Source organism: Rhodococcus sp. PAE-6 (assembly GCF_025290685.1).
GTDB classification, from domain to species: Bacteria; Actinomycetota; Actinomycetes; order Mycobacteriales; family Mycobacteriaceae; genus Rhodococcus; species Rhodococcus pyridinivorans.
The window spans coordinates 115,344-229,238 of sequence record NZ_JAOCLZ010000009.1 but is presented as its reverse complement, the minus strand read 5'-3'; the positions used below and the strand labels follow the sequence as shown (position 1 = coordinate 229,238).

The 113,895-nt window shown below is 68.6% G+C and carries 109 protein-coding genes, 5 tRNA genes and 2 pseudogenes (2 of these 116 running past the window's edge); 46 read left to right on the top strand and 70 right to left on the bottom strand.

Features of this window, described 5'->3' with window-relative positions; all coding sequences use genetic code 11:
* Nucleotides 1-216 carry the 5' portion of a DUF3052 domain-containing protein gene (locus NVV99_RS18570; protein WP_006554437.1) on the bottom strand. Its footprint begins 207 nt before the window's first position, so the window shows 216 of its 423 coding nt (coding positions 1-216); its start codon is at nt 214-216; its stop codon lies beyond the left edge, outside the window.
* 325 nt (nt 217-541) lie between these two features.
* Here NVV99_RS18570 and aceE point away from each other — a divergent pair, with 325 nt between their 5' ends.
* From aceE to NVV99_RS18540, 6 genes are all read left to right on the top strand, one after another.
* Complete coding sequence (gene aceE / locus NVV99_RS18565) at nt 542-3,391, top strand: pyruvate dehydrogenase (acetyl-transferring), homodimeric type (RefSeq protein WP_033097778.1); 2,850 nt, start codon at nt 542-544, stop codon at nt 3,389-3,391.
* A 66-nt stretch (nt 3,392-3,457) separates the two neighbouring features.
* Nucleotides 3,458-4,771, top strand: coding sequence for a CdaR family transcriptional regulator (locus NVV99_RS18560; protein ID WP_006554439.1), 1,314 nt, complete (start codon nt 3,458-3,460; stop codon nt 4,769-4,771).
* Between the two features lie 128 nt (nt 4,772-4,899).
* On the top strand, nt 4,900-5,817 hold the full coding sequence (locus NVV99_RS18555; protein ID WP_024101330.1) for an ACP S-malonyltransferase: 918 nt from the start codon (nt 4,900-4,902) through the stop codon (nt 5,815-5,817).
* Between the two features lie 120 nt (nt 5,818-5,937).
* Nucleotides 5,938-6,216: a meromycolate extension acyl carrier protein AcpM gene (gene acpM, locus NVV99_RS18550; RefSeq protein ID WP_006554441.1), complete on the top strand. Its 279-nt coding sequence runs from the start codon at nt 5,938-5,940 to the stop codon at nt 6,214-6,216.
* A complete protein-coding gene (locus NVV99_RS18545) occupies nt 6,213-7,469 on the top strand; it encodes a KasA/KasB family beta-ketoacyl-ACP synthase (protein WP_197539125.1) in 1,257 nt (418 codons plus the stop codon). Before acpM ends, NVV99_RS18545 begins: the two co-directional genes overlap by 4 nt.
* A gap of 91 nt (nt 7,470-7,560) precedes the next feature.
* A complete protein-coding gene (locus NVV99_RS18540) occupies nt 7,561-8,994 on the top strand; it encodes an acyl-CoA carboxylase subunit beta (protein WP_024101332.1) in 1,434 nt (477 codons plus the stop codon).
* A gap of 112 nt (nt 8,995-9,106) precedes the next feature.
* Here the strand turns inward: NVV99_RS18540 and NVV99_RS18535 are convergent, their stop codons facing one another.
* The 3 genes from NVV99_RS18535 to NVV99_RS18525 form a co-directional block, all read right to left on the bottom strand.
* The gene (locus NVV99_RS18535; RefSeq protein WP_006554444.1) at nt 9,107-9,613 is read right to left on the bottom strand and encodes a DUF3145 domain-containing protein; all 507 of its coding nucleotides are present in this window, start codon (nt 9,611-9,613) and stop codon (nt 9,107-9,109) included.
* A gap of 123 nt (nt 9,614-9,736) precedes the next feature.
* Nucleotides 9,737-10,549, bottom strand: a complete 813-nt coding sequence (locus tag NVV99_RS18530) for a serine hydrolase (RefSeq protein ID WP_024101333.1) — start codon at nt 10,547-10,549, stop codon at nt 9,737-9,739.
* A 52-nt stretch (nt 10,550-10,601) separates the two neighbouring features.
* Entirely contained in the window at nt 10,602-11,729 is a 1,128-nt protein-coding gene (locus tag NVV99_RS18525; protein ID WP_024101334.1) for an NDMA-dependent alcohol dehydrogenase, read from the bottom strand.
* Nucleotides 11,730-11,896: 167 nt separating this feature from the next.
* Between NVV99_RS18525 and NVV99_RS18520 the strand changes: the two genes are divergently transcribed.
* The 5 genes and pseudogenes from NVV99_RS18520 to NVV99_RS27120 all read left to right on the top strand — a co-directional run bounded on the left by NVV99_RS18520 (nt 11,897) and on the right by NVV99_RS27120 (nt 16,025).
* The gene (locus NVV99_RS18520; protein WP_024101335.1) at nt 11,897-13,549 is read left to right on the top strand and encodes an MBL fold metallo-hydrolase; all 1,653 of its coding nucleotides are present in this window, start codon (nt 11,897-11,899) and stop codon (nt 13,547-13,549) included.
* A gap of 66 nt (nt 13,550-13,615) precedes the next feature.
* Nucleotides 13,616-13,819, top strand: a pseudogene (locus NVV99_RS18515) (Zn-ribbon domain-containing OB-fold protein); the annotation flags it as partial.
* A gap of 40 nt (nt 13,820-13,859) precedes the next feature.
* A pseudogene (locus NVV99_RS18510) lies at nt 13,860-14,777 on the top strand (thiolase family protein).
* 212 nt (nt 14,778-14,989) lie between these two features.
* The gene (locus NVV99_RS18505; RefSeq protein WP_313906251.1) at nt 14,990-15,805 is read left to right on the top strand and encodes an alpha/beta hydrolase family protein; all 816 of its coding nucleotides are present in this window, start codon (nt 14,990-14,992) and stop codon (nt 15,803-15,805) included.
* The gene (locus tag NVV99_RS27120; protein WP_313906250.1) at nt 15,735-16,025 is read left to right on the top strand and encodes a hypothetical protein; all 291 of its coding nucleotides are present in this window, start codon (nt 15,735-15,737) and stop codon (nt 16,023-16,025) included. Before NVV99_RS18505 ends, NVV99_RS27120 begins: the two co-directional genes overlap by 71 nt.
* Nucleotides 16,026-16,064: 39 nt before the next feature.
* Here NVV99_RS27120 and NVV99_RS18500 read toward each other — a convergent pair whose 3' ends face one another.
* Nucleotides 16,065-17,030, bottom strand: a complete 966-nt coding sequence (locus NVV99_RS18500) for an endonuclease/exonuclease/phosphatase family protein (protein WP_024101336.1) — start codon at nt 17,028-17,030, stop codon at nt 16,065-16,067.
* Nucleotides 17,031-17,070: 40 nt separating this feature from the next.
* Complete coding sequence (locus NVV99_RS18495) at nt 17,071-18,036, bottom strand: YafY family protein (protein WP_024101337.1); 966 nt, start codon at nt 18,034-18,036, stop codon at nt 17,071-17,073.
* Between the two features lie 61 nt (nt 18,037-18,097).
* Here NVV99_RS18495 and NVV99_RS18490 point away from each other — a divergent pair, with 61 nt between their 5' ends.
* A complete protein-coding gene (locus NVV99_RS18490; protein WP_024101338.1) occupies nt 18,098-18,670 on the top strand; it encodes a DinB family protein in 573 nt (190 codons plus the stop codon).
* Between the two features lies 1 nt (nt 18,671).
* A complete protein-coding gene (locus NVV99_RS18485; protein ID WP_006554454.1) occupies nt 18,672-19,109 on the top strand; it encodes a VOC family protein in 438 nt (145 codons plus the stop codon).
* 12 nt (nt 19,110-19,121) lie between these two features.
* Here the strand turns inward: NVV99_RS18485 and NVV99_RS18480 are convergent, their stop codons facing one another.
* On the bottom strand, nt 19,122-19,511 hold the full coding sequence (locus NVV99_RS18480) for a VOC family protein (RefSeq protein ID WP_024101339.1): 390 nt from the start codon (nt 19,509-19,511) through the stop codon (nt 19,122-19,124).
* Nucleotides 19,512-19,584: 73 nt separating this feature from the next.
* Here NVV99_RS18480 and NVV99_RS18475 point away from each other — a divergent pair, with 73 nt between their 5' ends.
* Together NVV99_RS18475 and NVV99_RS18470 are read left to right on the top strand one after the other, a co-directional pair.
* Entirely contained in the window at nt 19,585-20,331 is a 747-nt protein-coding gene (locus NVV99_RS18475) for a TetR/AcrR family transcriptional regulator (RefSeq protein WP_006554456.1), read from the top strand.
* A 37-nt stretch (nt 20,332-20,368) separates the two neighbouring features.
* Nucleotides 20,369-20,590, top strand: coding sequence for a hypothetical protein (locus NVV99_RS18470; protein WP_039958679.1), 222 nt, complete (start codon nt 20,369-20,371; stop codon nt 20,588-20,590).
* A 62-nt stretch (nt 20,591-20,652) separates the two neighbouring features.
* Here NVV99_RS18470 and nhaA read toward each other — a convergent pair whose 3' ends face one another.
* Nucleotides 20,653-22,506: a Na+/H+ antiporter NhaA gene (gene nhaA, locus NVV99_RS18465; RefSeq protein WP_024101341.1), complete on the bottom strand. Its 1,854-nt coding sequence runs from the start codon at nt 22,504-22,506 to the stop codon at nt 20,653-20,655.
* 437 nt (nt 22,507-22,943) lie between these two features.
* Between nhaA and NVV99_RS18460 the strand changes: the two genes are divergently transcribed.
* Nucleotides 22,944-23,390, top strand: coding sequence for a hypothetical protein (locus NVV99_RS18460; RefSeq protein ID WP_024101342.1), 447 nt, complete (start codon nt 22,944-22,946; stop codon nt 23,388-23,390).
* Here NVV99_RS18460 and NVV99_RS18455 read toward each other — a convergent pair.
* The 3 genes from NVV99_RS18455 to NVV99_RS18445 all read right to left on the bottom strand — a co-directional run bounded on the left by NVV99_RS18455 (nt 23,387) and on the right by NVV99_RS18445 (nt 24,226).
* A complete protein-coding gene (locus NVV99_RS18455; protein ID WP_006554460.1) occupies nt 23,387-23,767 on the bottom strand; it encodes a hypothetical protein in 381 nt (126 codons plus the stop codon). The genes NVV99_RS18460 and NVV99_RS18455 overlap by 4 nt on opposite strands.
* A 122-nt stretch (nt 23,768-23,889) precedes the next feature.
* Nucleotides 23,890-23,963: transfer RNA gene (locus NVV99_RS18450), tRNA-Ile, on the bottom strand.
* 190 nt (nt 23,964-24,153) lie between these two features.
* A tRNA-Asn gene (locus NVV99_RS18445) sits at nt 24,154-24,226 on the bottom strand.
* 148 nt (nt 24,227-24,374) lie between these two features.
* On the opposite strand from NVV99_RS18445, the gene NVV99_RS18440 reads away from it, so the two are divergent.
* Complete coding sequence (locus tag NVV99_RS18440) at nt 24,375-24,620, top strand: hypothetical protein (RefSeq protein WP_024101344.1); 246 nt, start codon at nt 24,375-24,377, stop codon at nt 24,618-24,620.
* Between the two features lie 4 nt (nt 24,621-24,624).
* On the opposite strand, the gene dnaG is transcribed toward NVV99_RS18440, so the two are convergent.
* From dnaG to NVV99_RS18425, 3 genes are all read right to left on the bottom strand, one after another.
* Complete coding sequence (gene dnaG / locus NVV99_RS18435) at nt 24,625-26,520, bottom strand: DNA primase (RefSeq protein ID WP_024101345.1); 1,896 nt, start codon at nt 26,518-26,520, stop codon at nt 24,625-24,627.
* Between the two features lie 143 nt (nt 26,521-26,663).
* Entirely contained in the window at nt 26,664-27,935 is a 1,272-nt protein-coding gene (locus NVV99_RS18430) for a deoxyguanosinetriphosphate triphosphohydrolase (protein WP_041803396.1), read from the bottom strand.
* Nucleotides 27,936-27,973: 38 nt separating this feature from the next.
* Complete coding sequence (locus tag NVV99_RS18425; protein ID WP_006554464.1) at nt 27,974-28,666, bottom strand: YdcF family protein; 693 nt, start codon at nt 28,664-28,666, stop codon at nt 27,974-27,976.
* An 86-nt stretch (nt 28,667-28,752) separates the two neighbouring features.
* Here NVV99_RS18425 and NVV99_RS18420 point away from each other — a divergent pair, with 86 nt between their 5' ends.
* Both NVV99_RS18420 and NVV99_RS18415 read left to right on the top strand, forming a co-directional pair.
* On the top strand, nt 28,753-30,768 hold the full coding sequence (locus NVV99_RS18420; protein ID WP_024101347.1) for a TPM domain-containing protein: 2,016 nt from the start codon (nt 28,753-28,755) through the stop codon (nt 30,766-30,768).
* Between the two features lie 3 nt (nt 30,769-30,771).
* The gene (locus NVV99_RS18415) at nt 30,772-30,900 is read left to right on the top strand and encodes a hypothetical protein (RefSeq protein ID WP_024101348.1); all 129 of its coding nucleotides are present in this window, start codon (nt 30,772-30,774) and stop codon (nt 30,898-30,900) included.
* A gap of 81 nt (nt 30,901-30,981) precedes the next feature.
* On the opposite strand, the gene NVV99_RS18410 is transcribed toward NVV99_RS18415, so the two are convergent.
* Nucleotides 30,982-32,373 (bottom strand): glycine--tRNA ligase, encoded by a 1,392-nt coding sequence (locus NVV99_RS18410; RefSeq protein WP_006554466.1) that lies wholly within the window; start codon nt 32,371-32,373, stop codon nt 30,982-30,984.
* A 176-nt stretch (nt 32,374-32,549) separates the two neighbouring features.
* Here NVV99_RS18410 and NVV99_RS18405 point away from each other — a divergent pair, with 176 nt between their 5' ends.
* Nucleotides 32,550-32,933 carry a helix-turn-helix transcriptional regulator gene (locus NVV99_RS18405; RefSeq protein WP_006554467.1) on the top strand — a complete coding sequence of 128 codons (384 nt, stop codon included), beginning with the start codon at nt 32,550-32,552 and terminating at the stop codon, nt 32,931-32,933.
* The gene (locus tag NVV99_RS18400) at nt 32,930-33,346 is read left to right on the top strand and encodes a Fur family transcriptional regulator (protein ID WP_006554468.1); all 417 of its coding nucleotides are present in this window, start codon (nt 32,930-32,932) and stop codon (nt 33,344-33,346) included. Before NVV99_RS18405 ends, NVV99_RS18400 begins: the two co-directional genes overlap by 4 nt.
* 18 nt (nt 33,347-33,364) lie before the next feature.
* Here NVV99_RS18400 and NVV99_RS18395 read toward each other — a convergent pair whose 3' ends face one another.
* Genes NVV99_RS18395 through recO form a run of 4 tightly spaced genes read right to left on the bottom strand, consistent with a single transcriptional unit; the run spans nt 33,365 to nt 35,934 of the window.
* Complete coding sequence (locus NVV99_RS18395) at nt 33,365-33,922, bottom strand: hypothetical protein (RefSeq protein WP_024101349.1); 558 nt, start codon at nt 33,920-33,922, stop codon at nt 33,365-33,367.
* Nucleotides 33,919-34,344 (bottom strand): hypothetical protein, encoded by a 426-nt coding sequence (locus tag NVV99_RS18390; protein WP_006554470.1) that lies wholly within the window; start codon nt 34,342-34,344, stop codon nt 33,919-33,921. The genes NVV99_RS18395 and NVV99_RS18390 overlap by 4 nt, the downstream gene beginning before the upstream one ends.
* On the bottom strand, nt 34,341-35,147 hold the full coding sequence (locus NVV99_RS18385; RefSeq protein WP_050993415.1) for an isoprenyl transferase: 807 nt from the start codon (nt 35,145-35,147) through the stop codon (nt 34,341-34,343). The genes NVV99_RS18390 and NVV99_RS18385 overlap by 4 nt, the downstream gene beginning before the upstream one ends.
* Nucleotides 35,104-35,934, bottom strand: a complete 831-nt coding sequence (recO, locus tag NVV99_RS18380) for a DNA repair protein RecO (RefSeq protein WP_024101350.1) — start codon at nt 35,932-35,934, stop codon at nt 35,104-35,106. The genes NVV99_RS18385 and recO overlap by 44 nt, the downstream gene beginning before the upstream one ends.
* Nucleotides 35,935-36,036: 102 nt before the next feature.
* On the opposite strand from recO, the gene NVV99_RS18375 reads away from it, so the two are divergent.
* From NVV99_RS18375 to NVV99_RS18365, 3 genes are all read left to right on the top strand, one after another.
* Complete coding sequence (locus NVV99_RS18375) at nt 36,037-37,446, top strand: amidase (RefSeq protein ID WP_024101351.1); 1,410 nt, start codon at nt 36,037-36,039, stop codon at nt 37,444-37,446.
* Nucleotides 37,437-38,012: a TetR/AcrR family transcriptional regulator gene (locus NVV99_RS18370; RefSeq protein ID WP_033097766.1), complete on the top strand. Its 576-nt coding sequence runs from the start codon at nt 37,437-37,439 to the stop codon at nt 38,010-38,012. Before NVV99_RS18375 ends, NVV99_RS18370 begins: the two co-directional genes overlap by 10 nt.
* Nucleotides 38,013-38,243: 231 nt before the next feature.
* Nucleotides 38,244-38,975 carry a hypothetical protein gene (locus tag NVV99_RS18365; RefSeq protein WP_024101352.1) on the top strand — a complete coding sequence of 244 codons (732 nt, stop codon included), beginning with the start codon at nt 38,244-38,246 and terminating at the stop codon, nt 38,973-38,975.
* Nucleotides 38,976-39,089: 114 nt separating this feature from the next.
* On the opposite strand, the gene era is transcribed toward NVV99_RS18365, so the two are convergent.
* The 5 genes from era to NVV99_RS18340 form a co-directional block, all read right to left on the bottom strand.
* On the bottom strand, nt 39,090-40,007 hold the full coding sequence (era, locus tag NVV99_RS18360; protein ID WP_024101353.1) for a GTPase Era: 918 nt from the start codon (nt 40,005-40,007) through the stop codon (nt 39,090-39,092).
* The gene (locus tag NVV99_RS18355; RefSeq protein ID WP_006554477.1) at nt 40,004-41,320 is read right to left on the bottom strand and encodes a hemolysin family protein; all 1,317 of its coding nucleotides are present in this window, start codon (nt 41,318-41,320) and stop codon (nt 40,004-40,006) included. The genes era and NVV99_RS18355 overlap by 4 nt, the downstream gene beginning before the upstream one ends.
* Before the next feature lie 58 nt (nt 41,321-41,378).
* Nucleotides 41,379-41,921 carry an rRNA maturation RNase YbeY gene (gene ybeY / locus NVV99_RS18350; protein ID WP_006554478.1) on the bottom strand — a complete coding sequence of 181 codons (543 nt, stop codon included), beginning with the start codon at nt 41,919-41,921 and terminating at the stop codon, nt 41,379-41,381.
* A 49-nt stretch (nt 41,922-41,970) separates the two neighbouring features.
* Entirely contained in the window at nt 41,971-43,029 is a 1,059-nt protein-coding gene (locus NVV99_RS18345) for a PhoH family protein (protein ID WP_006554479.1), read from the bottom strand.
* Nucleotides 43,030-43,131: 102 nt separating this feature from the next.
* Nucleotides 43,132-43,734 (bottom strand): TetR/AcrR family transcriptional regulator, encoded by a 603-nt coding sequence (locus NVV99_RS18340; protein WP_170318574.1) that lies wholly within the window; start codon nt 43,732-43,734, stop codon nt 43,132-43,134.
* Nucleotides 43,735-43,915: 181 nt separating this feature from the next.
* On the opposite strand from NVV99_RS18340, the gene NVV99_RS18335 reads away from it, so the two are divergent.
* Nucleotides 43,916-45,529, top strand: a complete 1,614-nt coding sequence (locus NVV99_RS18335; RefSeq protein WP_051424834.1) for an MFS transporter — start codon at nt 43,916-43,918, stop codon at nt 45,527-45,529.
* On the opposite strand, the gene NVV99_RS18330 is transcribed toward NVV99_RS18335, so the two are convergent.
* Genes NVV99_RS18330 through hrcA form a run of 4 tightly spaced genes read right to left on the bottom strand, consistent with a single transcriptional unit; the run spans nt 45,473 to nt 49,345 of the window.
* Nucleotides 45,473-46,285, bottom strand: a complete 813-nt coding sequence (locus NVV99_RS18330) for a S9 family peptidase (protein WP_024101355.1) — start codon at nt 46,283-46,285, stop codon at nt 45,473-45,475. The genes NVV99_RS18335 and NVV99_RS18330 overlap by 57 nt on opposite strands.
* A 47-nt stretch (nt 46,286-46,332) precedes the next feature.
* Nucleotides 46,333-47,091: a 16S rRNA (uracil(1498)-N(3))-methyltransferase gene (locus tag NVV99_RS18325; RefSeq protein ID WP_006554482.1), complete on the bottom strand. Its 759-nt coding sequence runs from the start codon at nt 47,089-47,091 to the stop codon at nt 46,333-46,335.
* Between the two features lie 9 nt (nt 47,092-47,100).
* Nucleotides 47,101-48,252 carry a molecular chaperone DnaJ gene (gene dnaJ, locus NVV99_RS18320; protein ID WP_006554483.1) on the bottom strand — a complete coding sequence of 384 codons (1,152 nt, stop codon included), beginning with the start codon at nt 48,250-48,252 and terminating at the stop codon, nt 47,101-47,103.
* 49 nt (nt 48,253-48,301) lie between these two features.
* A complete protein-coding gene (hrcA, locus tag NVV99_RS18315) occupies nt 48,302-49,345 on the bottom strand; it encodes a heat-inducible transcriptional repressor HrcA (protein ID WP_006554484.1) in 1,044 nt (347 codons plus the stop codon).
* Between the two features lie 157 nt (nt 49,346-49,502).
* Between hrcA and NVV99_RS18310 the strand changes: the two genes are divergently transcribed.
* Entirely contained in the window at nt 49,503-49,856 is a 354-nt protein-coding gene (locus NVV99_RS18310; protein WP_006554485.1) for a type II toxin-antitoxin system VapB family antitoxin, read from the top strand.
* Nucleotides 49,857-49,876: 20 nt separating this feature from the next.
* Complete coding sequence (locus tag NVV99_RS18305; protein WP_158455904.1) at nt 49,877-50,026, top strand: hypothetical protein; 150 nt, start codon at nt 49,877-49,879, stop codon at nt 50,024-50,026.
* 12 nt (nt 50,027-50,038) lie between these two features.
* Here the strand turns inward: NVV99_RS18305 and hemW are convergent, their stop codons facing one another.
* Nucleotides 50,039-51,286 (bottom strand): radical SAM family heme chaperone HemW, encoded by a 1,248-nt coding sequence (gene hemW / locus NVV99_RS18300; protein ID WP_051424925.1) that lies wholly within the window; start codon nt 51,284-51,286, stop codon nt 50,039-50,041.
* A 368-nt stretch (nt 51,287-51,654) separates the two neighbouring features.
* On the opposite strand from hemW, the gene NVV99_RS18295 reads away from it, so the two are divergent.
* The 7 genes from NVV99_RS18295 to NVV99_RS18265 all read left to right on the top strand — a co-directional run bounded on the left by NVV99_RS18295 (nt 51,655) and on the right by NVV99_RS18265 (nt 59,131).
* Nucleotides 51,655-53,370, top strand: a complete 1,716-nt coding sequence (locus NVV99_RS18295; RefSeq protein ID WP_024101358.1) for a nitrite/sulfite reductase — start codon at nt 51,655-51,657, stop codon at nt 53,368-53,370.
* 49 nt (nt 53,371-53,419) lie between these two features.
* Nucleotides 53,420-54,148, top strand: coding sequence for a phosphoadenylyl-sulfate reductase (locus NVV99_RS18290; RefSeq protein ID WP_024101359.1), 729 nt, complete (start codon nt 53,420-53,422; stop codon nt 54,146-54,148).
* Nucleotides 54,145-55,089, top strand: a complete 945-nt coding sequence (cysD, locus tag NVV99_RS18285) for a sulfate adenylyltransferase subunit CysD (protein ID WP_024101360.1) — start codon at nt 54,145-54,147, stop codon at nt 55,087-55,089. The genes NVV99_RS18290 and cysD overlap by 4 nt, the downstream gene beginning before the upstream one ends.
* A 2-nt stretch (nt 55,090-55,091) precedes the next feature.
* The gene (locus NVV99_RS18280; protein WP_006554490.1) at nt 55,092-56,426 is read left to right on the top strand and encodes a sulfate adenylyltransferase subunit 1; all 1,335 of its coding nucleotides are present in this window, start codon (nt 55,092-55,094) and stop codon (nt 56,424-56,426) included.
* Nucleotides 56,423-57,166 carry a sirohydrochlorin chelatase gene (locus tag NVV99_RS18275; protein ID WP_006554491.1) on the top strand — a complete coding sequence of 248 codons (744 nt, stop codon included), beginning with the start codon at nt 56,423-56,425 and terminating at the stop codon, nt 57,164-57,166. The genes NVV99_RS18280 and NVV99_RS18275 overlap by 4 nt, the downstream gene beginning before the upstream one ends.
* Before the next feature lie 105 nt (nt 57,167-57,271).
* Nucleotides 57,272-58,162, top strand: a complete 891-nt coding sequence (ppk2, locus tag NVV99_RS18270) for a polyphosphate kinase 2 (RefSeq protein WP_006554492.1) — start codon at nt 57,272-57,274, stop codon at nt 58,160-58,162.
* A gap of 96 nt (nt 58,163-58,258) precedes the next feature.
* The gene (locus NVV99_RS18265) at nt 58,259-59,131 is read left to right on the top strand and encodes a universal stress protein (protein WP_024101361.1); all 873 of its coding nucleotides are present in this window, start codon (nt 58,259-58,261) and stop codon (nt 59,129-59,131) included.
* Nucleotides 59,132-59,165: 34 nt separating this feature from the next.
* On the opposite strand, the gene NVV99_RS18260 is transcribed toward NVV99_RS18265, so the two are convergent.
* The 6 genes from NVV99_RS18260 to NVV99_RS18240 all read right to left on the bottom strand — a co-directional run bounded on the left by NVV99_RS18260 (nt 59,166) and on the right by NVV99_RS18240 (nt 63,525).
* The gene (locus NVV99_RS18260) at nt 59,166-60,164 is read right to left on the bottom strand and encodes a sulfate/molybdate ABC transporter ATP-binding protein (protein WP_024101362.1); all 999 of its coding nucleotides are present in this window, start codon (nt 60,162-60,164) and stop codon (nt 59,166-59,168) included.
* The gene (gene cysW, locus NVV99_RS18255; RefSeq protein WP_019288355.1) at nt 60,161-60,967 is read right to left on the bottom strand and encodes a sulfate ABC transporter permease subunit CysW; all 807 of its coding nucleotides are present in this window, start codon (nt 60,965-60,967) and stop codon (nt 60,161-60,163) included. Before cysW ends, NVV99_RS18260 begins: the two co-directional genes overlap by 4 nt.
* Nucleotides 60,964-61,761: a sulfate ABC transporter permease subunit CysT gene (gene cysT, locus NVV99_RS18250; RefSeq protein ID WP_016694104.1), complete on the bottom strand. Its 798-nt coding sequence runs from the start codon at nt 61,759-61,761 to the stop codon at nt 60,964-60,966. The genes cysW and cysT overlap by 4 nt, the downstream gene beginning before the upstream one ends.
* Before the next feature lie 114 nt (nt 61,762-61,875).
* Nucleotides 61,876-62,901: a sulfate ABC transporter substrate-binding protein gene (locus tag NVV99_RS18245; RefSeq protein WP_024101363.1), complete on the bottom strand. Its 1,026-nt coding sequence runs from the start codon at nt 62,899-62,901 to the stop codon at nt 61,876-61,878.
* A gap of 153 nt (nt 62,902-63,054) precedes the next feature.
* The gene (locus NVV99_RS27115) at nt 63,055-63,147 is read right to left on the bottom strand and encodes an Ms4533A family Cys-rich leader peptide (RefSeq protein WP_309568822.1); all 93 of its coding nucleotides are present in this window, start codon (nt 63,145-63,147) and stop codon (nt 63,055-63,057) included.
* A 171-nt stretch (nt 63,148-63,318) separates the two neighbouring features.
* The gene (locus NVV99_RS18240) at nt 63,319-63,525 is read right to left on the bottom strand and encodes a hypothetical protein (protein ID WP_019288357.1); all 207 of its coding nucleotides are present in this window, start codon (nt 63,523-63,525) and stop codon (nt 63,319-63,321) included.
* A gap of 66 nt (nt 63,526-63,591) precedes the next feature.
* Here NVV99_RS18240 and NVV99_RS18235 point away from each other — a divergent pair, with 66 nt between their 5' ends.
* The gene (locus NVV99_RS18235) at nt 63,592-65,538 is read left to right on the top strand and encodes a glycoside hydrolase family 15 protein (RefSeq protein WP_024101364.1); all 1,947 of its coding nucleotides are present in this window, start codon (nt 63,592-63,594) and stop codon (nt 65,536-65,538) included.
* A 391-nt stretch (nt 65,539-65,929) separates the two neighbouring features.
* Here the strand turns inward: NVV99_RS18235 and NVV99_RS18230 are convergent, their stop codons facing one another.
* Nucleotides 65,930-66,862: a nitronate monooxygenase family protein gene (locus NVV99_RS18230; RefSeq protein WP_019288359.1), complete on the bottom strand. Its 933-nt coding sequence runs from the start codon at nt 66,860-66,862 to the stop codon at nt 65,930-65,932.
* A 35-nt stretch (nt 66,863-66,897) separates the two neighbouring features.
* The gene (lepA, locus tag NVV99_RS18225) at nt 66,898-68,793 is read right to left on the bottom strand and encodes a translation elongation factor 4 (RefSeq protein WP_259443777.1); all 1,896 of its coding nucleotides are present in this window, start codon (nt 68,791-68,793) and stop codon (nt 66,898-66,900) included.
* A 63-nt stretch (nt 68,794-68,856) separates the two neighbouring features.
* Here lepA and NVV99_RS18220 point away from each other — a divergent pair, with 63 nt between their 5' ends.
* The gene (locus NVV99_RS18220; protein ID WP_024101365.1) at nt 68,857-69,525 is read left to right on the top strand and encodes a type II toxin-antitoxin system PemK/MazF family toxin; all 669 of its coding nucleotides are present in this window, start codon (nt 68,857-68,859) and stop codon (nt 69,523-69,525) included.
* Nucleotides 69,526-69,552: 27 nt separating this feature from the next.
* Here the strand turns inward: NVV99_RS18220 and NVV99_RS18215 are convergent, their stop codons facing one another.
* A complete protein-coding gene (locus tag NVV99_RS18215) occupies nt 69,553-70,374 on the bottom strand; it encodes an aquaporin (protein WP_006554504.1) in 822 nt (273 codons plus the stop codon).
* A 363-nt stretch (nt 70,375-70,737) separates the two neighbouring features.
* On the opposite strand from NVV99_RS18215, the gene rpsT reads away from it, so the two are divergent.
* Nucleotides 70,738-70,998, top strand: coding sequence for a 30S ribosomal protein S20 (rpsT, locus tag NVV99_RS18210; protein WP_006554505.1), 261 nt, complete (start codon nt 70,738-70,740; stop codon nt 70,996-70,998).
* A 164-nt stretch (nt 70,999-71,162) separates the two neighbouring features.
* On the opposite strand, the gene holA is transcribed toward rpsT, so the two are convergent.
* The 15 genes from holA to NVV99_RS18135 all read right to left on the bottom strand — a co-directional run bounded on the left by holA (nt 71,163) and on the right by NVV99_RS18135 (nt 85,939).
* Nucleotides 71,163-72,134 (bottom strand): DNA polymerase III subunit delta, encoded by a 972-nt coding sequence (gene holA, locus NVV99_RS18205; protein WP_006554506.1) that lies wholly within the window; start codon nt 72,132-72,134, stop codon nt 71,163-71,165.
* Nucleotides 72,131-73,969 (bottom strand): DNA internalization-related competence protein ComEC/Rec2, encoded by a 1,839-nt coding sequence (locus tag NVV99_RS18200; protein ID WP_260782974.1) that lies wholly within the window; start codon nt 73,967-73,969, stop codon nt 72,131-72,133. Before NVV99_RS18200 ends, holA begins: the two co-directional genes overlap by 4 nt.
* A 36-nt stretch (nt 73,970-74,005) precedes the next feature.
* A complete protein-coding gene (locus NVV99_RS18195; protein WP_260782973.1) occupies nt 74,006-74,491 on the bottom strand; it encodes a hypothetical protein in 486 nt (161 codons plus the stop codon).
* On the bottom strand, nt 74,488-75,327 hold the full coding sequence (locus tag NVV99_RS18190; RefSeq protein ID WP_024101368.1) for a ComEA family DNA-binding protein: 840 nt from the start codon (nt 75,325-75,327) through the stop codon (nt 74,488-74,490). The genes NVV99_RS18195 and NVV99_RS18190 overlap by 4 nt, the downstream gene beginning before the upstream one ends.
* Nucleotides 75,328-75,472: 145 nt before the next feature.
* Nucleotides 75,473-76,312: a DegV family protein gene (locus NVV99_RS18185; RefSeq protein ID WP_006554508.1), complete on the bottom strand. Its 840-nt coding sequence runs from the start codon at nt 76,310-76,312 to the stop codon at nt 75,473-75,475.
* Between the two features lie 5 nt (nt 76,313-76,317).
* Nucleotides 76,318-77,100, bottom strand: coding sequence for a diglucosylglycerate octanoyltransferase (octT, locus tag NVV99_RS18180; protein WP_006554509.1), 783 nt, complete (start codon nt 77,098-77,100; stop codon nt 76,318-76,320).
* Complete coding sequence (locus NVV99_RS18175; RefSeq protein WP_230810365.1) at nt 77,087-77,665, bottom strand: histidine phosphatase family protein; 579 nt, start codon at nt 77,663-77,665, stop codon at nt 77,087-77,089. The genes octT and NVV99_RS18175 overlap by 14 nt, the downstream gene beginning before the upstream one ends.
* Before the next feature lie 89 nt (nt 77,666-77,754).
* Entirely contained in the window at nt 77,755-78,162 is a 408-nt protein-coding gene (gene rsfS, locus NVV99_RS18170) for a ribosome silencing factor (protein ID WP_024101369.1), read from the bottom strand.
* Nucleotides 78,159-78,821 (bottom strand): nicotinate-nucleotide adenylyltransferase, encoded by a 663-nt coding sequence (gene nadD, locus NVV99_RS18165; RefSeq protein ID WP_019288365.1) that lies wholly within the window; start codon nt 78,819-78,821, stop codon nt 78,159-78,161. The genes rsfS and nadD overlap by 4 nt, the downstream gene beginning before the upstream one ends.
* 70 nt (nt 78,822-78,891) lie before the next feature.
* The gene (locus NVV99_RS18160; RefSeq protein ID WP_024101370.1) at nt 78,892-80,337 is read right to left on the bottom strand and encodes a VWA domain-containing protein; all 1,446 of its coding nucleotides are present in this window, start codon (nt 80,335-80,337) and stop codon (nt 78,892-78,894) included.
* Nucleotide 80,338: 1 nt separating this feature from the next.
* Nucleotides 80,339-81,235, bottom strand: a complete 897-nt coding sequence (locus tag NVV99_RS18155; protein WP_006554514.1) for a MoxR family ATPase — start codon at nt 81,233-81,235, stop codon at nt 80,339-80,341.
* Nucleotides 81,236-81,264: 29 nt separating this feature from the next.
* A complete protein-coding gene (locus NVV99_RS18150; RefSeq protein ID WP_024101371.1) occupies nt 81,265-82,548 on the bottom strand; it encodes a glutamate-5-semialdehyde dehydrogenase in 1,284 nt (427 codons plus the stop codon).
* A gap of 48 nt (nt 82,549-82,596) precedes the next feature.
* Nucleotides 82,597-83,703 (bottom strand): D-alanine--D-alanine ligase family protein, encoded by a 1,107-nt coding sequence (locus NVV99_RS18145; protein ID WP_024101372.1) that lies wholly within the window; start codon nt 83,701-83,703, stop codon nt 82,597-82,599.
* 71 nt (nt 83,704-83,774) lie between these two features.
* Entirely contained in the window at nt 83,775-84,935 is a 1,161-nt protein-coding gene (locus tag NVV99_RS18140) for a cystathionine gamma-lyase (protein WP_080678468.1), read from the bottom strand.
* A 5-nt stretch (nt 84,936-84,940) separates the two neighbouring features.
* On the bottom strand, nt 84,941-85,939 hold the full coding sequence (locus NVV99_RS18135) for an NAD(P)H-dependent glycerol-3-phosphate dehydrogenase (protein WP_024101374.1): 999 nt from the start codon (nt 85,937-85,939) through the stop codon (nt 84,941-84,943).
* A 239-nt stretch (nt 85,940-86,178) separates the two neighbouring features.
* Between NVV99_RS18135 and cofC the strand changes: the two genes are divergently transcribed.
* From cofC to NVV99_RS18120, 3 genes are read left to right on the top strand one after another with little or no spacing between them, the layout of a single operon-like run.
* A complete protein-coding gene (gene cofC, locus NVV99_RS18130) occupies nt 86,179-86,880 on the top strand; it encodes a 2-phospho-L-lactate guanylyltransferase (RefSeq protein WP_024101375.1) in 702 nt (233 codons plus the stop codon).
* Nucleotides 86,877-89,072, top strand: a complete 2,196-nt coding sequence (locus tag NVV99_RS18125) for an RNA degradosome polyphosphate kinase (RefSeq protein ID WP_024101376.1) — start codon at nt 86,877-86,879, stop codon at nt 89,070-89,072. The genes cofC and NVV99_RS18125 overlap by 4 nt, the downstream gene beginning before the upstream one ends.
* A 13-nt stretch (nt 89,073-89,085) precedes the next feature.
* Nucleotides 89,086-90,042, top strand: coding sequence for a bifunctional NUDIX hydrolase/histidine phosphatase family protein (locus tag NVV99_RS18120; RefSeq protein ID WP_024101377.1), 957 nt, complete (start codon nt 89,086-89,088; stop codon nt 90,040-90,042).
* Nucleotides 90,043-90,137: 95 nt separating this feature from the next.
* On the opposite strand, the gene NVV99_RS18115 is transcribed toward NVV99_RS18120, so the two are convergent.
* The 3 genes from NVV99_RS18115 to leuC all read right to left on the bottom strand — a co-directional run bounded on the left by NVV99_RS18115 (nt 90,138) and on the right by leuC (nt 92,984).
* Entirely contained in the window at nt 90,138-90,770 is a 633-nt protein-coding gene (locus NVV99_RS18115; RefSeq protein ID WP_260782971.1) for an HU family DNA-binding protein, read from the bottom strand.
* A 170-nt stretch (nt 90,771-90,940) separates the two neighbouring features.
* The gene (gene leuD, locus NVV99_RS18110; RefSeq protein WP_006554524.1) at nt 90,941-91,537 is read right to left on the bottom strand and encodes a 3-isopropylmalate dehydratase small subunit; all 597 of its coding nucleotides are present in this window, start codon (nt 91,535-91,537) and stop codon (nt 90,941-90,943) included.
* A 28-nt stretch (nt 91,538-91,565) separates the two neighbouring features.
* Nucleotides 91,566-92,984, bottom strand: a complete 1,419-nt coding sequence (gene leuC / locus NVV99_RS18105) for a 3-isopropylmalate dehydratase large subunit (RefSeq protein WP_024101379.1) — start codon at nt 92,982-92,984, stop codon at nt 91,566-91,568.
* A 125-nt stretch (nt 92,985-93,109) separates the two neighbouring features.
* On the opposite strand from leuC, the gene NVV99_RS18100 reads away from it, so the two are divergent.
* Together NVV99_RS18100 and NVV99_RS18095 are read left to right on the top strand one after the other, a co-directional pair.
* Nucleotides 93,110-93,811: an IclR family transcriptional regulator gene (locus tag NVV99_RS18100; RefSeq protein ID WP_006554526.1), complete on the top strand. Its 702-nt coding sequence runs from the start codon at nt 93,110-93,112 to the stop codon at nt 93,809-93,811.
* 94 nt (nt 93,812-93,905) lie between these two features.
* Nucleotides 93,906-94,418 carry a pyridoxamine 5'-phosphate oxidase family protein gene (locus NVV99_RS18095; protein WP_024101380.1) on the top strand — a complete coding sequence of 171 codons (513 nt, stop codon included), beginning with the start codon at nt 93,906-93,908 and terminating at the stop codon, nt 94,416-94,418.
* Between the two features lie 53 nt (nt 94,419-94,471).
* On the opposite strand, the gene NVV99_RS18090 is transcribed toward NVV99_RS18095, so the two are convergent.
* The 5 genes from NVV99_RS18090 to NVV99_RS18070 all read right to left on the bottom strand — a co-directional run bounded on the left by NVV99_RS18090 (nt 94,472) and on the right by NVV99_RS18070 (nt 97,389).
* Nucleotides 94,472-94,544, bottom strand: a tRNA-Glu gene (locus NVV99_RS18090).
* An 83-nt stretch (nt 94,545-94,627) separates the two neighbouring features.
* Nucleotides 94,628-94,700 (bottom strand) — tRNA-Glu (locus tag NVV99_RS18085).
* Between the two features lie 86 nt (nt 94,701-94,786).
* Nucleotides 94,787-94,858 (bottom strand) — tRNA-Gln (locus NVV99_RS18080).
* A gap of 215 nt (nt 94,859-95,073) precedes the next feature.
* A complete protein-coding gene (gltX, locus tag NVV99_RS18075; protein WP_024101381.1) occupies nt 95,074-96,546 on the bottom strand; it encodes a glutamate--tRNA ligase in 1,473 nt (490 codons plus the stop codon).
* A gap of 66 nt (nt 96,547-96,612) precedes the next feature.
* Complete coding sequence (locus NVV99_RS18070) at nt 96,613-97,389, bottom strand: fumarylacetoacetate hydrolase family protein (protein WP_006554529.1); 777 nt, start codon at nt 97,387-97,389, stop codon at nt 96,613-96,615.
* Nucleotides 97,390-97,499: 110 nt separating this feature from the next.
* Here NVV99_RS18070 and NVV99_RS18065 point away from each other — a divergent pair, with 110 nt between their 5' ends.
* Entirely contained in the window at nt 97,500-98,696 is a 1,197-nt protein-coding gene (locus NVV99_RS18065; protein ID WP_006554530.1) for an MFS transporter, read from the top strand.
* Between the two features lie 99 nt (nt 98,697-98,795).
* On the opposite strand, the gene NVV99_RS18060 is transcribed toward NVV99_RS18065, so the two are convergent.
* The 6 genes from NVV99_RS18060 to NVV99_RS18035 form a co-directional block, all read right to left on the bottom strand.
* Nucleotides 98,796-99,806 (bottom strand): 3-isopropylmalate dehydrogenase, encoded by a 1,011-nt coding sequence (locus NVV99_RS18060; RefSeq protein WP_024101382.1) that lies wholly within the window; start codon nt 99,804-99,806, stop codon nt 98,796-98,798.
* A gap of 80 nt (nt 99,807-99,886) precedes the next feature.
* On the bottom strand, nt 99,887-101,479 hold the full coding sequence (gene serA, locus NVV99_RS18055; protein WP_006554532.1) for a phosphoglycerate dehydrogenase: 1,593 nt from the start codon (nt 101,477-101,479) through the stop codon (nt 99,887-99,889).
* A 128-nt stretch (nt 101,480-101,607) separates the two neighbouring features.
* Entirely contained in the window at nt 101,608-103,380 is a 1,773-nt protein-coding gene (locus NVV99_RS18050) for a SulP family inorganic anion transporter (protein WP_024101383.1), read from the bottom strand.
* 118 nt (nt 103,381-103,498) lie between these two features.
* A complete protein-coding gene (gene ilvC, locus NVV99_RS18045) occupies nt 103,499-104,500 on the bottom strand; it encodes a ketol-acid reductoisomerase (protein ID WP_170318577.1) in 1,002 nt (333 codons plus the stop codon).
* Between the two features lie 50 nt (nt 104,501-104,550).
* On the bottom strand, nt 104,551-105,054 hold the full coding sequence (gene ilvN / locus NVV99_RS18040) for an acetolactate synthase small subunit (RefSeq protein ID WP_006554535.1): 504 nt from the start codon (nt 105,052-105,054) through the stop codon (nt 104,551-104,553).
* Nucleotides 105,051-106,991 carry an acetolactate synthase large subunit gene (locus NVV99_RS18035; protein ID WP_024101384.1) on the bottom strand — a complete coding sequence of 647 codons (1,941 nt, stop codon included), beginning with the start codon at nt 106,989-106,991 and terminating at the stop codon, nt 105,051-105,053. The genes ilvN and NVV99_RS18035 overlap by 4 nt, the downstream gene beginning before the upstream one ends.
* Nucleotides 106,992-107,257: 266 nt before the next feature.
* On the opposite strand from NVV99_RS18035, the gene NVV99_RS18030 reads away from it, so the two are divergent.
* Entirely contained in the window at nt 107,258-107,779 is a 522-nt protein-coding gene (locus NVV99_RS18030; protein WP_006554537.1) for a PH domain-containing protein, read from the top strand.
* 139 nt (nt 107,780-107,918) lie between these two features.
* Entirely contained in the window at nt 107,919-109,760 is a 1,842-nt protein-coding gene (gene ilvD, locus NVV99_RS18025) for a dihydroxy-acid dehydratase (protein WP_024101385.1), read from the top strand.
* 78 nt (nt 109,761-109,838) lie between these two features.
* Here ilvD and NVV99_RS18020 read toward each other — a convergent pair whose 3' ends face one another.
* Nucleotides 109,839-110,597 (bottom strand): DoxX family protein, encoded by a 759-nt coding sequence (locus NVV99_RS18020; protein ID WP_024101386.1) that lies wholly within the window; start codon nt 110,595-110,597, stop codon nt 109,839-109,841.
* Nucleotides 110,598-110,674: 77 nt separating this feature from the next.
* On the opposite strand from NVV99_RS18020, the gene NVV99_RS18015 reads away from it, so the two are divergent.
* A complete protein-coding gene (locus NVV99_RS18015; protein ID WP_024101387.1) occupies nt 110,675-111,820 on the top strand; it encodes a PQQ-dependent sugar dehydrogenase in 1,146 nt (381 codons plus the stop codon).
* Here the strand turns inward: NVV99_RS18015 and NVV99_RS18010 are convergent, their stop codons facing one another.
* On the bottom strand, nt 111,821-113,026 hold the full coding sequence (locus NVV99_RS18010) for a cation:proton antiporter (RefSeq protein WP_024101388.1): 1,206 nt from the start codon (nt 113,024-113,026) through the stop codon (nt 111,821-111,823).
* Between the two features lie 25 nt (nt 113,027-113,051).
* A protein-coding gene (gatB, locus tag NVV99_RS18005) for an Asp-tRNA(Asn)/Glu-tRNA(Gln) amidotransferase subunit GatB (protein WP_024101389.1) crosses the window boundary here: on the bottom strand, nt 113,052-113,895 show its 3' portion. 665 nt of this gene lie beyond the right edge of the window; only the last 844 of its 1,509 coding nucleotides appear in the window; its start codon lies beyond the right edge, outside the window; its stop codon occupies nt 113,052-113,054.

Here is a 113,895-nt window from a genome sequence, read left to right as displayed (position 1 = left end):
GTCGACCAGGTCGCCGTCGCTGTCGCGCCACCACAGCAGCACGACGTCGACGACCTCGTCGGAATCCTCGTCGAGCAGCTCGGTACCGGTGACCTCTTCGATCGCAGCTCTCAACTCGTCGTCGGTGTCCTCGTCCCAACCGAGTTCCTGCACCACGTGGTCGTGAGTGATACCGAGCTTGGAGACATAGTTCTTGGCATCCGCCGCGGCGACCACGGTGGCTCCTCCTAAGGGTTGTGGTGCGCGAATCGGATCCGCGTACCGGCGTGACGATCGATTGGTCAAAGCGAACATCGTTGCGGGCCTCAACGCAACCCGAATCGCTGGGAAAAGCGGGAGAATCTTTCCAGAGGGACCCATTGCACCGCCTCGCACGGTGTCCGTTCCGTCCTGTTGGCCGGGCCACGGCGTGATCCTTCGTCGCGGATGGGGGAAGATGAGGGGTGCATCATGTTCAGATGTCGATTGCGTCGGCTCCCACAAGAGCCGGCCGACGGAGAGGGCGCTCCACCTACGCGCCCACCACGATGAGGAGCAGACGTTGACAGACCTGATCCACGGATCCGACTCCCGAGAAGGCGCCGCACCGGGCGCGTCGGGACCGGATTCCTCGGCCAAGCCGGCATCGACCAAGGACAACCGTGTCCGGGTGATCCGCGAGGGTGTGGCCTCCTATCTGCCGGACATCGATCCGGCGGAGACCGAAGAGTGGCTCGAGTCGTTCGACGGGATGCTCGAGGCCGCGGGCCCCACCCGCGCGCGCTACCTGCTGCTGCGCATGCTCGAGCGTGCCAACGAGCGCAAGGTCTCCCTTCCCGCCCTGACCTCCACCGACTACGTCAACACCATCCCCACCGAGAGCGAACCGTGGTTCCCCGGTGACGAGGAGGTCGAGCGTCGCTTCCGCGCGTACATCCGGTGGAACGCGGCGATCATGGTCACCCGCGCGCAGCGCCCGGGTGTCGGCGTCGGTGGTCACATCTCCACCTACGCGTCGTCCGCCGCCCTGTACGAGGTCGGCTTCAACCACTTCTTCCGCGGCAAGGACCATCCCGGCGGCGGCGACCAGGTCTTCATCCAGGGCCACGCCTCCCCCGGTATCTACGCCCGAGCCTTCCTCGAGGGCCGCATCGGCACGGAGCAGCTCGACGGCTTCCGTCAGGAGCACAGCCACGCCTCGCTCGGCGGCGGCCTGCCCTCGTACCCGCACCCGCGCCTGCTCCCGACCTTCTGGGAGTTCCCGACCGTGTCCATGGGCCTGGGCCCGATGAACGCGATCTACCAGGCACGGTTCAATCACTACCTGCACGACCGGGGCATCAAGGACACCTCCGATCAGCACGTCTGGGCGTTCCTCGGCGACGGCGAGATGGACGAGCCGGAGTCGCGCGGTCTGGCGCACGTCGCGGCCACCGAGGGTCTCGACAACCTGACCTTCGTCGTCAACTGCAACCTGCAGCGTCTCGACGGCCCGGTGCGTGGCAACGGCAAGATCATCCAGGAGCTGGAGTCGTTCTTCCGCGGCTCCGGCTGGAACGTCATCAAGGTCGTGTGGGGCCGCGAGTGGGACGCCCTGCTGCACGCCGACAAGGACGGCGCACTGGTCAATCTCATGAACGCCACCCCCGACGGCGACTACCAGACCTACAAGGCCAACGACGGCGCGTTCGTGCGCGAGCACTTCTTCGGCCGCGACCCGCGGACGAAGGAACTGGTCAAGGACCTGTCCGACCAGCAGATCTGGAACCTCAAGCGCGGTGGCCACGACTACCGCAAGATCTACGCGGCCTACAAGGCGGCGATGGAGCACAAGGGTCAGCCGACGGTGATCCTCGCGCACACCATCAAGGGCTACACGCTCGGTAAGCACTTCGAGGGCCGCAACGCGACCCACCAGATGAAGAAGCTCACCCTCGAGGACCTCAAGTACTTCCGCGACATCCAGCGGATCCCGATCTCGGACGAAGAGCTCGAGAAGGACCCGAAGATGCCGCCGTACTACCACCCCGGCTTCGAGTCGCCCGAGATCCAGTACATGCTCGAGCGTCGCCGGGCCCTCGGCGGTTTCCTTCCGGAGCGCCGCACCACCGCGAAGCCGTTGGCGCTGCCCGCGGAGAAGACCTACGACGTCGTCCGCAAGGGTTCGGGCAAGCAGGAGGTCGCCACCACCATGGCGACGGTCCGTGTGCTCAAGGAACTGTTGCGCGACAAGGAGATCGGCAAGCGCATCGTGCCGATCATCCCGGACGAGGCCCGCACCTTCGGTATGGACTCGTGGTTCCCGTCGCTGAAGATCTACAACCGCAACGGTCAGCTGTACACCTCGGTCGACGCCGATCTGATGCTTGCCTACAAGGAGAGCGAAGTCGGGCAGATCCTGCACGAGGGCATCAACGAGGCCGGTTCGACGGCGTCGTTCACGGCGGTCGGGACGTCCTACGCAACGCAGGGCGAGCCGATGATCCCCGTGTACATCTTCTACTCGATGTTCGGTTTCCAGCGCACGGGCGACGGCCTGTGGGCGGCGGCCGACCAGATGGCACGCGGGTTCGCCCTCGGCGCGACGGCCGGTCGCACCACGCTGACCGGTGAGGGCCTGCAGCACGCCGACGGGCACTCGCTGCTGCTCGCGTCGACCAACCCGGCCGCGGTCACCTACGACCCGGCGTTCTCCTACGAGATCGCCCACATCTTCCGCGACGGTCTGCGGCGGATGTACGGCGGCACGGAGGGTGTCGACGGCTTCGGCGGTGAGGACGTCTTCTACTACATCACCATCTACAACGAGCCGTACTCGCAGCCGGCCGAGCCGGAGGATCTCGACGTCGAGGGCCTTCTCAAGGGCATCTACCTGTACAAGCGGGGACCGGAGTCGGGTCCGAAGGCGCAGATCCTGGTCTCGGGCGTGATGATGCCCGAGGCGCTGCGTGCGCAGAAGATGCTCGCCGACGAATGGGGAGTGTCCGCGGACGTCTGGTCCGTCACTTCGTGGGGCGAGCTGCGCCGCGACGGCGTCGAGTGCGACCGCCAGGCGCTGCTGAACCCCGGTGAGGAAGCCTCGGTGCCGTACGTCGCGTCGGTGCTCAACGACGCGGCGGGTCCGTTCGTCGCGGTGTCCGACTGGATGCGCGCGGTGCCCGATCAGATCCGCAAGTGGGTTCCGGGCGACTACACGGTGCTCGGCGCCGACGGCTTCGGCTTCTCCGACACCCGTGGCGCCGCCCGCCGCGTGTTCAACATCGACGCCGAGTCCACGGTGGTCGCGGTGCTCTCGGCACTCGGCCGCGAAGGCGCGATCGATCGTGAGAAGGCCGTCGAGGCGGCCCGCACCTACAAGATCGACGACGTGACGGCCGCCCCGGTCTCGATGGCGGATCCGGGCGTCGCCTGATCCGTCCGCCGGTCACGTCCGAGTGGCGTGACCGGCCGGGTTGCGGGCGCCGGGTACTTTCGTCCCATGGTCGACGAGCCGCAACCCCGCCGGACCGGGCAGGTACCGGGCGTTCACAGGGAACGCCCGGTACCGCCGTCCCGTCCCGAGCGGGCACCGCTGCCCGACGCGCTGCTCCGTCGGGTCAAGCAGTTCTCGGGGCGACTGTCCACCGAAGCGGTACACGTCATGCAGGAGCAGTTGCCCTTCTTCGCCGATCTCGACGCGTCGCAGCGGTCGACCGTGCAGCTGGTGATCCAGACGTCGGTGGTCGACTTCCTCGAGTGGGTGCGCAATCCCGACAGCGACCTGCGCTTCAGCCTCGACGCCTTCCAGATGATCCCGCAGGATCTCGCTCGGCGACTGACGCTGCGCCAGACGGTGGACATGGTCCGCGCGGCGATGGAGTTCTTCGAGCAGTGGCTGCCGGCCCTCGCCCGCAACGAGGAACAGCTCGTGGCGCTCACCGAGGCGATCCTGCGGTACGGGCGCGAGCTCGGTTTCGCTGCCGCGGCGGTGTACGCGGGGGCGGCCGAGTCGCGGGGCGCCTGGGACACGCGGCTCGAGGCCCTCGTCGTCGACGCCGTGGTGCGTGGGGACACCGGGCCCGACATGCAGTCGCGGGCCGCGACCCTCAACTGGGACGCGACCGCCCCGGCGACGGTGATAGTCGGTACTCCCCCGCCCGACCAGGGCGTCTCGGTGATCACCACCGTGCACACCGTCGCCCAGGAGCACGGTCGCGCGGCTCTCGCGGTGGTGCAGGGCGAACGCCTGGTGATGGTGGTCAGCGGTGAACTGCACGGGACGGTCGACGCGGCGGACTTCCGCTCCGAGTTGATGCGCGCGTTCTCCGACGATCCGGTGGTGATCGGTCCGACGACACCGACGCTGGCGACCGCACACGTCTCCGCCGTCGAAGCGCTCGCCGGCATGGAGGCGGTCGTGGGGTGGCCGGGGGCTCCCCGGCCGGTGCACGCCGCCGAGCTGTTGCCCGAACGTGCGCTGCTCGGTGATCCCGGCGCGATCGCCGCGCTCGAGGACTTCGTCGTCGCCCCGCTCGCAGCCGCCGGGCCGTCCCTCGCGGACACGCTGGACGCATACCTCGACAGTGGGGGCGCTGTCGAGACTTGCGCCCGGAAGCTGTTTGTTCATCCAAATACCGTGCGGTATCGATTGAAGCGGATCACAGAAGTAACGGGTCGGGATCCCACAAATCCTCGCGATGCGTACGTGCTTCGAATCGCTGCCACGGTAGGCCGCCTGGCACGAAGCCATAACGAATTGAGATCGCCTGCACCACCTGTCACACGATTCACAATTCGCGAATCGGACACGTAACGTCCCCGGTCTTTCCTCCGATAGCGAGCACCGACGTGCAGATTTGTGGGAACCCTACAAATCGAGGGGCAACCTTTCATCGCTACCGACATCTCGCAGGCACCCGTTCGCGGTGTTCCCTGGTGATCGTGATTTCGCTGCTTGCCCCCGGCCAGGGGTCTCAGACACCCGGAATGCTCGCCCCGTGGCTCGAGCAGTCCGGAGCGCGCGACCGGATCGACCGGTGGTCGCAGACGGCGGGACTCGATCTCGCGCGTCTCGGCACCACTGCCACCGCCGAGGAGATCACCGACACCGCGGTGACCCAGCCGCTCGTGGTGGCCTCCGCCCTGCTCGCCTTCGAGGATCTCGACCGTCGCGGCCTCGTGCCCGCCGACACGATCGTCGCCGGCCACTCCGTCGGCGAACTCGCAGCGGCCGCCATCGCGGGTGTCATCAGCGCCGACGACGCCGTCGCCCTCGCCGCCGTCCGCGGAGCCGAGATGGCCCGCGCCTGCGCCCTCGAACCCACCGGAATGTCCGCCGTCCTCGGCGGCGCCGAGGACGAGGTGCTCGCGCGCCTCGCCGAGTTGGATCTGGCCCCCGCAAACATGAATGCGGCCGGTCAGATCGTCGCAGCCGGGCGCCTGAGTGCGCTCGAGGAACTCGCTGCGAACCCGCCCGAGAAGGCCCGCGTCCGCGCCCTGCCGGTCGCCGGTGCCTTCCACACCCGATTCATGGCACCCGCCCAGGACGCCGTGGCTGCCGCCGCGGCGAAGATCACACCATCGGATCCGACGCACACGCTACTGTCGAACTACGACGGCAAGCCCGTCACCTCCGGAGCCGACGCCCTCGAACGTCTCGCAGCTCAGGTCACCCGGCCCGTCCGGTGGGACCTGTGCACCGCCTACCTGCGCGCGGCGCAGGTGAGCCGGATCGTCGAGCTTCCCCCCGCCGGCACGCTGGTGGGCATCGCCAAGCGCGAGATGCGCGGCACGCCCACCGTCGCCCTCAAGACCCCCGCGGAGATCTCCGCTCTGGCCGAAAGTCTTCAACTCGGTTAGGTTGCTGCGCGCGCCGTCGCACAGCACGGGCACCTCACCGGGACCTCCCCGGACCCCCGACCGGAAACATCCGGCCGGTTTCGAACGACATAGTCGACAGATCGAGAAGGGAGCCACATCGTGGCCGCCACCCAGGAAGAAATCATCGCCGGTCTCGCGGAGATCATCGAAGAGGTCACCGGCATCGAGCCCTCCGAGGTGACCGTCGACAAGTCCTTCGTCGACGACCTCGACATCGACTCGCTGTCCATGGTCGAGATCGCCGTCCAGACCGAGGACAAGTACGGCGTGAAGATCCCTGACGAGGATCTCGCCGGTCTGCGGACCGTCGGTGACGCCGTGAACTACATCCAGAAGCTCGAGGCCGCAGGCGTTCAGGCCACGAACGACAACGAATGAGTTCTGCTGTGACCTCCCCTTCTCCTCGGGCACTCCGCAACGTCGTCGTCACCAGCCTCGCGGCTACGACGTCGATCGCCGGCGACGTGGACGCCACCTGGAAAGCACTGCTGGCCGGTGAGAGCGGGATCGGCACCATCGACGGCGGATTCGTCGACGAGTTCGACCTCCCGGTGCGCATCGGCGGAACCCTGAAGGTCAGCCCCGACGAGGGACTGTCCCGGGTGGAACTCCGTCGCATGAGCTTCGTCGAGCGCCTCGCGCTCACCCTCGGGCGCACCGTCTGGCAGAACGCCGGCAGCCCCGAGGTCGACCAGGACCGTCTCGGTGTGGTCATCGGTACGGGCCTCGGTGGCGGCGAGTCGCTCATCGACGCCGTCGACAAGCTCCGTGCCGGCGGCTACCGCAAGGTCTCGCCCTTCGCGGTGCAGATGATCATGCCGAACGGACCGTCGGCCACCGTCGGGCTCGAACTCGGTGCTCGCGCAGGGGTCATCACCCCGGTCTCGGCGTGCTCGTCCGGATCCGAGGCGATCGCCAACGCGTTCCGCATGATCGCCTTCGGCGACGCCGACATCGTCGTCACCGGTGGTGTCGAGGGTCAGCTGGACGCGGTGGCCACCGCGGGCTTCGCGATGATGCGGGCGCTGAGCACCCGCAACGAGGACCCGAAGGGCGCCTCGCGTCCGTTCGACAAGGACCGCGACGGTTTCGTCTTCGGCGAGGCCGGCGCACTGATGGTCCTCGAGAGCGAGGAGCACGCCAAGACACGCGGAGCGACCATCCACGCTCGTATCCTCGGCGCCGGCATCACCTCCGACGGTTACCACATCGTCGCCCCCGATCCGGAAGGTACGGGAGCGGCTCGGGCCATGCGGCGAGCGATCGAGACCGCCGGGCTCACCAAGGCCGACATCGGGCACGTCAACGCGCACGCGACGGCCACCCCGATCGGCGACGTGGCCGAAGCCAAGGCCATCAACGCGGCCGTGGGCAACCACGCCGCGATCTACGCCCCCAAGTCCGCGCTCGGTCATTCGATCGGTGCGGTGGGTGCACTCGAAGCAGTACTCACGGTCCTGGCTCTGCGTGACGGGGTCATCCCGCCCACGCTGAATCTCGAGAACCAGGATCCAGAGATCGATCTCGACGTGGTCAAGGGCGAACCACGTTCCGGCCGGATCGATTTCGCGCTGAACAACTCGTTCGGTTTCGGTGGGCACAACGTGGCGCTCGCATTCGGTCGCGCCTGACCGTCGACGCCGCTGCGCCCCATGCGGTGGAGGCTCCACCCGGAGCCTCCACCGCAGCCCACCACCACCGCGTCTGCCCGAGGAGCACCCGATGACCATCCTGGATCCAGCCACCCCGCGTGAGACGACGGTGGACCCGAGAGATCCGTTGGCCCGTCTCGAGAAACTGTTCGACCCGGGCAGCCTGGAACTGCTGCACACCCGCGACAAGTCGGGCGTCCTCGCCGCCGTCGGCGAGGTCGACGGCATCCGCACCGTCGCCTACTGCTCCGATGCCACCGTCATGGGCGGAGCCATGGGCGTCGAGGGATGCAAGCACATCGTCTCCGCCATCGACCACGCCATCGACCACGAGATCCCCGTGGTCGGCATCTTCCACTCCGGTGGCGCGCGTCTGGCCGAGGGCGTCGAAGCCCTCCACGCCGTCGGCCTGGTCTTCGAGGCCATGGTCCGCGCGTCCGGTCTGATCCCCCAGATCTCCGTCGTTCTCGGCTTCGCGGCCGGCGGTGCCGCCTACGGCCCGGCCCTGACCGACATCGTCATCATGGCCCCCGAGGGCCGTGTCTTCGTCACCGGACCGGACGTGGTCCGCAGCGTCACCGGTGAGCAGGTCGACATGGAGTCGCTCGGCGGCCCCGACACGCACACCAAGAAGTCCGGTGTCGCGCACATCGCCGCGCACGACGAGGCCGACGCCCTGCACCGGGCCCGCCGCCTGGTGTCGATGCTGGCCGAGCAGGGCGAATTCGACGTCGTCGCAGCGACACTCGGCGACACCGACCTGCGGGCGCTGATGCCCGCCTCGCCGCGACGCGCATACGACGTGCGGCCGATCGTCCACCAGTTGCTCGACAACGTCGACGGCGAGTCCTCCTTCGAGGAACTGCAGGCCGGCTGGGCCCGCAGCATCGTCACCGGCTTCGGCCGTCTCGGCGGCCGCACGGTCGGGGTCATCGCCAACAACCCGCTGCGCCTCGGCGGCTGCCTCAACTCCGAGAGCGCCGAGAAGTCAGCGCGTTTCGTGCGGATGTGCAACGCCTTCGGTGTTCCGCTCGTCGTCATCGTCGACGTTCCCGGTTACCTTCCCGGTGTAAGCCAGGAGTGGGAGGGTGTCGTGCGACGCGGCGCCAAGCTGCTCCACGCGTTCGCCGAGGCGAAGGTTCCCCGCGTCACGCTCGTGACCCGCAAGATCTACGGCGGCGCGTACATCGCGATGAACTCCCGGGCGCTCGGGGCCACCGCCGTCTACGCGTGGCCGGAGTCCGAGGTGGCCGTGATGGGCGCGAAAGCCGCTGTGGGCATCCTCCACAAGAAGGCCCTCGCCGCGGCTCCCGAGGAAGAGCGTGAGGCGCTGCACGACCGTCTCGCCGCCGAACACGAGGCGATCGCCGGTGGCGTCGGTCGTGCGATGGCCATCGGTGTGGTCGACGAGATGATCGATCCCGCCACCACGCGCAGCACCCTGGCCGCCGCGCTCGCCGCCGCACCCGCGGTGCGCGGACGGCACAAGAATATTCCGCTCTGATCCGGACACAGCACGAGAACACCGGCACCGCCCCTCGGAGCGGTGCCGGTGTTCTCGTATCAGGAAGATGTGGGGTGCGTTCCGGTCGCGTCGCCGGGGCGGCGGGCCGCGGTCAGCCGACGTCCCGGCGGAGCCACGTCACCTGCGCGCCTTCGTCGCCGCTGCGGTACGGCTCGAGCTCTTCGTCCCATGCCGTTCCGAGGGCGCGGTGCAGTTCGCTCGTGACATCGGCGGAGGACAGCATGGCGCGCAGACGCATCTCTCCGACGACGATGTCGCCGTTGGCGCTGGTGCACCCGCGCCACAGACCCAGTCGGGGGGCGTAGCTGAAACGTTCGCCGTCGACGCCCTCGCTGGGATTCTCGGTGATCTCGAAGCGGAGCATCGGCCACGACCGCAGCACGTCGGCCAGTCGCGCGGCCGTGCCCACGGGCCCGACCCAGTCGACGCAGGTGCGCAGCAGCCCCGGTGCGGCGGGCTGGCCCGTCCACGAGAGATCGGGCCGGCAGTCGAGGATGTCGGCCAGCGCCCACTCGATGTGCGGGCACACCGCCGCCGGTGAGGAGTGGACATAGATCACCCCCGCCGTGGCATCCGCGAATTGGTTGGATGCGCGCATACAGTCACCTCCGGTTCGACCAGGACGTCTTCCCCAACGACCTTCGTCGACCAAGGCTTCTCCATGCAGGCTGCGTACAAGTGTGCCCGTGTGGCGTGTGTTTCGCCAGCGAACCAGAGAGGTTCATGTGAATTCGGTGATGATCGCGTCTCCGAGGGCAGGCCAGAGCGGTTTGGCCCAGTCTCCGAACGCACGATCAGTAAGTACCACAGCGGCGACGGAAATTTCGGGATCTACCCAAATGAATGTGCCCGATTGACCGAAATGACCGAAAGTACGCGGTGAATTACCGGGGGCGGTCCAATGCGGGTTCTTTTCGCCCCGGATCTCGAATCCGAGACCCCAGTCGTTGGGCTTGAACATCCCGTAGCCGGGCACGAGTCCGTTCAGACCCGGAAACTGCACGCTGGTCGCCTCGGTGAGGGTTTCGTGCGAGACCAGAACGGAATCGAGCAGCTCGCGCGCGAACAGTGCGAGATCGGCGACCGACGACTGCGCCCCGTGACCCGCCGGCCCCGGCAGGGACGAGGACGGCATGCCCAGCGGCTCGAAGACCGCTTGCCGGAGGTATTCCGGGAACTCGATACCGGTTTCCGTCTCGACGAGTTCGGCAAGCACTTCGAAGCCTGCGCTCGAGTAGATCCGCTTCCGCTCGGGTTCGGTCTGCACGGTGCGCTCACCGAACGCCAGACCCGAGGCGTGGGCGAGCAGATGCCGCACCGTCGACCCCTCGGGACCCGCAGGCTGATCGAGCTCGATCGCGCCCTCCTCGACGGCCACGAGCGCGGCGTACGCTACGAGCGGCTTCGTCACGGACGCGAGGGGAAAGACCTCGTCGAGGTCTCCCCTGGACGCGACCGTTCCGCCGTCGCGGGTCACCACCGCGGCGGCGGAACGGTCGACGGGCCAGTCGCTGAGCAGATCGAGGCTGTGCACGCGATCAGCCTACGAGACGCCCCGGCGGCGCGGGGTCACCGGCCGGTACCGGTCACCAGTCGGCTTCGGTGTAGCGGATGACGCCGCGGATGTTCCTGCCCTCGAGCATGTCCCGGTATCCGTCGTTGATCTGCTCGAGGGTGTAGGTACGCGTGACCATGTCGGCCAGGTTCAGCTGACCGGACTTGTACAGGTCGAGCAGATTCGGGATGTCGACGCGCGCGTTGCAGCCACCGAAGATGTTGCCCTTGAGGTCCTTCTGCAGCATCGAGAGCAGGAACGAGTTGAGCTTGACGTCCATGTCGGACATGTAGCCCATCGCCGTGACGACGCACCGGCCGCCCTTGGCCGTGAGTGTCAGTGCCGGATCGACCAGCTCGCCCTTCATCTCGCCCACGGTGATGATCGTCGAGTGGCACATGCGGCCCCACGTGATCTCCATGATGGGCACGATGGCCTCCTCGATGGAGGCGTAGGTGTGGGTGGCACCGAACTTGAGCGCCTGCTCCCGCTTGAACGGTTCCGGGTCGATCGCGAACACGTGGCGCGCACCGGAGGCGACGGCGCCCTGCAGAGCGCTCATGCCGACACCGCCGACGCCGATGATGGCGACCGAGTCGCCGGCCTTGACCTCGGCGATGTTCGTCGCCGAACCCCAGCCGGTGGGCACGCCGCAGCCGACCAGCGCCGCGAGCTCGAAGGGTACGTCCTTGTCGATCTTGACGACCTGGCTCTGGTTGACCGTCATGTACGGCGAGAAGGTGCCGAGCAGGCACATCGCGATCACGTTCTGGCCGCGCGCCTGGATGCGGTAGGTGCCGTCGGAGATCGCCTGGCCGCTGAGCAGTCCGGCGCCGAGGTCGCACAGGTTCGAGTGCCCCGAGGCACAGGACGGACACCGTCCGCACGCGGGGATGAAGGACAGCACGACGTGGTCGCCCACCTCGAGGCCCACCACACCCTCACCGACCTTGGTGATCACGCCCGAGCCCTCGTGACCGCCCATGGCGGGGAAGGACGGCATCGGGGTTGCGCCCGTGACGATGTGGTGGTCGGAATGGCACATGCCGGCGGCTTCCATGCGGATCTGCACTTCGCCCGCGACGGGATCGCCGAGTTCGATCTCCTCGACGGACCACGGTTCGTCGATGCCCCACAGCACTGCACCCTTGGTCTTCATCTGGCTCGCCCTCCATCGCATTGCCGGTTGTGCACGTGACGATAGCCACAATCGCACAGAATTGGAACAGGTTCTACATCCTTTCCCGGTCCGGTGGGACACCCGCGCTCGATACGGTGAGAGGCAGTCCCGCGGGTCACCACCGCCCGAGCGTCCGAGGAGATGCCGTGTCCGACAATCCGGAACTCACTTTCCACGGGGCGGCGAGAACCGTCACCGGTTCGTGCGCGACGGTCGAACTCGGCGACGCGCGGATCCTGATCGACTGCGGACTGTTCCAGGGCTCCCGCAGCCTCGAGAACCTGAACGTCGCAGAGTTCGCGTTCCCCCCGGAGTCGGTCGACGCCGTGATCCTCACCCACGCCCACATCGACCATTGCGGCCTGCTCCCCAAGCTCGTCGCCCGCGGCTTCGACGGCCCGATCTTCTGCACGGCCCCCACAGCGGAATTGCTCTCGTTCATGCTTGCCGACTCGGCTCGCATCCAGGAGTTCGAGGCCCAGCGCCGCAATCGGCGACGCGACCGCGCGAACCGCGCCGAATTCCACCCGATCTACACCGAGGAGGACGCCCGGCTCGCCGCCTCACGCGCCCGGCCGATACCGCTCGAGGAGTGGTTCGAACCGGCGCCCGGTTTCCGGGTCCGCCTGTGGAATGCCGGACACATCCTGGGATCGGCCTCGGCGGAGATCGAGGCCGGCGGTGTGCGGATGTTGTTCTCGGGGGATCTGGGGCCGGAACAGAAGGCCTTCCACGCCGATCCGGAAGGTCCGACCGGACTCGACTACGTCGTCTGCGAATCCACCTACGGGGACCGCTCACGCCCTCGACTCACGATCGCCGAGCGCCGCGACCTCCTCGCCCGGGAGGTGAACGAGGCACTCGGGCGGGGCGGCAACCTGATCGTGCCGTCGTTCGCGCTCGAACGCACCCAGGAGTTGTTGCTCGACATCGGATATCTGCTCGATGACGAGCGCATTCCGGGGGTGCCGGTCTTCGTCGACTCCCCGCTCGCGATCCGCGCGACCGACGTCTTCGCCGCACATGCCGGAGAACTCGAGGATCTCGACGGCCGGAACGTCTTCCGCCATCCGGGCATCCGGTACACCGCCGAGGCCGAGGAATCGATGCGGATCGACAGCTACGATCGCGCGATCATCATCGCGGCCTCCGGGATGTGCGAGGCGGGACGGGTTCGGCACCACCTGCGGAACAACCTCGCCCGCCCCGACTCGACGGTGCTCTTCGTCGGCTATCAGGCGCAAGGCGCGCTCGGCAGGGTGATCCTCGAGGGTGCCTCGAAGGTCCGGATCTCGGGTGAGGACATCGATGTCCGGGCACGGATCCGGCGGATCGACAGCTACTCCGCGCACGCCGATCGCGGCGAGTTGGTGCAATGGGTCGGGCAACGCGCGCCGATCTCCGGTGCAGTCTTCCTCGACCACGGAGAACCCGATGCGCTCGCCGCCTTCACGGCGGCGCTGCACGACCTCGATGCCGGACTGAACGTGGTCGTCCCGGAGATCGGCGCCCGATACCGGCTCGTGGCGGGCGGTCCGCCCGAGCACATCGCCACGGTCGCACCCCCGGCGCCGGTGCACGTCGGCCGCGACTGGCAGAACGAGTACGCCGAGTTCGCTACCGGTCTGCGCGACCAGCTGCTCGAGATCGACGACCCGCGCACCCGGGAGCGCGCGATCGCTGCGATGCGGAAGGTGCTCGACGAATACCGCACGGGTGCCCAGACCCCGGATGAGCACCGGCGCCACTCGAGGCCGGGTCGGCGCAAGCCTCCGCCCCGCCGGAGGCGCCGTTTCTGAGCGTGATCCTCATGTTCGACCGCGGCGAGGGCCGCCGCATCGGCATCGGACAACGGAGGACGAACCATGACGACGAAGGCGCTCGCGCCCGACGTATCCACGTGGCCGGCAGAGAACCCGCAGCTCATCGGCAGCCGCTGCAACGACTGCTCCGCGACCACATGGCCCACCCAGCCGCGCTGCCCCCGGTGCAGCGGGGCGAACATCTCGGAGCTGCTGCTGCCGCGTCGCGGCACGCTCGTGGCATGGACCACGCAGGGCTTCGTGCCGATCTGATCCGCACACATCCCATCGAGGAGTTCCCGACATCGTGAACGACGTTGCCATCATCGGGGTGGGCCTTCACCCGTTCGGTAGATTCGGCGCCAACCGACATTCCCTTCACCAACGTGTTCAACACGTGCGCGACGTCCGCTTCACCGCCGATCCCGCCATGCTCGGTCTGCCCGCCTGGTACGCCGAGAACGGACAGTTCGTCACCACCAAGTTCTTCGGCATGAAGGCGAACCGCTACGCCATCGACCACAACATCTCGCACAAGACGCTCGCACGGGTCGCGGCGAAGAACTACCGCAACGGCGGCCTCAACCCGAATGCCTTCCGCCGCATGGAGTTCAACATCGACGACATTCTGTCGTCGCCGATGCTCAACTACCTGCTCACGGCGAAGATGTTCTGCGCGCCGGACGAGGCTGCCGCAGCGGTGATCATGTGCCGCGGCGATCTGGTGTCGAAGCACACTACCGAAACGCCGGTCTACCTGCGCTCCAACGCGATTCGCACGCGCACCTACGGCGCGTACGAGGTCCGTATGACGTGGGCGTCGGTCGAGGAGGACGTCTCCCCCACCGTCTACGCGGCCAAGGCCGCCTACGAGGCCGCCGGCATCGGCCCCGAGGACGTCGATGTCGCCCAGCTCCAGGACACCGACGCCGGCGCGGAAGTGATCCACATGGCCGAGACCGGCCTGTGCGCCGACGGCGACCAGGAGAAGCTGATCGTCGAGGGAGCCACCGAGATCGGCGGATCCCTCCCGGTGAACACCGACGGTGGTCTCATCGCCAACGGTGAACCCATCGGCGCCTCCGGTATCCGCCAGGTCCACGAACTGGTGCTGCAGCTGCGCGGCCAGGCCGGCGAGCGGCAGGTTCCGGGCGAACCGAAGGTGGGCCTCGCCCAGGTCTACGGCGCACCCGGCACCGCCGCAGCGTCGATCCTGTCACTCTGAGTACCACGTAATCGTCTGAAAGTTCGGCCACCGCACGAGATCCCGAGTGCGTTGTCGAACTCGTCCCGGCGCCATCGCGAGTCCGGAATCACAGCACCCCGAGGCACTTTTCGCAACCGGAGGAAGGTACTGTCCAGCTCAGCGGGTCGAACGCGGGGGACGACTCTCGGCATCACTTCGAATCGGGGCGTTCATCCGTGCGTCGATCCGTCGTGTCCCGTCGTGGCTTCCGCAGCCTTGCGGTCGGTCTCGCAGGCCTCTCGTCGCTCGTGTTCGGCACCGCCACCGCGCACGCCGATCCCGAGCAACCCGACGCCGAGCCCGCCACCGCCTACGTCGCGGGCGTCGACGAGGTGACCGACCAGCACTGGACGGTCCGCGTCTATTCCCCGGCCATGAATACCGTGATCCCCCTGGACGTCCTGCGTCCGGCCGATCCGAGCGAGCAGCGGCCGGTCGTCTACGCCCTCGGCGGCGCGGGTGTCGGGGTGATCGACGGCACCGGGTGGATGGAGAGCAGCGACATCGCCGAGTTCTTCTCGGACAAGAACGTCAACGTGGTCATCCCCGCCACCGGCAACTTCAGCTACTTCACCGACTGGGATCTCGACGATCCGGTTCTCGGTCGCAACCAGTGGCAGACCTTCCTCCTCGAGGAACTGCCGCCCGTCGTCGACGAACTGCTCGACACCGACGGCAAGCAGTCGATCATCGGGATGTCCATGAGTGCCGGCTCCGCGCTGGACCTCGCGATCCGGAGCGGCGACCTGTACTCCGGCGTCGCATCCCTCAGCGGATGCGTGCGCACCAGTGATCCGGTCGGTCAGCTGTACGTGAGGCTCGTCGTCGAGCGCCGCGGCAAGGGCGACGTCGAGAGTATGTGGGGTCCGGCCGACGGGTCCGCGCTGGGCCGAGCACGACGTCTACCTCAATGCGGAAGGCTTGCGCGGCAAGGCCTTGTACCTGTCGAGCCGCAACGGTCTGCCCGGCGCGTACGACGTCCCCGGTCAGGAACGCGCGGCGGGTGAATCGTTCGCCACGCAGATCGTCGCAGGCGGAGCGATCGAGGCCGCCACGGAGGCCGCCACGAATGCCTGCACGCACCAGCTGGTGGACCGGCTCGAAGCGCTCGACATCCCGGTCACGGCCGAACTCGATGCCGACGGAACGCATTCGTGGGGTTACTGGGAGGACGACCTGCGCAAGGCGTGGCCGATCCTCGCCGAGTCGATGGGCGCTGAGGCCTGATCGCGAGGCTTCGCTCGCGGGGGGCCTGATCCCGAGGCGTCACTCGCCGGGGTCCAACCGGATCCGGGCGACCACCGAACGGTGATCCGCCCTGGGAAGGTCGTCGGAGTCGAACGCGACGGCCGTCCCGTTCCCGACGAGGATGTGATCGATCGCCACCAGCGGCGGGCCGGGTTTGTCGGTCGGATAGGTACGCACCGCCCCCGCTCCCGCCTGCTCCGCGGCATCGGCGAAACGCCCCGAGAGCAACGCGCGGAACTGCGCATGGTCGTAGGTGGCGTTGAAATCGCCGCCCACGACTGCGGGGACGTCGGCCGGAGATCGATCGAGGATGTCCTGCAACCGTGACAGTTCGGCAGCCCAGTCCTGCGCGTCGAACACCGGTGGGACCGGGTGGAACGCGTGGACCGCGACCGGTCCCGCTCCCGGTACGTCCGCGAGCGCAGAGAGTTGACGGAAGACGAATCCGTCGTGTTCGACGGTGTCCGACAGCGGAAATCGGCTCCAGATTCCCGTTCCCGACGCCAACTCTCCGGGGACGAGATACCGATGGGGTAACAGCTCGTCGAGACCGGCACGGGTGAGTCCATCGACCCCCGCAGAGGTGAGTTCGTTCACCGTGAGCAGGTCGACGTCGCGGTCCCGGACCCGGGACACGACGACCTCGGGATCGGCACCCCTGTCGAACAGAATGTTCGCGTGCATCACGGTGATATCGGGACCCGCACCGGCCGCAGCCGTCGCGACGTGGAGAGGCGCCTGGGTCCAGACCGCAGTCGCAGCAATCGCACCCGCAACGAGGGCCCCGAATAGGCGTCGACGGACGGCCAAGGCGATCAGCCCGATCACCGCACCGGCCATCAGATACGACGCACCGGACGCTGCGAGCACCAAGGGTTGGGCCGACCACCTACCGAAGTGGAGCGCGAGACCGACCGCGCCTGTCGCGGTTGCCGTCCACCCGAGAACGTCCGATCCGAGCCGGAGCCACTTCGCCGTCACCACGCCACACAACCATGCCGCAGGTCGCGTGCGCGAGGACCCGTCACCGATCGGAGCGGGAGGCGATCGCGGCGAGGTGCGTCGCGAGCCGGTCCGCGGCCGCCCGAAGTTCCGGTGGCTCGAGGACGACCGCCTCGAAACCCATTCGCGCGACGTGCATCACGACCCAGTCCGGGTCGTCCGCGCCGACGACGAGCACGCACCACCCGTCCTCGTCGTCCTCGACCCGCCCGACCTGCGGCGGCACCATGTCGCGCACCTGGTCGGCGTCCGCCCGCAGGCGGATCCGCGCAATGTACCGGTAGGGCGACTCCGTCACGGACCGCTGGACGTACGACACCGGATCGGGATGCTGCCGCGGCCGGAACCGCCAGGTCGTGAGGGACACGTCGCGCATCCGGTCGAGCCGGAAGGTGCGCCAGTCGTCGCGATCGACGTCCCATGCCATGAGGTACCAGCGCTGTCCGGCAGCGACCATACGCACCGGTTCGACGGTGCGCTCGTCGTCCGCCTCCTGCCGGGTGGTGTACCGGAACCGCACACGGGTCGCGTCGCGGCACGCTCGGGCCAACGCCAGCAGCGTGTCGGCGTCGATCTCGGTGCCCGCGCCGACGACGGTCTCGGTGGCCCCGTAGATCGCCCGCACCTCCGCGCGCAGACGCGGCGGCATCACCTGATCGAGCTTGGCCAGTGCGCGCAGGGCCGCCTCGGCGGCACCGGCGATGGTGCTGCCCGACGCCAGTCGCAGCGACACCGCCGTGGCGATCGCTTCGTCGTCGTGCAGGAGCAGCGGCGGCAGTCTCGTGCCGGCACCGAGCTGATAACCACCGCCGACACCGGAGGTCGCGCGGACGGGATAGCCGAGGGCGCGCAGCCGATCGACGTCGCGGCGCACCGAGCGATCGGTCACGCCGAGTTCCGCAGCCAGTTCGTCAGCGGTCCACGAGGGGCGACTCTGCAACAGCGCAAGCACCCTCAGAACCCGTTCGGTGGTCGACTCGACGGTCACACGACGATAGTCGCACGGATCACGGACCGAAGCTGTCCGGAGTATGCGCCAACCTGGAGCCATGACAGAACTCGACTGGAACCACCTTCTGCGACAGCAACTCGACTATCCGGTTCGCCGTCGCCTCGACGGCCTCACCGACGACGAATACTTCTTCGAGCCCGCACTCGACTGCTGGAGTGTTCGGCCGCGCGGGACTGGCACCGCTCCCCTACTGGGAGGCGCCGGGGCGATGACCATCGATTTCGCGGTCCCCGAACCGGATCCGCCGCCCTTCACGACCATTGCGTGGCGGCTCGGGCATGTGATCGTCGGCGTGCTGACGATGCGCAACGCGAGCCATTTCGGACGCACAGCCACCGACTACATGTCGTTCGAGTACGCAGCGACCGCGGACGAGGCCCTCGCCCAGCTCGATGCCGAACTCGCCACGTGGATTGCGGGCGTCGAGTCCCTCGGGGAAGACGGACTCGCCCGACCGTGCGGTGAAGCCGAAGGACCGTACGCCGAGTACCCGATGGGCGCGCTGGTCCTGCACATCCACCGCGAACTCATCCATCATCTGTCCGAGGTCTGTCTTCTGAGGGACCTCTACCTGCACACCCGTACCCGCGCCCGACAGGAGGCGAGCTGACATGGCCCGCGACATCCAGATCACGTTCGACTGCGCCGATCCCGCGGCTCTCGCGGACTTCTGGGCGGACGCCCTCGGCTACGAACTCCAGAAGCCGCCCGGCAATTTCGTGTCGTGGGACGACGCGCTCGACGCGATGGGGGTGCCACTCGAACGACGCAACGACGCGTCGGGCATCGTCGACCCGGACGAGGCAGGGCCCCGGCTGTTCTTCCAGAAGGTGCCCGAGGGCAAGCAGGCCAAGAACCGGATGCATCTGGACGTGCGTGCCGCGCCCGGACTCGACGGCGCCGAGCGCATGGCTGCCCTGGAAGCCGAGGCCGAACGGCTCGTCGCACGCGGGGCCACGCGCCTGGAGCGTCACGACCCGGCGCCGCCGTTCGGGGCCGGCCACATCGTCATGGCCGACCCCGAGGGCAACGAATTCTGCCTCGACTGAGACTTCGCATGGTCAGGCCGGTTCCGAGACCCAGTGGACGAGTTGCCAGATGATCCCGTTCGGATCGGCGAACTGGCAGTACCGTTCACCCCACGGCTCGGTCTCCGGCTTGGTCACGACCGTCGCACCGGCTTCCGCGATGCGCGCGAACTCGGTGTCGACGTCGTCGACGACGAAGGCGATGAGCATGCCCTGACCGGCCGGGCCGGCGACGGATTCCGGCTTGAAGGTCGACAGCCCGGTACGCAGGAACACGACGTTGAATCCTGCGTCCGGGTGAGTCAACGAGACGAATCCGTCCGCCGACATCTCCTCGGTGAAACCGAAGTGCCGGATCGCGAAATCTGCCGATGCGGCAGTGTCGGCGACGTTGAGCGACAGTGCTGTGGACTTGATTTTCATAGGACCTCCCCCAGAGCAGAAACCTTGTACGGCGTATAGAGTACTCCCGAGAGCGAGTTTTCGGGAGGCATTTATGGCGCGCGATCTGATCGACCTGCTGTGGCGCGAGCATCCCGACGCGCCGACCGGTGGTTCCCGCGGGCCGAAAGCCAAGATCACCACCACATCCGCGGTGGACGCTGCGGTAACCGTCGCCGACGCGGTGGGCCTCGACGCGGTGACGATCCGTCGCCTCGCGACCGATCTGGGCGTCTCCGCCATGGCCCTCTACACCCATGTCGGGTCGCGCGACGACCTCCTCGTCCTCATGGTCGATCGGGTCCACGCCCGGCAACCCCGGCCGCCCTACGAGTCCCCGTCGTGGCGGGATCGGGTACGGCAGGTCGCCGAATCCGAACTCGAGCACTACGCCGCACACTGGTGGCTGCTGGACGTCGACGATCAGCGCACCGCGCTCGGCCCCGGCACGATCGCGAAGTACGACCACGAACTCCACGCCTTCGACGGCACGCCCCTCGGCGACATCGATCGCGACGCCGCGCTCACGTTCGTCGCGGACTTCGTGCGGGGTGCGGCCCGAGCCCGACGACCTGATCCGCACGCCGCCGACATGGGCGAGGCCTGGGCGCGATGGAACGAGCGACTCGCGCACTATCTCGGTGACGACCATCCCCTCGCACAGCGGGTGGGAGCGGCGGCCGGAGCAGAGATGAACGCCGCCTACAGCCCGCACCACGCATGGGAGTTCGGGCTGCAGCGCGTCCTCGACGGGCTCGAACCGCTCGTCTCGAATGGCGGGGTGCGACCCACCGGGGAATGATCTCCCCGAAGGTTCGTACGAGAGATTCGAGGATTTCATGAAGCGATTCGCCGCGGGCGTGCTCGGTTGTGCCGCAATCGCCTTCGCAGTGCCGGCCACGGCGTACGCAGATCCCGGCACACCTACGCTCCCCACGGAGGACTACTCCGGGTGCCGCTTCGCGTCGATCTCCGCGGAATGCCGCTGGGAAACGCTCCTCGCCAGCTTGGCCGGCCTGTTACCGACCGGATCCGCGGAGGCCGGACCCACCATCCGGTAGAAACCGTCACGACTTGGGTGGATCCGCCCCCGCTTTCCGGGGTCGGATCCACCCGAATCGCATCACCTCTCGCGCACCTCTTCGAGCCTGCGGATCAACGTCGCCGCGTCGAACGGGCCGGTGTGCCGGGCGAGGTCCGATCCGGTGGCGCCGAGGTAGAAGGTGGGCGTTCCGAAGACGTCGCTGGTCTCGGCGTCGAGATCGTCGTCCTCGACACGGTGACGGTACCGCCCCAGGCGAAGGTCCTCGTCGAACCTGTCCATATCGAGACCCAACTGCTGGGCGTGTTCGTAGATCTCGTCGCGGGACAGAGCGTCGCTGTGGGCGAATAGGTGGTCGTGCATGTCCCAGAATCGTCCCTGCGCCGCCGCAGCCTCGGCCGCTTCGGCGGCGAACCGGGCGTGCGGATGGTGTTCATCGAGGGGAAGGTGCCGGAAGACGTACCGCAGGTCGTCGCCGAAGTGCTCGCGCACGTCGCGGATGCTGCCGGTGGCCTTGCTGCAGAACGGGCACTCGAAGTCTCCGTACTCGACGAGTGTGAGCGGAGCGTCGACCGGTCCCCGTATGTGGTCACGGTTCGGATCCACCGGACGCAGCAGCACGAGCCCGGCAGATCCCTGCGGCGGATTCAGGCGGTCGGACAGCCGGAACAAAGCCCAGCCCAGCGCCGTGGCGAGAACAGCCGCGAGAAGGACGCCGATTCGGGCGTCGTTGGCCGCTTCGGGAGATTCGATCGCCAGATCCACGATGAACAATGAGATCGTGAACCCGATGCCGGCGAGCGCGGCACCCCCACCGACGTGCGAGAGGGTGAGTCCCGGCGGCAGGCTGCCCGGACGCAGGCTCGAGAAGACGGCAGTGGCCGCGGTGATGCCCACGAGTTTGCCCACCACGAGACCGAGGACGACACCCCACGTGATCGGCGACCGGATCGCAGTGCCGACGGTCTCGGCGGAGATCACCACACCCGCGTTGGCGAGGGCGAAGATCGGCACGACGAGGAACGCCGTGTACGGCTGGTAGAACCGTAGCAGCCGCTCGTTCACGGACACCGCGCGGAGCACCCCGAGTTGCGCGGCGCGCGCGTAGTCGGAGTTGGGCGACTGGCGGAACGCCCGCGTGAGTTCGCCGGCGCGCTCCACCTCGCTGCGGCGCGGCGGATAGACGGGAAGGATCAACGCGATCAGTACACCGGCGAGGGTCGGGTGCACACCGGATTCGTAGAACGCCACCCACGTCCCTGCCGCGACGACGAAGTAGACGACGCCCCGCCACACCTCGAGCCGGCGGAACTGCAGGATCAGCAACAGTCCGATCGCGGCAGGTATCAGGTAGACCGGCTGCAGATCGTCGGTGTAGACGAAGGCGATGATGGCGAGGGCGCCGATGTCGTCGGCCACGGCCAGCGTGAGGATGAACACGCGCAGGCGGGCCGGGCAGCGGGGTCCGACCAGCGCGAGCGCACCGAGCACGAAGGCGGTGTCGGTGGACACGACCACACCCCACGCTCCTGCGGCCTCCCCGCTGGGGTTGAGCAGCAGAAACAGTCCCGCAGGTAGCGCGAGCCCCGCGATTGCCGCCACGAGCGGGACCGCGGCGCGCGTCCGGTCGGTGAGCTCTCCCATGGTGAGCTCGCGTTTGACCTCGAGGCCGACGACGAAGAAGAACAGCGTCATGACGGCGTCGTTCACCCAGTGCTCGAGGTCGAGATCGATGCCGTAGTCGCCGATGCTGATGCTGAGAGGTGTGTGCCAGAACGCCTCGTACGAGTCGCCCAGGTTGGCCCAGACCAGAGCGATCAGGGTCGCCGCGAGTACGACGCCTGCCGCGAGCGTGTCGTCGTCCGTGCCGTCGCGGACCCCTGCCAGAAGGTCGGACGCCCGGCGGAGCGTCGTCGGATTCTCGTCGACCGTCATGTGCTCCCTCGTTCCGCAATCCGCTCCGAGCAACTCGGTGCCGGTGAGTACACCGACGACATCGCACAACGCCGGCCCCCGGGGCGATTATTTCCGGTATCGGCCGTTCGAACCTGCATCGTCCGAACACAACAATGCAACCGGTTCCGCCGTACAGGAGGCGGAATGCACCCCTCCGACTACCGACCTCATCCGAAACTAGACCGAATCGTTGTGCCAACAACCGATTTCGGCGTTTCGACAGCCCGACCGTTACATTCCGCCACTACCTGTCGCCTCGACGGAGGATAGCCCTGCGCGTCCGCCCCGGGTATCGTCACGATCCACCGAAGCATCGGTTCCGAATAACCCTCGGCGAGAACAACTTTCCTAAGTTCTCTTACGGAGAGGAGGTGGATCCGTTGCTGCACACGGGGACGATCCGAAGAGCCCGATGGATGTTGATCACCGCACTGGGAGCAGGGGTGCTCGTCGCGGCGACGACGCACCAGCCCGACTCTGTGGTCCGGGCCGACCCGACGGTCGCGCATGCCCGGTCGTCGCACTCCTCGGTCTCGGTGTGCGCACCGCCGGACGGTGCGCCTGCCTGGCGTCCGGACGAGCTCGGCGACCACCCGGATCCACCGGCTGCGATCGGAGCGGTGGCGAACGGGCGGATCGGAGGCGTCTTCCATCCGTCCACCACGATTCGACTGACCGGCCTGGACGTGTGCGAGCAGTACATCGACCGCACCATCGTCACGACGAACGACGGTTGGTTCCTGTTCACCGGTCTCATGCCGGGTCGCTACACGCTGCGGGGGGACGACGGAAGGGTGCTCACCGAGGTCGAGGTCTCCGCCGAATCATCGGATCATTCCGGACTGGTGTTGGCTCCCGGTTAGGTCGTCAGCACGAGGAGGTAGCCGCCGCCGGCCTGCTCGATCCTGGTATCGAACCGCACTCCCGGCTCGAGTCGCGACAAGCGGTCGAGGAGCCATTCGGAGGCGTCCTCCGCGTCCGACTTCTCGGGACACCGGGCAACGGCGACACGACCACCCTTGCGGGTGAGTTGCTCGACGACGCCGATGATGGGCGCCGGGTCGACGACGAAGAGCCGGTCGGACCACGGCACGACGGGTTTGACGGCACCCTTCTTGGTGTTGCAGGCGCGGTGCGCGAGTCGCTCGACTCCGCCCTTTCCTTTGCCACCCTTCTTGGCGGTGTTGATGCTGTCGATGCTGGGACCGCGCGGGTCGTTGACCGACATGTCGGGGTCCACGGGCTCGTCGCACAACCAGCAACGCCACGCCTCGCGCTCACCGACTTCTCGAAGGGTGCTCATGGGGTCGAACGCTACCGTTCCGACAAGCAGGAACATCTCGCGGCCATGAGCGAAGGATGTGGGGCGGGCGGGGCTCGAACCCGCGACCAGCGGATTATGAGTCCGCGGCTCTAACCGACTGAGCTACCGCCCCGTCGCGACGACATGCGTCGCACAGTGCCGCACTGCTCGCACGGCGCGAACGAATGCTACCCGGACACAGCGGGCAACACTCTACCGGGTACGAAGTAACAGAGATCACATCGGTGGATGTTCTGCCGCATAGGCACCCCCGGATACACAGAATCCTCCCACCCGTGACGGGTGGGAGGATTCTGTAGGCGCTCCCCCGGCTGGACTCGAACCAGCAACCGTTCGATTAACAGTCGAATGCTCTGCCAATTGAGCTACAGGGGATTGTCCTGCGGTGCTCCGCGGTTTCCCCCGGTGCGTGAAAAACCATAGCGTCCCACCCGCCGCAGCACCAAATCGCCTGCTTGTGGGCATGCTGCGGGGTCATCGGGCAGGATGGGGACGACGCAGTCACAGGTGGAAGGACAACACATTGATGGGTTTGCTGGTCGGGGTCGCTGCGGGATACGTACTCGGCACCCGAGCGGGTCGCGCGAGGTACGAACAGATCAGCAAGACGGCCAAGGCGGTGGCCGCGAGCCCCGTCACGAAGAAGGCGATCGAGGTGGGCCGGCAGAAGCTCGCCGACTCGCTCAGTCCTCAGCCCAAGCTCGAGCCGATGAAGCCCATCGACGAGACGACCACGATCATGATCCCGCGGGACCAGTTGAAGAAGTAGACGGTCAGCCGGCCAGGCCGTCACCGATGGCCTGGCCGAGCAGGCTCCGCCGGTACTGTTCGAGCGCCATGAGGTCGCCGAGCAGGGCGTGGAACTCCTCGGACTCGGTGGCCGGGGAAATCCGCTGCAGTTTGGACTTCAGTTCGGCCACCTGCTCGCCGACCCAGACCTCCTGCAGCCGGGCCAGCACGCCACCGATGTAGCGCGGCAGCCGGTCCTCTTCGGCGGGGACGGGTTCGACGGCGAGTTCCATCACGAGCGAGTGCGCGACGGGATCGGTCGCTGCCCTGCCGACGGCGTCGACCCACTCGGCTCCCCCGAGGCCCGCTGCGGTTCCGCCGGCGTCGGCGACGGCCTGCCGCACGGCCGCGTAAGCAGGGTCGGTGAAGGTCTCCGGCGGCAGGGAGTCGAAGACGGTCCCGGCGATACCCGGATACTGCAGCGCGGCCTTCAGCGCGTCGCGCTGCGGCCACAGCGTCGGATCATTCGGCCGAGGGCGGCGCAGGGACGACACGGGCTCCGCCGTGGCCGTCGCGGGCCGCGCCTTGGCTTCCGGTGCACGAACTCCTCGCCGTGCCTCCTCCTGCACACGCCGACGCACGGTGGGGATGTCGTCCCATCCCGTCCAGTGCGCGAGTTGCACCGCGTAGTTGTCGCGGATCGTGCGGTCCTTGATCCGGCCCACAACGGGGACACATCGGCGCAGGGCCTCGACGCGACCTTCGACGGTGTCGAGATTGTGTTCGGCGAGAATCGATTTCACGACGAACTCGAACATCGGGGTGCGGCGGGCCACGAGGTCGCGCACCGCGCCGTCGCCCGACTGCTGCCGCAACTCGCACGGATCCATGCCTTTGGGGGCGATCGCGACGTAGGTCTTCGCGGCGGTCTTCTGATCGCCCTCGAACGCCTTCATCGCCGCCGCGCGACCGGCGTCGTCGCCGTCGAAGGTGTAGATGACCTCACCGCGGAAGAAGCTGTCGTCCATGAGCAGGCGACGCAACAGCGCGAGATGTTCGTCACCGAAGGCCGTGCCGCACGCGGCGACCGCGGTCTTCACGCCGGCCAGGTGCATGGCCATGACGTCGGTGTAGCCCTCGACGATCACGGCCTGATGCGACTTGGCGATCTCGCGCTTGGCGAGGTCGAGCCCGAACAGCACCTGAGACTTCTTGTACAGCACCGTTTCCGGTGTGTTCATGTACTTGGCGGTGATCTGGTCGTCGTCGTACAGACGGCGGGCACCGAAGCCGATGACGTCGCCCGCGAGATTGCGGATGGGCCACAGCAGTCGACGGTGGAAGCGGTCGATCGGACCGCGGCGTCCCTGCCGGGACAGTCCTGCGGCCTCGAGTTCGGAGAATTCGAATCCCCGGCCGAGGAGGTGCTTGGTGAGCGCGTCCCAGCCGGCGGGTGCGTAGCCGCAGCCGAACGTCTCGGCGGCTGCCTGGTCGAAGTTGCGTTCGGTCAGGTAGTCGCGGGCGGCCTGGGCGTCGGGCGCGCGCAGTTGCTCGGCGTAGAACTGCTGGGCGGCCGCGTTCGCCGCGACCAGCCGGGCACGCGTGCCCCGGTCGCGTTGGACGGACGGACCGCCGCCTTCGTAGTTCAGCGTGTAGCCGACACGCTCGGCGAGCTGCTCGACGGCTTCGACGAAGCTGACGTGTTCGATCTTCTGCAGGAACGAGTAGACGTCGCCGCCCTCACCGCAGCCGAAGCAGTGGTAGTGCCCGTGATTGGGCCGCACGTGGAAAGACGGGGACTTCTCGTCGTGGAAGGGGCACAGGCCCTTGAGCGAGTCGGCGCCTCCGCGCTTGAGTGCGACGTACTCGCCGACGATGTCCTCGATGCGCACGCGGTCGCGAATGGCCGCGATGTCTCTGTCTGAAATACGGCCGGCCACGAGACGAGTCTAAGCCGCCGGGCAGACTGCCCGGCACGACGGTCCGGCGCAACCCACACCCGCGAGCGCGTAAGCGCGTCCCTCCGGACAGATGCACGGCGCCGGACTCGTGCTTGTGTCCGCGAAGGGCGCAAACGTCGGTGTCAGCCCCAGCTCGCCTGCGCGGCGAGGCTGTCCCGGTCGATCCGTTCGAGGCGCGATTCGGTGCACGACGCGATCTGATCGACCACGACCCGTACCTTCGCAGCATCGTCGGGCGCGGCCTTCCATGCGGCGACGAAGAACGGGTCGAGACCGACCGGCGCGGTGCGCAGTAGCCACTCGGCGACGCGGTGGATGCGTTCGCGTTGCGATTCCTGGCGGGTGCGGTGGGCGCGGTCGGACATGACGAACTGCAGCGCCATCGTCTTGAGCAACGCGACCTCCGAGACCACGATCGGCGGGATCACCAGGTCGGCGTCGTACCGGGTGACCGGGCGGCTCTCCGTCGCTTCCCGGGTCCCGAGGATCGCCGCGTTGGCGAAGCGGCCCACCAGCTCGCTGGTCAGCTTCTTGAGCGCGACCGAGCAGGCGAGGGTGCCGTCGAAGGTGCCGACGGCGCGGACCACCGGCATGGTGGACAACCGCTTGGCCGCCTCGGTCAGCTCGGCCGGGTCGAGGCCCGAGAATTCGCGCATGCCCACCTCGATGAGTCCGGCGACATCGTCGGGATCGTCGAGCATCCGCAGGTCGATGCGACCGTCGATCACACCGTCCTCGAGGTCGTGCACCGAGTACGCGACGTCGTCGGACCAGTCCATGATCTGCGCCTCGAGGCACTTGCGGCGCTCGGGTGCACCTTCGCGGATCCAGTGGAGGATCTCGGCGTCGTCGTCGTACGAGCCGAACTTCGCGCCCGGGCGCGGACGCGTCCACGGGTACTTGAGCGTCGCGTCGAGCGAGGCGCGGGTGAGGTTGAGACCGGCGCTCGAGCCGTCCGGATAGAGGATCTTCGGTTCGAGGCAGGTGAGGATGCGCAGGTTCTGCGCGTTGCCTTCGAATCCGCCGCAGGACTCCGCGACCGCGTCGAGTGCCCGCTCGCCGTTGTGCCCGTAGGGCGGGTGCCCGATGTCGTGGGCGAGGCCGGCCAGGTCGACGAGATCGGGGTCGGCGCCGAGCCCTTCGCCGATGCTGCGGCCGATCTGCGCGACCTCCATCGAGTGCGTCAGACGGGTGCGCGGGGTGTCGCCGTCACGCGGGCCGACGACCTGTGTCTTGTCGGCCAGGCGGCGCAGGGCCGCGCAGTGCTGCACGCGCGCACGGTCGCGTGCGAAGGCGGTCCGCTCGGACGCCGCTCCCTCGGACCCGGCGAGCGCCGAGGTCTTGCGCGGCTCGGCGACGCGCCGTTCGAGATCGTGTTCGCTGTAGCCCTGCATCACACTGCCTTCCGTCACCGAAGACCCTACGTTCCGCCTCACTGCTGCGCCGTGTACGGGAAATCGGCGGAGAAGTGGGTGATCTGGTACCAGATCAACGCGCCGGTCTCGCGGGCGATGCCGTGCAGCTGCGACTCGCGGGTGAACACCGCCGGACCCTGGCGGGTGGGAGCGGTCCAGGCGTCGAGACCGGCGTCGCGCGCCATGGTCCGGGTACGCAACGAATGCCACGGGTCGCTGACGAGCACGACCGACGACAGGCCCAGCTCCGACATCTCGCGGCTGACGGCCTCGACGCTGAGCAGTGTGTCCGAGCCCTCTTCGACGGCGACGATCGACTCGGCGGGCACCCCGCGCGAGACGAGATAGTTCTTGCCCGCCGCGGCCTCGGTGAACAGGTCGCCCTCCTGCTTGCCGCCGACGGTGACGATCCGCGGCGACACTCCCGCTTCGTAGAGCTTGAGGGCCTGCTCGAGGCGGGCCTCGAAGACCGACGACGGTGTGCCCGAATACTGCGCGGCCCCGAGCACGACGATGGCGTCGGCGGGGGTGCGGTCGTCGATCCGCGCGACCTGCCACACCCGCAGCGCCGTGCCGCCGACGACGAGGACGGCGGCGAGCAGCACCCCGATGATCAGTCGCCGGAGCCAGCGCGCGATGCGCGCGCCGACCCCGAGGTCGTCCCCGGTGTACGTCGCGGTGGTGCCGGTGCGGCGGGATGCGGTGCTCACCCCCTGATTCTGCCAGCGAACGAGAACGCGTCGACCGGACGACGCGCCGACCCCGTCCTCACCTCGCAACCACTAGATTCGATTCCATGGCACACGTATCGGCCGCACCGCTCCGGCGACCTGCAGCACCGCTCCGGCGACCTGCACGGTCCGCGCTCGCATTCGTCCCCGCCCTGCTGGCAGTGACCGCGTGGCTGCTCCTTCCCGCGGCGGCCTCCGCGGAGCCACCCTCGCGGCTCCCCCAGCCGATCACCGACACCGCGGGCGTGCTCGACGACGCCGACGTCGCACGCATCCAGGAAGCGACGAACACCCTCTACGACGAGCACGGCCTGCAGTTGTGGGTGACCTACGTGTCGAGCTTCGACGGACGCGACTACAACAGTTGGGCGCAGGCCACCGCGCAGGCAAGCAATTTCGGTCCCGACACCGCGCTGTTGGCGGTGGCGACCGACGACCGCGAGTTCGCGCTGTGGACACCGACGGGTTCGGAGATCTCCGAGAGCGAGCGCGACCGGATCAGCTCGTCCGGCGTCGTGCCGGCCCTGCGCAACAGCGATTGGGCGGGCGCCGCCGTGGGCGCGGCCGACGGGTTGAGCAACGCCCTTACGCCGTCGGCTGCTCCGGTGACGACGCTGCTCGTCGGCGGCGGTGTCATCGCGGCCGGTGGTGCCGGGCTCTACGCCTACAACCGGCGGTCGAAGAGGAAGCGCGCCGACGCCGGTGCCGCGCAGGCCGCGCAGGTCGATCCGGCCGACACGACCGCTCTGCGCGGTCTGCCGGTCGAGGGTCTAGACCAGTATGCACAGACCCTCCTGGTGGACACCGACAACGCGGTGCGGTCCAGCGCCGAAGCGCTCGAGCTCGCCCGGGGTGAGTTCGGGGACTCCGCGGTGGCTCCTTTCGACCGCGCACACCGGCAGGCACAGGTCGCGTTGGCGAACGCCTTCGAGATCCGTCAGCGCCTCGACGACGACATCCCCGAGACGCCCGAACAGCAGCGCGACATGCTCGTGCAACTCGTCTCCTCGTGCGGGCAGGCGAACCGCGAACTCGATGCGCAGGTCGAGGCGTTCGACAAGATGCGCAACCTGCTGCTCGATGCCCCGGCCCGTCTGGACGGCCTCACGCAGCGCGCGATCGCGCTGCAGGCCCGCATCCCCGAGGCCGAGCGGATTCTGGGGCAGCTGCACTCGGAGTTCCCGGCGGGCGCCCTGACTCCGGTGGTCGACAACGTCTCGCTGGCGCGGGAGGAGATCTCGTTCGCCGAGAACGCGATCGACCAGGGCCGCACGGCGGTGGCGCGACCGGTCGGTGAGCAGGGCGACGCCGTGCGCGCGATCCGCGAGGCCGAACGCGCACTGGGGCATGCCGCGACGCTGCTCGACGCGCTCGACCATGCGGCGGAGGACATCCGGCGCGCGATCGCGACGCTTCCCGCCGCGGTGGAGGACGCCGAACAGGGTGTCGCCGACGCGAAGCAACTCCTCGACGCGGGCGGCCCGGAACTCGTCGACGCCCTGAAGGCCGTGCAGGAAGCCCTCGACCACGCCCGGGCCGAGCAGCACACCGACCCGCTGGGCAGTTTCACGCGGGTCGTCGAGGCCGATGCGCGTCTCGACGAGTTGCGTGCCCGGACGCGGCAGGCGAAGCAGAAAGCCGAGGAGATGCGGCGCCGCCTCGAACAGGATCTGAGCGCAGCGCAAGCGCAGGTCACCGCCGCGGCCGACTTCATCGGGACCCGCCGCGGCGTCGTGGGCGCCCAGGCACGCACCCGCCTGTCGGAGGCGCAGCGGCACCTGCAGGCCGCGCAGCAGGCAGCCGAGTCCGATCCGGCGGCCGCCATCCAGTACGCGCGGTCCGCCGCGTCGCTGGCCGCGCAGGCACTGCGCAGCGCCCAGAACGACGTGCAGCGCTGGAACAACCAGCACCGTCCGCCCCGCGGTGGTTCGTCGGGCGGCAACGTCGCCGGTGCCGTGCTCGGCGGCATCCTCATCAACAGCGTGCTCAACAGCGGCCGCGGCGGTGGCTTCGGTGGCGGTTTCGGTGGGGGCGGTTTCGGGGGCGGCGGCTTCGGCGGATCGAGTGGAGGACGCTTCTAGACCATGCGCCCGATCGCAGCACGCGCACCGGGCACCGGCCTGGAATCGGTGATCCTGCACACCCGCCGCGGTGACGAAACCCGTTTCCGGGACGTGGACTTCGAGTACCTCGATCGACGCTCGACGAGGTGACCGCTACGAGCACCCGGCTACGAAGCGACAGATGCCCTCCGGTCCGTCGGGACCGGAGGGCATCTGCGTCGATCGGATCGGTCAGCAGCCGATCAGGCGCTGCGCGAGGTAGCCCTCGACCTGGTCGAGGCTCACACGCTCCTGCGCCATGGTGTCGCGCTCACGGATCGTGACGGCCTGGTCCTCGAGGGTGTCGAAGTCGACTGTGATGCAGAACGGGGTGCCGATCTCGTCCTGGCGACGGTAGCGGCGGCCGATGGCGCCGGCGTCGTCGAACTCGATGTTCCAGTTCTGGCGCAGCTTCGCGGCGAGGTCCTTGGCCTTCGGGCTCAGGTCGGCGTTGCGGCTGAGCGGCAGCACGGCGGCCTTGACCGGCGCGAGACGACGGTCGAGGCGCAGCACGGTGCGTTTGTCGACGCCACCCTTGGCGTTGGGTGCCTCGTCCTCGGTGTAGGCGTCGACGAGGAAGGCCATGAGCGAACGGGTCAGGCCGGCCGCCGGCTCGATCACGTAGGGCGTGTAGCGCTCATTGGTGGCCTGATCGAAGAAGCTCAGGTCGGTGCCGGAGTGCTTCGAGTGCGTCGACAGGTCGAAGTCGGTGCGGTTCGCGACGCCCTCGAGCTCACCCCATTCGCTGCCCTGGAAGTGGAAGCGGTACTCGATGTCGACGGTGCGCTTCGAGTAGTGCGACAGCTTCTCGAGCGGGTGCTCGTAGAGGCGCAGGTTGTCCTTGTTGATCCCCAGATCGGTGTACCAGTTCATCCGGTAGTCGATCCAGTACTGGTGCCACTGCTCGTCTTCGCCGGGCTTGACGAAGAACTCCATCTCCATCTGCTCGAACTCGCGGGTGCGGAAGATGAAGTTGCCGGGCGTGATCTCGTTGCGGAAGCTCTTGCCGATCTGGCCGATGCCGAAGGGCGGCTTCTTGCGCGAGGTGGTGAGCACGTTCGCGAAGTTCACGAAGATGCCCTGCGCCGTCTCGGGGCGCAGGTAGTGCAGGCCTTCCTCGCTCTCGATCGGGCCGAGGAAGGTCTTGAGCATCATGTTGAAGTCGCGGGGCTCGGTCCACTGGCCCTTGGTGCCGCAGTCCGGGCAGACGATCTCGGTCATCGGCACGGCGTCGGGGTCGTCGAGCTTGTTCTTCTCGGCGTAGGCCTCCTGCAGGTGGTCCTGCCGGTGACGCTTGTGACAGCTCAGGCACTCGACGAGCGGGTCGTTGAAGACACCGACGTGGCCGGAGGCGACCCAGACCTGACGCGGCAGGATCACGGACGAGTCGAGGCCGACGACGTCCTCGCGGCTGGTGACCATGTTGCGCCACCACTGCTTCTTGATGTTGTCCTTGAGCTCCACGCCGAGCGGCCCGTAATCCCACGCGGACCTGGTGCCGCCGTAGATCTCACCGCAGGGATAGACCAGGCCCCGGCGCTTGGCGAGGTTGGCGACGGTATCGATCTTGGATTTGGGTGCCACTCGGTTTCTCCATCTTCGATGCGGGTTTTCGCAGCATGCGTCGATCTGTAAGCCTATCGCTCCTCGTTCGCAGCTCGAATTCGCGCCGGTTGACATGCACAACCGTGCATATCAAAATGGAATCGATTTGCAATAAGGCCCGCCGACCGGCGGCCGCCCCTGCCCCGAGGAGCCCCGTGAGCATCGACGCCGATCCACGCGAGTGCAGCACGGGCGAGCGCGCCCGCGGCCCGATCGGCAGCGACGCCCTGCCGTCCCCGGTCGATGTCTCCCCCGGCGCCCTGATCGCGGCCGGTGAGCTGCTGCGCGCGCTGTCGGCACCCGTCCGCATCTCGATCGTGCTCGAACTGCGCGAGTCGGCCCGCTGCGTGCACGAGCTCGTCGGCGCCCTCGGCGTCACCCAGCCGCTCATCAGCCAGCATCTCCGCGTGCTCAAGACCGCCGGCGTCGTGCGCGGCGAACGCTCGGGACGCGAAGTGCTCTACCACCTGGCCGACGACCATCTCGCCCGCATCGTCGTCGACGCCGTCGCTCACGCCCAGGAAGGACGATCGCAGTGACCTCCGCCCGCAAACCTCTCGTGGGGGTCCGCTCGACCCGTCAACGCAGCGCCATCGTCGACCTGCTCGACAACACCGAGGAGTTCCGGTCCGCCCAGGACCTTCACGACGAGCTGCGCAAGCGCGGCGAGGGCATCGGCCTGACGACCGTCTACCGCACCCTGCAGTCGCTCGCCGAGGTCGGCAGCGTCGACGTGCTGCGCACCGACAGCGGCGAGTCGCTGTTCCGGCGGTGTTCCTCCGGGCACCACCACCATCTCGTGTGCCGCCACTGCGGCTTCACGGTCGAGGTGGACGGCCCGGAGGTCGAACGCTGGTCGCACGAGGTGGCCGAGTCGAACGGCTTCGTCGACGTCAGCCACACCGTCGAGATCTTCGGCAACTGCCGCGAGTGCGCCCTCGCTCAGGGCTGAACCGACGGCCCGCGGCCGTCAGCCGCAATCGCAGTCATCACAGCCGCAGCCGTCGGCGAGCAGGTTCTCCTCGTCGTCCTCGGCCTCACCGTCGAAGACCGACGCTTCTCCGCCGAGACGCTGCGCCAATGCGCGTGCCTGCTCGACGACCGGCACGAGCGACGCGACGGCCCGCACGAGATGGATCGGGACGAGCGGCGACGCTGCGACCCGCAGTTCGACGGTGACTCGGTCCTTGTCGAGGACGAACTTGACTTCGGGGAACTCGACCTGCAGGTCGCCGAGGACCTCGGCGGCGCGGGTGCGGCCCGTGATGCCCTCGACCAGGTAGGTGGTGAGCAGCACGAAGCCGCCCTCGGCGTCGACGGTCGCGTAGGTGAGCACGTCGTCGATCCAGATCGGGATCTCGCCGTCCTCGTCGGGCTCGGGCGCTTCCTCGAGAATCTCGGACAGCGTCTCCACCACAGCGGCGCGCAGCATGTCGTCGTCCTCGGTGGGGATCGCGACGGCGTGCGTCCCGTCGGCGGCGACGACCTCCTCGGTGGTGGTCTCGGCGTCGATGTCGGTGGTGGTCACGAATTCTCCTTGGGATCGGGGGTGCCGGCCACGGCGCCACGCGCGTCGGCGGCACCGTCGAGCACGAGCAACAGCATGGTGGTCAGCGCCGTGTCGTCGAGCCCGGTCGCGGGGAACGAGTACCGCAGCACGACGTCGGCGTCGGTCTCGCGTTCGATGAGGTGGACCGAGCCGAACTGCAGGGCGTCGGCGGCGGCCGCGACCCGACCGCGCACGGCGTCGTCGAGCGGAAGATCCCACGCGAGCACTCCGGTGACGGAGACCACGTCGAGTCCTTCGGTGAGCGTGACGACCTGCAGCGCGAAGGGCACGGCGCCGTAGTCGAATCCGAACGAGCCGTCGCCGTCGGCGGCGGACGACGGGGTGCGGACGTCGACGAAGGGCGTCAGCGCGCCCGCGATCCGCTCGCGCAGCGAGGTCACTTCACACCACCGAACCGCCGGTCGCGGGAGGCGTATTCGACGCACGCCGCCCACAGATCGCGCCGGTCGAAATCGGGGAACATCGTGTCCTGGAAGACGAGTTCGGCGTAGGCCGACTGCCACAGCAGGAAGTTCGAGGTGCGCTGCTCGCCCGAGGGCCGCAGGAACAGGTCGACGTCGGGCATGTCGGGCTCGTCGAGATACCGCGCGATCGTCGACTCCGTGATCCGTTCGGGATCGAGTTCCCCTGCCGCGACCCGGCGGGCGATCTCCCGTGCGGCGTCGGCGATCTCGGCGCGACCGCCGTAGTTGACGCACATCGTGAGAGTCATGACGTCGTTGTCCTTCGTCAGTTCCTCGGCGATCTCGAGTTCCTTGATCACGCTGCGCCACAGGCGGGGACGGCGACCGGCCCACCGGACGCGCACCCCCATCTCGTGCATCTCGTCGCGGCGGCGGCGGATCACGTCGCGGTTGAAGCCCATGAGGAAGCGGACCTCGTCGGGGCTGCGCTTCCAGTTCTCGGTGGAGAAGGCGTAGGCCGAGAGCCACTCGACGCCCATCTCGATACATCCGCACACCGTGTCCATCAGCACGGCCTCGCCGCGTTCGTGGCCGGCGGTGCGCGGCAGACCGCGCTCCTGCGCCCAGCGACCGTTGCCGTCCATCACGAGCGCCACGTGCTGGGGGATCAGCTCGGGTTGCAGCACGGGAGGTCGCGCGCCCGACGGATGCGGGTCGGGCGGCCGGATCACCCGCTCAGGCGATGGGGGCGTGGTACGTCGTCGAATCACGGTCCCCATCCTGCCGGACACCCCGGGCGACGTCATCAACCCGGTTCCCCGTCGCAGGGTCGGTGCGACCGCGCTCGACGAGGGGCAGCGAACGCAGTTGCCGTTCGAGATGCCACTGCAGGTGCGCGGCGACGAGCCCGCTGGCCTGGCGACGCACCGCCGTGTCGGCGGCCTCGGTGTCGGCCCAGCGTCCGTGGTTGAGCGCGTCGAGCAGCGCCAACACACCCGGGGCCGGGGTGGCCGCCCCCGGCGGACGGCAGTGCACGCACACCGCACCACCGGCGGCGACGTGGAAGGCGGTGTGCGGGCCGGGACGGTCGCAGCGCGCGCAGTGGGTGAGCGCCGGCGCCCATCCCGCGTAGGCCATGGCCCGCAGCAGATAGGCGTCGAGTACGAGTTCGGGTGGCCGGGTGCGGTCGCACACCGCGCGGAGGGCGCCGACGGTGAGTGCGTGCAGGCGCGGCACGGGCGCGCGTTCCTCACCGGCGAGGCGTTCGGCGGTCTCGAGGATCGCGCACGCGGTGGTGTAGCGGGAGTAGTCGTCGACGATACCCACCGCGAAGGCGTCGAGGGTCTGCACCTGGGTGATGACGTCGAGACTGCGGCCCGGGTGGAGCTGGACGTCGATGTGGGCGAACGGTTCGAGCCGTGCGCCGAACTTGGAGCGTGTCCGGCGCACGCCCTTCGCGACGGCCCGCACGAGACCGTGCCGACGCGTCAGCAGGGTGACGATGCGGTCGGCCTCGCCCAGCTTGTGCTGGCGCAGCACCACCGCGTTGTCCCGATAAAGCCTCACTCCCCGAGTCTGTCATGTCGCGGTGACACGGGACGGTCCACGAAGGGACTCGACACCAGAACGGGAACGCGTTATTGTTCGTTCGAACGAACGGGGGAACGAATGGACGCTCGAACCGACCTGCGCGACCTGAAGGCGACCGTCGAGGCACTCGACCGCGGCAAGGCCACCTCCACGGACCTCGTCCGTGCGAGCCTCGACCGGATCGACGAATCGCAACCGCACCTGAACGCCTTCCGCGTCGTGCGCCGCACCACCGCACTCGACGAGGCCCGCGAGGCCGACCGGCGCCGCGCGAACGGCGAACGCCTCCCCCTGCTGGGTGTCCCCATCGCGATCAAGGACGACACCGACATCGTCGGCGAGACGACGATGTTCGGCTGCGCCGGCACCTTCGCCCCGAAGGACACCGACGCCGAGGTGGTGCGTCGCCTGCGGGCCGCCGGCGCGGTGATCGTCGGCAAGACCCACTCCCCCGAACTCGGCCAGTGGCCGCTCACCGGCGGCGACGCCTTCGGGCACACCCGCAGCGCGTGGTCGCGCGACCACACCCCCGGCGGCTCGTCGGGTGGCAGCGCCGCGGCCGTCGCGGCGGGACTCGTGCCGGCCGCCCTGGGATCCGACGGCGCCGGATCGGTCCGCATCCCCGCCTCGTGGTCCAATCTCGTCGGCATCAAGCCCCAACGCGGCCGGATCTCCATGTGGCCCGACACCGAATCCTTCAACGGACTCACCACGCACGGCCCACTCGCCCGCACGGTCGCCGACGCGGCCCTGCTCCTCGACGTCGTGTCCGGGAACCACCCCGGCGACCGGCACGCGTGCGCGCCGCTGACCGTCTCCGACGCCGTGGGACGAGATCCCGGCAGGCTGAACATCGCTCTGTCGCTGAAGATCCCGTTCACCGCGACACCCACCAGCCTCGACGCCCGCGTCCGCACCCGCATCGCCGCACTCGCCGCGGTACTGCGCGATCTCGGCCACGAGGTGACGCTCGCCGATCCCGACTACGGAATGACGTTCGGTCTCACCTTCCTCCCTCGATCCATGGCCGGTATCGAGGATTGGTTGTACCGCCTGCCCGACCCGTCCCTCGCCGACGTGCGCACCCGCGCCAACGCCCGCACCGGCCGGTTCCTGCACGGTTATCCGTTGCGGGCGGCGCGCGCGGTCGAACCGCGACTGCACCGTCGGGTCGGCCGCATCTTCGACCGGTTCGACGTCGTACTCGCCCCCACCACTGCCACACCGCCGCTGCCGGTGACGGCGATCGACGGCATCGGCGGCTGGGCGACCGACAAGGTCATCACCGGCGCATGCCCCTACGCGTGGCCGTGGAACGTGCTGGGCTGGCCCGCGATCAACGTCCCCGCGGGTTTCACCGAGGAGCGACTGCCGGTGGGTGCCCAGCTGCTCGGCCCGGCGAACTCCGAACCGCTGCTGGTGTCCCTCGCCTCCCAACTCGAATCGGTGCTGCGCTGGCACGAACACACCCCGGAGCGATGGTGGTGACCACGCGCGACGACGCCCGCTCGCGGATCGTCCACGCCACCCTGTATCTCGTCGGCACCGACGGGGTCGCCGGGGTGACGAACCGGCGCATCGCGGCGCGCGCCGAAGTGTCGCTCGGTTCGATCACCTACCATTTCCCCACCCAGGCCGACCTGCTGCGCGCCGCGCTCGAGTTCTTCGTCGACGAGGAGACCGAGCGGCTGCGAGAACTCGCCGAGCAGTATCGATCCCGGGCCCTGTCGCTGACGGAGGCCGCCGAACTCACCGAACGCGTCGCCCACGACCTGACCTTCACGGCCGAACGCATCGCCCCCTTCGAGCTCTATGTGCAGGCGGGGCGCGACGAGGAACTGCGGCGGGTCGCCGAACGCTGCTGGCGTGCCTACGACGCGTTGACTGCCTCCGTCCTTTCCGCGCTGGGAGTGCCGGATCCGGAGACGATCGCCCCGACGGTCGTCGCGACCATCACCGGGCTGCAACTGCGCCGCCTGTCGACGGGTACGGAGCCGGATCTGTCGGAGGCCGTTCTGCTGCTGCTGCACGGCGCGGCGGCCACGCGTCGCTGAGTTCCCTTCGGTCACCGGCCCCGGCGTGACGACGCGTTCACATCCGCGTCCGCGACGAAACACCACCGTCACGAATTATGCCGTGTGCACAATTCTTTCGCGTCGCGAGTGGTTTGTCGGCCGATTGCCGAGTCCTGTCCGACTCTTCGAGATCGACATGTTCCGGCCGACGACGGCGGTGCCGCCCATCGATGCTCGCGGCGATGCTGCACCATCGGCGCCGACGAACTCATGGTGCGTCCCTTCGGGCGCTGGATGATCAACGGCCGTATCGCCTACGTCGTGCTGTTCGTCGTCACCTATCTGCTGTCGTTGTTCTTCTGCCCACACCTGCTCTCGCGATCATCGGTGCCGTGCTGCTCCCGGCGGCGATCAAGGCCGGGCTGCCGCCGCTCGGCCTTGATCGCCCTCGCGATTTCCGGACAGGGCGTGGCACTCGAACATTGCGCCACCCATTTCGTCGACGGCTTGGTCCACGCGTTCAAGGCCATGGGAATCATCCTGCCGGTGGCCGGATTCGTGTACCCCGGCATCCCCGACTACTCCGGTTCGATCCTGGGACTCGAGGACGGCACCGGGCCGGCCTTCCTGTTCGACGCCGTCGAGAGCATCCAGACCCGCATTCCCGACAACGGTCTCTTCGCCGCGTTCAGCATGATCCTGATCGGCATGCTCATCGGTCTGGACGGCTCCGGCTGGGCCGGTCTGCCGCTTACCGGTGGTACCGCCGCCGCGCTCGCCCCGCAGACCGGAACGGACACCGCAACGCTTGCCGCCCTTGCGCAGAACGCCGCGACCTGGACCGGCGGCGGCACCCGCGTCATCTGGTCGTCGCTGATCGTGGTCGCGGGCTTCTGCCGCGTCCCGGTCGGAGATCTCGTGCGACGACTCGCGATCCCGGTGGTGAGCGGATTGCTCGTCGCCGCTGTCGCCGCTTCGACGTCTCCGCCGCCGTCGCCATGACACCGCGGCCGGCGGAACTGATCGACCGCTTCAGCGCGTTCGTCGGCACCGACCTACCTCGCGTCGATGTGGGTCGCCCGGCCGATCACCGCGTCCACCCCGTAGGGCTCGGCGTCAGAATCCCAGACGGCCCAGCTGTTTGGGGTCTCGCTGCCAGTCCTTCGCGACCTTCACGTGCAGGTCGAGGTAGATCTTCACGCCGAGGAGCTTCTCGATCTGGGTGCGTGCGGCGGTGCCCACTTCGCGCAGCCGCGCGCCCCCTTTGCCGATGACGATGCCCTTCTGGCTCGGCCGTTCGACGTAGAGCAGGGCGTGCACGTCGAGCATCTCGCCCTGCTTCTCGGTGCGACCCTCGCGTTCGGTGATCTCCTCGATCACGACGGCGAGCGAGTGGGGCAGCTCGTCGCCGAGACCTTCGAGGGCGGCCTCGCGGATGAGCTCGGCCATCAGGGTCTCTTCCGGCTCGTCGGTGAGCTCGCCGTCGGGATAGAAGGCCGGTCCGGGTTCCATGTGCGAGACGAGGACGTCGACGAGGACCTCGACCTGCTCACCCGAGGCCGCGGAGACCGGCACGACCTCGCAGTTCTCGCCGAGGAGCTTCGACACGGCGAGCAACTGCGCGGCGACCTGCTGTTTGCCCACCTTGTCGATCTTCGTGACAATGCCGATGACCGGGGTCTTCGGCGCCATGTGGCGCACCTGCTCGAGGATCCAGCGGTCGCCGGGGCCGATCTTCTCGTCGGCGGGGAAGCACATGCCGATCGCGTCGACCTCGGAGTAGGTGTCCTGCACCAGGTCGTTGAGCCGCTGGCCGAGCAGGGTGCGCGGGCGGTGCAGTCCCGGGGTGTCCACGAGGATGAGCTGGGCGTTGTCGCGGTGGACGATGCCGCGGATGGTGTGGCGGGTGGTCTGCGGGCGCGACGAGGTGATCGCGATCTTGCTGCCGACGAGCGCATTCGTGAGCGTCGACTTCCCGGTGTTGGGCCGGCCGACGAAACAGATGAAGCCGGAACGGAAGTCGGTGTCGGTCATGCATGCTCCTCGGTGGTGGCCGTATCGGTATCGGTGGGTTCTTCTTCGGGGCTGACGCGCTGCACGAAGACGGTGCTCACACGCACCCGCCCGCGGACGTCCGGTCCGCCCTCGCCGCGGAGCAGCAGGCCGTGGGTCCGTACCTCCGCACCCGGCAGAGGAACTCGGCCGAGTTCGTAGCCGAGGAGTCCGCCGACGGTGTCGACCTCGTCGTCCTCGATGTCGATGTCGAACAGTTCGCCGAGGTCCTCGACGGGAAGTCGCGCGGAAACGCGGTAGGTGTCGTCGCCGAGTTCCTCGACGTCGGGGATCTCCCCGGTGTCGTACTCGTCGGCGATCTCGCCGACGATCTCCTCGATGACGTCCTCGATCGTCACGAGACCGGCGATGCCGCCGTATTCGTCGACGAGGATCGCCATGTGGTTGCGGTCGCGCTGCATGTCGGCGAGCAGATCGTCGAGGCGCTTCGAATCCGGCACGAAGACCGCCGGTCGCATGACGTCGGCGACGGAGACGCTGCGTCCGCCGTCGCGGTGGTAGTAGGTCTGCTGGACGAGATCCTTGAGGTAGACGACACCGCGGATGTCGTCGACGTTCTCACCGATCACCGGGATCCGCGAGTGCCCGCTGCGGACGGCGAGCGAGGTGGCCTGACCGGCCGTCTTGGTCTCCTCGATCCACACCATCTCGGGGCGTGGAACCATGATCTCGCGAGCGGTGGTGTCGCCGAAGTCGAACACCGACTGGATCATCCGGCGTTCCTCGTCGGCCACGACCCCGCTCTCCTGAGCGAGATCGACCAGTTCGCGCAGCTCGATCTCGTTGGAGAACGGGCCGTTCCTGAAACCGCGACCGGGTGTGACCGCATTGCCGACGCTGATGAGGATTCGGCTGATCGGACCGAGCAGGACACCGAGTACCCGCAGCGGTCCGGTGGCGGCGAGCGCGATCGGGTACGCGTGCTGGCGTCCGAGCGTGCGCGGGCTGACCCCGATCACGACGTAGTCGACGATCACCATCACCGCAGCGCCCACGACGAGCGCCCATGTGCGGTCGAGCACGGCGAGCAACGCACCGACGAGCACGACGGTGGCGGTGATCTCGCAGAGGATGCGCAGCAGCACCGTCAGATTGACGTAGCGGGGCCGATCGTCGAGCAGACCGAGCAGGCGGCGCGCACTGGGGCGGCCCTCCTTCGCGAGTTCCTCGGCGCGCGCCGCGGATACGGTGTTGAGCGCGGAATCGACGGCGGCGAACAGGCCGCCGAGCACCACCAGGACGACCGCCAGGACGACGAGGGGCACGGTACTCACGCGATCGTCACTCCCTCGATCGGTGCCGTCCGATCACGATGGCTCGCACTGTCGCCGCTCATGATTCGGGGGTGTCGACGAAACCGGCCTTGCCCAGCAACTTCCGGTCGCGGGCGGCGAGCCGCGCCTCGTGCTCGGCGCGGCGGATCTCCTCGTACCACTCGGCGAGGAGCTGGTTCTGCAGGCCGAACATCTCCTTCTCCTCCTCCGGTTCGGCGTGGTCGTAGCCGAGGAGGTGGAGCATGCCGTGCACGGTGAGCAGGGCGAGTTCGTGGGCCACCGGGTGACCGGCCTTCGCCGCCTGGTCGGCGGCGAACTGCGGACACAGCACGATGTCGCCGAGCATCGACGGTCCCGGTTCGGGAGCGTCCGGACGCCCCCCGGGCTCGAGTTCGTCCATGGGGAACGACATCACGTCGGTGGGGCCGGGAAGGTCCATCCACCGCACGTGCAGATCGGCCATGGTGTCGAGGTCCACGAGCACCATCGACAACTCCGCCGCCGGATGCACATCCATCCGGGCGATCACGAAACGGGCGACGTCGAGGAGTTCCTCCTCCGAGACGTCCATTCCCGATTCGTTCGAGATCTCGATGCTCATGACTGGAGTTCCTTCTGCACGACGGTATTCGGTTGATCTACAAGGGTGTTCATCGACGCTGCACCCGCTGCGCGCGACGTTGAGCACGGTTGCCGGGGATCCCGTCGCCGTCGCGGGTGGCCTCGAAACGGCTGTAGGCGTCGACGATGTCGGAGACGAGCCGGTGCCGCACGACGTCGCTGCTGTCGAGTCGCGCGATGTGGATGTCGTCGATGCCGTCGAGGATCTCGGTGGCGGCGGCGAGACCCGAACGGGCGCCGCCGGGCAGGTCGATCTGCGTGATGTCGCCCGTCACGACGATCTTGGAATTGAAGCCCAGACGCGTGAGGAACATCTTCATCTGTTCGGCGGTGGTGTTCTGCGCCTCGTCGAGGATGATGAACGCATCGTTCAGGGTGCGGCCACGCATGTACGCCAGGGGTGCGACCTCGATGACCCCGGCCTGCATGAGCTTCGGGATCGCCTCGGGATCCATCATGTCGTGCAGCGCGTCGTGCAGTGGACGCAGATACGGGTCGATCTTCTCGTGCAGGGTGCCCGGCAGGAAGCCGAGCCGCTCCCCTGCCTCGACGGCGGGACGCGTGAGGATGATGCGGTTGACCTGCTTGGTCTGCAGCGCCTGCACGGCCTTTGCCATGGCGAGATAGGTCTTGCCCGTACCAGCCGGTCCGACACCGAAAACGATGGTGTGGGCATCGATCGCGTCGACGTACCGCTTCTGGTTCAGGGTCTTGGGCCGGATCGTCTTCCCGCGCCGCGACAGAATGTCGAGGCTGAGCACGTCGGCCGGCGACTCGGAGAGCCCCTGGGTGAGCATGCCCACGGTGCGACGCACGGCGTCGGGCGCGAGCGATTGTCCGCGACGGACGATGGTGACGAGTTCGGCGAGCGCACGTTCCGCGAGGGCGACGTCGGCGGGCGCTCCGGTCAGCGTGACGGTGTTGCCCCGCACGTGGATGTCCGCCGCCAGGAGGGCTTCGAGGGCGATCAGATTCTCGTCCGCGGCTCCGAGCAGGGGCGCTGCGGCCTCCGAGGGGAGGTCGAGGCTCGATTTGACCGTGGTCGGCTCGAATTCGGGGGGCTCGTGGGGTCGGTCTGGTTCACTCACGTGGACGGTACGTCCTGCTTTCGGTTCGGCTCCTGCACGACGGTCGTCGTGTTCGTGCCAGTCTAGCGCCGGACGAAGCGCACCCTCCCGCAACAGGGAGTTTCAGCGGGGTTGGATTCCGCCTTCACCAGAACCCGCCTCCGCGAGCCACCGCCGTGCCTCGGCGAGGATCCCGGGTGCCCGGTCGGGTGAGACCCCACCGAGCACGAGATTGCCCAGGACGATCGTGTCGCCCGAGTCGTCCACCAGCCCGAGATTGGCCTGCTCGAGTGTGGCCATCGTCAGGCCCTCCATCATCCCTACGAGCACGGGCGCCGGGAGGTAGTCGGAGAGCTGGCTCTGCGCGAGGCCGCGTTCGACGTGCCCGAGGACACGTGAGCGCACCGGGGAGACCAGCTCGGCGATGCGCTGCTCTCCCATCTCCTTGCGGGCGAAGGAGAGCAGCACGCGGTAGCGGTCGCCGATGGGCCAGGTCCGCAACGCCACGACCGCGAGCGCGACCGCGGGATCGTCCGGCTCGGGGTGGTCGAGAGCCTCGGCGAGTGCGGTCGAGGCGTCGTCGACGATCCCCTCGACGAGGGCTTCCCGGTTGGGGAAGTGCGCATAGACGGTGCGGCGGACGACACCCGCGGCTTTGGCGACATCGTCCATGCTCGCGTCGGAGTCGGCCGCAAAGCACATCACCGCAGCGTCGAGTATGCGCATGCGGTTCGCATTGAATCGGGTTCGCGGTCGTGTGACCGAGTTCTCCACGTTCTCGCCCTCTTCCGCCGACTGTGATCTGTCTTTCATTTTAGTTGCACACGGATGTGCAGCTGCGTAACTTGCACACCACCGTGTAGATCGGGGCTCAGGTCCCCGCCCGTGTCGCACCCGAGGAGAGCCCATGCCCACTACCGTGACCCTCGCAGGAAGGACCGCAGCGAAGGAACCCTACCGGCTGCGCTGGGCCGGACTGGCGGTGCTGTGCCTGAGCCTGCTCATCGTCGTGATGGCCAACACCTCGCTCATCGTCGCCGCACCCGGCATGCTGCGCGAACTGCAGCTCACCAGCGCCGACATGCAGTGGATCATCGACGGCTACACCGTCCCCTATGCCGCGCTGATGCTGCTGTTCGGCGTGCTCGGCGATCGATACGGACGACGTCGCGCGTTGCTGGCGGGCCTGGTCGTCTTTGCCGCCGGCGCGGTCTACGGATCGTTCGCCGACAGCGCCGGCGACGTGATCGTCGCGCGCATCGTCATGGGGGTGGGCGCCGCCGTGATCATGCCTGCGACACTGTCGCTGCTCGTCGCGATGTTCCCCGTGCACGAGCGTGCCCGCGCGATCGCAGCCTGGGCCGCCACGTCCGGACTCGCCATTGCGCTCGGTCCCCTGCTCGCCGGATGGCTCCTCGAATCGAACTCGTGGGGTTCGACCTTCCTCATCAACGTGCCGATCGCGGCATTCGCCGCGATCGCGGCCCTGATCCTCGTGCCGGCCTCGAAGGCGGACGATCTCACCCGCACCGACTGGGTCGGCGGCGCCCTGTCGGTCGCTGCTCTCGGCGGAATCGTCTACGCGATCATCGAGGGTTTCCACTTCGGTTGGGGCACCGAGGTGATCGCCACCTCGATCGGCTCGGTGATCGCCGCGGTGCTCTTCGTGGTGTGGGAACTTCGCCACCCCCGGCCGTTGCTGGACGTGCGTCGGGTCGCGGACCGGACCGTCGGCGGTGCGTGCGTGTCGGTGTTACTGCTCTTCCTCGTCGCCTTCGGCGCCATCTACTTCGTCGCGCAGCAGTTCCAGTTCGTGCTCGGTTACGGCCCGCTCGAGACCGGTCTGCGTCTGCTTCCCCTCGCGGTGACGGTCTCGCTCGGCGCGGCGCTGAGCGGCCGGCTCGCGCCCCGACTCGGTGCACGGGTCCTCGTGGGCACGGGCATGGTCGCCGCTGCGGCAGGCATCCTCACCTTGACCGTCACGGACGGCGCCTCCGGCTTCACGCCCTTTCTGATCTCGTTGTTGCTGCTCGGATTGGGCATCGGCCTGGCCACATCCCCGTCCACCGACCTGATCATGGGCGGCTTCCCCGACTCGGACCTCGGAGCGGCGGGCGGGTTGAACGACACCGCAGTGGAATTCGGCGGGTCGCTGGGCATCGCCGTGCTCGGCTCGATCCTCGCGACCACCTATCACCGCGAGATCTCCGGGTTCCTCGACGGATTGCCGTTGGCGGACCTGACAGGTCCGATGGCCGATCAGGCCGCGATGGCGATCGAGGCGGCCGGCGATTCGGTGGGCGGCGCGGCGATCGTCGCGGAGGAACTCGCGGCGAACCCATTCGCGGCGTCGTACGCACAACCGCTGCTCGACGCATCGTCCGCAGCGTTCGCCGAGGCGATCTCGTCCGCGAGCCTCGTCGCCGGCATCGTCCTGCTCATCGGCGCCGCGGCGGTCACCGCGCTACTCCCCCGCGGACTCCACACCCGCACCGGCAGCGAGGCCGAGATCGGCCACTGACCGGACGGTGAGCAGGTCGAGCGATCGCGCCCAGGCCCGGGTGCTCCGGTTCAGGAAGGCGACGTGATCCTCACCGTCGAACAGCTCCAGCGACACCGGATCTCCTGCCGCGTCGGCCGCGTCGACGTAACGGTGCGCGACACTCACCGGCACCTGCTCGTCGGCGGTGCCGTGCAGCACCGCGACCGGCACACCGATCGGCGGCCGGTGCGTCGGCGAGGCCGACCGATAACACTCGGGTGCCTCCGCGTAGGACGCACCGAAGAGCGCCTCGAACGCCTCCACGCGACGACCGCGCTCCCCGGCGGTGACGAGGTCGAGCGCACCCGCCTGCGAAACCACGAACTCCGGTCGCACCGACGTGCTCTCACCCGCGAGCCACACCGCCAGCTGGCCTCCCGCAGAGTGACCGACGAGCCGCACACGGTCGAGATCGACCTCGACACCGCCGCGCTGCGCGTGCGGAACGACCTCGGTGAAGATCGTCTCGTACGCCGCGACCACATCGGCGGACATCTCGTCCCACGCGCCACCGGCCTCGAGACGGCGGTACTCGACGTTCCACGCCACCACACCGCGACGCGCGAGTTCCACGGACAGCGCCGTACCGAGGGTGAGCTGGTAGCGGCCGTGCCACGAACCGCCGTGAACGACCATGACGGCGGGAACGGGCCCCGTCACCGTCGCGGGGTCGGGTAGGAAGACGTGCCCGAACTGCTGCGAGTGGGTGCCGTAGGCGATCTTCGTACGAGCCAAGAGAGGAAATTCCTTCGATACGTATGGTCGGGACCCGCAAGCGATCCCTAGTGCAGGGGCCTGGTACGCCACCGGTCGGTCAACACACCGATCGCGCCGAGTGCGACGGCCGCGGCGGTCGAGGTGCGCAGCACCGTGGGGCCGAGACCGACGGCCACCGCGCCCGCGTCGACGAGGGTCTCGACCTCCGCGTCGTCGAGTCCGCCTTCGGGACCGACGATCAGCGTCAGCGAATCGACGTCGCGCACGGGCAGATCGGCGAAGGGGATCGTGGCGGATTCGTGGAGCACCGCGACGACGTCGCCGCGCTCGACGGCCGAGCGGACCCGTGCGACGACCTCGGGTGTGCGGTGCAACCCGGCGACCGTCGGCACGTGCGCGCGCCGCGACTGCTTCGCCGCGGACGTCGCGACCGCCTGCCACTTGGCAACACCCTTGTCCGCCTTGGCATCCCACCGGGCGACACAGCGCGCCGACTGCCACGGTACGAACTCGTCGGCGCCGGCCTCGGTGGCCAGTTCGACGGCGAGTTCGGACCGGTCGGACTTCGGCAGCGCCTGCACGACGGTCACGCTCGGACGCGGCGGGTCGACAACGCGACGACCGAGCACGAGCGCTTCGAGCCGGTCCTTCGCGACCGCCGTGACCTCGACGTCGGCGACCTCACCGGCACCGTCGGACAACACGAGCCGCTCGCCTACCGCGATACGACGCACCGTCGCGGCGTGCCGGCCCTCCTTGCCGTCGAGCACGGCCGTCCGCCCCTCGTCGGGCAGCGGGTCGAGGTAGAACAGTGTCGCGGCCACCCGAGCGACCTAACGGGCGCTGAACGCGTCGCGCAGGCGCGAGAACAGGCCGCCGGTGTTCTGCGAACCCGTGGTCACGACCTCGACATGCTCCCGGTCGCTGTGCCGGCGCAGGTCCTCGAGCAGCTTCGTCTGCTTGTGATCGAGCTTGCTCGGCACCACGACCTCGAGATGCGCGTGCAGGTCGCCGCGCGTACCCGAGCGCAGCTTCGGCATGCCGTGGCCGCGCAGCACCGAGACCGAACCGGGCTGGGTGCCGGGATCGATGGTGATCTCGGTGGGGCCGTCGAGGATGGTCTCGATCGTCACCTTGGTGCCGAGCGCAGCGTCGACCATGGGCACGCGGATGGTGCAGTGCAGGTCGTCGCCGTCGCGCACGAAGACCTCGTGCTGCTGTTCGAGCACCTCGACGTAGAGATCGCCGGCAGGACCACCGCCGGGGCCGACCTCGCCCTGGGCCGCGAGGCGGATGCGCATCCCGTTGCCGACGCCGGCGGGCACCTTGACGGTGACCTCGCGGCGGGCGCGCACGCGGCCGTCACCACCGCACTTGCGGCAGGGATCCGGGATCGTCTCGCCGACACCGCGGCAGGTGGGGCACGGGCGGGACGTCATGACCTGGCCGAGGAAAGAACGCTGGACGGACTGGACCTCACCGGCGCCACCGCAGGTCTCGCAGCGCACGGGCTTCGAATCGCCGTGGGTGCCGGAACCGGTGCACGCGTCGCACAGGATCGCGGTGTCGACCGTGACCGTCTTGGTGACGCCGCGAGCGCATTCCTCGAGGGTCAGGCGGGTGCGGAGCAGCGAGTCGGCGCCGGGCTGGACGCGGCCGCGCGGACCGCGGGAACCGCCGGCCCCACCACCGAAGAACGCCTCGAAGACATCACCGAGGCCGCCACCGAAGCCGGCGCCGCCGAAGCCGCCCGCACCGCCGCCACCGGGTTCGAGCGGGTCGCCGCCGAGGTCGACGATGCGTCGCTTCTCGGGATCCGACAGCACCTCGTAGGCGGCCGAGATCTCCTGGAAACGCTTCTGCGCCGACTCGTCGGGGTTCACATCCGGGTGGTGCTCGCGCGCCAACTTGCGGTACGCCCGTTTGATCTCCTGGTCGGTCGCGTTCTTGGACACGCCGAGCGTCCCGTAGTAGTCCCGTGCCACGTTTGGTTCTCGTCCTTACGTCGTTCTACAGAGCAAAAATGGACGGTGCTCAGCGTTCGCCGAGCACCTCACCGATATATCTCGCAACGGTGGCGACCGATGCGATGGTTCCCGGATAGTCCATCCGGGTGGGGCCGAGCACTCCCAGACCACCGAAGACCGTACCCGCGGCCCCGTAGCCGGTGGACACGACCGAGGTGGTGCGCATCTCCTCGAACTGGGTCTCCTCACCGATGCGGACGGTGACCCGGCCTGCGTCCTGGCTGGACGCGAGCAGTTTGAGCACCACGACCTGCTCCTCGAGGGCTTCGAGGACCGTACGCAACGAGCCCGGCAGCATGCCGTGGCCGTCGAAGTCGGCGGCGTTGCGGGTGAGATTGGCGGTGCCGCCGAGCACGAGACGCTCCTCGGGGTGCTCGACGAGGGTCTCCACCAGCACGGTGGTGCACCGGATGAGCGCGTCGCGCAGATCGTCCGGTGCGTTGTCGGCGAGCTCGGTCACTGCGACGGAGGCCGCGGCGAGCCGCTTGCCGGTCAATGCCCCGCCGAGCAGCTCACGCAACCGCGACAGGCCGTCCTCGTCGATCACGTCGCCGAGTTCGACGATGCGCTGATCGACGCGGCCCGAGTCGGTGATGAGCACGAGCAGCAGCCGCGCCGGTGTCAGCCCGACCACCTCGAGATGTCGCACGGACGACGCGGAGAGCGTCGGGTACTGCACGACCGCGACCTGGCGGGTGAGCTGCGCGAGCAACCGCACCGCGCGGCGCAGCACGTCGTCGAGGTCGACGCCCGATTCGAGGAACTGCAGGATTGCGCGGCGCTCGGCCGACGAGAGCGGTTTGACCTCCGCGATCCTGTCGACGAACTGGCGGTAGCCCTTGTCGGTGGGCACGCGTCCCGAGCTCGTGTGGGTCTGTGTGATGTATCCCTCTGCTTCGAGCACAGCCATGTCGTTGCGGACCGTGGCGCTGGACACTCCGAGATTGTGCCGGTCGACGAGAGTCTTGGAGCCGATCGGCTCCTTGGTGGACACGTAATCCGCCACGATGGCGCGCAAGACCGTGAATCTCCGCTCCTCGGTACTCGACAACCCGCCACCTCCGTTTCCGCCGCCTGCAGGACTGCACCTCTCGGGGCCGTACCCTGCCAGTCTAATCGCGCGACGACCTCGAAGGTGTCGGGCACGTGTGCGACACCACCCCGAACCGGAAGCGACGCCTTCGGCGCGTCCCCCGTAATGTGTTCACATGATCTTCAAGGGCGTCCGGGACGGCAAGCCGTATCCCGATCACGGACTGTCTCTGCGCGACTGGTCGAGGATTCCGCCCCGCCAGGTGCGCCTCGACGAGATCGTCACGACGACGAAGGTGCTCGAACTCGACCGGCTGTTGTCGGAGGACTCGACGTTCTACGGCGATCTGTTCCCACACGCCGTCCAGTGGCAGGGCGTGCTGTACCTCGAGGACGGACTCCACCGTGCCGTGCAGTCCGCGCTGCGGAACCGGACGGTGCTGCACGTGCGTGTCTTCGAGTACGACGTGCTGATTCCCGGTGGCGTGCCCGACCCGGGCGCCGAGGTTCGGGGCCCGTCGCCCGCATAGCCCGATCAGGGGTGGATACCGTGGAGCCCCGCGATGCATCGAGTGTGATCGTCACCTTCACGTTCGTCACCGTCGACGGCCGGACCGAGTCGGAGAAGCACCGGGTGTCGGTGGTCGAGAACCGTGGGCGGCTGTCGGTCTACGACTCGGAGCGCATCGGAGCAGCATGACGCGACCGGACGTCAGTCCTCCGCGCCGAGCAGGATGATGCGGACCACCGCGTCGGCGAGCAGCCGGCCCCGGTCGGTCAGCACGAGCTGATCGTCGCGCTCCACGGCGAGCCCGTCGGCGACCACCGTCTCTGCTGCCTCGCGCTCACCGTCGTCGAGCTCCGACAACGGCAGGCCCGTGCGCAGCCGGACGGTGAGCATGACGAGTTCGGTGTGCCGGTCCTCGGCCGTGAGATGTTCGCTGCCCCCGACGGGCAGGACTCCGTCGGCGAGGGTCGACGCGTAACGGGCGGGATGCTTGACGTTCCACCAGCGCACGCCACCGACGTGGCTGTGCGCGCCCGGCCCGGCGCCCCACCAGTCGCCGCCGTCCCAGTAACCGAGGTTGTGGGCGCAGCGCGCCGACGGATCATCGACCTTCGCCCAGTTGGACACCTCGTACCAGGTCATCCCGGCGTCGGCGAGTCGCGCGTCGATCCGCTCGTACCGCGATGCGAGCACGTCGTCGTCCGGGGCCGGCAGCTCGCCGCGACGGACACGGCGAGCGAGGGCGGTGCCGTCCTCGACGATGAGCGCGTACGCCGAGACGTGGTCGACCCCCGCTTCGAGCACGGCGTCGAGGGAGGCGTCGAGATCGGCGTCGCGCTCGCCGGGAGTGCCGTAGATCAGATCGAGGTTGACGTGGCCGAAACCGGCAACGCGCGCTTCCTTCGCCGCCGCGACCGGACGCCCGGGTGTGTGGGTGCGGTCGAGGACCGCCAGCACGTGGGGCGCCGCGGACTGCATGCCGAGCGACACGCGGGTGTATCCGGCCTCGCGGATCGACGAGAAGAACTCCGTGGAGGTCGACTCCGGGTTCGATTCGGTGGTCACCTCGGCGCCGGGAGCGAGCCCGAACGAGTCGCGGATCGCGTCGAGCACCTGCGCGAGACCGTCCGCGCCGAGCAGCGAGGGTGTTCCGCCGCCGACGAAGACCGTCTCGGCAGCGGGAGCCCGTCGTCCGGATTCGGACAGCAGCCGGGCACCGGCGTCGAGTTCGCGGCGCAGACCCTCCAGCCAGGACTGCGGCGACGCCGCGCTGCCGAGTTCCCCGGCCGTGTAGGTGTTGAAGTCGCAGTAGCCGCAGCGGGTCGCGCAGAAGGGCACGTGCACGTACACACCGAACGGTCGCGTCCCCACTCCTGCGAGTGCCGAAGCGGGAAGTTCGAGACCGGCCGGACGACCCGCGATACCGATTTCCGTGCCGGTGCGTCGACCGATCTCAGTGCTGTTCACGCCCTCCAGTGTTCCAGAGACCCGAAGGGCGGCTCCGCGCGCGACGCCCCTACCTCGACATTTCCCGAAAATCAGGTGGAAATACCGCCCGCAATTCGGAATCGCCCCGGTGACATGGCACAATGGTCCGCATGACAGGACACGGAGTGCGACTCGTGGCGCGACGCCACGTCGACTTCAAGCGCGTCTGCGCATCCTGTTGTCTGCCTTGCGCCGCTTGTCTCTGCGCCGACTGTCTCTAGTCGGCACTCCCCGGCACATCCCAGATCCCGCCGGGTCGAAGCATGCGTGCACGAGGTCAGCTCCCTCCTGCGCTCGTCGATCCGGTTCCAGCGAGTATCAGGAGACCCTGTATGTCGTCGACCACCGACGTCACGCCCGCCGACGAGTCGGCCACTCCCGCCCGCCGCGCGCGTCCCGCCAAGCGTCGCGCCGAAGGCCAGTGGGCCCTCGGCTACCGGGAGCCGCTCAACGCCAACGAGCAGACGAAGAAGGACGACAACCCGCTCAACGTCCGCAAACGTATCGAGAACATCTACGCGCAAACCGGTTTCGACGGAATCGACAAGAGCGATCTGCGCGGCCGCTTCCGCTGGTGGGGTCTGTACACCCAGCGCGAGCAGGGCTACGACGGCACCTACACCGGTGACGAGAACATCGACCTGCTCGAGGCGAAGTACTTCATGATGCGGGTGCGCTGCGACGCCGGCGCCCTGAATCTCGCGCAGCTGCGCACGATCGCCGGTATCTCCACCGAGTTCGGTCGCGACACCGCCGACCTGTCCGACCGCGAGAACGTCCAGTACCACTGGATCGAGGTCGAGAACGTCCCCGAGATCTGGCGTCGTCTCGAATCGGTCGGTCTGAAGACCACCGAGGCGTGCGGCGACTGCCCCCGCGTCGTGCTCGGTTCGCCGCTCGCCGGTGAGTCCCTCGACGAGATCATCGACGGCACCCTCGCGATCGACGAGATCGTGAGCCGCTACATCGGCAACCCCGAGTACTCGAACCTGCCGCGCAAGTTCAAGACCGCGATCTCCGGCCAGCAGGACGTCGTGCACGAGATCAACGACGTCGCCTTCATCGGCGTCGAGCACCCCGAGCACGGCCCCGGCTTCGACCTGTGGGTCGGCGGCGGCCTGTCCACCAACCCGATGCTCGCGCAGCGGGTCGGCGCCTGGGTGCCACTCGAGGAGGTCGCCGATGTGTGGGAAGGCGTCGTCGCGATCTTCCGCGACTACGGCTACCGCCGGCTGCGGTCCAAGGCACGCCTGAAGTTCCTCATCAAGGACTGGGGCATCGAGAAGTTCCGCGAGGTGCTCGAGACCGAGTACCTGAAGCGTCCGCTCATCGACGGCCCGGCCCCGGCCGCACCGGAGCGTCCCATCGATCACGTCGGTATCCAGAAGCTGCGCAACGGCCTCAACGCCGTGGGTGTCGCGCCGATCGCCGGTCGTGTCTCGGGCACGATCCTGTCGAAGGTCGCCGACGCCGCCGAACGTGCGGGTTCCGACCGGATCCGGTTCACCCCATACCAGAAGCTGATCGTGCTCGACGTGGCCGACGACAAGGTCGAGCAGCTCGTCACCGAGCTCGAGGCGCTGGGTCTGCCGGCCTCGCCGTCGCCGTGGCGCAAGAACCTCATGGCGTGCACGGGAATCGAGTTCTGCAAGCTGTCCTTCGTCGAGACGCGCAAGCGTTCGCAAGCCCTCGTGCCCGAGCTCGAGGAGCGTCTCGCCGACATCAACGCGCAGCTCGACGTCCCGGTGACGATCAACATCAACGGCTGCCCGAACTCGTGCGCGCGCTCCCAGATCGCCGACATCGGCTTCAAGGGTCAACTCGTCGACGACGGTGAGGGCAACCAGGTCGAAGGTTTCCAGGTGCACCTCGGCGGTGCGCTGGGCTTCGACGCGAAGTTCGGACGCAAGCTGCGCCAGCACAAGGTCACCAGCACCGAGCTCGGCGACTACATCGAGCGGGTGGTGCGCACCTTCGTCAAGGAGCGCACGCCCGGCGAGCGCTTCGGCGAATGGGTCGTCCGCGCCGAGGAGGCAGACCTGCGATGACGGGCACTGCTGCAGCGGTCGACACGAAGACGGATCGGGAAGGGACGCGATGACGATCGATATGAACATCGACGAGCTCCGGAGTATTGCCGCGCAGGGGGCGGCAGAACTCGAAGGTGCGTCGGCGCAGGAACTCCTGCGGTGGACGGACGAGACCTTCGGTACCCCCACCACCGACGGTGGACGTAGCGGGTACATCGTCGCGTCCAACATGCAGGACGGTGTCCTGGTCCATCTGGCCGCGCAGCAGCGCCCCGGCGTGGACGTGCTGTTCCTCGACACCGGCTACCACTTCGCCGAGACGCTCGGCACGCGCGATGCGGTGGAGCAGGTGTACGGCGTGAACATCGTCAACGCCCGGGCGCAGCAGTCCGTCGCGGAGCAGGACGCCCTGCTCGGCAAGGATCTGTTCGCCCGCGACCCGAACGAGTGCTGCCGCCTGCGCAAGGTGGTGCCGCTGAAGGAGAGCCTGAAGGGCTACCGCGCCTGGGTGACCGGCATCCGCCGTGTCGAGGCGCCCACCCGCGCGAACGCACCGCTCATCTCGTTCGACGACGCGTTCGGACTGGTGAAGATCAATCCGATCGCGGCATGGTCCGACGAGGACATGCAGAACTACATCGACGAACACGGGATCCTCGTCAATCCCCTCGTCGACGAGGGCTACCCGTCCATCGGGTGCGCCCCGTGCACCACCAAACCACTTCCCGGAGCCGATCCGCGCAGCGGGCGCTGGGCCGGCCGAGCCAAGACCGAATGCGGGTTGCACGCCTCATGACACTCACCGATACGAATCCCACCGACACCCGGACGCTGCTGGACGGCAACCGTTTCGACACCCTCGACGCCCTCGAGTCGGAAGCGATCCACGTCTTCCGCGAGGTCGCGGGCGAGTTCGAACGCCCCGTCATCCTGTTCTCGGGAGGCAAGGACTCCACCGTCCTGCTGCACCTCGCCATCAAAGCGTTCTGGCCCGCGCCGCTGCCCTTCGCGCTGCTGCACGTCGACACCGGCCACAACCTCCCCGAGGTCCTCGAGTTCCGCGACCACGTCGTCGAAAAGTACAACCTCCGACTGCACGTCGCGAGTGTCGAGGACTACCTCGCCGACGGCCGGCTCACCGAGCGTCCCGACGGCATCCGCAACCCGCTGCAGACCGTGCCGCTGCTCGACGCGATCTCGGAGAACCGGTTCGACGCCGTCTTCGGCGGCGGCCGCCGCGACGAGGAGCGTTCGCGCGCCAAGGAGCGGATCTTCTCGCTGCGCAACGCATTCGGCCAGTGGGATCCGAAGCGTCAGCGTCCGGAGCTGTGGAATCTGTACAACGGGCGGCACGCACCCGGGGAGCACGTGCGTGTCTTCCCGCTGAGCAACTTCACCGAGCTCGACATCTGGCGCTACATTGCCCGCGAGAACGTCGAACTGGCGAGCATCTACTACGCGCACGAGCGCCCCGTCTACCGCCGCGACGGCATGTGGATGACCCCGGGTGTCTGGGGCGGTCCGGCCGAGGGCGAAGAGCTCGAGACGCGTTCGGTGCGCTACCGCACCGTCGGCGACGGATCGACCACCGGCGCGATCCTGTCCGAGGCCTCCACGAACGAGGAGATCCTCGCCGAGGTCGCGGCGTCACGACTGACCGAGCGCGGCGCCACCCGCGGCGACGACCGGGTTTCCGAAGCGGCGATGGAAGACCGCAAGCGAGAGGGCTATTTCTGATCATGAGCGACCTTCACGAACAGAGCGTGCAGAGCGACACGCAGCTGCTGCGCCTCGCCACCGCCGGTTCGGTCGACGACGGCAAGTCCACCCTGGTGGGACGACTGCTCTACGACACCAAGTCCGTACTCGCCGACCAGATCGACGCCGTCACCCGCGCGTCGGTCGACCGCGGCCTCGACACCCCCGACCTCTCGCTGCTCGTCGACGGCCTTCGCGCCGAGCGTGAGCAGGGCATCACCATCGACGTGGCGTACCGCTACTTCGCGACGCCGAAGCGCAGCTTCGTCCTCGCGGACACCCCGGGTCACGTCCAGTACACCCGCAACACGGTGTCGGGTGCGTCCACCGCGCAGCTCGTCGTCCTGCTCGTCGACGCGCGCAAGGGTGTCGTCTCGCAGACCCGCAAGCACGCCGCCGTGCTGGCCCTGCTCGGTGTGCCGAAGCTCGTCCTCGCGGTCAACAAGATCGACCTCGTCGAGGATCCGGCCTCGGTGTTCGCGCAGATCTCCGCCGAGTTCGGGGAACTGACGAGTTCGCTCGGCTGGGCACCCGAGGACGTGCAGGAGATCCCGGTCTCCGCGCTGCACGGCGACAACGTGGCCGTGCGCAGCGAGAGCACCCCCTACTACGACGGCCCGACGCTCATCGAGCACCTCGAGTCGGTTCCCGTCGACGCCGATGTGCACGGCCGGCACGAGACCGGTCTGCGCTTCCCGGTGCAGTACGTGATCCGTCCCCGCACCGCCGAGTTCCCCGACTACCGCGGCTACGCCGGTCAGGTCGCGGCAGGGTCCGTGCGCCCCGGTGACGAGGTCGTCGTGCTGCCGTCCGGTGTCCGCACCACCGTCGAGCGCATCGACAGTGCCGACGGCGCATTCGATGTCGCGCACGCCGGCCGGTCGGTGACCCTCGTGCTCGCCGACGACGTCGACGTCTCCCGCGGCGACATCATCGCCACCCCGGAGGCGGCACCCGAGCCGCTGTCGGAGTTCGAGGCCACCGTGTGCTGGCTCGCCGAGAAGCCGTTGCGCCCGGGCGCCCGGTTGCTGCTCAAGCACGGCACCCGCATCACGCAGGCCATCGTCGGGACGATCGACGAGCGGTTCGACGAGCAGGATCTCTCCTCCGTCCCGAGCCCGGAGAGCATCGAGCTCAACGAGATCGCGCGCATCACGGTGCGTGTGGCCGAGCCGATCGCCGCGGACGACTACCGCATCAACCGCCGCAGCGGCAGCTTCCTGCTGATCGATCCGGCCGGGGGCAACACCCTCGCCGCGGGTCTCGTGGGCGACGGACTCGCCGACATCGAGCTCGGGGACCGCGTCCCGGCATGATGCCGCTCGTCGCCGTCGCGCACGGCAGTCGCGACCCGCGTTCGGCGCAGGCCGTGGCTGCCGCGCTCGACACCGTCCGGGCCGAGAACCCCGGTCTGGACGTGCGACTCGCGTTCCTCGACCTGAACACCCCGTCGGTCGGTCAGGCTCTCGACGCGCTCGCCGCGGACGGGCACCGGCAGGTCGCGGTGGTGCCGCTGCTGCTCGGCAGCGCCTTCCACGCGCGGGTCGATCTGCCGGCCCTGTTGCACGAAGCGCAGCAACGTCATCCGCTGCTCGAGGTGCTGTGCTCGCCGATCCTCGGCGACGACGATCTCCTCGTCGACGCGGCTCGCGATCTCATCACGGCCACGGGGGTGTCGGCCGACGATCCGTCCGTCGGTATCGCAGTGTGCGCGGTGGGATCGCGACGCCCCGAAGCGAACCGGGCGACCGGGCTGGTCGTGCCCCGCATTCTCGTCGGCACGGCGTGGACGCAGGCCGCGGCGTGCTTCGCCACGACCGGTCCGTCCGTGGGGACGACCCTCGCCGACCTCACCTCCCGCGGTGCCCGCACCGTCGTGCTGACACCGTGGATCCTCGCCCCCGGACTGCTGTGGGACCGTGCCTGCGCCGAGGCCGACAGCCTCGGGCACGTGCGGGTCGCGCAGACCCTCACCCGGCACGATGCCGTCGCGCGGGTGATCACCGAGCGCTACACCGAGGCCGTGCACCGGCGGCGCGGACTGCGCGTGGCCTGAGTCACTTCCGGATCTCCACCCGAGTTCACGCACGATTTGCATTCCTCCGCTACAACGGAGTCACGGTCGTCGTCCGACGACATCGGTAATCCGGGAGGGCCTCACGTGCAGAACGAACTTCGGCGCTACATCGATCGGCTCCGCACGGAGGGCTATTCGGTGCGCGACGACCACGGTGAGGACCCCGATCTGATCGACATCGAGGGCCGGGCCGTCGACACCTGGCGGGAGAACTATCCGTACGACACCCGGATGGACCGCGCCACCTACGAGGTCGAGAAGTATCTCCTGCAGATCGAACTGCTGAAGTTCCAGTCGTGGGCCAAGGACAACGGCTCCAAGCACATCATCGTGTTCGAAGGTCGCGACGCCGCCGGCAAGGGCGGCACGATCAAGCGGTTCCAGGAGTACATCAACGTCCGGCACGCCCGGACCGTCGCGCTGAACAAGCCGTCCGACCGTGAGCAGGGCCAGTGGTATATGCAGCGCTACATCCAGCACTTCCCCACCGCCGGTGAGCTCGTACTGTTCGACCGCTCCTGGTACAACCGAGCCGGCGTCGAACGGGTCATGGGTTTCTGCAGCGACGACGAGTACGAACGTTTCATGGAGCACGTCCCGTTGTTCGAGAAGCTCGTCGTGGACGCCGGCATCACCCTGACGAAGTTCTGGTTCTCCGTCACCCGGAGGGAGCAGCGCACGCGCTTCGCCATCCGCCAGCTCGATCCGGTGCGGCGGTGGAAGCTGTCGGAGATGGACCTCGAATCGCTCGACAAGTGGGACCAGTACACCGACGCGAAGGAAGAGATGTTCCGGCGCACCGACACCGACTGGGCGCCGTGGACGACCATCAAGTCCAACGACAAGAAGCGGGCCCGGGTCAACGCGATGCGGTTCTTCCTCAACCAGTTCGAGTACGACGACAAGGACCGTCAGATCGTCTTCCCGGCCGACCCGAGGATCGTGCAGCGCGGCAAGGACGCCGTCGGCGACTAGCTGCCGGGAGGTCGTGCTCCGGGCGTGCCGAGGTGCGCAGGACTGGCGCCCAGACTGCGATCCGTACCACACTGGATGGTGACGCGAGGAGGCAGCATGGGCACAGCCAATGTCGGTCACGGAATCGTCGTCGGCATCGACGGATCGGACAGCGCACTCGATGCGGCCCGGTGGGCCGCCTGCGTCGCCCGACGTCTCGGCGAACCGATCGACCTGGTCCACGTTCATCCCCCCACCTCCGGCGACGGGACCGACCCGTCGGAGGCCGTTCTGACCGCCGCGGAAGCGGCAGTTCGGGGCGCGGTCGACCGGGTCGAGGTCCGGCGGTCCACTCCGTCGGGCAAGCCGGATCGAGTGCTCACCGACCTGTCGCGCGAGGCACGGATGATCGTCCTCGGCCACACGACCACCACGGAGTGGGAGTCGATGATCCGGCGCTCCGACGTCGTGTCGGTGGCCAACCACGCGGAATGCCCGGTGGTGACGTGGCGCAGCCGCGACGGATTCCAACCGCCCGACGGGCGCCCGGTCGTCGTCGGAGTGGACGGCACCGAGGTCAGCGAGTCCGCCGTCGAGCATGCGTTCGCGACCGCCGCGGCGCTCGAGGCACCCCTCGTCGCGATCCACACCTGGACGGAGCAGTCCACGCTCACCTACGGCGAGGGGTCACGGTTCACGGACTGGACGGCCTACGTCCAGCACCGGAGGGAGGAGATGAAGTCGCATACCTCCGGGCACACCGAACGGTTCCCCGACGTCGCGGTCTCCTACCGGATCGAGCGGGGCAAGCCCGACATCGTCCTGCTCGAGGAATCCAAGAGTGCCCAGCTCGTGGTGGTCGGCAGCCACGGCCGGAGCCCGCTGGCCGCTGCGGTGGTCGGCTCGAGCAGTCAGGGACTCATCCACCACAGTTGCTGTCCGGTCATGATCTGCCGGGCCCACCACCGATCGGAAACCGAGGCCCACTGAGCCGACCCGCGTGACCCTCGAGCCCCCCGCTCGGTTACTGCGCGGCGGTACCGAGCGGGGCGGTCTCCGACGCGGCCGGAGCGTGCGCGTAGACGGTGTCGCCCGCGACGAGCCCCAGGTCGCGGGTTTCGCCGCGGGTGATCTGCGTCGTGAACTGCTCACCCGTCGCGTCGTTGCGCAGTTCGACGCGCACCTCGAAGCCCAGCCGGACCACACGCTCGACGGTCGCCCGCGTGACACCGACCGAGCCGCCGGAGGTGTCGGAGAGCGCAGGTTGCCGGGCGAGCCGGATATCGTGCGGCCGCACCAGCACGCCGTTGAGCTTGGACACCGTCCCGAGGAACGACATCACGAAGCTGTTCGCCGGGCGATCGTAGAGTTCCTCCGGCGTTCCGACCTGTTCGATACGTCCGGCATTCATCACCGCGATGCGGTCGGCGACGTCGAGCGCCTCCTCCTGGTCGTGCGTGACGAGCACGGTGGTCACGTGCACCTCGTCGTGCAGGCGGCGCAGCCAGGTCCGCAGGTCGGCGCGCACCTTCGCGTCCAGGGCACCGAACGGCTCGTCGAGCAGCAGCACCTGCGGGTCGACGGCGAGAGCACGGGCGAGCGCCATGCGCTGACGCTGGCCACCGGACAACTGCGCCGGATAGCGTCGCTGGAACCCGCCGAGCCCGACGATCTCGAGCAGGTCGTCGACCCGCTTCGTGATCTCGGCCTTGGGCCGCTTGCGGATCTTGAGTCCGAAGGCGACGTTCTCGCGCACGGTCATGTGCTTGAACGCGGCGTAGTGCTGGAAGACGAAACCGATGTCGCGCTTCTGCGGGGTGACGCCGGTGACGTCCTTACCGGCAATGTGGACGGTGCCCGCGTCGAGGGTCTCGAGGCCGGCGATCGAACGCAGCAGCGTCGACTTCCCCGAACCCGAGGGTCCGAGCAGGGCGGTGAGCGAGCCGGACGGGATGTCGATGTCGACGTCGGCGAGTGCGGCGAAATCTCCGTAGTTCTTGCGCGCCCCGGTAACAGTGATCATTCGGTGGTCCTCTTCCGGTCGAGCAGGGTCATCAGCAGCAAGACGATCACGGCGATGGCCATGAGCAGGGTCGCGGCGCTGTAGGCGCCGAAGGTGTTGTGGTCGTCGATGTACCGGGCGTGCACGAGCAGCGTCAGGGTCTGGGAGACGCCGGGGAAGCCGGACGAGACCATGATGACGGCGCCGAACTCGCCGAGGGCCCGCGCGACGGTGAGGACGATGCCGTAGGTCAGGCCCCAGCGGATCGCCGGCAACGTGATCCGCCAGAAGGTCTGCCAGGTGTTCGCGCCGAGGGTCGCGGCGGCCTGCTCCTGCTCCTCACCGATCTCGCGCAGCACCGGTTCGACCTCGCGCACGACGAACGGCAGCGTCACGAAGATCGTCGCGAGCACCATGCCCGGCAGGCCGAAGATCACCTTGAAGCCGAGATCCTCGACGGCACCGAACCAGCCGTTGGCGCCCCACAACATGATCAGGGCGACACCCACGACGATCGGCGAGACCGCGAAGGGCAGGTCGACGACGGCCTGCAACAGTCCCCTCCCCGGGAATCTGCCGCGGACGAGCGCCAGCGCGACGACGATGCCGAAGATCACGTTCACGGGCACGACGATCGCGACGATGAGCAGCGACAGGTTCAGCGCCGAGATCGCCGCCGGGGTGCTGATCGACTCGGCGAACGCCACGATGCCGTTCTCGAAGGTGCGGTAGAGGATCACCCCGATCGGGACGAGCAACAGTACGAACAGGTAGGCGAGCGCGACGAAGCGCAGCGACAGTCGGGATGCGAGGGACGGTTTCACCGGTCGTCCTCCTCTCGGCGCAGCCCCCGATTCGCGACCAGGCGCAGGACGAACAGCACGACGAAGGCGATCACCAGCAGCGCGACGGAGACCGCGGCGGCGTTGACCGGCCGGTCGATCTCGATCTGCTGCTGAATGTACTGCGACGCGACCTGGGTCTTGTACGGGATGTTGCCGCCGATGAGCACGATCGAGCCGTACTCACCGATGGCGCGGGCGAATGCCAGGCCGGTGCCGCCGAGGACCGCCGGCGCGAGCACGGGCAGCACGACCGTGCGGAAGATCGTGAAGTTGCCGGCGCCGAGCGAGGCGGCGGCCTCCTCGACCTCACGGTCGGCCTCGATGAGCACCGGCTGCACCGAGCGCACCACGAACGGCAGCGTGACGAACGCCAGCGCCACCACCAGTCCCGGCTCGGTCGCGTTGAGCTGCACACCGATCGGGCTCTGCGGCCCGTACAGCGAGAGCAGCACGATGCTCGCGACGATCGTCGGTAGCGCGAAGGGCAGGTCGATCAGGGCATTGACGAACTTCTTGCCCGGGAACTCGTCGCGGACGAGCACCCAGGCGATCACCGTGCCCATCACCGCGTTGATCGCCGCGACGACCAGCGAGACGACGACGGTGATCCGTAGGGTCGCCAGGGCGGCCGGAGCGGTGATCGCATCGACGAACGTCCCGAGACCGTCCGAGACGGAGTGGAAGGCCAGGGCCGCGAGGGGAAGCAGGACGATCAGGCTCAACCACAGTGTGGCGATGCCGATACCGAGGGGCCCGACGGCGCCGGTGAACATCCGGCGTTGTGGTCGGGCGGGGGCCGTGGCGGACGGCCGGCGACGCGAACCCGCCGGGGCGGGAGACGAACCTCCCGACCCGGCGGTGTGTTCCGAAACGGTCACGCGCGTGCTCTACTTCGTTGCGTTGTCGTAGATCACCGCGATGGTGCCGGTGCTGTCGGCGAACAGCTCCTCGTTCACGGTCTCCCAACCGCCGAGATCGGCGACGGTCCACAGCTTCTCCGGCTGCGGGAACTCATCGGCGAATTCCTCGGCGGCGGTCGGATCGACGGGACGGAAACCGGCTTCGGCCCACAGGCGCTGGGCCTCGGGGGTGTACAGGAAGTCGTTGAACGCCTGCGCGACCTCGACGTCCTTCGCGTTCTTCAGTACCGCCGCAGGGTTCTCGATCTTGAAGGTGACGGGCGGGGTGACGTGCTCGACGGGGTCGCCGTTGCGCTCGATGAACAGTGCCTCGTTCTCGTAGCTCAGCAGCACGTCGCCGGTGCCCTGCAGGAAGGTCTCGGTGGCCTCGCGACCGGACTTCGGCTGTACCTTCACATGGTCGGTGACCAGTGCGGTGACGTAGTCGATGCCGGCCTGCGGGTCGGCGCCGCCGTTGCTCTTCGCGGCGTACGGCGCAAGCAGGTTCCACTTCGCCGAACCCGAGCTGAACGGGTTGGGGGTGACGACCTCGACATCCGGCCGGAGCAGGTCGTCCCAGTCCCGAATGTTCTTCGGGTTGCCCTCACGGACGACGATGGTCACGACCGATCCGAACGGTATCCCGTTGTAGGCGTTGTCGTTCCAGTTCTCGTCGACGAGTCCCGCGTCGACGAGACGGGTGATGTCGGGCTCGACGGAGAAGTTCACGAAGTTCGCCTCGGCGCCGTCGCGCACCTTGCGGGACTGGTCTCCGGAGGCGCCGTAGGACTGCTGGAAGACGACGCCCTCGCCTTCCTCGGTCTCCTGGAAGGCGGGGATCAGCGAGTCGAATCCGACCTTGGGCACGGCGTAGGCGTAGAGGTTGACCGTGCCGCCGGATCCGTCGCCGCCGCTCTCGGCTCCGACGGTGTCGCTCGAACCACCGGAGCAGGCGGTGAGGGAGAGTGCGGTGACCGCGGCGAACGCCGCGACAGCGAACCTGGAACGTTTCATGACGAGCCTCCTGAGGGGCTGTTTCGAGGGGGGGATGAACGCGACCGGCACCGGACGAGGGGCTGCCGGAATCGGACCGGCCGGGATTCGCGAGGATGCGGCACCGACGGACGAGAGGATCCGGAAGACGGGGACCGCGGAGAGAAGGAGGATTCAGCGACAACAGTCGATGTCGGCGACCGATGGCATGCCCACAGCGATCAACGCCAACTCGTGGCGGAGGCGGGGCAGAGTGGTCGCGGACACGCGGCAGAGATTAGCAGAGGTCGAGGGTCGACCGAAATCGACGATTCGGACACCGGACGTCGAGCACCGAACCGGATGCGCGAGCGGCGTGCTCACATGGAGACGAGCCATGCGACGACGACGATGATCAGCAGCGCGATCAGCGCCAGGGTTACGCGCGAACGCGGCATGTCAGCAATCCTCCGTCGTCGTGGCGGGCGAGTCCGTCTCTCCGCGGCCGAGCAGTCCGAAGACACCGGCCATCGCCCGATCGAGCAGCCATGCAACCCCTGAGCAGGCCGGCACCAGCACTGCGAGCACCAGGGCCACCTGGGGGACGAAGGACAGGCCCGCGAGCCACAGCTCGAAGCCGTCCCACCACGAAGCCACCCGATCCATTGCCTACACCCTAGTAGGTTCGGCAACCGCGCTGCGATCCGCCCGGCCCGCGGTGATCATGGAGGGATGGACCACTACCACTCCTCCTCACCGCTGTCGGGGGCACCCTTCCGACGGAGTCCGTTCCCGCCGATCGACGACTACGCATTCCTCTCGGATTGCGAGAGCACCTGCCTGATCGCACGTGACGGCACCGTGGAGTGGATGTGCGTGCCCCGTCCGGACTCGCCGAGTGTGTTCGGGTCGCTGCTGGACCGCAGCGCGGGACATTTCCGGTTGTCGCCGCACGACCGCACCGTTCCTGCGGCACGCCGGTACCTGCCGGGCGGTCTGGTGCTCGAGACGACCTGGCAGACCGACACGGGTTGGATGATCGTGCGGGACGCGCTGGTCATGTCACCCTGGTACGACGTCGAGGAACGCTCCTCCACGCATCGCCGGACCCCGTCCGACTGGGAGGCCGAGCACATGCTGTTGCGCACGGTGCGCTGCGTGAACGGGACGGTCGACCTGTACGTCAGCTGCGAACCCGCCTTCGACTACCACCGCGGCCGCACCGAATGGAGCTATACCGGCAAGGTCTACGAGGAGGCCACCGCGGTGTGCCGGAACGCGCCGGACGAACATCCGACACTGCGCATGACGACGGATCTGCGCCTCGGAATCGAGGACCGCGAGGTCCGCGCGCGACGTCGACTCCACAAGGGCGACACGGCCTTCGTCGCATTGTCGTGGTCGGACTGCCCGATGCCGCACACCTTCGACGAGGCCGCCGTCAAGATGACCGCCACCCAGGACTACTGGCGCGAGTGGATCACGACGGGCCGCTTCCCGGATCACCCGTGGCGCACCTACCTGCAGAGCAGCGCTCTGACGCTCAAGGGACTGACCTACAGCCCGACCGGGGCGCTGCTCGCAGCGTCGACGACCTCACTCCCCGAAACACCTGGCGGAGAACGTAACTGGGACTACCGTTACGCGTGGGTACGCGATTCGACCTTCGCACTGTGGGGTCTGTACACCCTCGGGTTCGACCGGGAGGCCGACGACTTCTTCTCGTTCATCCTCGACGTCTCGCGCGACGCGGACGGCGTCCGCTATCCGCTCCAGGTGATGTACGGGGTGGGCGGTGAGCGCGAGTTGCCGGAGTCGACCCTCGATCATCTGAGCGGCTACGACGGCGCCACCCCGGTCCGCATCGGCAACGACGCCTATCACCAACAGCAACACGACATCTGGGGCACACTGCTCGACTCGGTGTACCTGCACGTCAAGTCCCGCGGGCACTTCCCCCAGACGTTGTTGCACACCCTGCGCCGGCAGGTCGAGGAGGCAGCGGCCAACTGGCGCAAGCCCGATCGCGGCATCTGGGAGGTGCGCGGCGAACCCCAGCACTTCGTGTCGTCGAAGGTCATGTGCTGGGTGGCACTCGATCGCGGCGCGAAACTCGCCGAACTGCAGGGTCGTCCCGACTACGCCCGGAAGTGGGCGGCGATGGCCGACGAGATCAAGGCCGACGTCCTCGAACACGGCGTCGACGAACGCGGCGTCTTCACCCAGCGGTACGGCCACCCGTCACTCGACGCGTCGGCTCTGCTGATCCCCTTGTTGCGCTTCCTGCCCGCAGACGACCCCCGGGTGCGGGCCACGGTGCTGGCGATCGCCGACGAACTCACCGAGGACGGGCTGGTGCTGCGCTACCGGGTGGAGACCACCGACGACGGGCTCGCGGGCAAGGAGGGCTCGTTCACCATCTGCTCGTTCTGGCTGGTCTCGGCGCTCGTCGAGATCGGCGAGATCGAGCGGGCCGCCGCACTGTGCCAGCGCCTGCTCGACTACGCGAGCCCCCTGAAGCTCTATGCCGAGGAGATCGACACCGAGAGCGGACGTCATCTGGGGAACTTCCCGCAGGCGTTCACCCACCTGGCGCTCATCAATGCCGTCGTCCATGTCATCCGCGCAGAGCGGGAGATCGGAGCGGGCAACTTCCGGCCCGCGCATCTCGGACCGTGAGCCGGTCTCAGGCGACTCAGCGCCACCGCATCCGGGGAGACGTCGGTCTGCCACGGATAGAGGCCGCGCTCGTCGCCGTACGAGCCGGCGCTGTAGTACGCGATGGGCTGCACCCCGAGTTCGACGAGAGCGTCGAGCCATTGGCTGGAGGTCGCGACGATCCGCTCGGGTGTGCCCTCGATCGTCGTCGTGCCGTAGGAGTGCTCGACGGTGACGGTCTCGCCGCCGGCGGTCGCGGTGTCATCGGTGTCCGACGAACACGCCACGAGGGTCGGGGCGACGAACAGTACGAGCGCTACCGCGGAGAGAACGACTCGGCGCATGGGCGACCTCCACTTCAGGTGAGGCTCACCTCAGCTCGAATGTGGACGTCCGTGTGCCGGCGCAGTGCTCAACGGAAGCGGGACAGCAGGGTCTCCGCCTGTTCGGCGATACCCCGGATCACCTCGCCCGCGGGTCGCTCGGAGCGCACCAGACCGGCGGCCTCCCCCGCGTAGACCACCCCGATGTCGGGATCGTCACCGGTGTACGCCGCGGCGAGGGTGTCCTCGTCGGCGCCCCGGCCGTGCCACTCCTCGGTGAACGCATTGCGCAGGGCGCGTCCGCCCCAGCGCGCCGGCCACGGCTGGTGCCGGGCCTTGTCGAAGACGTCGGTGTAGACGGTGTCGGCGCTGCCGGCCTCCACGAGCCGGCCACGGGCGTAGTCGGGGCCGACGGTCTCCGGGCTGGCGAGCAGCGCCGTCCCGACCAGGGCGCCCTGCCCTCCGGCTGCGAGCACCGCTGCCAGACCGCGACCCGTGGCGATGCCACCTGCGGCGAGCACGGGCAGCGACGTCGACTCGAGCACCTCCTGCAGCAACGGGAGGGTACCGATCCGGCCCGTGTGCCCACCGGCCTCATGGCCCTGCGCGATCACCGCGTCGACACCCGCTGCCTCGACCACGCGCAGATCGTCGACCGTGTTGATCTGCGAGAGGACGACGGCCCCGGCCTCGTGGACGCGCTCGATGTAGGGAGCGGGATCGCCGAACGAGAGCGTGACCAGTTGCGGGCGGTGCTCGAGCACCGCGGTGAGGAGGCTGTCGTCGTCGGCAAGCGCCCAGGTCATCAGACCGAATCCCACGGCCCCACCACCGATCTCGCGGGCGGTGCGCACCTCGCCCTCGATCCACTCGGCGGTGTTGTACCGGGCGGCACCGATCAGGCCGAGTCCGCCGGCCCGCGTCACCTCGCCGGCGAGCCGCCCACCGGCCCGGCCACCCATGGGCGCACCCAGCAGTGGAACGGAGATTCCGAGTTCACGGGTGAGCCAGGTGTCGAGCACGCGAATCCTTCCGGTGGGCGTCGCAGCAGGAGCGACTACTTCTTCGGCTTGTCGGACGAGGCCTCGGACGACAACGCGGCGACGAACGCCTCCTGCGGAACGTCGACGCGGCCGATGGTCTTCATCCGCTTCTTGCCTTCCTTCTGCTTCTCGAGCAGCTTGCGCTTACGGCTGATGTCGCCGCCATAGCACTTGGCGAGAACGTCCTTGCGGATCGCCCGGATGTTCTCGCGGGCGATGATCTTCGAGCCGATTGCGGCCTGGACGGGCACCTCGAACTGCTGCCGCGGGATGAGTTCCTTGAGCTTGGTCGTCATCTTGTTGCCGTAGGCGGCCGCGGCGTCCTTGTGGACGATCGCGCTGAATGCGTCGACGGCCTCGCCCTGCAACAGGATGTCGACCTTGACCAGCGCGGCCTCCTGTTCTCCGGCCTCCTCGTAGTCCATCGAGGCGTAGCCGCGGGTGCGCGACTTCAGCGAGTCGAAGAAGTCGAAGATGATCTCGGCCATCGGCAGCGTGTACCGCAGCTCGACGCGGGTCTCGGACAGGTAGTCCATACCGCCGAGCTCACCGCGCCGCGACTGGCACAGCTCCATGATCGAACCGATGAACTCGCTCGGCGCGATGATGGTGCACTTGACGATCGGTTCGTAGATCTCGCGAGCCTTGCCCTCGGGCCAGTCGGACGGGTTCGTCACGACGACTTCCTGGCCGCCTTCGAGCACGACGCGGTAGACGACGTTGGGAGCCGTGGAGATCAGGTCGAGGCCGAACTCGCGCTCGAGGCGCTCGCGGGTGATCTCCATGTGCAGCAGACCGAGGAAGCCGCAGCGGAAACCGAACCCGAGAGCGACGGACGTCTCGGGCTCGTAGGTGAGCGCGGCGTCGTTGAGCTGGAGCTTGTCGAGCGCGTCGCGCAGCACCGGGTAGTCGGAGCCGTCGACCGGGTACAGACCGGAGTAGACCATCGGGCGCGGTTCGCGGTAGCCGGTGAGCGGCTCCTCCGCACCGTGGCGGGCGGTGGTGACGGTGTCGCCGACCTTCGACTGGCGCACGTCCTTCACGCCGGTGATGAGATAGCCCACCTCGCCGACGCCGAGACCGGCGGTGGCCTTGGGTTCGGGCGAGACGATGCCGACCTCGAGCAGTTCGTGGGTCGTGCCCGTCGACATCATCTTGATCTTCTCGCGGGGCACGATCTTGCCGTCGACCACACGCACGTACGTCACGACGCCGCGGTAGGTGTCGTACACGGAGTCGAAGATCATGGCGCGGGCGGGCGCGTCGGCGTCACCGACCGGCGGCGGCACCTGGCGGATCACGGCGTCGATGAGTTCGGGGACGCCCTCGCCGGTCTTGCCGGAGACCCGGAGCACGTCGGACGGCTCACAGCCGATGATGTTCGCGATCTCACCGGCATAGCGGTCGGGATCGGCCGCGGGCAGGTCGATCTTGTTGAGGACCGGGATGATCGTCAGGTCCTTGTCGAGCGCAAGGTAGAGATTGGCGAGGGTCTGCGCCTCGATGCCCTGCGCGGCGTCGACGAGCAGGACCGCGCCCTCGCACGCCTCGAGCGCGCGGGAGACCTCGTAGGTGAAGTCGACGTGGCCCGGGGTGTCGATCAGGTGCATCACATAGTCTTCGCCGTCGAGCTTCCACGGCAGACGTACGTTCTGCGCCTTGATCGTGATGCCACGCTCGCGCTCGATGTCCATGCGGTCGAGGTACTGGGCGCGCATCTGCCGCTCCTCGACCACCCCGGTGAGCTGCAGCATCCGGTCCGCGAGCGTCGACTTTCCGTGGTCGATGTGCGCGATGATGCAGAAGTTCCGGATCTTTGCGGGGTCCGTGAACGTGGTGTCGGCGAAGGTGCTGATGTCGTGCTCCTGACTCGGACTGGCAGCGGCCAGCAGACCGCGGTCACCCTGCAGAATATCCAAGTCGGGCGGCGGCCGGGATTTCGCCCGGGTCAGGTCCGGTTAAGCTCGGTTCCCGTGGCCGGTACATGGAAGAAGTTGGGCAGGCAGCTGGGGCGTCTCGCCGTCGACCAGGGTCCGAAGATCTACCAGCAGTTGCAGCAGTCCGGGGCGCTCGACAAGGCGCGCGCCGCGTTGAACGCGGCCGGCCGGACCGGCGCAGCGAGCGGAACCTCGGGGAGCGGTACCACTGCGGCACCGAAGCCCGGCGCGTCCGGGACCACGGCGCCGAAGCCAGGTGCCGCGAAGACCCAGTCCGGCACGAAGCGTCCGGCCCCCGGTCGCCCGGTGGCGTCGCGCACCACGCCCACGGCGCAGCGTGCCCGCCGCCTCGAGTACTCCCCCGACCTCGACGGTCGCGCCGATCCGGGTGAGATCGTGTGGACCTGGGTGGCCTATGAAGAAGATCCGACGGAGGGCAAGGACCGCCCGGTGCTCGTCGTGGGCCGCGACGACAGGACGCTGCTCGGGCTGATGCTCTCGTCGAACTCCGACCGCGACGGTCACCGCGACTGGCTCGGAATCGGCTCCGGACCGTGGGACGCGGAGAACCGCCCGAGCTGGGTGCGCCTCGATCGCGTGCTCGACGTCCCCGAGGACGGCATCCGCCGCGAAGGCGCGATCCTCCCCCGCGCACGATTCGATCGGGTCGCGACCCGGCTCCGTACCGATTTCGGCTGGAGCTGAATCGGGCCGCGCCCTGACCGCAGGCCCTCAGGAGGCCCGGAGCCCGTACCGCCGCCCGAAGAGGAAGGTGTAGACGAGCGCTCCGAGCGCTCCGCCGATGAGCGGGAACACGATGAATGCCCACAGCTGCCCGAGCGCACCGTCCTGGTAGAAGGCGACGGCGAGGCTACGGGCGGGATTGACCGACGTGTTGTCGATCGGGATCGAGATCAGGTGGATCACCGCGAGAGTGAAGCCGATGGCGATGCCGGCGATCGGCGCGTCGGCCACCTGATCGGTCGCACCCAGCACCACGAAGACGAGCACGGCCGTGAGCAGGACCTCGACGACGATCATCGCGCCGATGCCGTAGCCGTTCTCGAGCACGCCGCCGAGCGGACCGTGCACCGCCGAGGGGCTGTGCGCGCCCCAGCCGTTCGCCCCGAGGCCGTCGGCGGCACGGTCGTAGCTCGGCAACGACGACGCCACCGCGTAGAGCGTCAGACCGGCGACCAGACCGCCGACGACCTGCGCGATCCAGTAACCCACGGCGCGCACCGGCGTCACGTGACCGACGATGAGCTGCCCGAGCGTCACCGCCGGGTTCACGTGACACCCGGAGATCGGGCCGATGGTGTACACGAGGAACAGCAGGGTCAGGCCGAACGCCAGTGCGACGCCGAGCTGACCGACATAGGTTCCGGCGAACACCGCGGTACCCACCGCGGAGAACACCAGGAGGAAGGTTCCGATCGCCTCCGCCACGTACTTCCGCAGGTCGGAGAACTCACCGGGGTCTCTGATTTCCAGGGAGGTCTGGCGTGCGAGATCTTCGTCGATTCGGGACTCGGGATCGCGTGGGGGTTCCATGGGTCACCTCGATGTTCGCGGTCCCGCTCGCAGGCGGAACCTGGTGGTAGAACACTTCGAGTCGATGCACCGCAGCCGCGAACTCGTCGTTCGCGCTGTGAGGGAGATTACGCATGCGCCGTGACCTCGACAACGACATCGTGCACCGTGGCGTGTCCGCCCATGTAGATGCCCTCTCGCGGCGGCACGCAACAACAACAGTCAGGTGCGCGTAGTCCTGGCCGAAACGATCAGGCCGGTGAGAAGGGTGATTCGACCGCCGGTTTGGGCTTTGCGATCCGTTCTTGGTAACCTTGTCCATCGGTGCTCAGATGCACCCAGAGCTTTCCTACCAGCTACCAGCAAGACGACAGGATTTTACGCGTGGCCAACATCAAGTCCCAGGTGAAGCGGATTCGCACCAACGAGCGCAACCGACTCCGGAATCAGTCGGTGAAGTCGTCGCTTCGTACGGCGATCCGTTCGTTCCGCGAGGCTGCGGCCGCTGGCGACAAGGACAAGGTCAACGAGCTCCTCGTCGCCACGAGCCGTCAGCTCGACAAGGCTGCCAGCAAGGGTGTCATCCACCCCAACCAGGCTGCCAACAAGAAGTCTGCTCTCGCGAAGCTTGCCAACAAGCTCTGAGTTCATCGCTCCGAGGTAGTAGACGCAGGCTCTGCTTCACGAAGGCCGTCCCCCGCCGGGGACGGCCTTCGTGGCGTTGAACGACAGAAATGATGCCGCCCGCCGGAATCGGCCGCGGGCACGAGCACGAGCACGGGCACGGGCACGGGCACGGCGGAGAAGCCTCAGGCCGCCAGCTCGGAGATGACCCGCACGGCGTGCTCGAGGGCGTAGTCCGGATCGGCCGCGGCTCCCTTGACGTCGGCGTTGAGCGCAGCGACCACCGTGAGTGCGGTCCCGATCGACGCCGGCGCCCACGTGCGCGCCTGCGCCTGCGCCTTCTTCACCTTCCACGGCGGCATACCCAGCGACGACGCGAGGGAGAACGGGTCGCCGCGACCGGCCGAGCCGACCCGGGCGATCGTGTGCACGGCGTCGGCGAGAGCATCGGCGAGCAGCACGTGGGCGACACCGCGGTGCATCGCCCACCGTAGCGCTTCGAGCGCACCGGCCGTATCGCCGGCCACGGCCTTCTCGGCTACGTCGAATCCCGACACCTCGGCCTTGCCCGAGTAGTAGCGTCGCACGGCCGCAGCATCGATCTTGCCGCCGGTGTCGGCCACGAGCTGGCTGCACGCCGCAGCGAGTTCGCGCAGGTCGGAACCCACCGCCTCGATGACGAGCTGTTCGACATCGCCCGAGACTCGCACCCCCGCAGCCTGGAACTCCTTGTGGACGAACGTCCGCACCCACGCCGCCTTCTCCCCCGCCTTCGCGGGAGCGGCACACATGTGCTCCTCGGCGCCGCGCTTGCGCAGCGCGGGCACCATCGCCTTGGTGCGTCCCCCGCCGCTGTGGAGGATCACCAGTGTCACGCCCGGAGGCGGATCGCCCGCGACATCGAGGATCAGCGCCGCGGCGTCCTTCCCGGCGTCGGCGGTGGATTCGAGGATCACGATGCGTTCTTCCGCGAACAGCGACGGACTCAGCAGCTCGGCGAGTTCGGGTACGCCCGCGTCGCCGGCGCGGAGCCTCGAGACGGGGAGATCGCCGGGAGTTTCGCTGCGCGTGCGGACATCGGACACGATCTTCGCGACGGCACGGTCGACGAGCAGTTCTTCCTCACCGAGGATCAGATGCAGGGACGCGTCGCTCACGGTTCGATCGTGCCACGCACGTCCGACACCACCGCGAGCGCCCCGGAGGCGGCACGGAGCACTGCAACGTCGCCGTGCAGGTCGGTCCGCAGGACCCGCGCCCCGATTCCGGTCAGGGTGGAGACGATCTCGGGATGGGGATGCCCAAACAGGTTGTCTCGCCCGGCGCTGACGAGGGCGACGCTCGGCCGCACAGCGGTGAGGAAGCGTGCGGGTGTGGTGCGCGAGCCGTGGTGCGGCACCTTCAACACGTCCGCACGCACGTCGGTGCCCGACCGCACGAGTGCGTCGAGCGCGGCCTCCTCCGCGTCTCCCGGCAACAGGACCCGGCCCACGACGGTGTCGACCGCCAGGACGAGCGAGTTGTCGTTCTCGGAACCGCCTGTCCGTCGCCCGGCCGGGCCCAGCACCCGGATGTCGAGATCGCCCGCACGCAGGGTCGCACCGGCACCCACTTCCCGCACCACGACACCGACCCCGGTCGCCGCGTCGAGCACACCCGCCGCGTCGTCACCGGCAGCACCCGGCGCGACCACGACCATCTCGACCGAGCGCCCGGTGAGGACACCGCGGATCCCACCCGCGTGGTCGGCGTGCAGGTGTGACACGACGAGCAGTGCGATACGGCGAATCCTCAACCGGCGCAGGCACCGATCGACGGGTTCCGGTTCGGGTCCGGTGTCGACGACGACCGCGCGCCCGTCCCCCGTCGCCAGCACCAGCGCATCGCCCTGACCGACATCGCATGCGACGAGTACCCATTCGGCTCCGGGCCAGCCCGGTCGCAGCATCCGCACCGGCAGCCACACCGCCGCGACGGCCACCGCAATCACGAGAGCCGTGATCCGCACCCGCCGGTGACGAGCCACCGACCACGCCACCGCGACCAGCACCGCCGCGACCACTGCCCCCACCGGCCCGTCCGGCACCTCGAGTTCGGCCGACGGCAACGATGCCGCCCGGTCGGCCACCGCGATCAGCCACCACAGGAACGGCCCGGTGCCGCGCGCGAGCACCTCCCCAACCCACGGGACGACGGAGGCGCCCACCGCGACCAGCGAACCGAGGACCGTCAGCGGCGCAAGTACCGGGGCGACTAGGACATTGGCCGCGACCGACACGACACTCACGGTCCCGCTCACCGCCGCGACGAGAGGTGCGGTCGCTACGAACGCGACCAGCGACATTGCCGCGACCTCCGCGATGGGACGCGGCCACCCGCGATCCACGAGCCGGGTCACGACAGGTGGCGCGGCGACGATCAGTGCCGCCGTCGCGGACACCGACAGCGCGAACCCGACGTCGACGGCGAGGTCGGGCAGGAGTACGAGCAGTACGCCCACCGCGGTGCACAGGGCGGGAAGTGCCTGTCGCTCACGACCCGTCACGAATGCCAGCAACCCGATCGATCCCATCGCGGCCGCGCGCACCACACTCGCCGACGGACGGACCACGACGACGAAGGCGACGAGAGCCGTCGCGGCGAGGATGGTCCCGGAACGCGGTCCGAGTCCTACCGCGCGCACGAGGAGCAGTACCGCTCCGAGGACGATGCTGACGTTGGCTCCGGACACGGCCGTCAGATGCGTCAGTCCGGCCACCCGGAAGTCCTCCCGCACCTCGTCGGTCAGCGCCGTGGTGTCGCCCACCACGAGACCGGGCAGCAGGCCGGCCCGGTCGGCGGGAAGCACCGCGGAACCCACCTGCGCGAGCCGGTCGCGTACCGTGCCAGCCCATCGCTGCCACACCGGGGGCAGACCGACGACCGTGGGTGCGTTCTCCGCGTGGAGCACCGCCACCGTGGTGCCCGGCCCGGTGTGCGGCGCCGCCCGCACGCGTGCGGTGACCGACTGCCCGGGCAGGAGATCTCCTCACGAGTCGGCCGGGGCGAGCACCACCACCGATCCCCCGGTGTCCATGGATCGTCCACCGACCGTCACGTGCTCGAGCCGGGCCGGGATGCGTACCCGGGGTGTGTCGTCGAAGGCCGCGGCCCGGATGCGTCGCGGGTCGTCGGTGGGGAGGAGGACGACGCCGGCCCACGCTCCCCTTTCCGCTGCGGAGGCGATCGGGTGCTGGTCGGCGGCCCACATCCGTAGACCGGCGGCCGACCCGAATCCCGCGACGACGGCCAGTGCGGCGAGGAGGATCCGCGCACCTCCGCGTGGGATGCGACCGGTCGCGACGAGACGGACCGTCACGGCGCATCCGACGACGGCCGCGACCGCCACGGCGGTGACGATCCGCCATCCCGTGTACAACCCGAGAAGTGTCACGGCCCACGCGGCCAGCGCGCACGGCACCAACCGGGCATCGAGAACCGTTGCGGCGTCGGACCCGTCGTTCCGTCCGGTCACACCGTCACCAGTTCACGCAGCCTCGCGAGTCGCGCCGGTCCGATCCCGTCGACCTCACCGAGTTGTTCGACGTCCGTGAACGGTCCGTTGGTGTCGCGCCACGAGACGATCGCCGCGGCCGTGACGGGACCGACGCCCGGCAGCGCGTCGAGCGCGGTCTCGTCGGCGGTGTTGAGATCCACCGGCCCGCTTGCCTCCGGTGGAGCATCGCCCGGTGTCTGCGCCCCGACGATTCCACTGGCCTGCGGAACAGGTTGGGGCGGGGCGATTCCCACGACGATCTGGTCACCGTCGGCGACCCGCCGGGCCAGATTCAGGCCGATGAGGTCGGCGCCGTCGACGGCACCGCCGGCAGCGTCGAGCGCGTCGGCCACACGGGATCCCGCCGGCAGCCGCACGAGCCCGGGACGTGTCACCGCACCCACGACGCTGACGACGAAATCGGCGGAATCCGGTTGTGCCGTGTCCGTCTCCCTCGCGGCGGACGGCTCTGCCGTGTCCACGACTTCGACTCTCGGCAGCGGCGGTACCGGTTCGGGGACCGGCCGGTCGCGCCACACGACGACGAGTGCCACTGCGGCGGCGAGCACTCCGATCGCGGCGAGAGCAGCGGTTCCCCGTCGTCCCGTGTCCCATCGCGCGGCGGTCAGCCGATCGACGAATCGTTCCCGGCCGGGACCGCTGTGGAGGGGTTCGTCGCCGTCGTCCGGATCCGCCCAGGGGTGGTCGTTCGCCGACCTGTCGTCGGTCCAGGGCGGTTCCGCGGGCATCGCCGAGGAACGCGTGATCGCGCCGAGGCGGGTGCGCGCGAGATCACGGTGGTCACTGCTCGCCATGCCGCGACGCTAACCGCGGCCGCGACCGCCGGATTCGGTGTCGGCGCCGATCCGGCCGGGGTTGTGGATGACCCGCACCCCTGTGGATGAATGCCCGGATGGGGCCTCCACCGGCATCATCCGGGCCGGGAGGTGGTGTAGGTGGTCAGTCCTCGGAGACACCGGTCGCCGCGGAGGCGACGACCACACCGACCGCACCCGGCCCGACGTGCGCGCCGAGAACCGCGTCGAGTTCGGACACGACGATCTCGGTGCCTTCCGGAAGGCGCTGTGCGAGCTGATCGACGAGGCTGCGCGCCCGCTCGGGTGCCCCGCGGTGGTGCACCGCGACGAGCGGTTCGTCGCCCACATCGGTCGCGGCTCCGTCGACGAGCTTGGCCATCGCCTTGGTCATCGTGCGGGTCTTCTCCCGCAGGACGAGCTTGCCGTCGGAGATGTGCAGCACGGGCTTCATCGCGAGCGCGGTACCCAACAGCGCTGTGGCCGTGCCGATCCGGCCACCGCGACGGAGGTGGTCGAGCCGGTCGACGACGAGCAGGGTCCGGGCGGACGCCGCGACCTCCACGGCCCGCTCGTACACCCGGGCCAGGTCTTCTCCGGCCCGTGCGGCGCGCACCGCTTCGAGGACGGCGAAACCCGAACCCATGGCGGTGTTCCGCGAATCGACGAGCCGGATCCGGTCGCCCAGCGATTCGGCGGCGTGCCGGGCTGCGTCCCATGTCCCGGACAGCACCCGCGAGAGGTGCACGGCTACGACGCCGTCTCCTCCACTGTCCTCGAGCGCCTCGGTATAGGCGTCGGTCAGTTCTGCGGGAGACGGACCGGAGGTCGTCACGGTCGACAGGTCCTCCGGCAACTCGTCGACGCCCTCGCGGAGGTCGCGTCCGCCCGCGATGATGTGCAGTGGCACAACACGGATGTCGTACCGACGGACCAGTTCAGGGTCGATACAACTCGACGAATCTGTGACGACGACGACGGACACGACGCCTACCGTAGGCCCTCCACCGGGACTTCCGCATCCCGATGCACGATCCGGACCGCGTCGCCGACAGCGGCGGCGACACGGCGGTGTCCTTCCCAACCCCAGTGGATCCCGTCGGGATTGGCGTCGTCGGAGAAGACGTTCTCCCGCACCGCTTCGGCGAGATCGACGAGGGGAACCGACTTCTCGGCCGCCCAGCGGGTGATCGCGCGTGCCGCGGGGAGCCGGCCGGCATGCACCGACCGGTACTGCTCGCTGCGGTGCACCGACGGCATGGTGCCGATGACGGGCAGATCGGGGCGCATGTATGCCAATGCGTCCCTGATCGTTTCGAGGTACTCGACGCTGACCCGGGGTGGGAGCGCCACCGGTCGCCCGAGCGGTGACAGTCGCGGCTGCAACCACCCGTAGGCGTTACGCGCCGCGCGACGCAGGGCCGGCGGGCGGATGTAGCGCAGGCCCTCCCGCAGTGCGGTGGGCAGCGGGGACGGGAGGGTGTCCATCCCGCCCACTGCCAGGACGACGGCTCCGGCGTGCGGGATCGCGGCCCACACCCGCGGGTCCTGGGTCATGGCCCACCACGCGTCGCGTGTGGTCCACCCGATCCGGGCGACGAGTTCGACGTCCCATCCGAGTTCGGCCGCGACCAGGTTGGGCCAGATCTGCGGATGGTCGGCGGGCAGGCCGCCCTTCGGGCCGTAGTAGCTCAGGGAGTCACCGATCACCAGCAGGACCGGGCGCTGCGGGGCGGCGTCGGTTCCGATCGGCGTGGGTTCAGAGGACGTCATCGGGCGCCACCGTGGCCGACGCGTTCCAGACGTCGAGGCGCCAGGACGGCACCTCGCCGTATCCGCTGAGCTGCACCCATCCGGTGTTCCCGAGACCGCCGAGGACGGACCACCGATCGACGGGCAGGTCGAGCAGGGCGGCGGTGAGCGCGGCGATCAGACCCCCGTGTGCGACCAGCACGATGGGCCGATCGCTCCAGTCCTCGTACTTGTCGAGCAGTTCGCCGACGACGGCCATGCTGCGCCGCGCGACGTCGATCCGGTTCTCGCCTCCCGGCGGTGCCCAGGTCGCGTCGGCGCGCCACGCGCTGCGCGCGCCCGGGGCCACGGCGTCGACCTCGGTGTGGGTCAGGCCCTGCCATTCGCCGAGATGCGTCTCGCGCAGCCGCGTGTCGATCGCGACCGGCAGCCCGATGCGATCGCCGAGCGCGGTCGCCGTGTCGTAGGCGCGGCGCAGATCGGACGAGACGACGGCGAGCGGATCGAACCGGGCGATCGCGTCGGCGACGGCGAGCGCCTGCTGCCGGCCGAGCTCGGAGAGGTCGGTGTCGAGCTGGCCCTGCATCCGCCGCGTGGCGTTGTACTCGGTCTGGCCGTGGCGCAGCAGCACCAGCTGCCGCACCCGCGGGCTCTGCGAACCCTCCTCCGGACGACTCACACGTCCTCCGGCGAGTCGGCGGCGTCGATCGCCGAACGGGGGCCACCCACACCATCGACCTCGATGGTCGGGCAGTCCTTCCACAGGCGGTCGAGGGCATAGAAGTTGCGCTCGTCCTCGTGCTGGATGTGCACCACGACGTCGACGTAGTCGAGCAACGTCCACCGTCCCTCGCGGGTGCCCTCGCGGCGGACGGGCTTGTGGCCGGCCTCGCGCAGCTTCTCCTCGACGTTGTCGACGATGGCGTTGACCTGACGCTCGTTGGGTGCGGACGCGATGACGAAGCAATCGGTGATCACCAGTTGCTCGGACACGTCGAGCACCACGACGTCGGTGGCGAGTTTCTCGTCGGCGGCCAGGGCTGCGATTCGGGCCATCTCCGTGGCTTCTGCCGTTGCGCTCACTGCGTGCTCTTTCTCTCGATGGTGCCGGGGGTGTTTCCGTCGAACACCGGGACGGGATCTCCGTCGGGGTGCGTATTCGTGCGGTAGAGCCGGCGTTTGCTGATGTACTGCACCACTCCGTCGGGGACCAGATACCAGACGGGACGGTTCTCGCGGGCCCTCCTGCGGCAGTCCGTGGAGGAGATCGCCAGTGCCGGGATCTCCACCAGGCTCACCGCCTCGGCCGGGAGTTCGTCCAGATGCGGTGCCAGGTGTTCGGCGTGAAGGTCGTATCCGGGCCGGGACACCCCGACGAAGCGGGCGAGGTCGAACAGGGTCTGCCAGTCCTGCCAGGACAGGATCGATCCCAGTGCGTCCGCGCCGGTGATGAAGTACAGATCCGCGTCGGGATACTGCTCGCTGAGATCGCGCAGGGTGTCGACGGTGTAGGTGGGTTTGCGTCGATCGATGTCGACGCGGCTGACGGAGAACCTCGGGTTGGATGCGGTCGCGATCACCGTCATCAGGTAACGGTCCTCGGCGGGGCTGACGTCGCGTCCGGTCTTCTGCCAGGGTTGCCCGGTGGGCACGAAGATCACTTCGTCCAGGTCGAAGCTCGCGGCGACCTCGCTGGCCGCCACGAGGTGTCCGTGGTGGATCGGGTCGAACGTTCCACCCATGACGCCCAGGCGGCGCCTGGAGGCCGAGGGCCGATCCGTTGGCTGATGCACGGTTGTCCAGCTTACGGGTTCACACGGGGAGCAGACTCGCCACCACCGTTGCGAGCTGCTGCGCCGACCGGCACTCGTGCATCGTGACGACCTCGCTGTAGACCCTGGCGGCCGAATCCCCCGAACCCCATTGTCCCTTCGGCTCGGGATTGAGCCAGTGCGCGTGCCGTGCGACGGACACGAGATGTTCGAGGACTTCGAGGTTCGGATTGCGGTAGTTCGTGCGGCCGTCGCCGAGGATCAGCAGCGAGCTGCGGCTGGTGAGGGCGTGGGCGTGGTTCTCGGCGAAGCCGCCGAGGGCGTGTCCGTAGTCGGAGTGACCGTCGTAGGTGATCAGCTCCGCTTCCTTCAGCATCCGCGACATGGACTCGCCCAGATCGGACCCTGCGGCGAAATGATGGGTGACCTCGTCGGCGGTGTCGATGAACGCGAACACGCGCACGCGGGAGAACTGTTCGCGTAGGGCGTGCACGAGCAGCAACGTGAAGTGCGAGAAGCCGGCGACGGAGCCGGAGACGTCGCAGAGCACGACGAGTTCGGGACGCGCCGGACGGGGCTTGCGGTTGACCAGGTCGATGGGCACGCCACCGGTCGACATGGACTTGCGCAGTGTGCGCCGCAGGTCGATGGCGCCGGCACGAGCGCGCCGGCGGCGCGCCGCGAGACGGCTCGCGAGCAGACGCGCGAGCGGCATGACGCTGCGGCGCAGGGCGACGAGTTCCGCGTCGGACGCGCGCAGGAAGTCGACCTCCTCGGCAAGCTTGGGCACCCCGTACTTCTCGACGCGTTCGCGGCCGAGTTGCTCGGCGGTGCGTCGCCGGGTCTCCCGTTCGACCATCGCCCGGAAATCGGCGATGCGCTGGGCGGCGGTGCGCCGCGCGACCTCGCTCTCGTAGGCGGCGTCGTCGCGTTCCTCGCGGGTGCTGTTGCCGAGCAGTCCCTCGAGGATCTTCGTGAGCAGGGTGTCCGGGGAGACGTCGCGAAGCGCCTGATAGGCCGAGAAGGACGGGCCGTTCGACGACGCATACTGGCCGAGTTCCTCGACGATGGCGGAGACGAGCATCTCGGAGGCCTCGAGTGCCTCCGGCGACTCGTCGGACAGCAGCTCGGCGATGAGATCGCGTAGGGCCTCGAAGTCGACCTCCCCCGTGGGGGTGCGCGGGATGCTCGCCTGAGGGTCGGTGGCCTCGCGGCGTCCGATCGCGGGCGGGAACCACAGGTCGAACAGGGCGTCGAAGGTCGGCCGGTGTGTGGACCGGCGGAGCAGGGTGCACGCGAGGCCTTCGCGGAGGGCCTCCCGATCGAGAAGATCGAGCACCGTCATGACCCGTCCGGCGTCGACCGTCTCGGACGGCCCGACCGCGATGCCGCGGCGGCGCAGCGCCTCGACGAATCCGACCAGGTGCCCGGGCAGTCCGTGGGGTGCCGGGGGCGCCTCGGATCCGGGAAGGTGCGCGGCGGCCATGTCAGTTCAACCGGAGCTCGGCGGCAGCGCGGATCTGGTCGGACTGGTGCTTGAGGATCACGCCGAGCGTGCTGCGCAGCGCGGTGTCGTCGAGGGTGTCGAGTCCTAGTGCGAGCAGGGTGCGACCCCAGTCGATCGTCTCGGCCACCGACGGCACCTTCTTGAGCTGCATGCCGCGGAGCACGCGGACCGTGCGTACGAGTTGGTCGGCGAGCGCGTCGGGCAGATCGGGGACCCGGCTGGCGAGGATGCGTCGTTCGAGGTCGGCGTCGGGGAAGTCCAGGTGCAGGAACAGGCACCGGCGCTTGAGCGCTTCGGACAACTCGCGGGTGGCGTTCGAGGTGAGCACCGCGAACGGCTTGCGGGTGGCCCGGATGGTGCCGAGTTCGGGCACCGTGACCGCGAAGTCACTGAGCACCTCGAGCAGCAGGCCTTCGATCTCCACGTCGGCCTTGTCGACCTCGTCGACGAGCAGCACGGTCGGATCCTCGCGGCGGATCGCGGTGAGCAGCGGCCGCGACAGCAGGAACTCCTCGGAGAAGACGTCTTCCTTGGTGCGGTCCCACGACTCGCCCGCCGCGGCGGTCGCCCCTGCCGACTGGATGCGCAGGATCTGCTTGGCGTGGTTCCACTCGTACAGTGCGCGGGACTCGTCGACGCCCTCGTAGCACTGCAAGCGCACGAGTTCGGCCTCGGAGGTCTCGGCGACGGCGCGGGCAAGTTCGGTCTTGCCCACGCCCGCGGGTCCCTCGATCAGCAACGGCTTGCCGAGGCGATCGGCGAGGAACACCGCGGTCGCGGTGGACTTGTCGGCGAGATAACCGGTACCGGCCAGACGATCGACGACGTCCTGGACGTCCGCGAAGATCGGCGGGGTGGTGGGCAGCGCACGATCCACACTGGTTCCTTTCGTCGGGCCGGTCTCGATCAGGCGGGACGCGTGTGGCCGTCGCCCCACACCACCCACTTCGTCGACGTCAGTTCGGGCAGACCCATCGGGCCGCGAGCGTGCAGCTTCTGGGTGGAGATGCCGATCTCCGCGCCGAATCCGAACTGCTCGCCGTCCGTGAACGCCGTCGAAGCGTTGACCATAACGGCTGCGGCGTCCACGCGCGTCGTGAACTCCCGAGCAGCGGCGAGGTCCGAGGTGACGATCGCCTCGGTGTGGCCGGTGCCGTAACGGTCGATGTGGTCGACGGCCGCGTCGAGGTCGTCGACCACCGCGAGGGCGACGTCGAGCGAGAGGTACTCGTCGGACCAGTCCTGGTCGGTCGCGGGCACGAGGCCGGGCAGGTCGCCGTGGACCGTCACGCTGTGTTGCTGGAATGCCTGCAGGAGCTTCGGGACGGCGGTGTCGGCGATCGCCTTGTCGACGAGGATCGTCTCGGCGGTGTTGCACACGCTGGGCCGGCGGGTCTTCGCGTTGATCACGATCTTCTCCGCCATCTCCAGATCGGCCGCGGAGTGGACGTAGACGTGGCAGTTGCCGGTGCCCGTCTCGATCGTGGGGACGGTCGCGTCGCGCACCACCGCGGCGATCAGACCGGCGCCACCGCGCGGGATCACGACGTCGACCAGGCCTCGGGCCTGGATCAGATGCGTGACCGACGAGCGGTCGGCGCTCGGCAGCAGCTGCACGGCATCGGCGGGGATGCCCCGGCTCTCGAGCGAGGCGCGCAGCACCTCGACGAGCGCGGCGTTGGAGCGGGCCGCGGACGACGAGCCGCGCAGCAGCGCGGCGTTGCCGGACTTCAGGGCGAGACCGAATGCGTCGACCGTGACGTTGGGCCGTGCTTCGTAGACCATGCCGACCACGCCGAGCGGGACGCGCACCTGGCGCAGCTCGAGACCGTTCGGCAGCGTCGAGCCGCGGACGACGCCGCCGATCGGGTCGGGCAGTCCGGCCACCTGGCGCAGGCCGGCGGCGATCCCGTCGATCCGGGCGGAGGTCAGGCGCAGGCGGTCGAGGATGGCCTCTTCGGTGCCACCGGCGCGGGCGGCCTCGATGTCCTCCGCGTTCGCGGCGAGGACGGTGTCGGCGGCGGCGAGCAGAGCGTCGGCCGCGGCGTGCAGAGCCGCGTCCTTCTCGATGGTGGTGAGCAACGCGAGACGACGGGAGGCCACGCGGGCGCGACGCGCGGCCTCGTGGACGGCCTCACGGGTGTCCGTGCCGGCGTCGGTCGCAGCTGAGTCGGGGGTCACGGCAGTCATGTATCCAGCCTAGTCGGGTCCTCGCGGAAGCCGACAGGCCGTGTGCCGTCAGCGCAGGCCGGTGCCCCGCGCCAGCGCCGTCTCCACCAGGATCGACAGCAGCTCGGCGTACTCCACTCCGGTGGCCTCCCACATCCTCGGATACATCGAGATGGAGGTGAATCCGGGCATCGTGTTGATCTCGTTGATCACCGGTCCGTCCTCGGTGACGAAGAAGTCGACGCGGGACAGGCCGTGGCAGTCGAGGGCGCGGAACGCCCGGACCGCGAGTTCGCGGATCCGGTCGGAGGTCTCCTCGTCGAGCTTGGCCGGGACGTCGAACTCGCAGACGTCGTCGAGGTACTTCGTGTCGAAGTCGTAGAACGCCTCGTGGTCGTCGGAGGTGTCGGGCATGCGGATCTCGGCGACGACACTCGCGCGGACGTCGCCGTCCGGGAACTCGAGCACGCCGCACTCCACCTCGCGGCCGATGATCGCGGACTCGACGATGACCTTGGGGTCGTGCTGCCGGGCCTTCGCGACGGCGTCGTCGAAGGCGGCCCAGTCGGCCACGCGACTGATGCCGATGGACGATCCGCCGCGGGCGGGCTTGACGAAGACGGGCAGGCCGAGGCGGGTCTTCTGCTCCTCGGTGAGGGTCGCGGTGCCGGGACGCAGGACGATCTGGAAGCCGACGGGCAGGCCTTCGGCCGCGAGCAGTTTCTTGGTGAACTCCTTGTCCATCCCGGCGGCGCTGGCAAGAACCCCGGGACCGACGTACGGGATGTCCGCGAGTTCGAGCAGACCCTGGATGGTGCCGTCCTCGCCGTAGGCGCCGTGCAGGACGGGGAACACCACGTCGACCGAGGCGAGCACCCGGCCGTAGGAGCCCTCGTCGAGGGCGACGATGTCGCCACCGCGGGTCGGATCCGCGGTGAGGACGAGATCGGAGCCGTCGCCTGCGACGACGGGCAGTTCGCGACCGGCCGCGGCGAGGCCGGCCGGGTCCGCGTCGCCGAGGACCCATGCGCCCTCGGGAGTGATGCCGATGGGCACGACCTCGTACTTCTCCGGATCCAGGTTGCGCAGGATGCTCCCTGCCGAGATGCAGGAGACGGAATGTTCGTTGCTGCGACCACCGAAGACGACGGCCACCCGGGTTCGGGGCATACTCACGTGTCGAACCGTACCGGGTGGCGATCTCCGCGTGTCGAGCGAGTCCTACGCGGGTGGGGCCGGACACCCTGCTATGTCTCCGCGGGCTCCGGTCTCCCTCGGTGGAGGGTCGTCTCCTTCAGCGCCGCGTCGAGATCGGCGAGCAGATCCGCGGTGTCCTCGATTCCGCACGACAACCGGACGAATCCCTCCGGCACCGCATCGCCCCATCGTGCGCGACGATCCGCTGTCGTGTGGATACCGCCGAAGCTGGTGGCGGGTGCGACGAGCGTGGCCGCGCGGACGAAGCGGTGCACCTCGTCGCGGCCGGGTAGCCGGAAGGTGACGAGGGGGCCGAAGCGGCTCATCTGGCCGGCCGCCACGGCGTGGGCGGGGTCGCCGGCGAGTCCGGGATAGCGGACGTCCGTGACAGCGGCGTGCTCGAGCAGCATCCCGGCGACGGCGAGCGCGTTGGCGCACTGCCGTTCGAAGCGCAGTCCGGCGGTGCCGAGGCTGCGGTGCGCGAGCCAGGTCTCGAAGGGTCCCAGCACGGTTCCCGACAACAGTCGTTCCCGGTCGATCGCGGGCAGCAGTTCGGGATCCGCGACGGCGATGTATCCGAACAGCAGGTCACTGTGTCCGCTGAGCGATTTCGTCCCGCTGGCCACCACGACGTCGGCGCCGAGATCGAGGGGCAGCTGGCCCAGGGGTGTGGCGGTGGTGTTGTCGACGAGCAGGAGCGCGTCGGAGACGTGGCACGCGGTCGCGATCGCGCGCAGGTCGACGGTGTCGAGGCCTGGATTCGACGGGGTCTCGACCAGTACGACGGAATTGTCGGGAGCGGTCACCAGAACGTCGGTCAGGGTGCCGTCACCGAACTCCGCGACCGACATCTCGACGACCTTCACTCCGTGCGGCGCCAGGAATTCCTGCGCGTACGTGCGCACCTGGTAGTAACCGTCGGAGGGGACGACGACCGTGCCGCCCGGGGCCACGAGGGATCGCAGGGCGACCGTGATCGCCGACATTCCCGAGCCGACGACGCGGGCGACCGAGGCGTGCTCGAGGTCGGCGAGCGCCGATTCGAGTGCGCGCCAACCGGGATTCGAGGCCCGCGCATAGGTGTCGACGTCGTCGCGCTCGTCCTCCCCGAGGAGATACGGCGCCGCGAAGACCGGTCCCGCCTGCAGCGGGGAGCCCGGAACACCCTCGTGTGCAACTGCCTTCACACAGCGAGTCGAATCGCCCGTCATGCCACTCATTCCGGCTTGATCCGGCGTCCGAGCAGCTGCCCGATCGCGTCCTGCACCGACATGCCTTCGTGGCACACGCGGTGCACGGCGTCGGTGAGCGGCATCTCGACGTCGTAACTCGCTGCGAGGGCGCGGACCGAGGTGCACGACTTGACCCCTTCGGCCACCTGACCGTGGGTGGCCTCCTGCGCGCTCTCGAGGGACTCACCGCGGCCGAGTCGTTCGCCGAACGAACGGTTGCGGGACAACGGGGACGTACATGTGGCGACAAGATCGCCGACACCGGCGAGACCGGCGAGCGTGGCCGGCTTGGCCCCGAGGGCGGTTCCGAGCCGGGTGATCTCGGCGAGACCGCGGGTGATGATGCTCGCGACGGTGTTCTCACCGAGCCCGACCCCGGCGGCCATGCCGCACGCGAGGGCAATGACGTTCTTGCAGGCGCCGCCGACCTCGCAGCCGATGACGTCGGAGTTCGTGTACGGACGGAAATATTTTGTGGCGCAGGATTTCTGGATCTCCATGGCGCGGGTGGAATCGGGGCACGCGATGACGGTCGCGGCCGGTTGCCCCTCGGCGATCTCACGGGCGAGGTTGGGGCCGGACAGCACGGCGATGCGATTCTGCTCGGCGCCGGTGACCTGACCGATCACCTGACTCATGCGCATCAGGGTGCCGCTCTCGATTCCCTTGGCGAGACTGAGAAGTGTCGCGTCCGGTCCGATATCTGCCTTCCACTCCTCGAGATTGGTACGCAGGGTCTGACTCGGGACGGCGAGGACCACGAAATCGGCGCCCTCGAGGGCCACCCGATGATCGGCCGTCGCCTTCAGCGAGTGCGGCAGTTCCACACCGGGTAGATAGTCGGAGTTCTCGTGCCGCTCGGCGATGCCACGCGCCACCTCCTCGCGCCGCGCCCAGATCGTCACGTCCGTTCCGGCGTCGGCCAGCACCTTGGCGTACGCCGTCCCCCACGAACCCGCGCCCAGAACTGCTGCTGTGGTCACGCCATCCTCACTCTCATCCGATGCCCGGCACTCACGCTCGCGATCGGCCCGGAGCGGGCGGTCGCGACCGGTTCGGTCCGGGCGGTCACCACCCACGGTCGCACCCAGTATCGCGCAGGCTCCACCGACACCGCGCCGGGTCGGAGGACGGACCGCACACGACCCGGTCGCACCGGGCGGTCGTGCGGTTCGTCACCTGGCGCGACCGTGCGATTCGATACTGATGGCACAATCGGGCAATGCCCGCGACGCACGTGCTCGTTCCCGTCAAGGCCCTCGGCCTGGCGAAGTCGCGGCTCTCGCACGTCCTCGACCCGGCAGCACGGGAATCACTGGTGCTTGCGATGCTGCAGGACACCGTGACGGCGGCGCTGTCCGCCGGAGACGTGACGGTCACCGTCGTCACCGCCGACGAGCGGGTCGCGGCCGCGGCGCTGGACTGCGGCGCGGACGTCCTCCCCGATCCGGTGCGTCCCGACTCCCCCGACCCACTGAACTCCGCACTGCTCGCAGCGGCCCGCCGGGCGCGGGAGCACGCACCCGGCGCCGAACTCGTGGCGTTGCAGGCCGACCTTCCGTCCCTGCGGCCCGAGGATTTCGTGCTCGCACGCGAGACTGCGCGGCGGACCGGAACGGCCGTGGTCGTCGACCACACGGCGAGCGGTACGACGGCGTTGCTGCACTGCGTGAGCGGCACCCTGCCGCCACTGTCGTTCGGTCCGGGATCGGCCGGTCGCCACATCGATGCCGGTGCGTACCCGGTACCGGACTCCCTCCCCGGACTGCGACTCGATGTGGACACACCGGACGATCTTGCCGCCGCACTGCAACTCGGCGTCGGACCGGCCACCGCGGCCGTGCTCGACACGGTCGAGTTCCCCCTGTGCCACCCGTGCGACAGCGCTGCAGGGAGCCGTCGCTCTGCAACAATGAACTCGTGACCAACGGCGATTCCCCCGATCCCACGAGTTCCGAGCACGCGGCACCATCCGGTGCCGCACGACCCGCCGGTCGCGTAGCGACCGCCACCAGCGCCCCTCCGGCCGCGACGGGACTGCAGTCGAGGACCGATCACGACAACACGCTTCCCGTCGACCGCTATCTCAACCGCGAACAGAGCTGGCTCGATTTCAACGCCCGCGTTCTCGCGCTCGCGGAGGACACCTCGCAGCCGTTGCTCGAACGCGCCAAGTTCCTCGCGATCTTCGCGTCGAATCTCGACGAGTTCTACATGGTGCGGGTCGCCGGGCTGAAACGTCGCGCCGAGACGGGGTTGTCGGTCCGGTCCGCGGACGGACTGACCCCGCGCGCCCAGCTCGCGCTCATCGCGTCGAGCACGCGCGAACTCGCCGGTCGCCAGGCGCAGGTCTTCCTCGACTCGGTCATGCCCGCCCTGGCGGCCGAAGGCATCTCGATCATCCGATGGGCGGATCTGACGGAGGACGAACGCCGACGACTGACACAGTATTTCGCCGACCAGGTCTTCCCGGTCCTGACGCCGCTCGCGGTCGATCCCGCACACCCCTTCCCGTACATCAGCGGCCTGTCCCTGAACCTCGCTGTCACGGTCAAGGATTCGCAGTCGTCCGGTGAACACTTCGCGCGCGTGAAGGTGCCCGACAACGTCGATCGGTTCGTCCGGGTCGATCGCGCGGGTTCGTCGCACGGACTGCCGGCCTTCCTCCCGCTCGAGGAGCTGATCGCCGCCCATCTCGACGTGTTGTTCCCGGGCATGGAGATCGTCGAGCACCACGCATTCCGCGTCACCCGCAACGCCGACTTCGAGGTCGAGGAGGACCGCGACGAGGATCTCCTTCAAGCCCTCGAACGCGAACTCGCCCGGCGGCGCTTCGGATCTCCCGTGCGGCTCGAGGTGTCGGACGACATGACCGAGCACATGCTCGACCTCCTGTTGCGCGAACTCGACGTCGATCGGGTGGACGTCGTCCAGTTGCCCGGGCTGCTCGATCTGTCGTCGCTGTGGCAGGTGCACGCCGTCGACCGACCGGATCTGAAGGACGCCCCCTTCGTGCCGGCGACCCATCCCGCCTTCGGCGAGCGAGAGACACCGAAGAGCGTGTTCTCCACCCTGCGCGAGGGCGACATCCTCGTCCACCACCCGTACGACTCGTTCTCCACGAGCGTGCAACGGTTCATCGAGCAGGCCGCCGCCGACAGCCAGGTCCTCGCGATCAAGCAGACGCTGTACCGGACGTCGGGCGACTCCCCCATCGTCAACGCCCTGATCGCCGCTGCCGAAGCGGGCAAGCAGGTCGTCGCGCTCGTGGAGATCAAGGCACGCTTCGACGAGCAGGCCAACATCAAGTGGGCGCGCAAGCTCGAACAGGCCGGTGTCCACGTCGTATACGGACTCGTAGGTCTGAAGACACACTGCAAGACCTGTCTGGTCGTGCGGCGCGAGGGTTCGACGATCCGCCGCTACTGCCACATCGGCACCGGCAACTACAACCCGAAGACCGCTCGTCTCTACGAGGACGTCGGCCTGCTCACGTCGTCACCCGAGATCGGCGCCGACCTCACCGACCTGTTCAACACCCTCACCGGATACTCCCGGAAGGCGCAGTACCGCAATCTGCTCGTCGCACCGCACGGAGTCCGCAAGGGCATCATCGAACGCGTCGAGCGTGAGATCGAGCACCACGCGGCCGGTCGCCCCAGCGGGATCCGGCTCAAGGCCAACGCCCTCGTCGACGAGCAGGTGATCGACGCGCTCTACCGCGCGTCGCGGGCGGGGGTGCGGACCGAGGTGGTCGTGCGCGGGATCTGTGCCCTCAAGCCGGGCGTGCCCGGCCTGAGCGAGAACATCACGGTGCGCTCGATTCTGGGGCGGTTCCTCGAACATTCGCGGTTGTTCCATTTCCGGGGCAGCGACGAGTACTGGATCGGTAGCGCCGACATGATGCACCGGAACCTCGACCGTCGCGTCGAGGTGATGGTGCAGGTGAAGAACACCCGGCTCGCAGCGCAGCTGGACGGCATCTTCGATTCCGCGCTCGACCCGGTCACCCGCTGCTGGATTCTCGAGGGCGACGGCACCTGGACGGCGTCCCCCGAGCCGGGAACCGCTGCCCGCGACCACCAGGTCGAACTCATGCGTAGTCGTGCGTCCTGAGGTGGAGGGAACGTTGACCGAATCACGCGACAAGCCCGTGAAGGCCAACATCTTCGCGGCGGGCGCGGTCCTGTGGCGTCCTGTCGACGAGAACGCTCCGGACGATGCGCAGGTCGCGCTCGTGCATCGCCCGCACTACAACGACTGGTCCTTTCCGAAGGGCAAGCTCGACGCGGGTGAGACGGCCGTGGTTGCCGCGGTGCGGGAGATCGAGGAGGAGACCGGATTCCGCTCCGCGCTCGGCAGTAGTCTCGGGAAGGTCGTCTACCCCGTTCCGGGTCACCGCAAGCTCAAGCGGGTGGACTACTGGGCTGCGCGGTGCCTCGACGGGCAGTTCGCGCCCAATGACGAGGTTGACGAATTGCGTTGGGTGTCCCCCGAAGAGGCATTCGATCTGTTGTCCTATCCGATGGACCGCAGTGTCCTGCGCCGGTTCCGCCGGGTGCCGCTGGACACGACCATGGCGCTGATCGTGCGGCACGCCAAGGCGGGTAGTCGGAAGAAGTACAAGGGCGACGACCGTTACCGGCCCCTCGATGCGTCCGGACGGGCACAGGCCGAGGCGCTCGTTCCGCAGTTGACGGCGTTCGGCGGCGACAGCGTGGTGTCCGCCGACCGCACGCGGTGCATCGCGACGGTCGAACCCTTCGCCTCCCGGCACGGGCTCGAGATCGCCATCGAGCCGGCCCTGTCGGAGGAGGAGTACCGCGCCGACCCGGACCGCGGCCGCAAGCGGGCGCTGGAGATCGCGTCCGGTCCCGGCACTCCCGTGATTTCCAGTCAGGGCAGGGTGATCCCGCCGCTCCTGGAGTGGTGGGCCGAGCGCGACGGTCTCGTGCTGCCTCCGGCGCGGAACCGGAAGGCGAGCATGTGGGTGTTGTCGCTGCGCGGCGATCGTCTCGTCGCGGCCGACCACCTCGACAGCCCTCTTCCCACGGGCCGTCCACCGGCGGACGACGAGAGCATCTGACCGAGTACACACGACGGCGGCCACCGGATGTCCGGCGGCCGCCGTCGTCTCACCTGTGCGGCTCGCACGTGTGCGAGCCGCATCGCGGGTGGGTGTTACTTCTTGGTGCTCTTGCGGGCCGTGGTCTTCTTGGCCGGGCTCTTCTTCGCCGCGGTGGTCTTCTTCGCCGCGGTCGACTTGGTGGCGGTGGTCTTCTTCGCCGGAGTCGACTTGGCCGCCGTGGTCTTCTTCGCCGCGGTGGTCTTCTTCGCCGGAGTCGACTTGGTGGCGGTGGTCTTCTTCGCCGCCGTGGTCTTCTTCGCTGCGGTGGTCTTCTTCGCCGCGGTCGACTTGGTCGCCGTGGTCTTCTTCGCCGCCGTGGTCTTCTTCGCCGCCTTCTTCGCTGCCGCGGTCTTCTTGGCCGCTGCAGCTGCACCGCGCTTCACGGCCGGACCCGAAGCCGGGAGCTTCTGGGTGCCCGCGATGATGTTCTTGAAGGACTGGCCGGGACGGAAGGCCGGCACCGAGGTCGGCTTGACCTTGACCGTCTCACCCGTGCGCGGGTTCCGCGCGACACGCGCGGCCCGACGACGCTTCTCGAAGACACCGAATCCGGTGATGGTGACGCTCTTACCGTCGTGCACGGCGCGAACGATCGCGTCCACGATGTGCTCGACGGCCGCGGTGGCGGTGCGCCTGTCCGAACCGAGTTTCTCGGTCAGAACGTCGATCAGTTCTGCCTTGTTCATTGATTTCCTCCGCACATACACGGTCCACCGTCAGACCGACTCCAGTCCACGGTAGACCCGCAAACGGGCAAGAGTCTATGTGCCACGCGGATTCTCATGCAAATAACCTCCGGGCCCGGCCCGACGGGAGCGTCGGACCGGGCCCGGAGAAGGCGCGTTCGGGGGTGTTTTCAGGGCGCCGGAAGGGTACTCGGTTTCCATGACGGCCTTGACTTTTCGTACTCGGAAATCGCGTCTACCTGGCGCAATGTCAATCCGATGTCGTCGAGACCCTCCAGCAGACGCCACCGCGTGTAGTCGTCAATGGTGAACGGCACCACGGTGGTTCCGGCGGTCACCGTCCGGTTCTCGAGATCCACTTCCAGTTCGAGTCCGGGCTGCTGCTCGATGAGCTTCCACAGCAGTTCGACGTCGTCCTGCGAGACCTGAGCGGCGAGCAGACCGGCCTTTCCGGCGTTGCCCCGGAAGATGTCGGCGAAGCGGGACGAGATCACGACCCGGAATCCGTAATCCGACAACGCCCACACGGCATGCTCACGCGAGGAGCCGGTGCCGAAATCCGGTCCGGCGACGAGAACGCTGCCGCGGTCGAAGGGCGGGGTGTTGAGGACGAAGGACGGGTCGTTGCGCCATGCGGCGAACAGACCGTCCTCGAATCCCGTACGGGTGACGCGCTTCAGGTACACGGCCGGGATGATCTGATCCGTGTCGACATTGGAGCGGCGCAGCGGGACGCCGATGCCCCTGTGGGTGGTGAAGGCTTCCATCGAAAATTCTCCTCGTCGGTCCTGTGGTCTAGTCCAGATCCGCCGGTGCGGAAAGCGTTCCCCGCACCGCGGTTGCGGCGGCCACGGCCGGCGAGACGAGATGCGTCCGTCCGCCCTTGCCCTGCCGTCCTTCGAAATTCCGGTTCGAGGTCGACGCGGAACGCTCGCCCGGCGCCAACTGGTCGGGGTTCATGCCCAGGCACATCGAGCACCCGGCCTGACGCCACTCGGCCCCTGCGGCGGTGAAGATCTCGCCGAGCCCCTCCTCCTCCGCCTGCGCGCGCACCCGCATCGAACCCGGCACGACGAGCATCCGGACGCCGTCGGCGACCTTGCGGCCCTGCAGGACATCCGCCACGGCACGCAGATCCTCGATGCGGCCGTTGGTGCACGAGCCGACGAAGACGGTGTCGATCTTCACGTCGCGCAGCGGCATGCCCGGTTCGAGATCCATGTAGCGCAACGCCTTTTCCGCTGCAGACCGCTCGGTTTCGTCGGCGATCTCCTCGGGTACCGGAACGCTGGACCCGAGCGCAGCGCCCTGGCCCGGGTTGGTGCCCCACGTGACGAAGGGGGTCAGAGCGCTGCCGTCGATGTGGACCTCGGCGTCGAAAACCGCGTCGTCGTCGGTCTTCAGCTGCTCCCACGCCTCCACGGCAGCGTCCCAGTCGGCGCCCTTCGGGGCGTGCGGGCGACCCTTGATGAACTCGTAGGTGGTCTCGTCGGGGGCGATCATGCCGGCGCGGGCGCCCGCCTCGATCGACATGTTGCAGATGGTCATCCGCGCTTCCATCGACAGTGCGCGGATCGCCTCGCCGCGGTACTCGAGGACGTAGCCCTGTCCGCCGCCGGTGCCGATCTTCGCGATGATCGCGAGGATGAGGTCCTTGCTCGTCACTCCCGGCGCGAGGGTGCCGCCGACGTTGATGGCCATCGTCTTGAACGGCCGCAGCGACAACGTCTGTGTCGCCATGACGTGTTCGACCTCACTGGTGCCGATGCCCATCGCCAGTGCGCCGAAGGCGCCGTGGGTGGAGGTGTGGCTGTCGCCGCACACCACCGTCATGCCGGGCTGCGTGAGACCGAGCTGCGGGCCGACCACGTGGACGATGCCCTGATCGAGGTCGCCCATGGGGTGCAGACGGACACCGAACTCCTCGCAGTTGCGGCGCAGGGTCTCGACCTGTGTGCGCGAGACCGGGTCGGCGATCGGCTTGTCGATGTCCACCGTGGGGACGTTGTGATCCTCGGTGGCGATCGTGAGGTCGGGACGCCGCAGCGGGCGTCCTGCCAGCCGCAGACCGTCGAAGGCCTGCGGGCTGGTCACCTCGTGTACGAGATGCAGGTCGATGTAGATCAGGTCCGGCTGTCGCGCCGATCCCTCTCCTTCACCGCGCACGACCACGTGCTGGTCCCACACCTTTTCCGCCAGAGTCTTTCCAGCCATCTTCTCCACCTTGTCGTACGTGACGAACGCGGGATCCCGGGGGCTGTCCGGCCGCGTATGGCGTCGTCCCCACCGTTCTCGGCATGCGATATGCTTCCCATTATGCGAGACGGAGGTATCGACCTATGAGACAGCATAGCGGGATCGGAGTGCTGGACAAAGCGATGACAGTCCTCCATGCGGTTGCCGAACAGCCGTGCAACCTCAACGAGTTGTGCGCGCGGACCGGCCTGCCCCGTGCCACGGCGCACCGTCTCGCCGTGGGCCTCGAGGTCCACCGCCTCCTCATGCGCGACAGCGACGGACAGTGGCGTCCCGGCCCCGGACTGGCCGAATTGTCCGCGGGCGCAGGCGACACGCTCGTCGAGGCCGCCTCGCTCGTCCTCCCCCGTCTGCGCGAGATCACCGGCGAGAGCGTGCAGTTGTACCGCCGCGAGGGCACCCAGCGGGTCTGCGTCGCCGCTCTCGAACCGCCGACCGGTCTGCGCGACACGGTCCTCGTCGGCGCACGCCTTCCGATGACGGCCGGCTCCGGCGCGAAAGTTCTGCTCGCGTGGGCCGATACGGCGACCCAGCGCGCCATCCTCCCCGACGCGGCCTTCGGTGAACGCGTGCTCGTCGAGGTCCGCCGCCGCGGCTGGGCGCAGAGCGCCGCCGAACGCGAACCCGGTGTGGCGTCGGTCGCCGCACCCGTGCGCGACAGCAGCGGTGGCGTGATCGCCGCGATCTCCGTATCGGGCCCCATCGACCGCATGGGCCGCCGACCGGGCGCCCGCTGGGCCGCCGACCTCCTCGCCGCCGCAGAAGCGCTCCAGAAGCGTCTCTGAGGTCGACCGCATGCCCGTGTCCCTCCCGGGTGGAGCCCGGGCGGGGCGGGAGGAAGACAGCCGTGCGGCTCCACGCTCTGCCAGAGTGCTTCGCATGGGAACCAACCGCCGCGCAGGCATCATGATGACGGAGTCGGAGATCGACGAGTTCCTCCACCGCAGCCGGGTCGCGAACCTGGCGACCCTCGGACCGACGGGCACCCCGCACCTCGTCGCCATGTGGTACGCGGTGCTCGACGGGGAGATCTGGTTCGAGACGAAGGCGAAATCGCAGAAGGTCGTCAACCTCCGGCGCGACGATCGCGTGACCGTCCTCGTCGAGGCCGGCGACACCTACGACCAGTTGCGTGGCGTCTCGATCGAGGGGCGGGCGGAGATCGTGGACGACCACGACCGCCTGTTCGAGGTCTGCCGCGACGTGTGGGAGCGGTACACCGCCCCGTACACGGAGGAGGCGCGCCCCGCGGTGGAGCAGATGATGCACAAACGGGTGGCCGTCCGTGTGGTGCCCGCGCGGGTGCGTTCGTGGGATCACTGCAAGCTCGGGATGCCTGTCATGGAGATCGGCGGCACGACGGCCGCCTATCTTCCGTCCGCCGCGCAGTGACCGCCCATACGCGAAAGGCTCTCCGATCGATGATCGGAGAGCCTTCGTGGTTGTACCCCCGATGGGATTCGAACCCACGCTACCGCCGTGAGAGGGCGGCGTCCTAGGCCGCTAGACGACGGGGGCCTGGAACTTTCCGAGGAATCGACGAGTCGACGCCTCCGAGAGAAGAACACCCACCGACCCGGAGATCGGTGGGTAGTCCGTTGTACCCCCGATGGGATTCGAACCCACGCTACCGCCGTGAGAGGGCGGCGTCCTAGGCCGCTAGACGACGGGGGCCTATGGAACTTCTTCTCTTCGCTTCCCGAAGGAAGCTCAGCCAGCATAGCTGGCTGAGACGTTGCGGGCAAACCGCCGCGTCTCAGCTGGGGTACCAGGACTCGAACCTAGAATGGCTGAACCAGAATCAGCTGTGTTGCCAATTACACCATACCCCAATGGTTTGTTCCTTCGGCCTGCCCTGCGGGCGTTGTGGCCTCCGTTCCGAACCGAGAAGAAGATTAGCACCAACCCCGCCACCAACTACAAATCGGCTGGTCAGAGGAGTGCAATCGAGCTCGGGACGAGCTCGGTGGCATGAAATCGAGCCCGGAACGAGTTCGGCCCGTCGCCGGCGGGTGCCGACGACGGGCCGAGAGCGACCATGCAGGGGTCAGGCGATGCGCGCCCGCCCGGCACGCAGTCGTGCAAGGGTGCGCTCACGGCCGAGCAGTTCCATCGACTCGTAGAGCGGCGGGCTGACGTGCGAGCCCGTCACCGCGACCCGCACGGGAGCGAAGGCCTTCCTCGGCTTCAGTTCGAGCCCCTCGATCAGTGCGCTCTTGAGCGCCTCCTCGATCGCCGGCGTGGTCCACTCGGTCAGGCCCTCGAGGGCGGCGACGGAGGCGTCGAGCACGAGCGCGGCATCCTCCTTGAGATTCTTCGCCGCGGAGACCTCGTCGAGCGTGAAGTCGGCGTCGTCGACGAACAGGAACTTCAGCAGGTCCCACGCGTCCCCGAGAACGACGATACGGGTCTGTACGAGGTCGGCGGCCGTCCGGAAGAGCGCGTCGTCGACGTCGGCCCCGATCCGGCCGTGCTCGACGAGGTACGCCTTCAGCCGGGTCGCGAACTCCTCCGGCTCGAGCAGGCGGATGTGCTCGGCGTTGATGGCGTCGGCCTTCTTCTGGTCGAACCGGGCGGGGTTCGAGTTGACCTTGGAGATCTCGAAGGCCGCGACCATCTCGTCGAGGGAGAACACGTCGCGGTCGTCGGCGAGACCCCAGCCGAGCAGAGCGAGGTAGTTGAGCAGGCCCTCGGGGATGAACCCGCGATCGCGGTGCAGGAAGAGGTTGGACTCCGGGTCGCGCTTGGAGAGCTTCTTGTTGCCCTGCCCCATCACGAACGGCAGGTGGCCGAACTCGGGCGTGAAATCGGTGACGCCGATGCGCTGCAGCGCCGCGTACAGCGCAAGCTGACGCGGGGTGGACGACAGCAGGTCCTCGCCGCGCAGGACGTGTGTGATCTTCATCAGCGCGTCGTCGACGGGATTGACGAGCGTGTAGAGCGGGATGCCGTTGCCGCGGGTCAGCGCGAAGTCGGGCACCGAGCCCGCCTTGAAAGTGGTCTCGCCGCGGACCAGGTCGTTCCACGTGAGGTCCTCTTCGGGCATGCGCAGTCGCACGACCGGCTTGCGCCCCTCGTCGAGGAAGGCCTGCCGCTGCTCCGGGGTGAGGTCGCGGTCGAAGTTGTCGTAGCCGAGCTTCGGGTCGCGGCCGGCGGCCTTGTGCCGCTCCTCGACCTCTTCCGGCGTCGAGAACGACTCGTAGGCCTCACCGGAGTCGACGAGCTTCTGCACGATCTCGAGGTGAAGGTCGCGTCGCTGCGACTGCCGGTACGGCTCGTACGGTCCGCCGACCTCCGGACCCTCGTCCCATTCGAGACCCAGCCACCGGAGGGCGTCGAGGATCGCCCGGTACGACTCCTCGGTGTCGCGTGCGGCGTCGGTGTCTTCGATGCGGAACACGAAGGTGCCGCCGTGATGACGCGCGAAAGCCCAATTGAACAGGGCGGTGCGCACCAGACCCACATGCGGGGTTCCGGTCGGTGACGGGCAGAAACGTACGCGTACTTCGCTGGTGGTCATGACTCGCTCAGGGTTGAGGATCGACGGGAGACCTTCCCAGGCTATCCGCCCCGCAGCGAGCTCCGGTCAGGATCCCTTGGCGACGACCGGATTCGTGAGCGTTCCGATGCCCTCGACGGTGATCGAGACTGTGTTGCCCGGCTCGATCGGTCCGACACCTTCGGGAGTGCCGGTGAGGATGACGTCGCCCGGCAGCAGGGTCATGACACCGGAGATCCATTCGATGAGCTTCGGGATGTCGTGCACCATCTTCGAGGTGCGGCTGCGTTGGCGGATCTGCCCGTCGACCTCCGCCGAGATCTCGAGATCGGAAGGGTCGATGTCGGTTTCGATCCACGGACCGAGCGGGCAGAAGGTGTCGTGGCCCTTGGCTCGGCCCCACTGGCCGTCCTTGCGCTGATGGTCGCGCGCGGACACGTCGTTGGCGATCGTGTAGCCGAGGATCGCCTCCCGGGCCTTCGCGGCGGGGACGTCCTTGCAGGGACGCCCGATGACCACGGCGAGTTCGGCCTCGTGATGGACGAGCGAGGTGGTCGGCGGAATCACGATGGGCGCGCCCGGGCCCACGATCGACGTGTTGGGCTTGAGGAAGATCATCGGCTCGTCGGGGACCTCGTTGCCCGACTCGGCGGCGTGGGCGGCGTAGTTGCGACCGACCGCGATCACCTTGGTGGCGAGGATCGGGGCGAGAATCCGCACGTCGGCGAGGGGCCAGCTCCGGCCCGTGAAGGTGGGGTTCCCGAAAGGATGCTCGGCGATCTCCTTCGCCGTCGCGGACTTCCCCTCCCCTTCGATGCTCACGAACGCGACACCATCCGGGCTGGCAATTCGACCAAGGCGCATGTCCGGAGTCTAACGGTGCGCGCACACTGCGATCGACGCCCGGGTGCCGCGGGTATAGAGTCCGACCAAGATTTCATATAACGGTACGACTTTCTCGGATAGTGGGACTCATGGACACTCCGGACATCGGTCGGCGCCGATGGCTGATCCTGGCCCTCGGCGTCCTCGCCCAGGCCTCCCAGGCCACCGTCATCAACGGCGTCGCCTTCCTCATCCCAATCCTGAACCAGGAGGGTGGCTTCACCCTCGCCCAGGCCGGAACCCTCGCCGGCGCACCGATCCTCGGCGGCGTGTTCACGCTCGTCGTGTGGGGCGCGATCGCCGACCGGTTCGGCGAACGTCTCGCGCTGGCCGCCGGACTCGGGATCGCGGCCGTCTCGATGGGACTCGCGAGCGCGACCACCTCACTGGATCTGTCCCGCACCACCTCCGCAGCACTGCTCGGCCTATTGCTGATGTGTGCGGGAGCCGGCGCCGTGAGCGCCAATTCGGCGAGCGGTCGCGTGGTGGTCGGATGGTTCCCGCCGCACCAGCGCGGCCTCGCGATGGGCATCCGGCAGATGTCGGTGCCGCTGGGTGTCGCCGCGGGCGCACTCGTCATCCCCACTCTCGCGGGCGACCACGGGATCGCCTGGGCGCTCTCGTTTCCCATGCTCGCGTGCGGGCTCGCAGCCGTCGTCTGCGCGGTCGGCGTGGTGGATCCGCCCCGACCCGGACGGGTGGAGGCCGAGCGCGCAGGCGTGCTCGGCAATCCCTACCGGAGTTCCATGTCCCTCACGCGGATCCATCTCGCGTCGATCCTGCTCGTCGTTCCGCAGTACGTCGTGTGGACCTACGCCCTGGTCTGGCTCATCGCCGACCGCGGCTGGGACGAGGTCGGCGCCGGTCTCGTCATCACCGCCGCCCAGATCCTCGGCGCCCTCGGACGTGTCGTCACCGGGGCCTGGTCCGATCGGGTGGGCAGCAGGCTGGGACCGATGCGCCTCGTCGCCGCATCGGTCGTCGTGTCGATGGTCGCGCTCTCCGTCACGGCGTGGACGGATTCGGCGATCGCGGTGGGCGTCCTGCTCGTCGCGTCGATCCTGACCTCGGCGCCGAACGGGTTGGCATTCACTGCCGTCGCGGAGATCGCCGGCCCGTTCTGGGGCGGCCGCGCACTCGGGATCCAGAACACCGGGCAGTTCGTGTTCGCCGCGGCCGTCGGACCGGTCTTCGGTGGGCTCATCGCCGCGGTCGGATTCCCCGCGGCCTTCGCCCTGGCCGCCATCGCTCCCGCAGCGGCGGTCCCGGTGATACCGAAGGACTGATACGCGAAACGCGCGTGGCGCCGGACGGGACGTACCCGCCGGCGCCACGCGCGTTTGTGCCGAAGAACTCGGTGCCCGGTGAGAATCCGCGCTCAGAGATCAAAGAGAAGCAGCGATCCGATCGCCGATCTCGGTGGTCACGATCGGACCGGTGCCACGATTCGCGAGGTCGGCCTCGACGGCCCGCTCGACGCGTGCAGCATCCTCCTCGCGCCCGAGATGGCGCAGCAGCAAGGCGGTGGACAGGATCGCCGCGGTGGGATCGGCGATGCCCTTGCCGGCGATGTCCGGTGCCGAGCCGTGGACCGGCTCGAACATCGACGGGTTGGTGCCCGAGGCGTCGATGTTGCCGCTCGCGGCAAGGCCGATACCGCCGGTTACGGCGCCGGCGAGGTCGGTGATGATGTCGCCGAACAGGTTGTCGGTGACGATGACGTCGAAGCGCGACGGGTCGTCGACCATGTAGATGGTCGCGGCGTCGATGTGACAGTAGGCCGTGGTGACCTCAGGGAACTCCTTGCCGACGGTCTCGACGGCGCGGGTCCAGATGGCGCCGGCGTTCGACAGCACGTTCGTCTTGTGGATGAGCGTGACGTGCTTGCGGCGGGTCTGCGCGAGCTCGAAGGCGTAGCGGACCACGCGCTCGGCTCCGAACCAGGTGTTCACCGAGACCTCGGTGGCGATCTCGTGCGGGGTGCCGACGCGGATCGCTCCCCCGTTGCCGGTGTACGGGCCCTCGGTGCCCTCGCGGACGACGACGAAGTCGATCTCGTGGTCGGCGGCGAGCGGCGACTTCGAGCCCGGGTACAGGCGCGACGGCCGCAGGTTGACGTGGTGGTCGAGTGCGAACCGCATGTTCAGGAGGAGACCGCGTTCGAGGACGCCCGGCGTGACCGACGGATCGCCGATGGCACCGAGGAGGATCGCGTCGTGCTCGCGGATCGCGGCGAGATCGGCATCGGGCAGGAGTTCGCCGGTCGCGTTGTACCGGCGGGCACCGAGGTCGTACTCGGTGGTCTCGAGATCCGGGACGAGGGCGCGGAGCACCTTGAGAGCTTCCGCCGTGACCTCGACACCGATGCCGTCACCGGGGATGACCGCAAGTTTCATGAGCACTACTCACTTCCTGTGCGACGGTGGCCGCGACCGTGCAGACGGTCGCGGCCACCGGATGATGGAGAACCGAAGGATCAGGACAGGTCGACCTGGGCGACGCGCGCGTCGAGCGCCTCGGTGATCTGTCCGACCTCGGCGTCGCCGACGACGCGGTCGACACGGAGGATCACGGTGGCGCCGGGGCCCTCCGCGTCCTGGCTCAGCGCCGCGGCCTGGATGTCGATGCTCGCGTTGCCGAGCACGGTGCCCAGCGTTCCGAGGACACCCGGACGGTCCTGGTAGTGGACGATCAGGTTGTGGCCCTCGGCGCGGAGGTCGAAGCTGCGGCTGTTGATGTTGACGATCTTCTCGACCTGCTGCAGGCCGGTGAGCGCACCCGCGACGGACGTGACGTGTCCGTCCGGCGCCACGGCGCGGACCTCGACGGCGCTGCGGTGCGTGGTGGCCTCGCTGACCTTCTCGACCTCGACCGTCACGCCGCGCTGCTCCGCGAGCTTGGGGGCGTTGACGAAGGTGACGGGCTCGTCGCTGCTCGCCGAGAACAGGCCGCGGAGGGCGGCCAGGCCGAGAATGTCGGTGTTCTCGGCCGAGAGCTCACCGCTGACGACGACCTGCACGTTCTGCACGGCCTCGGGCGAGAGGGTGCCGGCGAGCAGACCGAGCTTGCGAACGAGCTCGAGCCACGGCGCGACCTCCTCGCCCACGGGGCCACCGGAGACGTTGACGGCATCGGGCACGAACTCGCCGGCGAGGGCGAGCAGCACGCTCTTGGCAACGTCGGTACCGGCGCGGTCCTGGGCCTCGGCGGTGGATGCACCGAGGTGCGGAGTGACGACGACGTTGTCGAGGTCGAACAGCTTCGAATCGGTGCACGGCTCGGTCTCGAAGACGTCGAGGCCGGCAGCGCGGACCTTGCCTTCGACGAGCGCGTCGTACAGCGCGTCCTCGTCGATCAGGCCACCGCGGGCGGCGTTGACGATGATGACGCCGTCCTTGGCCTTGGACAGACGCTCGGCGTTGATCAGGCCGGCGGTCTCCTTGGTCTTGGGCAGGTGCACCGAGATGAAGTCGGCGCGGGCGACCAGCTCGTCGATGTCGACGAGCTCGATGCCGAGCTGTGCGGCGCGGGCGGCCGGCAGGTAGGGGTCGTACGCGATGACGTGGGTTTCGAACGCCGCGAGACGCTGGGCGAACAGCTGGCCGATGCGGCCGAGGCCGACGACGCCGACCGTTTTGCCGAGGATTTCGGTGCCGTTGAAGCTCGACCGCTTCCAGGTGCGCTCACGCAGGGTGCGGTCGGCGGCGGGAACCTGCCGCGCCGCGGACATGAGGAGCGCGACCGCGTGCTCGGCGGCGGAGTGGATGTTGGAGGTGGGCGCGTTGACGACCATCACACCGCGCTCGGTGGCAGCAGCGATGTCGACGTTGTCGAGGCCGACACCGGCGCGACCGACGATCTTGAGGTTGGGCGCCGCAGCGAGCACCTCGGCGTCGACGGTGGTCGCGGAGCGGACCAGCAGCGCCTGGGCCTCGGGCACGGCCGCGAGCAGGGCGGGGCGGTCGGGGCCGTCGACCCAGCGCACCTCGACACCGTCACCGAGCGCATCGACGGTCGACTGCGCAAGCTTGTCGGCGATCAGGACTACTGGACGGCCATTCTGGCTCACGTGCGGACTCCCTGTGTCGTGAATGTGTGAGTGGTCGACGGCGCTCGCGCCCGACAGCATGCGTGGGCACCCGCGACCGCCCACAGTTTAGTGCCCCGGCCCCTCCCACGGGGCCACCGGGACCGGGATCACGGTGGTGCGGGCCGATCCTTCCGCGGGGGCGGGACGATGTCCTGCGGGGGTGCGTCGAGCACACTGCGCTCGATGCCGGGCTGGTTCCGGTGCCGGAAGGCCACCACGGCAGTGCGGACGGTCGGATGGAATCGACCGGCCCCGAAGCGATTCCCCGATTGCATCCGGTGCAACTTGTCCTTGACCGGCCCCTTCATCGCGGCGAAGGCGAGCCGTATCCCCCTGTGGGCGAGGTAGTCGTCGAGACGTTCGATCTCCTCGACGGCGCTGATGTCTAGATCCGTGATCGGTTCGGCCGCGAGTACCACCCACTCGATACGGTCCTCGCGTTCGCGGACGAGTTCACGGACGAACTTCGTGAGGATCACACCGTTCGCGAAGAACAGCGGAGCGTCGAATCGCACGAGCACGAGACCCGGGATGCGGTGGCCCTCGGGATGCCGCTCCCGGTCGTGATATCCGGCGATGTTCTCGAGTTCGACGAGTTCGGTCCGGTGGGGTTGCCAGGCACGCACGATCACGACCGCCAACGACAATGCGATCGCGACGAGTACACCCCTCAACACACCGGCGAGACCGACCGCCACGAATGCGGCGAAAGACAAACAGAATTCGATCTTGTTGACCCGCCACAGGCGACCGAGCCCCTTCGCATCGACGAGCGCACTCGCCGCGGCGATCACGACGGCAGCGAGCGCGGCCTGCGGCAGGTACGCCGTCGCCCCCGGCGCGGCCAGCAGGAAGATCGCGACCGTCACCGCTCCGACGGCACCCGCGAGCTGGGTACGCGCTCCGGCCTGTTCGAGGACGGGAGTGCGACTGCCGCTGCCGCAGATGGGGAATCCGCCCGTCGCACCGGCTGCGATGTTCACCACACCGAGGGCGCGCATCTCGGAACTGCCGTCCACGTCCTCACCCCGTCGGAGCGCGAACGAGCGCGACAGCACCGCGGTGTCGGCGAACGCGATGACGGCGACCGCGACCGCGGGTGCGAGCAGTTCGATCACGTCTCCCCGTTCGATACCGCCCAGAACGGGCGCGGGGATCCCGGAGGGCAGCGCCCCCACCATCTCCACCCGATCGGTGAGCCCGAACACCTCGACCGCCGCGGAGGCGGCGACCACCGCGACGAGCACCGCGGGTATGCGGGGAACGACCTTCTGCAGCACGAGGATCACAGCGAGGGTGCCGGCGCCGAGGAGAAGTCCGACCGGTTCGACACCGTCCTCGAAGACGTCGTCGACGACGTCGAGAACCTCGGCGACGACACCGGATTCGTCGGCCGAGGTGCCCAGCAGGAGCGGGAGCTGCCCGACGATGACGATGATCGCGATCGCGTTGAGGAAACCGACCCGGATCGGTGTGGAGAGCAGATAGGTCAGGAATCCGAAGCGGAGTATCCCCCCGACGAGGAGGATCGCCCCGACGAGGAGGGCGAGCACACCGGCGAGGGCGACCGCACGCTGCGGGTCACCGTCGGCGGCGAGCGGGATCACCGCGGCCGCGATGAGCGGGGCGAGCGCGGAATCCGGTCCGAGCACGAGGATCCGGGACGGACCGACCACCGCGTACACGAGCATCGGCACCACTGTCGCGTAGAGACCGGTGTAGGGCGGCAGTCCCGCCGCCTGGGCATATCCCATGCCGGTGGGGACGAGCAGGGCGCTGAGCGCGAGACCCGCCGTGACGTCGCCCCGCAGCCACCCCCGCCGGTAGGACCGTGCGGTGGCGACACCCGGGAGCCGCCCGAACGCGGCGAGGAGCCACATCAGCCAAGTATCCTCCGCGGCCTCGGCCCGTGGCTGCGACATCGCTCACGCGCACCGACGACGGCGGCCCGGCACCCCCGTAGGGGTACCGGGCCGCCGTGACCGGATCAGGTGGCTGTCACGCCGTCTCGGTGATGGGGCGATCGACCCAGCTCATCAGGTCGCGCAGCTGCTTGCCGACGACCTCGATGCCGTGCTCGGCGTTCTGCTTGCGCAGACCTTCGAGCTCCTTGTTGCCGCCCTCGACGTTGGCGACGAGACGCTTGACGAAGGTGCCGTCCTGGATGTCCTTCAGGATCTCCTTCATGCGCTCCTTGGTGCCGGCGTCGATGACGCGCGGGCCGGAGAGGTAGCCGCCGAACTCCGCGGTGTCGGACACCGAGTAGTTCATGCGGGCGATGCCACCCTCGTACATGAGGTCGACGATGAGCTTGAGCTCGTGGAGAACCTCGAAGTAGGCCATCTCGGGGGCGTAGCCCGCCTCGACCATGACGTCGAAGCCGGTCTTGACGAGCTCCTCGGTGCCACCGCAGAGCACGGCCTGCTCGCCGAAGAGGTCGGTCTCGGTCTCTTCCTTGAAGGTGGTCTTGATGACGCCGGCCCGGGTGCCGCCGATGCCCTTGGCGTAGGACAGCGCGAGCGCCTGGCCCTCACCCTTGGGGTCCTGATGGACGGCGATGAGCGCGGGAACGCCCTTGCCGTCGACGAACTGACGACGCACGAGGTGGCCGGGACCCTTGGGGGCGACCATCGCGACGGTCACGTTCTCCGGAGCGGTGATGAGACCGAAGTGGATGTTGAGGCCGTGGCCGAAGAACAGCGCGTCGCCGTCCTTCAGGTTGGGCTCGATGTCGTTGGTGAAGATCGACGCCTGGGCGGTGTCGGGCGCGAGGATCATGATGACGTCGGCCCACTCGGAGACCTCGGCGGGGGTGCCGACGGTGAGACCGGCTTCCTCGGCCTTGGCCCGCGACTTCGAGCCCTCCTTCAGACCGATGCGAACGTCGACGCCCGAGTCGCGCAGGCTCAGCGAGTGCGCGTGTCCCTGACTGCCGTAGCCGATGACGGCGACCTTACGACCCTGGATGATCGACAGGTCGGCATCGTCGTCGTAGAACATCTCGACTGCCACAGTGATTACCTCTTTCAGCAAGTATGGGTGTGTTAAGGCTAACGGGTAGCCGTGATGGACTTCGGACCGCGTCCGACGGCGACGACACCGGACTGGACGATCTCGCGGATTCCGTACGGTTCGAGCATGCGCAGCAGCGCGTCGAGCTTGGACCGCGTACCGGTCGCCTCGATGGTCAGCGACTCGGGCGAGACGTCGATCACCTTGGCGCGGAACAGATTCACCGTCTCGATGACCTGGGTGCGTACACTCGCGTCGGCGCGCACCTTGATGAGCACGAGTTCGCGGGCGACGGACGCCTCGTCCTCCTGCTCGACGATCTTGATGACGTTGACGAGCTTGTTGAGCTGCTTGGTGACCTGCTCGAGCGGGAACTCGTCGACGGTCACCACGATCGTCATCCGCGAGATGTCGGGCACCTCGGTGCCACCGACGGCAAGGGATTCGATGTTGAAGCCGCGTCGCGAGAACAGCGATGCGACTCGGGCGAGCACGCCCGGCTTGTCCTCGACGAGAACACTGAGGGTGTGACTCGTGCTCACTTGGTCTCCTCCTGGGCCGCAGCGTTCTCGCTGCGGGTTTCGAGCGCGTCGATGGTCTCGTGGATGACGGCGGGATCGTCGGCAGCGGCGTCGTCGTCGAACAGCGGCCGGATGTCGCGAGCCGCCATGATCTCGTCGTTGCTCGTGCCGGCGGCGACCATCGGCCACACCTGCGCGTCCTTGCCGACGATGAAGTCGATCACGACGGGACGATCGTTGACCTCCTGCGCCCGGCGGATCGCAGGCTCGACGTCTTCCTCGCGCTCGACGCGGATGCCCACGCAGCCGAGGGCCTCGGCGAGCTTGACGAAGTCGGGGATGCGTAGCGAGTGCGTCGCCAGGTCGGTGTTCGAGTATCGCTCCTCGTAGAAGAGGGTCTGCCACTGCCGGACCATGCCGAGATTGCCGTTGTTGATGAGCGCGACCTTGATCGGCACACCCTCGACGGCGCACGTCGCGAGTTCCTGGTTGGTCATCTGGAAGCAGCCGTCGCCGTCGATGGCCCACACCTCGGTGTCGGGGCAACCCATCTTGGCGCCCATCGCGGCGGGCACCGCGTAGCCCATGGTGCCGAGACCACCGGAGTTGAGCCAGGTGCGCGGCTTCTCGTAGTCGACGAACTGCGCCGCCCACATCTGGTGCTGACCGACGCCCGCGCAGTAGATCGCGTCGGGACCGGCGAGCTTACCGACGGCCTGGATGACGTACTGCGGCGACAGGGTGTCGTCGGTGGGACGGTCGTAGCTCAGCGGGTAGGTGCGACGGATGTCGTCGAGGTAGGCCCACCATGCCGTGTAGTCGAGCTTCGTGCCGGTCGCCAGGTCGGCGCGGATCGCCTCGAGCAGTTCGACGATGACCTCCTTGCAGTCACCGACGATCGGCACGTCGGCGTGCCGGTTCTTGCCGATCTCCGCCGGGTCGATGTCGGCGTGGATGACCTTGGCGTCGGGCGCGAAGGAGTCCAGCTGACCGGTGACGCGGTCGTCGAAGCGGGCACCGAGGGTGATGAGCAGGTCACTCTTCTGCAGTGCGGCCACCGCGGCGACGTTGCCGTGCATGCCGGGCATGCCGCAGTGCAGGTTGTGGCTGTCGGGGAACGCACCGCGGGCCATGAGCGTCGTAACGACCGGGATGCCGGTCAGCTCGGCGAGCTCGAGCAGCTCGGCCGACGCCTCGGCCTTGATGACACCGCCGCCGACGTACAGCACCGGGTTCTTCGCGTCGGCGATCAGTCGCGCGGCCTCGCGGACCTGCTTGCCGTGCGGCTTCGTCACCGGGCGGTAGCCGGGCAGGTGCATCTCCGGCGGCCAGCTGAAGGTGGTCTGTGCCTGGAGGATGTCCTTGGGGATGTCGACGAGGACCGCGCCCGGGCGGCCCGAGGAGGCGAGGTAGAACGCCTCGGCCAGGATGCGCGGGATGTCGGCGCCGTCGGTGACCAGGAAGTTGTGCTTCGTGATCGGCATCGTGATGCCGGAGATGTCGGCTTCCTGGAAGGCGTCGGTGCCGATGAGCGGGCGACCGACCTGGCCGGTGATCGCGACGAGGGGCACGGAGTCCATCTGCGCGTCGGCGAGCGGGGTGACGAGGTTCGTCGCGCCCGGACCGGAAGTGGCCATGCACACGCCGACCTTGCCGGTGGCCTGGGCGTAACCGGTGGCAGCGTGCCCGGCGCCCTGCTCGTGACGGACGAGCACGTGGCGCACGCGCCGCGAATCGAAGATCGGGTCGTAGACGGGCAGGATCGCGCCGCCGGGAATGCCGAATACCGTGTCGACCTCGAGTTCCTCGAGTGCGCGGACCACCGACTGGGCGCCGGTGACCCGCTCGGGGGCGACCTGGCGTCGATTGGCGGGCTGCGTCGCGGCAGCTGCGGGAGTCGGGGTGGCGGACCCCGGCTTTCGCGGCGAGGGTTGAGGCCGTGCGGTTGGTGCGCTCACTGCGAATTCCTCTGATTCTGGCTCCGGGCAACAAAAAACCCTCGTCAGCAAGTCTGCTGTACGAGGGTGGCGCGTCGTGGGCGAGTTGCGAAATGCGGCTCAGGCGACGACGCGCCGGCCGATTACGAGCAACCCATTCTGATTCACGCGCTCGACGGTAGGCGCATGGTGTCCAGACAGTCAACTTGGTGCGGTCCACTGTCCCAGAATGTGAGATGCCGCGGCTGCAGTGCGAAGATGTAGAGGTGTCATCTTCCCAGCAGCCCGTGCCACCGCCCCCATCATCCCACACGCCCGATTCGACGACGCAGGTCATCCAGATCTCGCGACTGTCCTTCCTCGCGTGCGCTCTGCTGTTCCTCGCCCTCGCCTCCCCCGCGCTGGCGTGGCCGGAGGCCTTCGCATGGACGCTGATCATCCCGTTCCTCGTCGCCGCCTGGGTCGTGCGGGTACGCACCGTCGTCGGCCCCGAGGGCATCGTCGCGCGAGCGACCTTCAAGACGACGAACCTGAAGTGGGACGAACTCGACGGCCTCCGGTTCCCGAAGCGGGGCTGGGCCCGCGCACGGCTCACCGACGGCAGCGAGGTCGCACTGCCGGTCGTCACCTTCGGCCGGCTGCCGCAGCTGTCGGAGGCCAGCGGAGGCCGCATCACCGATCCGTACGCGGCCGCACAGCTCGCCGAGGAGAAGGCATACCGCGAGAAGGCGGCCGCCGAAGCCGGTCCGGATGCCGAAACCACCGACGACGCAGTCACCGTCGAGAAGAAGGGGGACCGTTCCTCCTGATCCTCGCGACCGGGTGCGAATAGAGGCATCCGGAAGCACGCGAGTAGATTCGTCGGTGCCGTTGCCCGGATCCGCCCAGCCCGGCGCCCGGACGCGGCCCGGCCGATTGCGCACCAGCCACCGTCAAGGAAGTCAGCCCATGCCCCCGTTGAGGTCACGCACCACCACCGTCGGACGAAACGCCGCGGGAGCGCGCTCCCTGTGGCGCGCCACCGGCCTGACCGATTCCGACTTCGGCAAGCCGATCGTCGCCATCGCGAACTCCTACACGCAGTTCGTACCCGGTCACGTCCACCTCAAGGACGTCGGTGAGATCGTCGCGAAGGCCGTGCGCGAAGCGGGCGGCGTGGCGCGCGAGTTCCACACCATCGCAGTCGACGACGGCATCGCCATGGGCCACGGCGGCATGCTCTACTCGCTGCCGAGCCGCGAGATCATCGCCGACTCCGTCGAATACATGGTCAACGCGCACACCGCCGATGCACTGGTGTGCATCTCGAACTGCGACAAGATCACCCCGGGCATGCTCAATGCCGCGATGCGCCTGAACATCCCGACGGTCTTCGTCTCCGGTGGTCCGATGGAGGCCGGCAAGGCGGTCGTCGTCAACGGTGTCGCGCAGGCCCCCACCGACCTCATCACCGCCATCTCGGCCTCCGCCAGCGAGGCCGTCGACGACGCGGGACTCGACGAGGTCGAGCGCAGCGCGTGCCCGACCTGCGGTTCGTGCTCGGGCATGTTCACCGCCAACTCGATGAACTGCCTCACCGAGGCTCTCGGTCTCGCGCTGCCCGGCAACGGTTCGACCCTCGCCACCCACGAGGCGCGACGCGCACTGTTCGAGACCGCCGGCCGGACGATCGTCGAGGCCGCCCTGCGCTACTACCGCGACGACGACGAGTCGGTGCTTCCGCGCAACATCGCCACCCCGGCCGCCTTCCGCAACGCAATGGCGCTCGACGTCGCCATGGGTGGTTCCACCAACACCGTGCTGCACACCCTCGCCGCCGCGCAGGAGGGTGAGGTCGACTTCGATCTCACCACCATCGACGAGATCAGCCGCCGGGTGCCCTGCCTGGCGAAGGTCTCCCCGAACTCCGACTACCACATGGAGGACGTGCACCGCGCCGGCGGAATCCCCGCCATCCTCGGCGAGCTGCGCCGCGGTGGTCTGCTCGAGACCGACGTCTCCACGGTCCACACGAAGAGCTTCGACGAGTGGCTCGACACCTGGGACATCCGTTCCGGCAAGGCGTCCGAGACAGCCCTCGAACTGTTCCACGCCGCACCGGGCGGTGTGCGCACCACCGAACCGTTCTCGACGGACAACCGCTGGTCGTCGCTCGACACCGATGCCGCGAACGGTTGCATCCGCGACATCGAGCACGCCTACACCGTCGAGGGCGGCTTGTGCGTGCTGCGCGGCAATCTCGCACCGGACGGCGCGATCCTCAAGACCGCCGGTATCGACGAGGATCTGTTCCACTTCGAGGGCCCGGCCTACGTCGTCGAGTCGCAGGAGGAGGCCGTCTCGGTCATCCTCGGCAAGAAGATCAAGGCCGGCGACGTCGTCGTCGTCCGCTACGAGGGCCCGGCCGGCGGCCCCGGCATGCAGGAGATGCTGCACCCGACCTCCTTCCTCAAGGGCATCGGTCTGGGCAAGGTGTGTGCCCTGATCACCGACGGTCGCTTCTCGGGCGGCACCTCCGGTCTGTCCATCGGGCACGTCTCCCCCGAGGCCGCGTCCGGTGGTGTGATCGGCCTGATCGAGCAGGGCGACCGGATCCGCATCGACGTCGCGACCCGCACCCTCGAGGTGCTCGTCGAGGACGAGGTGCTCGCGGATCGTCGCGCGAAGATGGAGGCCTCCGAGCGTCCGTGGCAGCCCGTCGACCGTGAGCGCACGGTCTCGAAGGCACTGCGCGCCTACGCCGCTCTGGCGACCTCCGCCGACAAGGGTGCCGTCCGGCGCGTGCCGTAACACTTCACGACAGCAGGAACGAGGGCCCCGCGATCATCCCGATCGCGGGGCCCTCGCCTGGTGTCCGTCCTTCGTATGTCAGCGTCCGAAGATCCACAGGCACACGCCGGCCGCCACACCCATCAGCAGCACGACGAACGAGCCCAGGAACGGACGCGTCGCCCAGCCGCGTCGTCCGTCGATCGCGATGCGTCCCGGTCCGGTGAGGGTGATCGTCACCGCGCAGGCGACGAGAAGGGCCTCGAACTCGAAGCCCGACGATTCGGCGGCGAGGAACTGGACGCCCGGCTCGAGTTCGTGTTTGAACAGCACCGCGTTGACCATGATGGCCACGATCGCAGCAGCGGCGAACGGAGTGAGCAGACCCAGGACGAGCAGTCCTCCGGCCGCGATCTCACCGACCGCGCCGACGATCGCGAGCACGGCGGGCTGCTGGTACCCCGCGTCGCGCAGCAACGACTCGAAACCGTCGAGACCCGGGCCGTTCCACAGACCCACCAGCTTCTGCAGTCCGTGTGCGACGAGGATCGCCCCGACCGCCGCGCGCAGGACGAACAATCCGAGGTCGAGCGTCCCGCGGCGCACCTTCGGGGTCTGCTCGCCGACGGCCACCGCGCCGCCCGCATCCGCACCGAATACCGGCTCCGGCCGGTACATCTGCTCGGTGGGAGCGGCGTAGGCGTCGGTGCCGAGGGGCGTTCCCCCGGCCCCGAAGTCGTCGTCCGATCCGAGATACGACTCGCGTGGTCGGTGCATCTCGAGTGTGTGCTCGTCGGGCTGGTTTCCGTAGGAACTCGAACCCGCGTCCGGTATGCCACCGTTCTTGTTGTCGGCCACGCTCCCAGCCTAGGCCCGTGACTGCCCCCACACCCGGCATCCGCGGGTGCGCGCGTCGTGCCGGTAACGTTTGCGGCATGACACGGGGTACGCGGTGGACGGGTTCGTGGGGCGTACGTGCGGCAGCGGCGGCGCTCGCCGTCGGAGTCCTCGCCGTCCCGTCCTGCGCCCGCTTCGACGACTCCGCATCGAGCCCGTTCACTCCCGAACCCACCTTCGATCCGGGACCGGGCGTCGGGCCCCAGAACCCCACCGAGACGACCACGCCGAGCGCCTCCCCCAAGCCTCCGGGGCCGTGTGTCGATCCCGACCCGTCCGTGATCGCGACCTGCCTCGACGTCACCGGCGGCCTGGTGACGATGCCCGACGGCAACTCCGCGCTCGTCACCGAGCGCCGGACGGGTCGGATACTGCAGGTCGCGCCGGAGACCGAGCCGGTGGAGATCGCGACGATCCCGGTCGACGGATCCGGGGACGGTGGGCTCCTGGACGTGGCACTCTCCCCCACCTTCGCCGAGGACCGACTGCTCTACGCCTACATCACCACGGCCTCGGACAACCGCGTGGTCCGCATCGCCGCGGGCGACACTCCCAAGGACGTGCTGACGGGAATCCCGCGCGGCGCGACGGGCAATTCCGGCGCCATCGAATTCGTCTCGCCCACCGAGCTCGCCGTCCTGACCGGCGACGCCGGAAACGCAGCGGCCGCAAACGATCCGAACGTCCTGTCCGGCAAGCTCCTGAACCTGCCGCTCCCGGCACCCGGCGCAGCACCCACTCCCTCGGTGATGCTGTCGGGGATCGGCACCGCGGGCGATGTGTGCCGCGATCCGAACGGCAACCTGTGGATCACCGACCGCACTCCCCTCGAGGACCGGCTCCAACGGGTCGGGGTCGACGGCTCGACCGGCACCGGCCCGGCCTGGACGTGGCCCGAGCGGCCCGGTGTCGCCGGGTGCGCGGCGGCTCCCGACGGGATCGCGATCTCGCTCACCGACGCGAAGGCCGTCGCGGTCGTCGCTACCGATCCGGGGACCGGCGCGGTCACGGCGTCCCCCGTCCTCGCGGCGGAGGACCGCTACGGCATGCTGCGCGGCGCCTCTTCGTCGCCCGACGGCCTGCTGTGGGTCTCGACGGTCAACAAGTCCGGCGCCGAACCGGGACCGAACGACGACCGCGTCATCCGCATCCAGTTTCCGGCCGGTGGCGGCGGATTCGACTGATCATGCCCGCCCCGGTGTCTCCGCCGCAGCGGGGTGGTGGAGCAGCCCCGCGAGCATCGGGAGGACGAGGACGGTGACGGCGCCCGCCGCCACGAGGATCGACGCGCTCGCGTTCGTCATCTGATCGGCACTCACCGCGACGCCGGTGACCGCGACGATCAGTGGCAGACCCGTAGTGGAGTACAGGGCGATCTGCAGTTGTTCGGCGGTTCCGAACATGCGGTTGCCGGTCTCGTCGCGTTCGAGGCGCGATGCGACGAACACCGGTACACCCCTCACCAGGACGAGCAGTCCGAGGAATGCCAGCAGGATGCCCGGGGCACTCGCAACGGCACCGACGTCGATCGCCATGCCCGAGGTGACGAAGAAGATCGGGATGAGGAAGCCGTATCCGAGACCGTCGAGCTTCTTCTCGAGCCGCTCGTCGCCCGCCGGGATCGTGCGGCGCAGGATGAAGCCGGCCGCGAAGGCCCCGAGAATGATGTCGAGATCGAAGACGGCGGCGACGGCGATGAGTCCGACGAGCAGCAACATTGTCAGGCGCACCGGGATCTGGGCGGTGGTGTCGGAGCCGAGCCGGACGAACTGGGTGAACCGTGAGCCCTCCCCCAGGATCCAGGTCGGCAGCACGGCGACGGCGACGGCCACGACCGCGAACGCCAGCAGGACGATCAGCGAGCCGAGTGCGCCGCGCGCACCGAGCAGGGTTGCCATGGCCACAACGGGCAGCAGTTCTCCGAACGCACCGTGATTGAGCACCGACCGTCCGAGTGGGGTCGCGACGAGCCCGCGGTCGGCGAGGATCGGCAGGAGCGTCCCCAGCGCTGTGGATGTCAGGGCGATCGCCACGGCAATCTCGGCGTGCACCTGGCCGACCGCTCCCAGGGCGGCGACGGTACCGAGCGCCAACAGCATGCACACGCACCAGGTGAGCATCGCGCGGCGCCCACCCCGCCCGCGCAACTCGGCGGGGTCGATCTCGTATCCGGCGAGCAGGAAGAGCATCCCCAGGCCGAGTTCGCGCAGGATGCCGATCTCGCTGCCCGTCTCCGCGAGGTCGAACGCGTAGGGGCCGATGAGGACACCTGCCACCAGCAGCAGCACGACCTCGGGCACCAGCCGACGCGGGACGGCGCCGGCGATCAGCGGTGCCAGCACCGCCGCGACGGCGATCCAGAACAGCGAGGTGGCGACAGCAGCGTCCATGCGCCGCTACTCTAGCCGCGCAAGATCAACTGCACGCAGCGATGACGAGTTCCTTCACGCGCGCCGGATCGGCCTGTCCGCGAGTAGCCTTCATGACGTCGCCGACGATCTTGCCGGCCGCCTGGACCTTGCCGGAGCGGATCTTGTCGGCGATGTCGGGGTTGGCGGCCAGCGCGGCGTCGACCGCGGCCTGCAGCGCCGAATCGTCGCGCACGACCTCGAGACCGCGAGCGGCGACCACCTCGTCGGGCTCGCCCTCACCGGCGAGCACACCGTCGACGACCTGACGGGCGAGCTTGTTCGTCAGCTTGCCGTCGGCCACCAGCGCGATGACGCGGGCGACCTGTTCGGGTGTGATAGGCAGTTCGGCGAGTTCGACACCGCGGGTGTTGGCCTGCTGGGCCAGGTAGGCGACCCACCACGAGCGGGCCTCCGAGGCGGGGGCGCCGGCCTCGGTGGTCGCGATGACGAGGTCGAGCGCTCCGGCGTTGACGAGGTCGCGCATCTCCTCGTCGGAGACACCCCAGTCGGCCTGGATGCGGGCGCGGCGCAGCCACGGCAGCTCGGGCAGCGTCGCGCGCAGCTCTTCGACCCAGGCGGCGTCGGGCGCGATCGGCTCGAGGTCGGGCTCCGGGAAGTAGCGGTAGTCCTCGGCGGTCTCCTTGCGGCGACCGGGCGAGGTGGTGCCGTCGGCCTCCTGGAAGTGCCGGGTCTCCTGGATCACCTCACCACCGGAGACCAGTACGGCCGCCTGGCGCCGCATCTCGTAGCGCACGGCCACCTCGACGGACTTGAGAGAGTTGACGTTCTTCGTCTCGGTGCGGGTACCGAACTCCTTCGCGCCGATGGGCATCAGCGAGATGTTCGCG

Bases quoted from the DNA above. Each gene is read 5' to 3' on its own strand.
- gltX (WP_024101381.1), bottom strand. From the start codon at position 96,546: ATGACCACCAGCGAAGTACGCGTACGTTTCTGCCCGTCACCGACCGGA.
- NVV99_RS18540 (WP_024101332.1), top strand. From the start codon at position 7,561: ATGACCATCCTGGATCCAGCCACCCCGCGTGAGACGACGGTGGACCCG.
- NVV99_RS18010 (WP_024101388.1), bottom strand. From the start codon at position 113,026: ATGGACGCTGCTGTCGCCACCTCGCTGTTCTGGATCGCCGTCGCGGCG.
- cysD (WP_024101360.1), top strand. From the start codon at position 54,145: ATGACACTCACCGATACGAATCCCACCGACACCCGGACGCTGCTGGAC.
- NVV99_RS18310 (WP_006554485.1), top strand. From the start codon at position 49,503: ATGATCTTCAAGGGCGTCCGGGACGGCAAGCCGTATCCCGATCACGGA.
- NVV99_RS18245 (WP_024101363.1), bottom strand. From the start codon at position 62,901: ATGAAACGTTCCAGGTTCGCTGTCGCGGCGTTCGCCGCGGTCACCGCA.
- NVV99_RS18140 (WP_080678468.1), bottom strand. From the start codon at position 84,935: ATGACGGGCGATTCGACTCGCTGTGTGAAGGCAGTTGCACACGAGGGT.
- leuC (WP_024101379.1), bottom strand. From the start codon at position 92,984: ATGGCTGGAAAGACTCTGGCGGAAAAGGTGTGGGACCAGCACGTGGTC.
- NVV99_RS18545 (WP_197539125.1), top strand. From the start codon at position 6,213: ATGAGTTCTGCTGTGACCTCCCCTTCTCCTCGGGCACTCCGCAACGTC.
- nhaA (WP_024101341.1), bottom strand. From the start codon at position 22,506: ATGACGGTCGACGAGAATCCGACGACGCTCCGCCGGGCGTCCGACCTT.
- NVV99_RS18265 (WP_024101361.1), top strand. From the start codon at position 58,259: ATGGGCACAGCCAATGTCGGTCACGGAATCGTCGTCGGCATCGACGGA.
- NVV99_RS18460 (WP_024101342.1), top strand. From the start codon at position 22,944: ATGTTGATCACCGCACTGGGAGCAGGGGTGCTCGTCGCGGCGACGACG.
- NVV99_RS18175 (WP_230810365.1), bottom strand. From the start codon at position 77,665: ATGCAGGGCCAGCTCGACACCGACCTCTCCGAGCTCGGCCGGCAGCAG.
- NVV99_RS18295 (WP_024101358.1), top strand. From the start codon at position 51,655: ATGTCGTCGACCACCGACGTCACGCCCGCCGACGAGTCGGCCACTCCC.
- NVV99_RS18485 (WP_006554454.1), top strand. From the start codon at position 18,672: ATGGCCCGCGACATCCAGATCACGTTCGACTGCGCCGATCCCGCGGCT.
- NVV99_RS18415 (WP_024101348.1), top strand. From the start codon at position 30,772: ATGCGCCCGATCGCAGCACGCGCACCGGGCACCGGCCTGGAATCGGTG.
- NVV99_RS18420 (WP_024101347.1), top strand. From the start codon at position 28,753: ATGGCACACGTATCGGCCGCACCGCTCCGGCGACCTGCAGCACCGCTC.
- NVV99_RS18490 (WP_024101338.1), top strand. From the start codon at position 18,098: ATGACAGAACTCGACTGGAACCACCTTCTGCGACAGCAACTCGACTAT.
- NVV99_RS18340 (WP_170318574.1), bottom strand. From the start codon at position 43,734: ATGCGCATACTCGACGCTGCGGTGATGTGCTTTGCGGCCGACTCCGAC.
- NVV99_RS18060 (WP_024101382.1), bottom strand. From the start codon at position 99,806: ATGAAACTTGCGGTCATCCCCGGTGACGGCATCGGTGTCGAGGTCACG.
- NVV99_RS18430 (WP_041803396.1), bottom strand. From the start codon at position 27,935: ATGCAGGGCTACAGCGAACACGATCTCGAACGGCGCGTCGCCGAGCCG.
- NVV99_RS18470 (WP_039958679.1), top strand. From the start codon at position 20,369: ATGAAGCGATTCGCCGCGGGCGTGCTCGGTTGTGCCGCAATCGCCTTC.
- NVV99_RS18190 (WP_024101368.1), bottom strand. From the start codon at position 75,327: ATGGCGAGCAGTGACCACCGTGATCTCGCGCGCACCCGCCTCGGCGCG.
- NVV99_RS18335 (WP_051424834.1), top strand. From the start codon at position 43,916: ATGCCCACTACCGTGACCCTCGCAGGAAGGACCGCAGCGAAGGAACCC.
- NVV99_RS18115 (WP_260782971.1), bottom strand. From the start codon at position 90,770: ATGAACAAGGCAGAACTGATCGACGTTCTGACCGAGAAACTCGGTTCG.
- NVV99_RS18100 (WP_006554526.1), top strand. From the start codon at position 93,110: ATGAGACAGCATAGCGGGATCGGAGTGCTGGACAAAGCGATGACAGTC.
- NVV99_RS18280 (WP_006554490.1), top strand. From the start codon at position 55,092: ATGAGCGACCTTCACGAACAGAGCGTGCAGAGCGACACGCAGCTGCTG.
- NVV99_RS18095 (WP_024101380.1), top strand. From the start codon at position 93,906: ATGGGAACCAACCGCCGCGCAGGCATCATGATGACGGAGTCGGAGATC.
- NVV99_RS18385 (WP_050993415.1), bottom strand. From the start codon at position 35,147: ATGGGGACCGTGATTCGACGACGTACCACGCCCCCATCGCCTGAGCGG.
- leuD (WP_006554524.1), bottom strand. From the start codon at position 91,537: ATGGAAGCCTTCACCACCCACAGGGGCATCGGCGTCCCGCTGCGCCGC.
- NVV99_RS18015 (WP_024101387.1), top strand. From the start codon at position 110,675: ATGACACGGGGTACGCGGTGGACGGGTTCGTGGGGCGTACGTGCGGCA.
- NVV99_RS18480 (WP_024101339.1), bottom strand. From the start codon at position 19,511: ATGAAAATCAAGTCCACAGCACTGTCGCTCAACGTCGCCGACACTGCC.
- NVV99_RS18560 (WP_006554439.1), top strand. From the start codon at position 3,458: ATGGTCGACGAGCCGCAACCCCGCCGGACCGGGCAGGTACCGGGCGTT.
- NVV99_RS18260 (WP_024101362.1), bottom strand. From the start codon at position 60,164: ATGATCACTGTTACCGGGGCGCGCAAGAACTACGGAGATTTCGCCGCA.
- nadD (WP_019288365.1), bottom strand. From the start codon at position 78,821: ATGGGTGGAACGTTCGACCCGATCCACCACGGACACCTCGTGGCGGCC.
- NVV99_RS18365 (WP_024101352.1), top strand. From the start codon at position 38,244: ATGGTGCGTCCCTTCGGGCGCTGGATGATCAACGGCCGTATCGCCTAC.
- NVV99_RS18375 (WP_024101351.1), top strand. From the start codon at position 36,037: ATGGACGCTCGAACCGACCTGCGCGACCTGAAGGCGACCGTCGAGGCA.
- NVV99_RS18215 (WP_006554504.1), bottom strand. From the start codon at position 70,374: ATGGAACCCCCACGCGATCCCGAGTCCCGAATCGACGAAGATCTCGCA.
- NVV99_RS18535 (WP_006554444.1), bottom strand. From the start codon at position 9,613: ATGCGCGCATCCAACCAATTCGCGGATGCCACGGCGGGGGTGATCTAT.
- NVV99_RS18070 (WP_006554529.1), bottom strand. From the start codon at position 97,389: ATGCGCCTTGGTCGAATTGCCAGCCCGGATGGTGTCGCGTTCGTGAGC.
- octT (WP_006554509.1), bottom strand. From the start codon at position 77,100: ATGACGTCCTCTGAACCCACGCCGATCGGAACCGACGCCGCCCCGCAG.
- ilvC (WP_170318577.1), bottom strand. From the start codon at position 104,500: ATGTTCTACGACGACGATGCCGACCTGTCGATCATCCAGGGTCGTAAG.
- cofC (WP_024101375.1), top strand. From the start codon at position 86,179: ATGCCCGCGACGCACGTGCTCGTTCCCGTCAAGGCCCTCGGCCTGGCG.
- NVV99_RS18370 (WP_033097766.1), top strand. From the start codon at position 37,437: ATGGTGGTGACCACGCGCGACGACGCCCGCTCGCGGATCGTCCACGCC.
- NVV99_RS18240 (WP_019288357.1), bottom strand. From the start codon at position 63,525: ATGGATCGGGTGGCTTCGTGGTGGGACGGCTTCGAGCTGTGGCTCGCG.
- NVV99_RS18160 (WP_024101370.1), bottom strand. From the start codon at position 80,337: ATGGCCGCCGCGCACCTTCCCGGATCCGAGGCGCCCCCGGCACCCCAC.
- NVV99_RS18065 (WP_006554530.1), top strand. From the start codon at position 97,500: ATGGACACTCCGGACATCGGTCGGCGCCGATGGCTGATCCTGGCCCTC.
- NVV99_RS18050 (WP_024101383.1), bottom strand. From the start codon at position 103,380: ATGTGGCTCCTCGCCGCGTTCGGGCGGCTCCCGGGTGTCGCCACCGCA.
- cysT (WP_016694104.1), bottom strand. From the start codon at position 61,761: ATGTTCACCGGCGCCGTCGGGCCCCTCGGTATCGGCATCGCCACACTG.
- NVV99_RS18475 (WP_006554456.1), top strand. From the start codon at position 19,585: ATGGCGCGCGATCTGATCGACCTGCTGTGGCGCGAGCATCCCGACGCG.
- NVV99_RS18275 (WP_006554491.1), top strand. From the start codon at position 56,423: ATGATGCCGCTCGTCGCCGTCGCGCACGGCAGTCGCGACCCGCGTTCG.
- era (WP_024101353.1), bottom strand. From the start codon at position 40,007: ATGACCGACACCGACTTCCGTTCCGGCTTCATCTGTTTCGTCGGCCGG.
- NVV99_RS18235 (WP_024101364.1), top strand. From the start codon at position 63,592: ATGGACCACTACCACTCCTCCTCACCGCTGTCGGGGGCACCCTTCCGA.
- NVV99_RS18290 (WP_024101359.1), top strand. From the start codon at position 53,420: ATGACGATCGATATGAACATCGACGAGCTCCGGAGTATTGCCGCGCAG.
- NVV99_RS18525 (WP_024101334.1), bottom strand. From the start codon at position 11,729: ATGAAGACCAAGGGTGCAGTGCTGTGGGGCATCGACGAACCGTGGTCC.
- ybeY (WP_006554478.1), bottom strand. From the start codon at position 41,921: ATGAGCATCGAGATCTCGAACGAATCGGGAATGGACGTCTCGGAGGAG.
- ilvD (WP_024101385.1), top strand. From the start codon at position 107,919: ATGCCCCCGTTGAGGTCACGCACCACCACCGTCGGACGAAACGCCGCG.
- NVV99_RS18150 (WP_024101371.1), bottom strand. From the start codon at position 82,548: ATGACTGCCGTGACCCCCGACTCAGCTGCGACCGACGCCGGCACGGAC.